This is a genomic window from Streptomyces sp. KPB2 (assembly GCF_003950055.1).
Lineage (GTDB): Bacteria > Actinomycetota > Actinomycetes > Streptomycetales > Streptomycetaceae > Streptomyces > Streptomyces salinarius.
In genome coordinates this window covers 3601757-3714748 of the sequence record NZ_CP034353.1, presented here as the reverse complement: position 1 = coordinate 3714748, position 112992 = coordinate 3601757, and the positions used below count along the sequence as shown (strand labels likewise).

The following is a 112992-nucleotide window of genomic DNA, read 5'->3' as shown; positions in this document are numbered from 1 at the left end:
GGGCGAAGCGGCGTACGGGCAGCACGAAGGGGATGCGGGAGCCCTCCCGGGCGGCGGCCACGGCCAGCCACTGCACCAGGGTCGTCTTGCCCGAGCCGGCGCCGCCGCGCAGCAGGACCCGTTCGTGGTCCTCCAGCGCCCGGTCCGCGAGCAGCACGGTGCGCTGTTCGTCCTCGGCGCCGCCCACGCCGCCGCTGCGCTCCTCCGCCTCCAGGCTCAGATAGGTCTCCTCCAGCGGCCAACGGTCGGGCGCGTTGGGGAAGTCCACGCCGACGATGGTCAGCCAGCCGTACCGCCGGGCCACCCACTGGACGTATTCGGCCTCGAACGCCACGTCCTCCTCGGGCCGTTCGGCCTGTCGTGCCGCCGCCTCGGCGTCGCCCTGGTCGACCAGCTGGGCGATCCGGCTGGCCCGCCCCGGCAACTGCCGCTGGAGATAGGCGGAGCGCCGCACCAGGTGGTGCAGGACGTGCAGGCACACCGACACCAGCAGCGCGTCGTGGAACCAGGCGGCGTCCGGCGACAGTTCCCGGTCCGCGCCCTGCACGGCGCCCCGCAGCCGCCGCGCGTAGTCCTGCGGCCCCAGCCGTACGGCGTCGGCGTCGGTGACGTCGACCTCGGCGATCGCGAGCAGCGTGCGGGCCAGGACGTCGACGACCGGGGCGAGTTCGGCGGTGGGCGCGGCATGCCGCTCGGCGGCGAGGTGGACCAGGTCGGCGGCGGTGCGGTGGACGTCGTCGGGGGTGGCCGTGGCCTTCGCGCCCCGCCAGCTGACGAAGCCGGGGACCGGTTCGGAGAACACCGGCGGCCGGACGGGGTCGCGGAAGAGCCGGTGGACGAGGGGGGCGGCGAGACGGGAGGGCGTGCGGACGGCGGGATCCATGGATACGGCTTACCCCCGGTGTCGTGAGGACTGGTCGGTTGCGGAGATCTGGACCCGCACTCCGTCCGGCACCTGCCGGGCCACGGACGGGTCGGTGTCGGCCAGCACGGTGACGGTGCGCAGGCCCGGGAAGGCGGAGAGCCAGGCCAGCCCTTCCACCGGATGCGCGGCGTCCAGCGTCAGCCGGGCGAGGCGCTCGGCCACGATCAGGGCGGTCAGGTCCTCGACGCGGTACGCGCCGCGGACGTGGATGTGCTCCCAGCCGCCGAGCGCGCGCAGCGCGCGCAGGTCCTCCACCGAGGACACGTCGACGGACCACTGCCGGGGCAGGTGGGCGAGGATCTCGCGGGCGTACCGGTCACGGTCGAACAGGTGCCAGGCGGCGGCGAGGGACTGCTGTACGCCGGAGCCGGGATGACCGCGGAAACGGCGCAGGAACTGCAGCGCCGCCTCGCTGCCCACACTGACCGCCGTGTACACCACGCGGGCTGCCGTGCGGTGATCCACCTCCTCGGGGCCCGGCAGCAGGCCCAGCACGAGATCGCCCCCGGCGCGCGCCACCTCACGTGCCGCGTCGAAGGACACCGGCGGCACGTGCGCCACCAGCCCGTCCTCCACCCGTTTGCGCACCTGAGGGGCGACTTCCGCCGCGTACCGCAGCCCGGCCGCCGCCAGCAGTGCGCGGCGGGGGTCGCCCGGTTCCGTCAGCCTGCGCATCAGGTACTCCGCCTCCTTCGGGCGGGCGTGCGCGAGGGCCAGCAGGATGACGTCCTCCCAGTCGTCCCTGCCCGCGTGGTCGACCAGCAGGTCGAAGTCCATCTCCTCGACGGCCAGCCGGGCGCCGAGGTAGTCCTGGAAGGTGCGGTGCAGGAAGTCCACCCGGCCCTCGGCAGGTTCGCGCAGCAGCCCGGAACGCAGCAGCAGGGCGTGGTAGGTCTCCTCTTCGCTGTCGGCCGCCAGACTGAGCGCGGGCAGCGCACGGCCGACGATCCGCAGGGCCTCGGTCCGGTCCATCTCCTGGCGGCCGTTGCGGATCAGCCACCACGCCAGCTTCTGCAGCAGCTGCACCTGGACCGCGTAGGGCAGCCGCGTTCCGTCGGGGCCGTGCAGTTCCCGCTCCCGGTCCCGGCGCTCCAGGAGCATGGTCAGGGCGGCCTCGTACAGGGACCTGCGGTCCTGGGGCAGGAAGCCGCGCCGGTCGCGGTGCAGGGCGCACAGCATGCCGCACATGAGCGGGTTGGTGGCCAGGCGGTTCAGCTCGGACGTGGTCCGCACGGCCTCCAGCAGCGACTCGCCGACCTCCTCCGGTGCCCCGGCCGCCCGGTGCCACCGTCGTACGAAGGTGGTGACGCCGTCCCGGGACATCCGTGCGAGCACGCGCTCGTCGAAGCCCTCGGCGGCCAGCCACTCCTCCGGTACGGCCGACGGCCGCGAGGTGACCAGCCACAGGTTTCCCGGGAAGGCCCGCACCAGCTCGCGCAGCCAGCGCCGGGCGGCGGCCCGGCGGTCCCCGGCGATCTCGTCGATGCCGTCGACCAGCAGCACCCCGCGCCGGGCCCGCAGCACGCGCTCCACCCACCCCGGCGGCTGCTCCCCGGCGACGGGACAGCCGACCGCGCGCAGGAAGTCGCCGGGGAAGGGCAGCTCCGCCCCCGGCCGCACGATCCGGCGCATCGGCAGCACGAACGGGACCCGCCCGATGAGGTGGGACAGCCCGTGGTCGTAGACCCGGCTCGCGGCCGTGACCGCGAGCCACTGCACGAGGGTCGTCTTGCCGGACCCGGCGACGCCGCGCAGGAACACCTGGTCGTGCCCGGCGAGCACCTGCTCGGCGGCCACCGCCCCGTACTCCGGTCCTCGGCGCCCGTCCCGCCCCGCCCGGGGCCGGGTCGCCTCCAGGCTCAGATAGGCCGTGTCCAGCGGCCACTCCCGGGTCCCGGCGTCCAGCCCGTAGATGGTGAGGCTGCCGTAGCGGGCGGCGATGTGGTCCGCGTAACGCTCCTCGAACCCGGCGTCCTCGGCCGACTGGGACGGCAGCCGCTCCAGCAGCACGTCGACGGCCCGGACCAGCCGGGCCAGCTGCTGCGTCTGGTCGGTCTGCCGGCGGGCGACGTAGGTGGAGCGCTGGGTGAGGAAGTTCAGGATGTGCAGCGAGGCGGTGCGCAGCAGCCGCTCGTACAGCAGCGTGCCGCCCTCGCTCAGCCCGTACGGGGCCAGCGGCACGCCCGCGCTCAGCTCGCGCGCGAAGCGCTCGGGGCCGAGCCCGACGGCCTCGTAGTCCTCGACGGTGATCTCGCCGAGCCGGGCGAGGGTGCGGGCCAGGGCGTCCTTGACGGCCGCGGCCTCGGCGGCGTCCACGGGCTCCTCGCCGGGTCCGGCCGCGCTCAGCGCCCTGCGGACCAGCTCACCGGCGATCTTCTCGACGTCCTTGGGCGTGACGGTCCGCTTCTCGCCCCGGAAGGACACCAGCGCCGATATCCGCACCGGCCGGTCCACGAGCCCCGCTCCCGGCCCGTCCCGCACGAAGAGCCGACGGACGAGCGGCGTGACCGCGCTGGAGGCGACACGGGCCCCGAGTGCTGTGACGTCGACCATGCTCCGAGCCTAGGTGAACGCCCTTGTACGGGGGGCGGGTTAACCGGGACGGGAGTAGCCCCGGTCACATTCACCGCCCCTTCGATCATGGCCGCCGGTGATGTGCCGCACAGGCCGATTGCCCTGTACTACGGGGAATAGTGGCAGCCGCAAGAACTACGAAAACGGACATACCGGAGCGGAGGGAGGGGGGTTTTCCGGGCGTCTGACCTGGTTTTGTCCAGAATGACGGCTCTGGCATGGGTCAGGAAGTTTCGGACCGAAGTACTAAATACGGTCGTAGGTCACACCTTTGTGCGGTTCGGGGTCCCCGGGTTACCAAGGTTGAGCCCGCCCGGTGAGCGCCTTGTGCGTCCCGCCGGTGGGCATTCCTCTGCACCCGTCCCCATGAGGTTCGAATGTTCCCGCGTGTCACGTCCCGTTCTTCCCGTACGACCATCCGCACCCGCGCCGCGGTGATGGCCGCCGGCCTCGGAGCCTCGGTCGCACTGGGAGCCGGGGTCGCGGCCGCCACCGGCACCACGGCGGCCACCAGCACCAACGCCGCCGCGAGCGCCGTAGAGGCCCAGGCAGCGGCGCAGGCCAAGGCGGCGAAGGCCGAGAAGGCCGCCGCGAGCGCCAAGAAGACCACGACCGCCAAGAAGACGGCCACCAAGAAGAAGGCCGCCTCCTGGGTCGACCCGGTCAAGAAGTACACGCTGAGCGCCAGCTTCGCCCAGAACGGCGGCATGTGGGCGCACAAGCACAGCGGCCAGGACTTCGCCGTGCCGATCGGCACCAACGTGGTCGCCACCCACGGCGGCACCGTCGTCAAGGCCGGCGGCAACGGCGCCGGTGACGGCCCCGCCTACGGCAACGCCATCGTCATCAAGCACGGCAACGGCACGTACTCCCAGTACGCGCACCTGTCCAAGATCAACGTGAAGATCGGCCAGGTCGTGAAGACCGGCCAGTCGATCGCCAAGTCCGGCAACACCGGCAACTCCAGCGGTCCGCACCTGCACTTCGAGATCCGCACGACGCCGAACTACGGCTCGGCCGTCGACCCGGTCGCCTTCCTGAAGGCCAAGGGCGTGACCGTCTAAGAGCGGGACTGGGTCCCCTCGGCTCCCCGGTGGGCCTGGGTGATCAGATCGGTGGCGACCTCGAGAACGGCAGCACGCTGTTCCTCGGGGTCGCCTTCGAGGTCCCGGAGCACGAACATCCCGGCGTGCAGCGTGAACAGCGCGCTGATGCAGCGGACCTGGTCGACCAGGTCCGCCTCGGGATCCATGAGGATGTCGCGCAGACCGAACATCCTGGTCTTGAACAGCTCGCCGATGCGCAGGTCCCGCACCGTCGCCTGGTTCTCCTGCATGAAGCGGAACAGCGGCGCCGCGCCGGCCAGTGCCTCGCTGTAGCCGCGGACGATCTCCTGCTTCGTCTCCAGGGTGTGCGGCTGCTCCCGCCCCCACTCGATCAGGTCCTCCAAGGGCCGTGAGAGATCCTCGAAGATGCTGACGAGGATCTCTTCCTTGGTCTTGAAGTGGTAGTAGAGCGCGGCCTTGGTCACGTCCAGACGCTCGGCGATCTCGCGCAGGGAGGTCTTCTCGTACCCCTGCTCCGCGAAGAGCTCGAGCGCCACGTCCTGGATGCGCTGGCGGGTGTCCCCGCGGCGTCGCTGCTGCTTGGTGCCGTTCATTGTGCCGCCCATCCTCCTACGCACCTCCTGCCCCGCGCACTTTCCGAAAAACTTACTTGACGCCCGGCTAGTTACGCGCCTACCTTTCCCAGTGTAGACAACTTGCCGGGCGGCAAGTAAGTGCGAGTGGTGCAGCGGTAGCTGGGGGAGTAGGAGAGATGGCGGACAAGACGGAGGCGGCGACCGGCGACGCCGGTGCCGTGAAACAGCCGAGGAGCGTGCGGGTCGTCCTGCTCGCCCTCATGATCGCGATGATGCTCGCGATGCTCGACAACATGATCATCGGCACCGCGATGCCGACGATCGTGGGCGAACTGGGCGGACTGGAACACCTCTCCTGGGTCGTCACCGCCTACACCCTCGCCACCGCGGCCTCCACCCCGCTGTGGGGCAAGCTCGGCGACATGTACGGGCGCAAGGGCTCGTTCATGACGTCGATCGTGATCTTCCTGGCCGGCTCGGCGCTCAGCGGCATGGCCCAGGACATGGGCCAGCTCATCGGCTTCCGCGCGATCCAGGGGCTGGGCGCCGGTGGTCTGATGGTCGGCGTCATGGCGATCATCGGTGACCTCATACCGCCCCGGGAGCGCGGCAAGTACCAGGGCATGATCGCCGGTGTCATGGCGCTCTCGATGATCGGCGGACCGCTGGTCGGCGGCACCATCACCGACAACTGGGGCTGGCGCTGGTCCTTCTACATCAACATCCCGCTCGGCGTGATCGCGCTGATCGCGATCAGTGCCGTGCTGCACCTGCCGAAGAAGCGCAGCGAGGCCCGGATCGACTACCTGGGCGCGGCGCTGCTGACCGTCGGCATCACCGCCATCGTGCTCGTCACCACCTGGGGCGGCACCGAGTACGCCTGGACCTCCGCGCGGATCATGGAGCTGATCGGCATCGGCGTCGCCGCGCTGATCGGGTTCGTGTTCTGGCAGACCAGGGCCGCGGAGCCCATCCTGCCGCTGCACATCTTCCGCAGCCGCAACTTCACGCTGATGTCGGTCATCGGCTTCATCGTCGGCTTCGTGATGTTCGGCGCCACCCTCTTCCTGCCGCTGTACCAGCAGTCGGTGCAGGGCGCGTCCGCCACCAACTCGGGTCTGCTGCTCCTGCCCATGCTGGGCGCGATGCTGGTCACGTCGATGGTCGCGGGCCGGGTCACCACCAGCACCGGCCGCTACAAGATCTTCCCGGTCGCGGGCGGCGCGCTGATGACGGTCGGCCTGTTCCTGCTGTCGACCATGGACACCGACACCACCCGCTTCACCTCCGGCCTGTACATGGCCGTCGTCGGTCTCGGCATGGGCTGCCTGATGCAGATCACCATGCTGGTGGCGCAGAACAGCGTGGAGATGAAGGACATGGGCGTCGCGTCCTCCTCCACCACCCTCTTCCGTACCCTCGGCTCCTCCTTCGGCGTCGCGATCATGGGCGCGCTGTTCAACAACCGGGTCCAGGACGTCATGGCCGAGCGCGCGCCGGCGGGCGGCTCCCAGGCGACGGAGCAGTCGGCGACCCTGACCGCGGAGGCGCTGAAGGCCCTGCCGGCGGCGATCCGCGACGCCTACCAGCACGCGGTGTCCGCGGGCACCCACGGTGCGTTCCTGCTCGGCGCGGTGGTGGCGGTCCTCGCCCTGGTCGCGGCGGTGTTCGTGAAGGAGGTCCCGCTGAAGGGCGCCGGACCGAAGCCGGCCGAGGCCCCGGCCGACGGCGACGACGACCCGGCCTCGGCGAAGACACCGGTGACCGAGGCCGTCTGACCTCGGCGGCGGCCCGCCGTCTCCCCCTCACCAGGCCTCCGGGCGGCTTCGGCCACCCGGGGGCCTTCCTCGTACGGCATAGGCTGAACCGCGAGGCTCCGGGGGGAGCGAGGGAGGGCGCAGGGCATGAGCAGGGACGAGAACGGCAGGACCGGATCCCGGCGGCGCTCGGCGCTGACCGGCGCCGCCGCAACCGCGGTCCTCCCGGTCGGCGCGGTCGTCCTGGCGGGCGTCGAGGCCGCGTTGCCGTGGTGGGCGATCGCCGGACCGGCCGCGCTGACCGCCGGGCTCGCCGGCTGGGCCGGAGTGAGAATCAGCCGGCGCCGCGCCGTACGCCGTGAAGCCCTGGAGCCGGGGGAGCAGGTCCTCGGCACCTACACCGTCCGGCCCCCGTACCGCGAACACACGCCGCCCGCGGCGCACGAGGGCCCGCAGTACCAACTGGTGGTGACCAGCCGCGGCCTCCAACTGTGGGAGCGCTCCGCACTGCTGTGGCGCCACCCGTGGCCGGAGCTGCGCGTCCTCGTCGACGGCCCGCGCCTGCGCGTCCACCACGAGGGCCGCGAGGCCGGTCACATGCTCCTGGAACCGCCGGGCGCGGCCCAGGAGGTACGCCGCGTCGCCACCCGGCACGCGGCCGGCTGAGGGGGCCGGTCACGGACGCGACGCCGACACGTCCCCCTTGCCGACGCACTCGAACCACACCGTCTTGCCCCGCCCGTCCGGGTACGGCGTGACACCCCACCGGTCGGTCACCGCCGCGACGATCAGGAGCCCGCGCCCGCCCTCGCCCAGCGCGTCGGCGGTCCCGGGCACGGGCGGTTCCGGGCAGCCGTCGGCGACCTCCACCCGTACGCCGCCCGGCCGGAGCAGGAAGCACACGCGCCCCCGACGGCCGGGCACGTGCCGTACGACGTTGGCGACCAGCTCCGTGAGCGCCAGCTCGGCGGCGTCGGCCACGTCCGGCAGCCCGGAGCGCACGAGGTACAGCCGCAGCACACGGCGCAGATGGCGGGCCGAGTGCGCGCCCATGGCGAACTCGGCGTGGTACCGGCTCTCAACGTCCGCCGCCCGCGGACCGGTTGCGTGATTCACACCACAAGGCTGCGACGCGGTGCGTACGCTCGACTACGCACAGGAACGAACGTCGCGAGGCGTTGCCGCCCGCAGTCCCCGGAGTCCCGGAGTGAGGTGCCGCAGTGGCCAACATCCAGTCCCTCGACCCGACCGCGTCCCCGCTCGACTACTACGGCTGGGAGCTGCGCCGCCAGCGCGAGGCCCACGGCCTCAAGCAGGGCCAGCTCGGCGACATCATCTTCTGCACCGGCTCGCTGATCGGCCAGATCGAGACCACGAAGAAGGTCCCGACGCGGGACTTCTCCGAGCGGGTGGACGCCGCGCTGGGCACGGACGGTCTGTTCTCGCGGCTGATCGGCCTGGTGCTGCGCAGCCAACTCCCCACGTGGTTCCAGCCGTACGCGGAGATGGAGGCGAAGGCGGCGTACATCTCGACGTACCAGGCGCAGTTGGTCTACGGGCTGTTGCAGACGGAGGAGTACGCGCGGGCGGTGCTGGCCACGGGCAGGCCCGGGCAACTGGAGAGCTTGCTGGCTGCTCGCATGGAACGCCAGCGCATCCTCGACTGGGAGAAGCCGCCCCTGGCCTTGGTGATCCTGGACGAGGCCGTACTTCACCGGCCGGTTGGCGGCGTGGACGTGATGAGGCGGCAACTGGGGCACCTGTTGAAGTTCGCCGGCCACCGCTGGCTGCGTCTCCAGGTGCTGCCCCTGTCCAGCGGCGAACACCCGGGCCTCGCCGGGGCGTTCAACATCCTGCGCTTCGATGACCACCCGGATGTCTTCTACACAGAGGACATGATGTCCGGCCACATGACGGCCAATCCGGAGACCATCAAAGAGGCCAATCTCAATTACGCTCACTTGCAAGCGGCCGCCCTCTCCGTGAAGGACTCGGCGGCGCTCGTCGCCCGCGTGATGGAGGAACGCTATGAAGACCGGACCGAGCGAGACCCAGTGGCGTAAGTCCAGCTACAGCGGTCCCAACGGAGGCGACTGCGTGGAGTGCACCGTCAGTGGCGGCGCCGCTTGGCGCACGTCCTCGTACAGCGGAAACACCGGCGGTGATTGCGTAGAGGTCGCCGACAACTGCCCCGCCGGTGCCGTCCCCGTGCGGGACAGCAAGAACCCGTCCGGCCCCGTCGTCACCGTGGGCGCCGGCGCCTGGCAGGCCTTCGTCGACGGCCTGCGGTAGCCGCACCGCCTAGACCAGCCGCTCCGCCAGCAGCAGGGCGCCGACGAGGATCATCGCCGCGCCCGAGACGCGGGACACCGCCGTGGCGACGGCCGGGCGGGCGCCCAGGATGCGGCGGGCCGTGGTGCCGACGCCCGTGTAGACCACGGCGCAGTTGGCCGTGTGCACCAGGCCGAGGGCGACGATCTGCGCGGCGAAGGGCCAGTCGGCGTCCCGCGCGGCGAACTGCGGCAGGAGGGCGAGGAACAGCAGCAGCGCCTTGGGGTTGAGGCCGCTGATGCCCGCCCCTCTGGCCGCCCGCCCCATCCACGAGCCGGTGCCCTCGTCACCGTCCCCGGCCCGGGGCGCGGCGGGGTGGGCCAGGGTCGTGACGCCGAGCCAGACCAGGTACGCCGCACCGGCGGCCGTCAGCAGGGTCAGCACCGTCGGTGAACCGGCGACCGCGGTCGCGAGGCCTGCGGCGACCACGGCGGTCAGCACGACGTACCCGCCCAGCAGCCCGCCGATCGCGGGCAGCACCGTCCGGTGGCGCAGCCCCGCCGTGATCGCGTAGGCCCAGTCCGCTCCCGGGACGAGCACCAGCAGGAAGGACACCGACCAGAACGCCCCGACGCCGGCCATCTCCACCGTCTCCACCTCACCCTTCTTCCGGCTCTCGTAGGCAGATTAGGGAAGAATGCCCGGAAGGTGGTTCCAAGATTTCCCCGTCAGGCTCCCGGCCGTGGAAAGATTTCACCTATGGACGACGTGGACCGGAAGATCCTTGCCGAGCTACAAAAGGACGGCCGGCTGACGCTGACCGAGCTCGCCGAGCGGGTCCGGCTCAGCGTCTCCCCCTGCCACCGGCGCCTGCGTGCCCTGGAACGCTCCGGGGCGATCACCGGCTACCACGCGACCCTGAACGCGCCCGCGCTCGGGCTGGGCTTCGAGGCGCTGGTCTTCGTCACCATGCGCTACGAGGACCGCCAGACCGTCGCCGCCTTCGAGGAGGCCGTCGCCGAGATCCCCCACGTCGTGCAGGCCCAGCGGCTCTTCGGCGACCCCGACTACCTCCTGCGCGTCGTCACCCGCGACCTTGAGGCCTACCGGCGCCTCTACGACGACCGCCTGGCCTCCCTCCCCGGCGTCCAGCGCCTCAGCTCCACCCTCGTCATGGCCAACCTGGTCGAGGCCCGCCCCCTGCCCCTGTGACGTCCGGCGTCCGGAGTCCGGCCGATGTCAGTGCCGGGTGCCACCATCGGCGTATGGACAAGCTGCGTCAGTTGCGGCTGGCGAAGGACGCCATGGACCGTGACTGGGCCGACCCGGCGCTCGATCTGGACGCGGTGGCCGCGCACGCGGGGTACTCCCGCTATCACTTCCTGCGCGCCTTCAAGGAGACGTACGGCGAGACACCCGGCCAGTACCTCACCCGCCGCCGCATCGAGCGCGCCGAGGACATGCTGCGCACCGCCAACCTGACCGTCACCGAGATCTGCCACCTGGTCGGCTTCAGCAGCCTGGGCACCTTCTCCACCCGGTTCAAGGCCCGCACCGGTCTGACCCCGAGCGAGTACCGGGCCAAGCACGTGGGCCGGGGCACCGCCCTCGTCCCGGGGTGTTACGTCATGCACTGGGCGGGCGGGGTGCGCCGCAATTCCGGAGAAGCGGAGTGACGCCGCCGCTGCCTACCGTGACAGAGCAAGCGGAAACCGTCGCGGAACCGCGGAAACACAGGAGCACGCCATGATCAAGGGTCTCGCCATCTCGACCGTCTGGGTCCTCGACCAGGACCGGGCCAAGGAGTTCTACACCCAGAAGCTGGGCCTGGAGGTCCGCACCGACATGACCATGGGCGAGGGAGGCATGCGCTGGCTCACCGTCGGCTCCCCGAACCAGCCCGACGTCGAGCTGACGCTGATGCTCCCGAACGGCCCCGCGATGGACCCCGAGTCCGCGGAAATGATCAAGAAGCTGGTGGCCAAGGGCGCCCTCGGCGCCGGTGTCCTGACCACCGACGACATCCACGGCGACTACAAGAAGCTCAAGGACCGCGGCGTCGAGTTCCTCCAGGAGCCCCAGGAACGCCCGTACGGCACGGAGGCCCTCTTCCGCGACGACTCCGGCAACTGGTTCTCCTTCACGCAGCCCCGCGAGGGCGGCCTCGACATGGACCAGGACTTCGCCTGCTGACACCGGCGTCCCCGACGGCACGCGCCGGACCGAAAACCCCTCGCCTCAATGCCCCCGTGCCGGGATCATGGGCGACCGGTTTCCATGGAGGAGGACGGCGTGCAGCCAGAAGGACTCCGCCGCGCGGTCGAGGCGGCCCGGGCCGTCGTCTCGGAGCTGGGCCTGCGGGCCGACGACGTCGACGTCGTCCACGACTCGGACCGGGTGGTCCTGCGCCTGCTCCCCGCCGACGTCCTGGCCCGGGTCGCGCCCGGAGGGCAGTCCGCCGAGTCCGCGTTCGAGGTCGAGGTCGCCCGCCGGCTCACCGACGTCGGCGCTCCGGTGGCCGTGCTCGACCCCCGGTCCGACCCCCGGGTCCGTGCGCGGGACGGCTTCGCCGTCTCGCTCTGGACCTACTACGAACCGCTGGGAGTGGAGATCGCACCGGCCGACTACGCGCACGCGCTCCAGCTCCACCATGCCGCACTGCGCCGGATCGACCTGGACGCACCGCACTTCACCGACCGGGTGGCCGTGGCGCTGGCAGGGGTGGACGACCGGGAGCGGTCACCCGAACTGTCCTACGCGGACCGGGAATTCCTCCACGACACGCTCCGCGGTCTGAGCGCCGGGATCAGTGCCGACGGGGCGCGCGACCAGTTGCTGCACGGTGAGCCGCACCCGGGGAACCTCCTGAACACGCACAGGGGCCCGCTCTTCGTGGACCTCGCCACGTGCTGCCGCGGGCCGGTCGAGTTCGACCTCGCCCACGGGCCCGAGGAAGCGGCGGAGCACTACGCGGGTGCCGATCCGGAGCTGGTCCACCGGTGCCGCGCGCTGAACTGGGCGCTGTTCTCCGCCTGGCGCTGGCGCCGGGACGACCAGATGCCCGACCGGGAGCACTGGAGGGTGGAGGGGCTCCACCGTGTCCGGGCCGCACTCGGGCGGACCTGAGCGCCGAGCCGGGGACGGTCACCGATTCCGGGACGACTCCCGGGAGGTCTCCCCGGACGACGACGCCCCGGACGACGTCGCCCCGCCGCCCGTCCGCTCCGGCAGCATCGGGTAGCTCCCCGTGTTGGTCGGTGCGTGTTCCGGGAGCCACAGGACGGCGACCGCGCCCTCGGCCGGTACGTGGGCGGGGGCACCGGCCGGGCGGACGTTGCGGAAGGTGAGGCGGGCGCCCAGGACCCGGGCCTGACCGGCCGCGATGGTCAGGCCGAGGCCGTGTCCGCGGCCCGCCCGGTCCGTGCTGCCGGTGCGGAACCGGCTCGGGCCCTCGGCCAGCAGGTCCTCGGGGAAGCCCGGCCCGTGGTCGCGGACCCGGATCACCCGGCCCTCGACGCTGACCTCGACCGGCGCGCGGCCGTGCCGGGCGGCGTTGGCGAGCAGGTTGAACAGCACGCGCTCCAGACGGCGCGGGTCGGTCGTGACCTCCGACTCGTGGATCACCCGCACCTCGACGGACGGGTCCTTGGCGGCGACCCGGCGGGAGACGAAGTGGCCGAGCATGATGTCCTGCAACTCGGCCCGCTCCGAGGCGCCGTCGAGCCGGGCCACCTCCAGGACGTCCTCGACGAGCGTGCGCATCGCCTTCGCCCGGTCGAGGACCAACTCGGTCGGCCGGCCCGGCGGCAGCAGCTCGGCGGCCGTGAGCAGACCGGTCACCGGGGTGCGCAGCTCGTGCGCGATGTCCGCGGTGACCCGGCGCTCGGCCTCGATCCGCTGCTGCAACGCGTCCGCCATCGCGTCCACGGCACGCGCGACGTCGTCCGTCTCGTCCCGTACGACACCGCCGATGGCGTCCCGCACCCGGACGTCGGCCTCGCCGCCCGCGACCCGGTTCGCCGCGGCCGCGGCCTTGCGCAGCCGGCGCGAGAGCTGACCGCCGATGAGCACACCGAGCGCGCTGCCGCCCAGCACGACCGCGATCGAGCCGATGACCAGGGCCTGGTCCAGGTCGCCGAGGATGTCCGCGCTGCGGTCGGTGAAACCCGAGTGCAGCGACATCACGTGCCCGTCCTTGAGCGGGACGGCCGCCCAGATGTCCGTCACGCCGTTCGCCTGCTCGGAGACGTACGTGGCCCGCCGCCCCGCCTCGACCTTGCGGCGCAGCTCCGGCGGCAGGTCGGGGTCGTCGATCTGGGCGTTGGGGAAGTTCTGCCGGCCGGACAGCTCGTAGTTGCGCTGGGCGATCAGGACTCGGTCGTCGGCGAGGTCGCGGGCGTTGTCGAGCATCGACACCCGGGCCGCGTTGTGCACGACCAGGCTGAGCACGATCGCCACCAGCGCGCCGACCAGCGCGATGGCCGCGCTCAGCTTCCAGCGCAGCCCGGTGCGGATGCCGCGGGCACGGAGCCCCCCGGCAAGGAGCCCGCGGGCACCGGAACCCCGCGGACGCAGGTCGCCTTCGTCGGCGCCGCCCGAGCTGAGCACGTGCGTACGGCCGCCCGGCCGTACGGACGGCGCCGTGCGCTCGCCCGGTCCCGCCTGCCCGCCCGGCGCGGCGCGGTCGTACGGCTGCTGCCCCGGTGGCGCGTCGGCCCGGTGTCGTCGGAAGAACCCCCGCATGTCCCTGTATCCCCGCTCAGGCCTTCAACTTGTAGCCGAAGCCGCGGACCGTCTCGATCCGGTCCTGGCCGATCTTGGTGCGCAGTCGCTGCACATGGACGTCGACGACCCGGGTGTCCCCGCCCCAGCCGTAGTCCCACACGCGTTCCAGCAGCTTGTCGCGCGAGAGCACGGTGCCCGGCGCCGAGGAGAACTCCAGCAGCAGCCGCATCTCGGTCGGGGTCAGCGCCACCGGCCGCCCGGCCCGGCGCACCTCCATGCCGTCGGTGTCCACTTCGAGGTCGCCGAAGGTGAGCACGCCCCCCGTCCCGGCGGCGCCGCCCGGCTCCGTCCGGCCGTCGCCCCCGGCGTGCCCGAAGCGGCGCAGCACCGCCCGGATCCGGGCGACCAGGACGGCCCCGTCGAACGGCTTGGTCACGTAGTCGTCGGCGCCGGCCTCCAGGCCGAGCACCACATCGATGGAGTCCGCCCGCGCCGACAGCATGATCACCGGCACCGTGGACTCGTCCCGGATGCGGCGGCACAGGCTGACGCCGTCGAGGCCGGGGAGCATGACGTCGAGGAGGGCGATGTCGGGACGGTCGGCCCGGAAGGACTCCAGGCCCGAGAGTCCGTCGGGCATCGCGGTGACCGCGAAGCCGTCCCGCTCCAGGGCGAGCTGGGTGGCCTCGCGGATGACGTCGTCGTCCTCGACGAACAGGACGTGGGTCTGGTCTGCCATCCCGGTGCTCTCAGTCCTCAGGGTGTGGTCGGGTCGAACGGGCCGCCGGCTCCCTCGACGGCCTTCACTCGCTCATCGGTGCGAGCGGTCCGATCGGTTCGCGTCGGCCGGCGTGAACCGGCGGGTCAGCCGTCCGGCTCGGGAGCCGGGGTGGGCGCGTTCCCCGCGGAGTTGCTGTAGTCGTTGTGGGTGCGGTACTCCTCGGCGAACCGGCCCGACGCCCAGCGGTACGTGATCACGTTCTCGCCGGACGGACTCGACACCGGGTCCCCCTTGTCGTACACCTGCTTGGTCACCACCAGGTCGCCGCGGTCTATCTCCGCGTAGACCGGGGGCGCCTCCGCCTTGAACACGTTCTGGTATCCGCCGTCCTCCTCGCGGTACACGTAACTGCCCACACCCACCGCGTCACCGCACGTCAGCACGTTGACGACGACGTCCTCCGCCGAGCCGCCGGTCAGCTTGCCGTACGACACGTCGACGGGGTACTCGTCGGCGACGCACGGCTTCAGCTCGCGCTTGACCTCCGCGGAGACCTTGGGATCGGCCTTGACGAGCCGCACCGCGTCCACGCGCTCGGGGGCCTTCGACGGCGACGCCTTCGCCGCGGGCTCGGGGGACGAGGAGGCGGCGCCGCCCACCGCGTCCGCGTGGGCCGGCCCCTCGTCCCGGGCGCCGGTGCCGCCGGTCCCGCAGCCGGACAGGGAAACGCCGAGGGCGACGAACACGGCCACCGCCGTACTCGCCGCCTGCGTGGTTCTCCGGGCTTCCCCGGGTGTCCGACCGTCGGTCAGGCCGCGCAACGCTCCCGCTCCTCACGCTCCAGCGCCCGTGCGTCCAGATCGCGGGCGACCAGCTCCTCGCGGAGCCGGGCGAGCGCCCGGTGCAGCGTGCTCTTGACCGTCCCCGCCGACATGCCGAGGGCGGCGGCGGTCTCCTCCGTTGACATCTGCTCCCAGTGTCGCAGCACCACGACGCTGCGCTGCTTGGGGGCGAGCACCTTCAGGACGTCCATCAGCAGGGCGCGGTCCGCGTGCTGCTCGGTGGCGTCGTCCATGGGGGACTCGGGGAGCTGCTCGGTCGGCACCTCCTCCAGCTTCCGCGCCCGCCACCACTCGGTCCGGGTGTTGATCATCACCCGGCGCAGGTAGGCGTCCGCGAGCCGCTTGTCCTCGATGGTCTCCCAGCGCCCGTACGTCCGCGCCAGCGCGGTCTGCAGCAGGTCCTGGGCGTCCACGGGGTCGGGGACCAGGCGCCGGGCACTGCGCAGCAGCGCGTCCTGCCGGGTGCGGACGTACTCCTCGAACTCGAGCACCTCGCCCATGTCAACCGCCTTCCGATCCCCGTATCCCGGCGGTGGTCATCCGCCGGCCCACTGCCTGTGGTCCTTGGTCGTTGCCGTGCCCCTCCGGGCACGCAAACGAAGGTAGGGAAGCGTTGTCACGGCGCTGTGCGTAGCAGCCTGCGGCAAACCCTCGGCTGTCCGTCGGTTGTGTAACGGAAGTAGGAACCGGTTAAATCGGCAGCCCACTTGATGGCGACATGGGGTGATTTGCCCGACGGGGGGACCGTCACAGACCCGACGGGGGAGCCGTCACAGAAGGGTGTGCCGCCGCTGTGCGTCAGCTCAGCGGCAGCCGGTACAGCCCGTCCGCCAGCGGCTCCACCAGACCGTCGGCCACGAGGCCGTCCAGGGCGCGGGCACGCTGGACCGGTTCCTGCCACACCTGGTCGAGGGCGGCCTGCGGCACCGGCGCGGTCGCCTCCCGCAGCACCGCGAGCAGCCGCCCGCGCACCTGCCGGTCGGTGCCCGCGTACGTCTGGCCGCGCCGCGGCGGCCCGTCGTGCGCGGGTTTGCCGGCCAGCCGCCAGGCGCACCGGGCCGCGATCGGGCAGCGGTGGCACGACTCGTTCTTCGCCGTGCAGACCAGGGCGCCCAGCTCCATCGACGCGGCGGCCCAGCGGGCGGCGCTCGCCTCCTCGTCGGGCAGCAGCGCCCGGGCCAGCTTCCGCTCGGCGGCGGTGGTGGCGTTCGGCGGGTACTGCACGCCGGTGACCGCGCGGGCGAAGACCCGGCGGACGTTGGTGTCCAGTACGGCGTGGCGCTGGCCGTAGGCGAAGGAGGCGACCGCGGCGGCCGTGTACTCGCCGATGCCGGGCAGCGCCAGCAGCTGGGCGTGGTCGGCGGGTACGTCGCCGCCGTGCCGTTCCGTTATGGCCGCGGCGGCGCCGTGCAGGCGCAGGGCGCGGCGCGGGTAGCCGAGGCGGCCCCAGGCGCGGACGGCCTCGCCGGGTGCCTCGGCGGCGAGGTCGGCGGGGCGCGGCCAGCGGGCCAGCCACTGCTCGTACACGGGCAGGACGCGGCTGACCGGCGTCTGCTGGAGCATGAACTCGCTGACCATCACGCCCCAGGCACCGGCCTCGGGACGCCGCCACGGCAGATCGCGGGCGTGCTCGTCGAACCAGTCGATGACGGGGGCGTGCAGCGGCACACCGGACGCGGCGGGGTCGGATGGTCCGCCTGGCGAGGGCTTCGTGGGCGCAGTCATGACCCTCCGATCCTGCCACGGGAGGGCCGCCGCACGGGAACACCGCCACCCGGTGGCGGCCGGCGGGCCGGTCTGCCGGAATGATGATCCGTAAAAGTTGCGAGCCCGAACGGCGGGTGGGACAAGGGAACGCGCCGATCTCTCGTACAGTTTGCGCCGTGGGATCTCTGCGCAATCCGGTCGGGCCGCTTCCCTCCTCCATCTACTGGCGACGGAGGGCCGTACTGCTGTCTCTTTTCGCCCTGTTGGCGCTATTGATCACCTGGATCGTGGTCTCCGGCGGCGGGGACGGCGGCAACGGCCGCAAGGACGGGGCCGACGGCAAGAACCCGGCGTCTTCGATCACTCCGGGTCCTTCGAGCTCCGGCCCGGCGATCAGCCAAGCCCCCGGCGGACGCGACGAGTCGGGGGGCGGCGACTCCAACGGCTCGGGCTCCGGGACGAGTTCCGGAAGCGGCGGGGGGGCGGACACCGGGTCCGGATCCGGATCCGGCGGTGAGTCCGGCGGCGATGACGGGTCGGGCGGTTCGGGAAGCGCCTCGGGCGGCGGCGCGGTGACGGGCGTCGGCGCTGGTGACGCGCTGCCGGCCGGGTCGGCGCTGCCCAACTGCACGCCGGGCGCGGTGAAGTTGAGCCTGCGCAGCGTCCGCAACAGCTACTCGCCCGGTCAGACCCCGGCCTTCGAACTGACCGCGCGGAACACCTCCGGCACCGACTGCAAGGTCGACCTCGGCCCGGAGCACGCGGTGTTCACGATCACCCCGGCCAGCGGTGACGACGCCTACTGGTCCTCGGACGACTGCGTCGAGGGCGAGGGCAGCCTGCGGTACCGGGTGGCCGCCGGCAGCGGAATCACCTACACCGTGAAGTGGGACCGCAAGCCGAGCGCCGCCGAGTGCGGTACGCCGCCCGCGGGTTCGGCCAAGGCGGGCACCTACCTGGTGGAGGCCAAGGCGGCAGGGTTCGAGAAGGTGCGCACCTCGTTCGTCCTCAAGAGCGACTGATCACGGACGGGCCCGAGGGCTCAGACGTAGCGCTCCAGGATCGACGACTCCGCCAGCCGCGACAGCCCCTCGCGCACGCTGCGCGCCCGCGCCTCACCGACGCCGTCCACGGTCTGCAGGTCGTCGACACTGGCGGCGAGCAGCTTCTGCAGACCGCCGAAGTGCTCCACCAGCCGGTCGATGATCGCGCCGGGCAGCCGCGGCACCTTGGCCAGCAGCCGGAAGCCGCGCGGCGACACCGCCGAGTCCAGCGTCTCGGGCGACCCGGTGTAGCCCAGGGCCCGGGCCACGGTCGACAGTTCCAGCAGTTCCGCGTGGCTGAGCTTGTCCAGCTCGGCGAGCGCCTCGTCGACCGTACGGGACCGCTTGGCGGTCGGCTCCGGCACGTAGTCCCGCACGACCAGCTCGCGCTCGGGCTCCACCCCGGCGATCAGCTCGTCCAACTGCAGCGCGAGCAGCCGCCCGTCCGTGCCCAGCTCCACCACGTACTCGGCGATCTCGGTGGCGATCCGGCGGACCATCTCCAGCCGCTGCGCGACCGCGGAGACGTCCCGCACCGTCACCAGGTCCTCGATCTCCAGCGCCGACAGCGTGCCCGCGACCTCGTCGAGGCGCAGCTTGTACCGCTCCAGGGTCGCCAGTGCCTGATTGGCCCGCGACAGAATGGCCGCCGAATCCTCCAGCACCCGCCGCTGCCCGTCCACGTACAGCGCGATCAGCCGCATCGACTGCGAGACCGACACGACGGGGAAGCCGACCTGCTTGCTGACCCGGTCGGCGGTCCGGTGCCGCGTACCGGTCTCCTCCGTCGGAATGGTGGGATCCGGAAGGAGCTGCACCCCGGCCCGCAGGATCTTCGACAGGTCGGACGACAGCACGATGCCGCCGTCGAGCTTGCACAGCTCGCGCAGCCGGGTCGCGGTGAACTCGACGTCCAACACGAAACCGCCCGTGCACATCTGCTCGACGGTCTTGTCGGAGCCCAGCACGATCAGACCGCCCGTGTTGCCGCGCAGGACCCGCTCCAGGCCGTCGCGCAGGGACGTGCCGGGCGCCACGGCGCTCAGTGAGGCGCGCATCAGGCCATCGGCACCGGCACTCCCACCGGACTTTCCGGGAGCTGCTGCCCGGTCGTTGGCTGCCACTGCACTCCTCCGGTCGCAGGTTCTTCTGGCGCTCCCGTGTCGCACATTCGGTCGTACGGACGGGCGAGACCAGGGCAAAGTCTACCGGCGGTCCCCCTCCTCCCGTGGGGCCTCTCGGCGACGCGAGCGGGGAAGCACCCGCAGGGCGTCCCCCATGTCCGCGACTTCCAGGACCTTCATGCCGTCAGGGACCTTCCCCGGATCGGCCGGTACCAGGGCGTGCGTGAAGCCCAGCCGGTGCGCCTCGGAGAGCCTGCGCTGCACCCCCGTGACCCGTCTCACCTCTCCGGCGAGCCCGACCTCGCCGATCGCCACGAGGTTCTTGGGCAGCGGAGTGTCACTGGCCGCACTGGCCAGCGCCAGCGCGACGGCGAGGTCGGCGGCAGGCTCGGAGAGCTTCACCCCGCCCACCGTCGCGCTGTAGATGTCCCTCTTCCCCAGCGCGCTGATGCGCCCGCGCTGCTCCAGCACGGCCAGCATCATCGACACCCGCGAGGTCTCGAGCCCCGAGGTCGTGCGCCGGGGCGACGGAATCTGAGAGTCCACGGTCAGCGCCTGCACCTCGGCGACCAGCGGCCGCCGCCCTTCCAGGGTGACGGTCAGACAGGTACCGGGCACCGGCTCGGCCCGCCGGGTGAGGAACAGCCCGCTGGGATCGGCGAGGCCCGTGATCCCTTCGTCGTGCAGCTCGAAACAGCCGACCTCGTCGGTCGTCCCGTACCGGTTCTTGACCCCCCGCACCAGCCTCAGCCGCGCATGCCGGTCGCCCTCGAAATGCAGGACGACGTCCACGAGGTGCTCCAGCAGCCGTGGGCCCGCGATGGCCCCGTCCTTGGTGACGTGGCCCACCAGCAGGGTGGACATGCCGCGCTCCTTGGAGGCGCGGATCAGAGCCCCCGCCACCTCCCGCACCTGCGCCATGCCGCCCGGGGCGCCGTCGATCTCGGGCGAGGCGACGGTCTGCACGGAGTCCAGGATCAGCAGCGACGGCTTGACGGCGTCCAGGTGCCCGAGCACCGCCGCGAGGTCGGTCTCGGCGGCGAGATACAGATGGTCGTCGATGGCGTGGATCCGGTCGGCCCGCAGCCGCACCTGGCTGGCCGACTCCTCACCGGTGACGTACAGCGTCCGGTGCTCGTCGCTCGCGGACTTGGCCGCCACGTCGAGGAGCAGCGTGGACTTGCCGACGCCGGGCTCTCCCGCGACGAGCACCACGGCCCCGGGCACCAGCCCGCCGCCGAGCACCCGGTCCAGCTCGGGCACGCCGGTGGAACGGGCGGTCGCCTGCCGGCCGTCCACCTGGCCGATGGGCAGCGCGGAGGTCGTGACGCGCCCCGGCGTCGTCGTACGCACGGCGGGCGCGCCGTACTCCTCGACCGTGCCCCATGCCTGGCATTCGGGGCAGCGGCCGAGCCACTTGGCCGTCTGCCAGCCGCACTCGGTGCAGCGGTAGGACGGCCGTTCCTTGGCGGACTTCGTACGGGCAGCCATGCACGAACGGTAACCGCCCCCACTGACAACGGCCCCGGCGTGGGTGTGGGTGGGGTGGGCCCACGGGCCCGGGGTTGCCCGGTCGCCCGGCGTGGGTGTGGGGGCGGGTGGGTCACGCGGCCCGGCGTTGCGGGGTGCCGCTGCGCCCACCCGTGCCGCCCCAGCGGCACGACTGCCCGCAGCTGAGGCGGCAACGGCCGGTAGCCGCGTACGGCGAGGAGGGGGCGGGTCGGGGGGTGTCCGCCCGCAGTGGTTGGCGCGTCCGCGCCGGGGAAGATCTGTGGCCGACCGATTTCGCGCCGTTCCGAGGACGGACACCCCCCGGCACGCCCCCGACCCACAGACAACGCACCGCGCTCCGCGCACCCCCACCGAACCCGCACCGGCGCCGCAGGCACCCGCCGCAGGTGCCACGAACGGACGACGGCGACCCCGTCCCGGCCACGGAAGGGCAGGTTCGTGTCCCCTTATGAGGGATCGTTTCACCCGTACGGATTAAAAGTGCCCAACGCGCCAGTTCGCGCCACCCATAGCCCCCTACGGTCACCGAGTGATGAGGAGCAGTACGGAAACCACGACCCGCACGACCGGCGCACACCGGGCGCACCGGGAAGCGCGTGACCGCACCGCGGCGAGGGCGCTGGCACAGCCGCCGGCGCAGCGTCCGCCCGCGCGATACGCCGCGTACGACGCGTATCTGGACGGCCTGTTCACGTACTGCCTGTCCGTCCTCTGCGACCACGACGCCGCGACCACCGCCCTGACCGACGTCCTCGCGCTCGCCGAGCGCCGCGGCCACCGCGGCCCCCCGTCCGCCACCGACCGCAGGGCCTGGCTGTACGCGCTGGCCCGCTGGGCCTGCCTGCGCAAGCTGGCCGAGGCCAAGCAGAAACGTCCGAGCAGCCACGCCGCAGGCCGCCCCACCGCTCCCACCACACCCACGCCCCCGGCCCCCACCGCCGTCACCAACGACGAGGTCACCCAGCGGCACCGCAGCGAACTCGCCCTCCTCGCCTGGCCGGAGGCCGCCGGCACCACCCCCGAGCAGCGCGAGGCCCTCGAACTCGCCGTGCGCCACCACCTGGCCCCCCACGAGGTCGCCGCCGTCCTCGGCATGGACCTCGCCGCCGCCCGCGAACTGCTCGCCTCCGCCGCCTGCGAGGTGGAACGCACCCGCGCCGCCCTCGCCGTGGTCGAGACCGGCACCTGCGCGGGCGTGTCCCGCCTCACCGGCGACAACCGCTACGTCCTCAGCAGCGCCCTGCGCCGCGAGCTGGTCCGGCACGTCGACGACTGCCCACGCTGCCGCCGTACCGCCGAGCGCGCGATCCCCGGCCGCTGGCCCGGCACCAGCGTCACCCCCGCCGAGCTGCCCGTCCTGGAGGCCCCCCGCGCCGCCCTGCGCGGAGCCCCGGCCCACACCACGCGCGCGCGGGGCAGCGCCCCCCGCTTCGACCGGCGCGGCTTCCCGATGGACCCCAAGGACCGCGCGGCCCGCCGCGACCGCCTGCGCGCGCGTGCCGTCACCACCACCGTCGTCGCCACCGTCGTGGCGGCCCCGGTGCTCGCCCTGTGGGCGGCCTACCGGGGCACGCCCGTCGTCGAGGGCGAGGAGGGCCGCTCGGCCAGCGCCAGCGAGGCGCAGGACCCGGACGGCCTGGAGGGCGAGTCGGCGGGCGGCGGCTACGGCGGCTACGAGAACGCGGGCAACGCGAGCACCACCCCCGGCCCCGGCTTCGGCAAGAGCGGCGAGGCCGACGTCTCCGTGGAGGTCGTCGGCGTCTCCGGCGCAGGCGAGAAGGAGACCGGCCGGCTGAAGGTGACGGCCGGCCACGACGGCGACACCACGCTGGTCACTTTGACCGCGACCGGCGACGCCCCGGTGCGCTGGTCCGTGTCCGTCGGCGCCTCCTGGCTCTACCCGAGCCGGTCCTCGGGCACCCTGCGCCCCGGCGAGTCGGTCACGGTCCGGGTGTACGTCGACCACCTGCGCGAGCCGGCCGGCCACTGGAGCGCACGGGTGGCCGTCTCGCCCGCCCACGCGGTCGTCACCATCGAGGGCTACGGCCCCGCGCCCACCCCGTCCCGCCCGGACCCGCGCCCCAGCACCCCCGGCGACACCACGTCCCCGTCCCACCCGGGCCACACCCCGGCCCCGGACCCGTCCCCGTCGCAGCCCACCGATCCGGACCCGACGCCCACCGAGGACCCGCCGCCGACCTCGCCCGACCCGGACCCGACGACCGGCGCCCCGTCCCCGACCGGCGGCCCGGACGGCTCGTCACCCCCGCCGGGCGACGCCGACAGCGGCACCCCGAGCCCGTCCGGCTCGTAACACCGGCACGGTGCCCGCGCCCGGAACGCAACCGGCACTGCAACCGGCCCGCGGGACAGGACCCGGCACCGGCATGGCCCCCGCGCCCGCCCTCAGCGAGCCGGATCCGCCGGATGCGATGCCAGCAACGGCAGCTGCGAGGCCAGCCGCTCCTCGCACAGCTCGACCAGCCGGTCGTACCGGCACTGCAGCCGGCCCGCGCCCGGGACAGGACCCGGCACGGCAACCGGCTTGCGGCCCGCACCGGCACCGCGACCCGCACCGGCACCGCGACCCGCACCCCCCCCGCGCCCGCCCTCAGCGAGCCGGATCCGCCGGATGCGGCGCCAGCAACGGCAGCTGCGAGGCCAGCCGCTCCTCGCACAGCTCGACCAGCCGGTCGTACCCCGCCTTGCCCATCAGCTCGATCAGCTCCGGCCGGTAGGACACGTACACGGGCTCGCCCGCACCGTGCGCCGAGGTCGCCGACGTGCACCACCAGTGCAGGTCGTGCCCGCCCGGACCCCACCCCCGCCGGTCGTACTCACCGATCGACACCTGGAGGACGCGCGTGTCGTCGGGCCGGTCGATCCACTCGTACGTCCGCCGGACCGGCAGCTGCCAGCACACGTCCGGCTTGGTCTCCAGCGGCTCCCGGCCCTCCTTCAGCGCCAGGATGTGCAGCGAGCAGCCCGCGCCCCCGGCGAACCCCGGCCGGTTCTGGAAGATGCAGGAGCCCTGGAAGGGCCGGGTCTGCCGGGAACCCTCGTCGTCCTCGGAGATCCAGCCGTTCCGTGTGCCCTCGGCGTGGTGCTGCCAGATGTCCGGCGTGAGCCTCGCCACATGCTCGGCGACCCGCTGCTCGTCGTCCTCGTCGGAGAAGTGCGCGCCCAGCGAGCAGCACCCGTCGTCCGCGCGGCCCGCCTGGATGCCCTGGCAGCCGCTGCCGAAGATGCAGTTCCAACGAGAGGTCAGCCATGTCAGATCGCACCGGAAGACCTGCTCGTCGTCCGCCGGATCCGGGAACTCCACCCACGCGCGCGCGAAGTCGAGCCCCTTCTCGTCGCCCGAGATGCGCTTCTTGTCCTTCTTGGTCGACTTTTCGTCCTTCGTCTTTTTCGTCTTTGGCACGGCTCCAGGGTAAGTCGCCGGAGCGGAAGGACGGCACCACCGCCGCCCCCGCCCGCAGTAGCGTTCCGTACATGAGACTCGGTGTCCTCGACGTGGGTTCGAACACGGTGCATCTGCTGGTGGTGGACGCGCACCCCGGCGCCCGCCCGCTGCCCGCGCACTCGCACAAGGTGGAACTGCGCCTCGCCCAGCTCCTCGACGAGGGCGGGGCGATCGGCCCCGACGGCGTCGACCGGCTGGTCGCGGTCATCAGGGAGGCGCTCCAGGCCGCCGAGGACAAGGGCGTGGAGGACCTCCTGCCGTTCGCCACCTCGGCCGTGCGCGAGGCGACCAACGCCGACGACGTCCTCGAACGCGTGCGAGACGACACCGGTGTCGAGCTGACCGTCCTCACCGGCGCCGAGGAGGCCCGGCTCACCTTCCTCGCCGCCCGGCGCTGGTTCGGCTGGTCCGCGGGCAGGCTGCTGGTCCTCGACATCGGCGGCGGCTCCCTGGAGATCGCCTACGGCATCGACGAGGAACCCGACGCCGCCGTGTCGCTGCCGCTCGGCGCGGGCCGGCTGACCGCCGCCCGGCTGCCCGACGACCCGCCCCACCCGGACGACGTCAGGGCGCTGCGGCGCCACGTCCGTACGGAGATCGCCCGGACGGTCGGCGAGTTCAGCCGCCTGGGCGCCCCCGACCACGTGGTCGCCACCTCGAAGACCTTCCGGCAGCTGGCCCGGATCGCCGGCGCCGCCCGCTCGGCCGAGGGCCTGTACGTCCAGCGCGAGCTGAAGCGCGCCTCCCTGGAGGCCTGGGTGCCCCGCCTGGCCGCCATGACCAGCGCCGAACGCGCCGAACTGCCCGGCGTCTCCGAGGGCCGCGCGAACCAGCTCCTGGCCGGCGCCCTGGTGGCCGAGGCCGCGATGGACCTGTTCCACGTGGAGAACCTGGAGATCTGCCCGTGGGCCCTCAGGGAGGGCGTGATCCTGCGGCGCCTGGACCACATGGGCCAGGGATAACGCGCCCCCGAAGGGGCGCGGGACCGTATCGATGTGCGGCTCCGCCGCGTGGGCGCGACAAGCCACGGTGCACCCGCACCCGCCCCCTATGGCGATGACCACAACGGTGATTGGGCACCCCGCGGCTGCCGGCCGGCACCCCGTACCCTGACCCCCGTGGCAAACCCCAGGGACGTGATCCGAACCCCGGACGCGAAGGTCGCCCTGTCGACGGCTTCCGTCTACCCGGAGTCGACGGCGACGGCCTTCGAGATCGCCGCGCGCCTCGGTTACGACGGCGTCGAGGTGATGGTCTGGACGGACCCGGTCAGTCAGGACATCGACGCGCTGCGCAGGCTCAGCGACTACCACCGCATGCCGATACTCGCGGTACACGCCCCGTGCCTGCTCATCACCCAGCGCGTCTGGTCCACCGACCCCTGGGTCAAGCTCCAGCGCGCCCGCGCCGCCGCCGAGAAGCTCGGCGCGTCCACCGTGGTGGTGCACCCCCCGTTCCGCTGGCAGCGCCAGTACGCGCGGGACTTCGTCAACGGCATCTGGCGGATGGCGAACGAGACGGACGTCCGCTTCGCCGTCGAGAACATGTACCCCTGGCGCTACCGCGACCGCGAGATGCAGGCGTACGCCCCCGACTGGGACGTGACCAAGGACGACTACCGGCACTTCACGATCGACCTCAGCCACGCCGCGACCTCCCGCACCGACGCCCTCGGCATGATCGACCGCATGAGCGACCGCCTCGGCCACGTCCACCTGGCCGACGGCAAGGGCTCCGCCAAGGACGAGCACCTCGTCCCCGGCCGCGGCAACCAGCCCTGCGCCGAGGTCCTCGCGCACCTCACGCGCACCGGCTTCGACGGCCACGTCGTCATCGAGGTCAACACGAGGCGCGCGATGTCCGGCGCCGAACGCGAGGCCGATCTCGCCGAGGCGCTCGCCTTCACCCGCGAGCACCTGGCGCGGTCGGCGTCCCCGGTGCCGGGTGGCCCGGCGGCGAGGACGGACCACCGGTGAGCGGCGACGCCGACGGAACCGCGCGGCGCCGCGGCCGCCCGCCCCGTACGGAGTCCGGGGACACCCGCGACCGCATCCTCGTCACCGCCCGCGAGGAGTTCTCCGAGCGCGGCTACGAGAAGACCTCCGTGCGCGGCATCGCCAAGGCGGCGGGCGTGGACCCGGCGCTGGTCCACCATTACTTCGGCACCAAGGAGCAGGTCTTCGGGGCGGCCATCGAGGTCGCCTTCGCGCCCGCCATGGACGCCCCCGAAGCGATCGCCGACGGCCCTCTGGACGGGGTCGGCGAGCGTCTGACCCGCTTCATCTTCGGCGTCTGGGAGAACCCGGCCACCCGCACGCCCCTGCTGGCCATCCTGCGCTCCGCTGTGAACAACGAGGCCGCCGCAGCCGTCTTCCGCCGGCTGATCGCCGCCCAGCTGCTGCGCCGGGTCGCCGCCCAGCTGAACGCCCCGGACGCGGAGCTGCGCGTCGAACTGGCGGCGGCACAGCTCATCGGGTGTGCCATGCTCCGCTACGTGATCAAGGTGGAGCCGCTGGCCTCGGCGGACCCGGAGCAGCTCGTCGCCCGCCTGGCACCGGTCGTACAGGGCCACCTCACCGGCCCCTGAGGCCGCCCTCCCGGCGGCGTACGGCGAGACGAACGTCCCGCATTCCGGACACCCCGTCCCGACCCCTGGATGAGCGGCGTACGCTCGACGGCAGTCATAACTCTCCGAAGGAGCGAGCGACGATGCCCGAACTGAGGTCCCGCACTGTCACCCACGGCCGCAACATGGCGGGCGCCCGCGCCCTTATGCGTGCCTCCGGTGTACCCGGCGCGGACATCGGGCGGAAGCCGATCATCGCCGTCGCCAACAGCTTCACGGAGTTCGTGCCGGGCCACACGCACCTGGCGCCGGTCGGCCGGATCGTCAGCGAGGCGGTCGCCGCGGCCGGCGGCATCCCGCGCGAGTTCAACACGATCGCCGTGGACGACGGCATCGCGATGGGCCACGGCGGCATGCTGTACTCCCTCCCCTCCCGCGACCTGATCGCGGACAGCGTGGAGTACATGGTCGAGGCCCACTGCGCCGACGCCCTGATCTGCATCTCCAACTGCGACAAGATCACCCCGGGCATGCTCAACGCGGCGCTCCGCCTGAACATCCCGACGGTCTTCGTCTCCGGCGGCCCGATGGAGTCCGGCCGCGCCACCCTGGTCGACGGCACGGTCCGCACGCTCGACCTGGTCGACGCGATGTCGGAGGCGGTCAACGAGAAGATCTCCGACGCGGACATCCTCCGCATCGAGGAGAATGCCTGTCCGACCTGCGGCTCCTGTTCCGGCATGTTCACCGCCAACTCGATGAACTGCCTGACCGAGGCCATCGGCCTCTCCCTCCCCGGCAACGGCTCGGTGCTGGCCACCCACACCGCCCGCAAGGCGCTGTACGAGAACGCCGCCCGCACGGTCCTGGACCTGACCCGCCGCTACTACGAGCAGGACGACGACTCGGTCCTGCCCCGCAACATCGCCACCCCCGCGGCCTTCGAGAACGCCATGGCGCTGGACATCGCGATGGGCGGCTCCACCAACACGATCCTGCACCTGCTGGCCGCCGCCCAGGAGGCCGAGGTCGCCTACGGCCTCACCGAGATGGACGCCCTCTCGCGCCGCGTCCCGTGCCTGGCCAAGGTCGCGCCGAACGTCGCAAAGGACCGCACGTACTACATGGAGGACGTGCACCGCGCGGGCGGCATCCCCGCCCTCCTCGGCGAACTGCACCGCGGCGGCCTGCTCAACGAGGACGTGCACTCCGTCCACAGCCCGTCCCTGGCCGACTGGCTGAAGACCTGGGACATCCGCGGCGGCTCCCCCTCCCAGGAGGCCGTCGAGCTGTGGCACGCGGCCCCCGGCTGCGTCCGCTCCGCCGAGGCGTTCTCCCAGTCCGAGCGCTGGGACTCCCTCGACGACGACGCCCAGGGCGGCTGCATCCGCTCCGTCGAGCACGCCTACTCCAAGGACGGCGGCCTCGCGGTCCTGCGCGGCAACCTCGCCGTGGACGGCTGCGTCGTCAAGACGGCCGGCGTCGACGAGTCGATCTGGACCTTCGAGGGCCCGGCCGTCGTCTGCGAGTCGCAGGAGGAGGCCGTCCAGAAGATCCTCACCCAGCAGGTCAAGGAGGGCGACGTCGTCGTCATCCGCTACGAGGGCCCCAAGGGCGGCCCCGGCATGCAGGAGATGCTGTACCCGACCTCGTACCTCAAGGGCCGCGGGCTCGGAAAGGCCTGCGCCCTGGTCACCGACGGCCGCTTCTCCGGCGGCACGTCCGGGCTCTCCATCGGCCACGCCTCCCCGGAGGCGGCGGCCGGCGGCACCATCGCCCTGGTCGAGGACGGCGACCGCATCCGCATCGACATCCCGAACCGCTCCATCGAGCTGCTCGTGGACGACGCCGAGCTGACCCGCCGCGAGCAGGCCCTGAACGGCGTGTACGCCCCGAAGAACCGCGACCGCAAGGTCTCCGCGGCCCTGAAGGCGTACGCCGCGATGGCCACCAGCGCCGACAAGGGCGCCGTCCGCGACGTCAGCAAGCTGGGCTGAGTCCCGCCGGGGGACCCGGTACGGCCTACCAGGCCCCCGGGTCCCGCCCCGCCACCCCGAACACCGTGCCGTCCGGCGCCCCGGCGTACACGTGCCCGCCCGCGAGCACCGGCGTCGGCAGGGACGCGGGCACCGTGTCGGACTCGGCGCCGAGCCGGGGCCGGGTCTGCCCGAGGAGCTTGCCCCTGCGGGCGTCGACGCCCAACAGCCGCCCGTCGGGTGCGGTGACGTACACGTGCCGCCCGTCGGAGACCGGCTTCGAGCCCCGGCTCACGCCCGTCTCCAGCCGCCACGCCTGCTTCCCCGCCGCCATGTCGACGGCGACCAGCGAGCCGCCCGCGCCCATGAGGTACACGGTGTTCCCGCGCACACCCGCCGACGCCGACGCCTGTGCGACCGGGATCGGCAGCTTCACCCGGCGGGTCGCCCCGGTGGCCGGGGTGTAGCGGACCACGGCCTCGACGTCGCCGTAGGCCGCCCCCTCGGCGACGAGGAACACCGACCCGTCCGCCGCCCCCACCGGCGTCAGCGCCCCCGCCAGCTCCGCGTCCCAGCGCACGTCCCCGCTCGCCGGGTCCACGGCGGTGACCCGGGTCCGCTTCCCGTCCGCGCTCTGGCTCGTCGTGTACGCCGCCGGATGCCGCTCCCCGGCGAACGCGGTGAAGTACGGCACGGACAGCCCCGGGATCCGGTGCGCCCACCGCGTCCGCCCAGTAGCGCTGTCCACGCCGGTGACCATCCCGTCGGCGCGGGTGAGCAGCAGCATGTCGCCGACGGTGCGCAGTCCGTCGTAGGCCGGCATGTCCTCCTGCCACTTCGGCTTCCCCGTCGCGGGATCGAGCGCCTCCAGCGGGCCGAGCAGGCCGACCTCGGGCTGCACGAGCCCGCCCGACACCACCGGCGGTTCGCTCCGCACGGCCTCCTCGACGGGGTGCCGCCACAGCGTGCTGCCGTCGGCCGGATCGAGGGCGAAGACCAGTCCGGGCCGCGCGCACAGCAAGCGCCGCCCCGCGTACGTGCACTGCGGCATCCCGCCGTCCTTCGCCGCGGGCACCGCTTCCCACGCCCCGAACCCGCCCGACGCGCTCTGCGCGGTGGGGGTGCGCGCGGGCTCGGCGCCGCCGAACGCCTGCACGGCCACGAGGCTCCCCGTCACGGCGATCCCCAACGCCCCGGCGACGAGCGCCGACCGCTTCCCCAGCCGCCGCACGACCCGCCCGGACTTCCCGGACTTCCCGGACGGCTCGGCGGGGGCCTCCGGGGCGGGCCCCTCACCCGCGGGCTCCCGCGCCGCCGGTACGAACACCTGCGTGTCGTAGGCCGCCGCCACCGACCGCAGCTCCCGCATCAACTCGTCCGGCGTCGGCCGGTCCTCGGGCTCCTTGGCGAGACACCGCAGCACCAGCGGCGCCAGCGACTCCGGTACGCCGGTCAGGTCGGGCTCGTCGTGCACGACCTGGTAGGCGACGACGTACGGGCTGTCGGAGTCGAAGGGACCGCGCCCGGCCGCCGCGTGCACCATCAGCGACCCGAGGGTGAACACGTCGGCCGAGGGCCCCACCTCCCGGGGCCGCCGGAACTGCTCGGGCGCCATGTACGGCGGCGTGCCGATCAACTTTCCGGTCTCGGTGCGCAGTTCGCTGTCCTTCGGCCGGGAGATGCCGAAGTCGATGACCTTCGGGCCGTCCTCGGCGAGCAGGACGTTGCTCGGTTTGAGGTCCCGGTGCACGACGCCGACGCGGTGGATGTCGCGCAGCGCCTCGGCGAGCCCGGCCATCAGCCGGCGCAACTGGGGCTCGTCCATCGGCCCGTTCCGCTTCACGTACTCCGAGAGCGTCGGGCCGGGGATGAACAGCGTGGCCATCCAGGGCCGCCCGGCCTCCGGATCGGCGTCCACGACCGGCGCCGTGAAGGCCCCGCTCACCCGCCGGGCCGCGGCCACCTCCTGCCGGAAACGCCCCCTGAACTCGGGATCCCTGGCATACGTCGCGTGCACGACCTTCACCGCGACGTGCATCCCGGAGGCGCTGCGGGCCAGGTGTACGACGCCCATGCCGCCCGAGCCCAGCCGCGACTCCAGGTGGTAGTGACCGGCGTACTCCGGAAGTTCCGCTTCCGCGTCCGCCCCGGCATCCCGCTGCGGCGCCATGGAACCACCCCCGTGCTGTTCGTTCGCGCGAGCGACGCTCGGAGCCTAGTCGATGGGGCGTACGGCACAGAGGCGGCCTGCCGCCCTCCGTGTGCGAGTTGCGAACTGGTGTTTCATGTCTTGTTCCTGGGGTATCAACGGTCCCCCACGAAAGTCGTGGGGTTCAACGGGGGGAGTTCTCGCATGTCGCTCGACCAGGTCCAGAACACCGGCGGCGGGGAAGAGACGGCGGGCGGGGCGGAGGCGGAAGCCGTCGCGGCGACCGCCGCCCTGAGCTCGTACCCGGTCGCGCCGGGCTACCGCCTGAACGTCCGCAGCGGCCCGGGCACCAACTACTCCCTGGTCCGGGTCCTGCCCGTGGGCTCCAGGGTCTCGATCAACTGCCAGCGCCCGGGGGAGTGGGTCTCGGGCCCCTACGGCACCTCGAACATCTGGGACAACATCGGCAGCGGCCAGTACGTCTCCGACGCGTACATCCGCACCGGCAGCGACGGCTACGTGGCTCCTCGCTGCTGAGTGTGCCGCCGATGACCTTGTAACAGCGTTGTCCTGGGGACGTACTAGGAGGTTCCCGGGGGGAACGGCGTGCCGGGCCGAGCGGCTCTTGGTGATCGGAAAGCCGCTCGCGCCGCTGGGTACGGGCGGACCGGCACGCCAACCGACCCTGAGGTAGACAACGATGCGCGTTCGCAAGCTGACCCTCGCCGCCATGGCGCTCGCCGCCGGTCTCTCGCTCACGGCCTGCCAGAACGACGACGGCACGGACGAGACCAGCGCCCCGCCCGCCGCCTCGGCCCCGTCCTCCTCGGACGGCGGCTCCGGATCGACCGGCTCGGACCAGGCGGGCGGCCAGGACTCGGCGGGGAAGAGCCCCAACGGAACCGGCGGAGCCAACGGAACCGGCGGCGGCACCGGCGAGGACGGCACGGCGGCCGCCAAGTGCCGCACCGACGAGCTGGAGATCACGGCGATGGACGCCACCGTCGACGGCGACACCGAGGGCACCGTCGCGGTCGACCTGAAGAACGGCGGCGGCCGGGCCTGCACCCTCGCGGGCTACGCGGGCGTCGACCTGAAGACCAACACGGGGAGCCTGTCCGCTGAGCGCACCGGCGAGCAGGCCCCGCCGATCGTCCTCAAGGACGGCGAGAACGTGACCTTCGGCATCACCTACCCGATCAACAACACCGGCGGCTCCGGCGTCCGCATCACGGGCCTGGTGGTGACCCCGCCGAACGAGACCAAGTCGGTCACCCTCGACTGGCCGGGCGGCGCCTCGCTGCCCGCCTCGGACAGCCCGGGCTCCCCGGTGAAGGTCGGCCCGATGGGCAGCGCCGGCCAGGGCGGCTGACCGCGCCGCACGCCGGAACAGGCGCGCGCCATAATCGACCCGTGAGCGCAGAGAACGGCAAGAACGGCACCCCGGACACCCAGGCCGGCCCCCGCCCCGAACCCCTCCGGTTCTACGGCACGACCTGGGTGCACCACGACAACGGCTACACCGCCCGCCGGGTGGGTCTCGCCGTCGGCTCGCTCGCCGTGGCGGCCGCCGCCTGCTTCGTGCTCCGCGTCGCCTACCAGGGACTCCAGATCGCCGACATCGGCAGCTTCGTCTCGCTGCTGATGATCGTGATGTTCGCGGTCTGCAGCGCCCTGGCCTTCCGCCACACCTGGTCCGGCTTCACCAGCCGCCCCGACCCCGACCGCCAGGCCTCCCTGCGGGGCCTGCTCGCCATCGGCTTCGTCGGCACCCTCCTCGCCTACTTCTTCCGCACCTTCACCGAGGCCCCGGGTGAAAAGCTGCACCGCGCGGAGTACGAGAAGGCCCGCGAGGACTACGAAAAGCGCACCACCCGCCGCACGGGCAACCCGTCGAAGAAGCGCCGCCGCAAGTAACCGGGGGCGCCGCGGCCCTTCCCCACGGGGAGCACGCAGAGCACGGGGACTGCGGGGGGCGCGTCACTCCTCGTAGGGGCAAGCCGTCGAAGAAGCGCCGCCGGATGTGGTCCGGGTGCGTGCGCCCTCCGCGGGGAGCGCGTCACTCGCCGTACGGGCAACCTGCCGAGGTGTCGCCGGAAGCGGCCGCGGGCGCCGTGAGCCCTTGCCCGCGGGGACCGCGAGGTGAGCGTCACCTGCGGCAGCGGCAACCCCCGCCGAAGAAGCGCCGCCGGAACTAACCCCAGCCCGCGAGCCCCTGTCCGCGGCCCCCGGAAACCCCCTGCCCCGCCCGAGCCCGCCCGGTCACCATGGCCGTATGACGACACCGCTGACCCCGGACGACTCGGCCGCTTCCACCACCCCCGCGCAGGCCCACCACGGCGCCCGCGCCCACTCCTTCAACGCCGCCGCGGCCCAGTACGCCGCCAACCGGCCCTCCTACCCGCCCGCCCTCTTCGACGCGCTGGAAGAGCTCACCGGCCGGCCCCTCGACGGTGCCCGCGTCGTGGACGTCGGCGCCGGCACGGGCCTCGCCACCGTCCGCCTGCGCGAGCGGGGCGCCGACGTGATCGCCGTGGAACCCGGCGCCGGCATGGCCGCCGAGTTCCGCCGCACCCTTCCCGGCGTGCCCGTCGTCCGCGGCAACGGCAACGCCCTCCCCCTCGCCGGACACAGCGCCGACCTCCTCACCTACGCCCAGGCCTGGCACTGGACCGACCCCGCCCTGGCCGTCCCGGAGGCGCTGCGCGTGCTGCGTCCGGGCGGCGCGCTGGCGCTGTGGTGGAACACCGACGCCCACGACGTGCCGTGGATCGCGGACGCGGCACGGCGCGTCGACCGGCACTTCGCGCACCTGAACCTCTCCGCCGAGAGGCGCGACTTCGACGCCCGCTTCGCCGACCCCACCGGCACGCTCGACTTCGTCCACCGCGAGGTCCGCTGGAGCCGGCGCGTCCCGCTCGACACCCACCTGGCCAACCTCGGCAGCCACTCGGTCTTCCTGACCGACACCGAGGAACGAGCCGCCGCCTTCTTCGCCGAGGAGCGCAGGCACCTGCTGTCGGTCTTCCCGGACGGAGCCGTCGAGGAGACGTACGACGTCCACCTCCTCCTCGCGACGACCCCGACGGACTGACGCGAAGGCCCGGCACGACGGCCAGGCACGACAGCCAGGCACGACGGCCCGGCACGACGGCTCGACGTGACGGCTTGACGCCACGGGCGCCCGGGAGGAGTATTCATCACATGATGAATTACTCGCCGGAGCACTCCTCCCGGCCCCCCGAAGGGCAGGGCGACGACCCCGCCCCACCCGCCGTACACGCCGAAGACCTCACCGTCGTCCGCGGCACCCGCACCGTCCTGCGCGGCCTCGGCTTCACCGTCCCGCGGGGCAGGATCACCGGCCTCCTCGGCCCCTCCGGCTGCGGCAAGTCGACCCTGATGCGGGCGATCGTCGGCACCCAGGCCAAGGTCGCCGGCACCCTGGACGTCCTCGGCCGCCCCGCCGGCCACCCGGCGCTGCGCACCCGCATCGGCTACGTCACCCAGGCCCCGTCCGTCTTCGACGACCTGACCGTCCGCCAGAACCTGGACTACTTCGCCGAGATCCTCCACCCCGGCCGGGCGGCCTCCGCCCACCGCCGCGAGGACGTCACCCGGGTCATCACCGACGTCGACCTCACCACCCACGCCGACTCCCTGGCCGGCAACCTCTCCGGCGGCCAGCGCAGCCGCGTCTCCCTCGCCGTGGCCCTCCTGGGCGCCCCCGAGCTCCTCGTCCTCGACGAACCGACGGTCGGTCTCGACCCCGTACTCCGCCGCGACCTGTGGGCCCTCTTCCACTCCATCGCCGCCGACCGCGGCGCCACGATCCTCGTCTCCTCCCACGTCATGGACGAGGCCGAGCGCTGCCACCGGCTGCTCCTGATGCGCGAGGGCGAGGTCCTCGCCGACGACACCCCCGACGCCCTGCGCACCCGTACCGGCTCCGAGACGGTCGAGGAAGCCTTCCTCCACCTGGTCGACGAGGCGAAGGAGAAGGCGGAGGCCCGCACCAAGGAGACCGTCCGATGACCACCCCCACGGCTCCCACGGCCCCCGCGCCCACCCGCACCCCGGCCCACACCCGTGCCCTGAGCCTCTCCCGCACCACGGCCACCGCGACCCGCGTCCTGCGCCAGCTGAGCCACGACCCCCGCACCATCGCGCTCCTAATGCTGATCCCCTGCGTGATGTTGCTCCTGCTGCGCTACGTCTTCGACGGCAGCCCGCGCACCTTCGACAACATCGGCGCCTCGCTCCTCGGTATCTTCCCGCTGATCACGATGTTCCTGGTCACGTCCATCGCGACCCTGCGCGAGCGCACCTCCGGCACCCTCGAACGCCTCCTGGCCATGCCGCTCGGCAAAGGCGACCTCATCGCGGGCTACGCCCTCGCCTTCGGCGCCCTCGCCATCGTCCAGTCCGCCCTCGCGACGGGCCTCGCGGTCTGGTTCCTGGGCCTGGACGTCACCGGCAGCCCCTGGCTGCTCCTCCTGGTCGCGCTGCTCGACGCCCTCCTGGGCACCGCGCTCGGCCTCTTCGTCTCGGCCTTCGCGGCCTCCGAGTTCCAGGCGGTGCAGTTCATGCCGGCGGTGATCTTCCCCCAGCTCCTCCTCTGCGGCCTCTTCACCCCGCGCGACAACATGCACCCCGCCCTGGAGGCCGTCTCCGACGTCCTGCCCATGTCCTACGCGGTGGACGGCATGAACGAGGTCCTGCGCCACACCGACATGACCGCCACCTTCGTACGGGACGTCCTGATCGTCGCCGGCTGCGCGCTGCTGGTCCTCGCTCTGGGCGCGGCGACATTGAAACGCCGAACGGCATAACCAACCAGCCCGTCCGGCGTTTGAGGACGAGGCCGTCCAGGCCGAAAGGCGGGGGTCTGGGGACGGCAGCCCCCAGGGACGGGAAAGGGAAGGGGCGGCGGGGGCGAAAACCCCCACCGGCACCCACCACCCCCGTCCCGCGGACTGGACGCACCACTCCACCCACCCCCCTGAATGCGAGGATGACGGCAACGCACGCAAGAACGGACAGCGCACCGAAGGGCACCGAACCCCATGACCCAGAAAGTCGCCGTCCTCGGCACCGGCAAGATCGGCGAAGCCCTCCTCAGCGGCATGATCGGATCCGGCTGGGCCCCCGCCGACCTCCTGGTCACCGCCCGCCGCCGGGAACGCGCCGACGAACTCCGCGCCCGCCACGGAGTCACCCCGGTCACCAACGCCGAGGCCGCCAAGACCGCCGACACCCTGATCCTCACGGTCAAGCCCCAGGACATGGGCACGCTCCTCGAAGAACTCGCCCCGCACGTCCCGGCCGACCGCCTGATCATCAGCGGCGCGGCCGGCATCCCGACCGCCTTCTTCGAGGAACGCCTCGCCCCTGGCACCCCGGTCGTCCGCGTCATGACGAACACCCCGGCCCTCGTCGACGAGGCCATGTCCGTCATCTCCGCCGGCACCCACGCGACCGCCGACCACCTGACGCACACCGAGGAGATCTTCGGCGCCGTGGGCAAGACCCTCCGCGTCCCGGAGTCCCAGCAGGACGCCTGCACCGCCCTCTCCGGCTCGGGACCCGCGTACTTCTTCTACCTGGTCGAGGCCATGACCGACGCCGGCATCCTGCTCGGCCTGCCCCGCGACAAGGCCCACGACCTGATCGTCCAGTCCGCCATCGGCGCCGCGAAGATGCTCCGCGACAGCGGCGAACACCCGGTCAGGCTCCGCGAGAACGTCACGTCCCCCGCCGGCACCACCATCAACGCCATCCGCGAACTGGAGAACCACGGCGTCCGCGCCGCCCTCATCGCCGCCCTGGAAGCCGCCCGCGACCGCAGCCGCGAACTGGCCTCCGGCACCAAGGACTGACGCACCGAGCCGACGACCGGGCCCCCGAAAGGCCCCCAGGAGTGCTCACCGCACCTCGGTGAGCACCTCCTCCGTCATCACCACCCGGGCGAACCCGCCCCCGTGCAACGACACCGCCGACGCCCTCGCCAGCTCGTCCGCGCTCTGCCGCCAGCCGAACGGCCCCTCCAGTCCGAAGGTGTACGTCGCGTCGAACGCGACCACGACCTCGTAGCCGAGGTTCCCGCCCATCCGTGCCGTCGTCTCGACGCACATGTTCGTCTGGATCCCGGCGAGCACGAGTTGCGAGATCCCCGCCCCGCGCAGCCAGGCGCCGAGGTCGGGCGTACCGAGGAACGCCGAGTTCACGCTCTTCGTCACCAGCAGCTCGGCCCCGCCGCCCTTCCCGCGCCGCTGCTCGACGTACTCCTTGAACCCGTTCCCCTCGTACCCCGTCCGCAACGGCGACCCGGGTTTCACCGAGTCGTGCCGTACGAAGACGACCGGCCGTCCGGTCGACTGCCAGACGTCGATGAGCGCGGCGATGTTGTCGTCCGCCTGCGGATGGTTGCGCGTACCCCAGAAACCGGCCTCCTCGAAGCCCTTCTGCACGTCCACGACCACCAGTGCTGCGTTCTCCGCGATGTCCATGCCCCGATCGTGCCGCCCGCAGAGCAGGCGCCCCAGAGGTCCGAAAGCCACCGATCGATGGTTTACTGCCACTCATGGCAGGAGCCGCAGAAGCCGTACGAGCCACACGAACGCCCGCGCCGCCCCACCGCGTCGCCCTCGTGGCCTTCCCCGGCATCCGCTCCTTCGACGTCGCCGTCATCACCGAGGTCTGGGGCACCGACCGCACCGACCGCGGCGCCCCCGCCTTCGACCTGCGCCGCGTCGCCGCCGACGGCACCACCACCGTTCCGATGCGCGGCGGCCTCGCGCTCCACCCCGACCGCACGCTCGACTGGCTGGACACCGCCGACCTCGTCGTCGTCCCCGGCCTCGACGACCACCTCACCCCGGCACCCGCCCCGGTCCTCGCCGCCCTCCGCCGCGCCCACGCCCGCGGCACCACGGTCGCCGCCCTGTGCGGGGGCGCCTTCACCCTCGCCCAGGCCGGCCTGCTCGACGGCCGCCGCGCCATCACCCACTGGCGGCTCCTGGACCTCCTGCGCACCCACCACCCCCGGGTCACCGTCGTCCCGGACGCCCTCTTCGTCGAGGACGACAACCTCTGGACCGCCGCGGGCACCGCAGCCGGCATCGACCTCTGCCTCCACCTGGTCCGCCTGGCCCACGGCGCCGAAGCCGCCGCCACCATCGCCCGCTCGATGGTCACCGCGCCCTTCCGCACCGGCACCCAGGCCCAGTTCATCGAGCACCCCACCCGGCACACGGACCGGGACGCCGACGCTCTCGCCGGCGTCCGCGAACACGCCCTGCGCCACCTCGACGAGCCCCTCACGGTCGCCGACCTGGCCGCCCACGCCGGCATGTCCCCGCGCTCCTTCGCCCGCCACTTCACGGCGGCCACCGGCACCACACCGCTGCGCTGGCTCCTGGACCAGCGCATCGCCGCCGCCCAGAAGCTCCTCGAACGCACCGACCTGCCCATGCCCGAGGTGGCCCGCCGGGCTGGCTTCGGCAGCGAGGTCACGATGCGCCAGCACTTCGCAGCGCGCCTCGCCACCAGCCCCCGCGCCTACCGCGCTGCGTTCACCGGAGGCAGCAGCCCGATCCCCCGGTAGGCCGCGTCCACGGTCGGCCGCGCCATCGCCCGGGCCCGCTCGGCCCCCTCCCGGAGCACGCCCTCCACGTACCCGGGATCGGCACAGAGCGCCCGGTGCCGCTCCCGCACCGGCCGCAACACCTCGACGACCGCCTCCGCGGTGTCCTTCTTCAACGCGCCGTACGAGTCGTACCCACCCGCCAGCTCCGCTGGGTCCCCACCCGTACAGGCGGCGAGGATCTCCAGCAGATTGGCGAGCCCCGCCCGCTCCTCCCGGTCGTAGACGACGTCACGCCCGCTGTCGGTCACGGCCCGCATGACCTTCTTGCGCACCACGTCCGGTTCGTCCAGCAGATAGACGATCCCCGGCCCGGTGTCGTCGCTCTTCCCCATCTTCGACGCGGGCTCCTGCAGGTTCATCACCCGAGCCGCCACCGCCGGACTGGTCGCCCGCGGCACCACGAAGGTGTGCCCGTACCGCTGGTTGAACCGCACCGCGAGATCCCGGGCCAGCTCGACATGCTGCGTCTGGTCGTCCCCGACCGGCACCTCGTCCGTCCCGTACGCCAGGATGTCCGCCGCCATCAGCACGGGATACGTGAGCAGCGACAACCGCACGCTCCCGCCCCACCCCCGTTCCCGCGCGGCCTTCTCCTTGTACTGGATCATCCGCCGCATCTCCCCGTCCGTCGCGACGCACTCCAGTACGTACGACAGCCGGGCGTGCTCGTCCACGTGACTCTGCACGAACACGGTGCACAGCTCGGGATCCAGCCCCGCCGCGAGCAACAGCGACGCCGACTGCCGGCTGAGTCTGCGCACCCGCGCCGGGTCGTGGTCCACGGTCAGCGCGTGCAGGTCGACGACGCAGAACAACGCGTCCGACCGGTGCTGGTCCACCGCGGCCCACTGCCGCATGGCTCCCAGGTAGTTCCCCAGCGTCAGGTGCCCGGTCGGCTTGACCCCACTGAAGACCCGCGTCATCTCTCCACCTCCTGGTCAGGACCGCCGCCACCGGCCGGCCGCCCCTCCTGGGGGGAGATATGAGAACGGCCGCCGAAGCGGCGGCCGTCGAGTGCATACGTGTGCGGCCGCCGTCAGGCGGCCCACCAGAGCTGGCTACACGTACGCGTCGTCACGAGCCCCACCGTACGCCCGTGCAGCCCGCCCCGCCCGGGATTTGACACGGCTGCCCCGCACTCCTAGTGTTCTCCGAGTTGTCCGACGTGAGCGCCGACCTCGGTCGGTCCCCGGACAGCGATTCCGCAAGTACCAACCACTCTTCGACGAACAGTCGCGTTGTCGGCGTCGTCGTCCTGTCGGCGCGTGTATTTACGGAATGAGGAATCCACGTTCGAAAGAACGCGGCCCCCGATTAGCTCGGGAGCCGGGAGTCCGCTAGAGTCTCACCTCGTTGAAACGGCCCAACGGCCGGGACGACAACCCCCTCTGACGGGGAATCAGAGCCCGAAAGGATCTGATAGAGTCGGAACCGTCGGAAAGGGAAACGCGAAAGCGGGAACCTGGAAAGCACCGAGGAAATCGGATCGGAAAGATCTGATAGAGTCGGAAACGCAAGACCGAAGGGAAGCGCCCGGAGGAAAGCCCGAGAGGGTGAGTACAAAGGAAGCGTCCGTTCCTTGAGAACTCAACAGCGTGCCAAAAGTCAACGCCAGATATGTTGATACCCCGTCTCCAGTCATTCGGCTGGGACGAGGTTCCTTTGAAACACACAGCGAGGACGCTGTGAACGTCGGGACTATTCCTCCCGATGTTCCGCTCTCGTGGTGTACGCCGGATAACCGGCAAACATTCACGGAGAGTTTGATCCTGGCTCAGGACGAACGCTGGCGGCGTGCTTAACACATGCAAGTCGAACGATGAACCACCTTCGGGTGGGGATTAGTGGCGAACGGGTGAGTAACACGTGGGCAATCTGCCCTGCACTCTGGGACAAGCCCTGGAAACGGGGTCTAATACCGGATACTGACCTGCCAAGGCATCTTGGCGGGTCGAAAGCTCCGGCGGTGCAGGATGAGCCCGCGGCCTATCAGCTTGTTGGTGAGGTAATGGCTCACCAAGGCGACGACGGGTAGCCGGCCTGAGAGGGCGACCGGCCACACTGGGACTGAGACACGGCCCAGACTCCTACGGGAGGCAGCAGTGGGGAATATTGCACAATGGGCGAAAGCCTGATGCAGCGACGCCGCGTGAGGGATGACGGCCTTCGGGTTGTAAACCTCTTTCAGCAGGGAAGAAGCGAAAGTGACGGTACCTGCAGAAGAAGCGCCGGCTAACTACGTGCCAGCAGCCGCGGTAATACGTAGGGCGCAAGCGTTGTCCGGAATTATTGGGCGTAAAGAGCTCGTAGGCGGCTTGTCGCGTCGGTTGTGAAAGCCCGGGGCTTAACCCCGGGTCTGCAGTCGATACGGGCAGGCTAGAGTTCGGTAGGGGAGATCGGAATTCCTGGTGTAGCGGTGAAATGCGCAGATATCAGGAGGAACACCGGTGGCGAAGGCGGATCTCTGGGCCGATACTGACGCTGAGGAGCGAAAGCGTGGGGAGCGAACAGGATTAGATACCCTGGTAGTCCACGCCGTAAACGGTGGGCACTAGGTGTGGGCAACATTCCACGTTGTCCGTGCCGCAGCTAACGCATTAAGTGCCCCGCCTGGGGAGTACGGCCGCAAGGCTAAAACTCAAAGGAATTGACGGGGGCCCGCACAAGCGGCGGAGCATGTGGCTTAATTCGACGCAACGCGAAGAACCTTACCAAGGCTTGACATACACCGGAAAGCATCAGAGATGGTGCCCCCCTTGTGGTCGGTGTACAGGTGGTGCATGGCTGTCGTCAGCTCGTGTCGTGAGATGTTGGGTTAAGTCCCGCAACGAGCGCAACCCTTGTCCCGTGTTGCCAGCAACTCTTCGGAGGTTGGGGACTCACGGGAGACCGCCGGGGTCAACTCGGAGGAAGGTGGGGACGACGTCAAGTCATCATGCCCCTTATGTCTTGGGCTGCACACGTGCTACAATGGCCGGTACAATGAGCTGCGATACCGCAAGGTGGAGCGAATCTCAAAAAGCCGGTCTCAGTTCGGATTGGGGTCTGCAACTCGACCCCATGAAGTCGGAGTCGCTAGTAATCGCAGATCAGCATTGCTGCGGTGAATACGTTCCCGGGCCTTGTACACACCGCCCGTCACGTCACGAAAGTCGGTAACACCCGAAGCCGGTGGCCCAACCCCTTGTGGGAGGGAGCTGTCGAAGGTGGGACTGGCGATTGGGACGAAGTCGTAACAAGGTAGCCGTACCGGAAGGTGCGGCTGGATCACCTCCTTTCTAAGGAGCACATGGCCGACTGCAAGCAAATGTCTTGCACGGTTGCTCATGGGTGGAACGTTGACTACTCGGCACACTCGATCCTGATCTTCTCGTTAGTACTGCTTCGGCGTGGAACACGAGTGAGGGAAGGCGAGGGTGTCGGGCACGCTGTTGGGTGTCTGAGGGCACGGCCGTGAGGCTGGGTCTTCGGTTGCCGGCCCCAGTGCACTCGGGATTGTAAGTCTCGGGGTGATGGGTGGTTGGTCGTTGTTTGAGAACTGCACAGTGGACGCGAGCATCTGTGGCCAAGTTTTTAAGGGCGCACGGTGGATGCCTTGGCACCAGGAACCGATGAAGGACGTGGGAGGCCACGATAGGCCCCGGGGAGTCGTCAACCAGGCTTTGATCCGGGGGTGTCCGAATGGGGAAACCCGGCAGTCGTCATGGGCTGTCACCCGCTGCTGAACACATAGGCAGTGTGGAGGGAACGCGGGGAAGTGAAACATCTCAGTACCCGCAGGAAGAGAAAACAACCGTGATTCCGGGAGTAGTGGCGAGCGAAACCGGATGAGGCTAAACCGTTCACGTGTGAGACCCGGCAGGGGTTGCGTGTGCGGGGTTGTGGGATCTCACTTCTGTTGTCTGCCGGCAACAGGGCGAGTCAGAAACCGTTGATGTAGGCGAAGGACATGCGAAAGGTCCGGCGTAGAGGGTAAGACCCCCGTAGTCGAAATGTCAGCGGCTTGCTTGTGAGACACCCAAGTAGCACGGGGCCCGAGAAATCCCGTGTGAATCTGGCGGGACCACCCGCTAAGCCTAAATATTCCCTGGTGACCGATAGCGGATAGTACCGTGAGGGAATGGTGAAAAGTACCGCGGGAGCGGAGTGAAATAGTACCTGAAACCGTGTGCCTACAAGCCGTGGGAGCGTCGGATACGTGCTTGCACGTATCTCGTGACTGCGTGCCTTTTGAAGAATGAGCCTGCGAGTTTGCGGTGTGTTGCGAGGTTAACCCGGGTGGGGAAGCCGTAGCGAAAGCGAGTCCGAACAGGGCGATTTTAGTAGCACGCTCAAGACCCGAAGCGGAGTGATCTAGCCATGGGCAGGTTGAAGCGGCTGTAAGAGGTCGTGGAGGACCGAACCCACCAGGGTTGAAAACCTGGGGGATGACCTGTGGTTAGGGGTGAAAGGCCAATCAAACTCCGTGATAGCTGGTTCTCCCCGAAATGCATTTAGGTGCAGCGTCGTGTGTTTCTTGCCGGAGGTAGAGCACTGGATAGGCGATGGGCCCTACCGGGTTACTGACCTTAGCCAAACTCCGAATGCCGGTAAGTGAGAGCGCGGCAGTGAGACTGTGGGGGATAAGCTCCATGGTCGAGAGGGAAACAGCCCAGAGCATCGACTAAGGCCCCTAAGCGTACGCTAAGTGGGAAAGGATGTGGAGTCGCACAGACAACCAGGAGGTTGGCTTAGAAGCAGCCACCCTTGAAAGAGTGCGTAATAGCTCACTGGTCTAGTGATTCCGCGCCGACAATGTAGCGGGGCTCAAGCGTACCGCCGAAGTCGTGTCATTCATACAATAGGGCCAACGCCTGTATGGATGGGTAGGGGAGCGTCGTCTGCCGGGTGAAGCAGCACCGGAAGGTAGTTGTGGACGGTTGACGAGTGAGAATGCAGGCATGAGTAGCGATACAAACGTGAGAAACGTTTGCGCCGATTGACTAAGGGTTCCTGGGTCAAGCTGATCTGCCCAGGGTAAGTCGGGACCTAAGGCGAGGCCGACAGGCGTAGTCGATGGATAACCGGTTGATATTCCGGTACCCGCTGTGAAGCGTCAAACATCGAACCAGGCGATGCTAAGTCCGTGAAACCGCCTGCTGCCGGCTTTGCCGTCAGTGGGAGTGGTGGAGCCGACGAACCAGACCTGTAGTAGGTGAGTGATGGGGTGACGCAGGAAGGTAGTCCATCCCGGGCGGTGGTTGTCCCGGGGTAAGGGTGTAGGCCGGTGTGTAGGTAAATCCGCACACCTTGTGGCTGAGACCTGATGCCGAGCCGATTGTGGTGAAGTGGATGATCCTATGCTGTCGAGAAAAGCCTCTAGCGAGTTTCATGGCGGCCCGTACCCTAAACCGACTCAGGTGGTCAGGTAGAGAATACCGAGGCGTTCGGGTGAACTATGGTTAAGGAACTCGGCAAAATGCCCCCGTAACTTCGGGAGAAGGGGGGCCACACCTGGTGACCGGATTTACTCCGTGAGCTGGGGGTGGCCGCAGAGACCAGCGAGAAGCGACTGTTTACTAAAAACACAGGTCCGTGCGAAGCCGTAAGGCGATGTATACGGACTGACGCCTGCCCGGTGCTGGAACGTTAAGGGGACCGGTTAGCTTGGATTCGTCCAGGCGAAGCTGAGAACTTAAGCGCCAGTAAACGGCGGTGGTAACTATAACCATCCTAAGGTAGCGAAATTCCTTGTCGGGTAAGTTCCGACCTGCACGAATGGCGTAACGACTTCTCGACTGTCTCAACCATAGGCCCGGTGAAATTGCACTACGAGTAAAGATGCTCGTTTCGCGCAGCAGGACGGAAAGACCCCGGGACCTTTACTACAGTTTGATATTGGTGTTCGGTTCGGCTTGTGTAGGATAGCTGGGAGACTGTGAAGCTCGCACGCCAGTGTGGGTGGAGTCGTCGTTGAAATACCAGTCTGGTCGTGCTGGATGTCTAACCTGGGTCCGTGATCCGGATCAGGGACAGTGTCTGATGGGTAGTTTAACTGGGGCGGTTGCCTCCTAAAGAGTAACGGAGGCGCCCAAAGGTTCCCTCAGCCTGGTTGGCAATCAGGTGTTGAGTGTAAGTGCACAAGGGAGCTTGACTGTGAGACCGACGGGTCGAGCAGGGACGAAAGTCGGGACTAGTGATCCGGCGGTGGCTTGTGGAAGCGCCGTCGCTCAACGGATAAAAGGTACCCCGGGGATAACAGGCTGATCTTCCCCAAGAGTCCATATCGACGGGATGGTTTGGCACCTCGATGTCGGCTCGTCGCATCCTGGGGCTGGAGTCGGTCCCAAGGGTTGGGCTGTTCGCCCATTAAAGCGGTACGCGAGCTGGGTTTAGAACGTCGTGAGACAGTTCGGTCCCTATCCGCTGTGCGCGTAGGAGTCTTGAGAAGGGCTGTCCCTAGTACGAGAGGACCGGGACGGACGAACCTCTGGTGTGCCAGTTGTTCTGCCAAGGGCATGGCTGGTTGGCTACGTTCGGGAGGGATAACCGCTGAAAGCATCTAAGCGGGAAGCCTGCTTCGAGATGAGGACTCCCACCCACTTGATGGGGTAAGGCTCCCAGTAGACGACTGGGTTGATAGGCCGGATCTGGAAGCACCGTGAGGTGTGGAGGTGACCGGTACTAATAGGCCGAGGGCTTGTCCTCAGTTGCTCGCGTCCACTGTGTTGGTTCTGAAACCACGAACAACCCCACGTCCACAGCGTGGTGCGGTTGAGAGTTTCATAGTGTTTCGGTGGTCATAGCGTAGGGGAAACGCCCGGTTACATTTCGAACCCGGAAGCTAAGCCTTACAGCGCCGATGGTACTGCAGGGGGGACCCTGTGGGAGAGTAGGACGCCGCCGAACAATTATTGCGAGGAAGCCCCGCACCGGGAACGGTGCGGGGCTTTCTGCGTTTAGGGTCGGGGTATGCGCTACGACCTGGTTATCTTCGACAACGACGGTGTTCTCGTCGACAGCGAGCCGATTTCCAATCGGTTGCTCGCCGGCTATCTCACCGAGCTGGGGCACCCGACGTCGTACGAGGACTCGCTGCGGGACTACATGGGGGGTGCCATGCACCGCGTGCACGACCTCGTGTGGGAGCGGACGGGGCGGCGGCTGCCGGCGGACTTCGACGACGTCTTCCACGGGCGGGTGTTCGCCGCCTTCGAGCGGGAACTGGAGCCCGTTCCGGGGGCCGTCGGTGTGCTGGAGAAGCTTGCCGCGGACGGGGTGGCGTACTGCGTGGCGTCCTCTGGGAGCCATGAGCGGATTCGAGTGGGGCACCGGAAGGCCGGGCTCGACCGGTGGTTCGACGACGGGCGGATCTTCAGTTCCCAGGACGTGGGCCGGGGAAAGCCGGCCCCGGATCTGTTCCTGCACGCGGCCGCGCGGATGGGGGTGGCACCGGAGCGTTGTGCCGTGGTGGAGGACAGCCCCCTCGGCGTCCAGGCCGCGGTCGCCGCCGGGATGGACGTGTACGGGTTCACCGCCATGACATCGGCCGGGAAGCTTGCCGGCGCCACCCGGCTCTTCGGGGACATGGGGGAGTTGGCCGACCTGCTGGTGCGCTGACGAACGTCGGCACGGTCGACGCGACCATCGAAGCTGAGCAGAATTCACCTTTGGCTGGATCTACCCACGGGTAAGCCGTGGCCTTACGCTCGCCGCCATGACTGATGTGCTGCGGCGCGGTAGGGCTTCGCTCGCGTTCGGCTTCTTCGCCCAAGGGGTCGCCTTCGCGCTGCTGGTGACGCGTATCCCGGCCATCCAGGACCGGTACGGCGTCTCCGACGCGCTGCTGCCGGTCTTCCTCGCCGCCGTGCCGGTGCTGGCCGGGGTCGGCAGCGTGGTGAGCGAGCGCCTGGTGCGGCGCGTGCGGCCGAGCCGGCTGCTGCGCTGGTCCCAGCCGGTGGTGCTGCTGGCGCTGCTCGGCGTCGGAGCGGGGGACCGGGTGGCGGTGCTGGCCGTCGCCCTCGCCGTCTTCGGGCTGTCCGTCGGTGCGCTGGACGCGTCGATGAACATGCTCGGGGTGAGCCTGCAACGGGCGTACGGGCGCAGCATCATGCTCGGGTTCCACGCGACGTACAGCCTCGGCGGGATCCTGGGGGCCTCGCTGGCGTGGGCGGGGGCGCACTGGGACCTGGCGCTGTGGGTGTCGTATCTGCCGGTGGTCGTCGTGCTGTTGCCGGCCGCGTTGGCCGGGAGCCGGTGGTACGTCGACGGGGACGGCGGTGGCACGGCTGAGGAGGGGATGGAGAAGGGGTCGGGCGGGGCCGGGGCCGGGGTCGGCTTCAAGGTGCTGTTGCCGCTGTGTCTGGTGATGACGTTCGCGTACATCGGGGACTCGACCGTCTCCAACTGGAGCGCCAAGTATCTGCAGGACGTGCTGGGGAGTTCGGAGCAGCTGGCCACCGTTCCGTACAACGTCTACATGGTGACCACGCTGGTGGGCCGGGCCCTCGGGGACTTCGGCGTGCGGCGGTTCGGGGCCGTGGCGGTGGTGCGGGGCGGGGCCGTGGTCGCGGCGGGCGGGTTCGCCGTGGTGGCGTCGGCGCCGGGGGCCTGGGTGGGGATGCTCGGGTTCACGCTGCTGGGGCTCGGGCTGTGTGTGCTGGTGCCGCAGACGTTCGCCGCGGCGGGGCGGCTGGCGGCGGAGCGGGACGGTCGTCCGGGGGCGTCCGACGCGGCGGTGGCTCGGCTCAACGTGTTCAACTACGTCGGTTTCCTGATCGGTTCGCCGCTGGTGGGTGCGCTCGGGGACGCCTGGAGCTATCGCGGGGCGATGCTCGTGCCCATGGTGTTGGTGCTGGTGACGGTCGTGTACGCCAGGTCGTTCGGGGATCGGCCGGACCGATACGGTGGCGGGCATGAGCGGCCGCGCACAGCTGATGTGGGACGAGGCAGTAACGGGCTATGACTTCGGCCCCGAGCATCCGATGGATCCGGTCCGGCTCGCGCTGACGCGGAGCCTGGTCGGCGCCCTCGGTCTCGACCGGGAGGTGGAGGTCGTCGCGGCGCGGCCGGCCGGGGAGTCGACGCTGCGCCTGGTCCACCGGGAGGACTACATCGACGCGGTGAAGGCGGCGTCGGCGGACCCGGGAGCGGCGGACGTGTCGTACGGGCTCGGGACGGTGGACGACCCGGCCTTCGCGGGGATGCACGAGGTTTCCGCGCTGATCGCCGGGCAGTCGGTGGGGGCGGCGGAGGCGGTGTGGCGCGGGGACGCGCTGCACGCGGTGAACTTCGCGGGCGGGCTGCACCACGCCATGCCGGGCGCGGCGTCCGGGTTCTGCGTGTACAACGACGCGGCGCTGGCGATCGCGCGGCTGCTGGAGCTGGGGGCCGAGCGGGTCGCCTACGTGGACGTCGACGTGCATCACGGTGACGGGGTGCAGGCGGCGTTCTGGGAGGACCCGCGGGTGCTGACGGTGTCGCTGCACGAGCATCCGCGGACGCTGTTCCCGCAGACCGGGTGGCCGGAGGAGACGGGCGCGGACTGTGCGGAGGGGTCGGCGGTGAACGTCGCGCTGCCGGCCGGGACGGGGGACGCGGGGTGGGTGCGGGCGTTCCACGCGGTGGTGCCGGAGGTGCTGGCCGACTTCCGGCCGCAGGTGCTGGTGACGCAGCACGGGGCCGACACGCACTTCGAGGATCCGCTGGCGCATCTCGCGGTGTCGCTGGACGCGCAGCGGGCGGTGCAGGTGGCGTGTCACGACCTCGCGCACGAGTACGCCGGGGGGCGGTGGGTGGCGCTGGGGGGTGGCGGTTACGCCGTGGTGGACGTGGTGCCGCGGTCGTGGGCGCATCTGGTGGGGATCGCGGCGGGGCGGCCGGTGGAGCCGGAGACGGTGATTCCGGAGGGGTGGCGGCAAGAGGTGTACGCGCGGACGCGGCAGCTGGGGCCGATGCGGATGACTGACGGGCGGTGGCCGGTGTCGTGGGCCTCGTGGGAGGCGGGGTACGACCCTGCGGACCGGGTGGATCAGGCGGTGCGGGCGGCTCGGCGGGCGGTGTTTCCGGTGCGGGGGCTTTTGCCGTAGGGGTGGCTTCTGTGCGGGCGGCTTGATGGTTGCCCGCAGTCGGTGCGGTGCGGTGCGGTGCGGTGCGTGCGGTGCGGTACGGGGTGGGGATGCGGGTCCGGCGCAGGCCGGGTGCCGCTGCGCCCACCCGTGCCGCCCCAGCGGCACGACTGCCCGCAGCTGGGGGGCGACTGCCCGCAGTCACGGGGAGGCGTTACGCCGACCGTGCGTAGATTCTTCCGTTTCTTGGGTCGGGCGCTGGGCGAACCGGCAGCATCGGTTGGGTGCTGACCCGTGGAGCTCTTCGGGCTCATCTTCTTGATGTTCGGCTGGCCGGGGTGGTGGCGACCTCTCGGGAGGCGAGTCTGCGGAGTTACCGGTTGTTCGCCGCGCGGGATCCCCGGGTGCTGATCGGGATCGATCCGGAGCGGGAGTGGGGGCAGCGGGAGCTGCTGGGACTGATGGCGGAGAGGTGCGGTGTTTCGGCCGATCCGCGCGACACCGCCGGGCCGGACCTGATCGACCCCGACCGGACCCTCGTGGCCCTGGACGCTTTCGCCGGCCGGCTCGCGGCGGTCGCCGAGCGGCGTGCTCCGGTGCTGCTGGGCACCGGGCACCCGCATCGACTGCTCGGTTTCTACGTCGCCTTGGCCGAGGCGCTGTCGGCGGCGGGATGTGCTGTCCTCACCCCTGCGCAGGGTCGCTCTGTCGACATAACGACCCGGTTCGGTCTACGCACGTACAACCTCGACTACGTCCGCGGAGTCGCGTTGGTGCGGGAGCCCGCCGTCGGGTGCGCCGGTGGTGAGCCCGGCGCGCACACGCACTCGCCGCTGCCGGTTCGTACGGCGCTGGCGGCGGCGGCCGAGGGCGGCGGGCCGCTGCCCGAGTTGGTGATCGGGGATCACGGGTGGGTCTGCGGTGCAGGTCAGCTGGGGTTCGAGGCCATCGGGCCGGCCGATACGGACGATCCCGCGCTCTTCGTGGGGGAGGCCGAGGGGCTGGTGTCCGTCGCCGTTCCGCTTGATGACGCTGTGCGGTCCGAGTACTACCGACCGCTTACCCGCTACGTACTCAATCGGGCGTGTCTGTCACGGTAGGGAAGTGATGGGTGCACCTCTTCCCCACTCGCATCACCCGCCCCTACATTGGGGAGTGAGCACGCAGCGACGAAGAGTCACCGGAAGGGGAAGCCGGTGGCCGTCGAGTGCGGAAGGTTCAGGTGTGTCATGGCTGCAGCTGGCGAAAGGCCTCTGAACGAGGTTCAGTTCCTTACCGTGGCGGAGGTAGCCGCGGTGATGCGCGTGTCCAAGATGACCGTGTACCGGCTGGTGCACAGTGGTCATCTGCCCGCGATCCGGGTCGGACGGTCGTTCCGTGTCCCGGAGCAAGCGGTTCACGAGTACCTCCGCGAGAGTTACGTGGGGGTGGAAACGGCCTGACGGACCTCGATTACGACCTCAGCGCTCGGACCGGTAGGCTGGCCCCTCGTAGGTCGTGTGGGCCCATGGCGCTCACCAACCGAGTGATGAGAAGTGAGCGAGGATAGTCGTGGGCTCTGTTATCAAGAAGCGGCGCAAGCGGATGGCCAAGAAGAAGCACCGCAAGCTGCTGAAGCGCACGCGCGTTCAGCGTCGCAACAAGAAGTAAGCGACGCCGCGCCGTCAGCGTGGTCTGTGGCCCCCCACCGCATCCGGTGGGGGGCCACAGTCGTACGGCGGCCCTTTTTCGTCATCTGCCGTGTCCGTCGGTCATCACCGCGCAACACCTACCGGCTAAGTTGGCCGGAGCAGGCTGGAGGGGCTGGAGCAGGCGGAAGGAAGGCGCTGATCTTGGGCAAGGTCGTGCTCGTGACCGGAGTGGCCCGGCAGCTGGGCGGCCGGTTCGTCCGGCGGATCCAGCGTGATCCCGAGGTGGAGCGGGTCGTCGGGGTGGACGCCGTCGCGCCCGAGCACCATCTGGGCGGCGCGGACTTCGTCCAGGCGGACATCCGGCAGTCGGCCATCGGACGGGTGCTCGCCGAGACGCGGGCGGACACGGTCGTCCACCTGGACGTGACGGGCACGCCGCTGGGCAGCGGCAGCCGCACGTCGGTGAAGGAGACCAACGTCATCGGCACGATGCAGCTGCTCGGCGCCTGCCAGAAGTCGCCGACGGTGCGGCGGCTGGTGGTGAAGTCCAGCACGAACGTCTACGGCTCCGCGCCGCGCGATCCCGCCGTCTGCGTCGAGACCACGGCACCCAAGTCCCTGCCCAGCGGCGGCTTCGCCAAGGACGCGGTCGAGGTCGAGGGGTACGTACGGGGCTTCGCGCGTCGGCGGCCGGACGTGTCGGTGACCGTGCTGCGGTTCGCCAACATCCTCGGCCCGGCCGCGGACACGCCGCTCGCCTCGTACTTCGGACTGCCGGTGCTGCCGACGGTGTTCGGCTACGACCCCCGGCTGCAGTTCGTGCACGAGGACGACGTGGTCGAGGTGCTGCGGGTCTGCTCGCACGAGGCGCGGCGGGGCACGCTGAACAGCGGGACGTTCAACATCGCGGGGGACGGTGTGCTGCTGCTCTCCCAGTGTTCGCGGCGGCTCGGCCGGCCGACGGTGCCGTTGCTGCTGCCGGCGGTCACCTGGGCGGGATCGCTCGTGCGTACGCTGGGGATGACGGACTTCTCCCCCGAGCAGATCCGGCTGCTCACCCACGGTCGGGTGGTGGACACCACGCAGATGCGCGAGACGCTGGGGTTCCGGCCGACGTACTCGACGGCCGGGGCGTTCGCGGACTTCGCGCGCGGCCGGGGTGCCGGGCTGCTGCCGCCCGAGGCCCTCGCGGGGGCCGTCGACCGGATCGCGGAGCTGTCCCTGCGGGGCAGCGGTCACCTTCCGACGCAGAGCGCCAACTGAGGAGCGCAGCAACGATGGCGGACGCCAAGGTCATTCCGTTCGACGACGACCGTTCGCGGGGGAACCGGCGCCGGGCGAAGACGGAGTCGGAGTCGGGGCCGGCGGCTGAGGTGCAGCCGCTGCCCCTGCGCGGAGCAGCCGCGCCCGAGGACGATCGCCGGGACGGCCGGGAGGACGATCCCGTGACGCCGTCCGGACCGCAGGCGCCGGTGGGGTCGTCGGCTGGAGGTGACGGCGACGGGGACGGCGGCCTGGAGCGGCGGGTCGCGGCCGGGCTGTCCTTCCTGCGCCGCCGGCTCACCGGGGACTACGAGGTCGACGACTTCGGCTACGACGCCGAGCTGACCGACCAGGTGCTGATGTCCCTGCTGCGCCCGGTGTACGAGAAGTACTTCCGGGTCGAGGTGAAGGGCGTGGAGAACATCCCCGCCGAGGGCGGTGCGCTGATCGTCGCCAACCACTCCGGGACGCTGCCGCTGGACGGGCTGATGATGCAGGTCGCCGTGCACGACCACCACCCGGCCGACCGGCACCTGCGGCTGCTGGCGGCGGACCTGGTGTTCGTGCTGCCGGTGGTCAACGAACTGGCGCGCAAACTCGGGCACACGCTGGCCTGCTCGGAGGACGCCGAACGGCTGCTCGCCCAGGGCGAGCTGGTCGGGGTGATGCCGGAGGGCTTCAAGGGCATCGGGAAGCCGTTCGGGGAGCGCTACAAGCTCCAGCGGTTCGGGCGGGGCGGCTTCGTGTCCACGGCGCTGCGGCAGGGTGCGCCCATCGTGCCGTGCTCGATCGTCGGGGCGGAGGAGATCTACCCGATGATCGGCAACTCCAAGACCCTGGCACGGCTGCTGGGCTTCCCGTACTTCCCGCTCACGCCGACCTTCCCGTGGCTGGGGCCGCTGGGCGCGGTGCCCCTGCCGACGAAGTGGACGATCCAGTTCGGTGAGCCGATCCCGACGGACGGCTACGCACCCGAGGCGGCCGAGGACCCGGTGCTGATGTTCAACCTGACCGACCAGGTGCGGGAGCAGATCCAGCACACGCTCTACAAGCTGCTGGTGCAGCGCCGGTCGGTGTTCTTCTGACCGGCCGTACGGCGGTGGGGTCGCCCCACCGCCGTACATCCGCCCCGTCGGCTCAGTCCGCGTCCTCCGCCTCGATGCCCAGGCCGGGCAGGAGGCCCGGGAGGAGCGGCGGGAGGGTGACGTCCGGCTTGGGAGCCGGGGTGTCGCCGCCGCCCGCGGGCGGGGAGGAGGTGCCGGTGTCGTCCTCGGGCGGGTCGAACAGGCCGCCGGTGCCGCCGCCGAGCAGACCGTCGTTCTCGTCGCCGGAGTCGGCGGACTCGCTGGGCCGGTCGGAGTGGGAACGCCCGCGCTCGGACGTGCCGTCGTCGCCCGTGCGGGGCGCCGACGAGTGACCGGAACCGGGGGCGTCGGTGGTCGTCGAGCCGGAGCCGCCCGGTCGGCCGCCGTCCCCGCCGTCGTCGCCCTGGGCCGGTGACGACGGCAGCATGGACTCCAGCGGGGCCACGTCGTCGTCTATGGCGTCGAACACCGACGACACCTGCTCACTGACGTCCCCGAGCTGCACGGGCAGCCGGTCGCGCAGTGCTCCCCAGGTCTCCCGGTGGGACTGGGAGAAGGCCGAGAGGGCCTGCATGGGGGCCAGCGAGTCGGGATCGTGGGCGTAGGCCGCGCTGAGCAGGCGGTGGCCCTCGGAGGCGTCGTGCCGCATGCCGGACAGGGCGCGCCGGATCTCGCCGAGGGACTCGTGGTCGAGGGGGCCGCCGCGGTCGCGCTCCATCAGCCGGCGTGCCTCGCTGAGCCGGGTCGAGGCGAGGTCCAGGTAGGCCCGGCCCCGCTCGTCGTTGCCGTCGGCGAGGCCGAGGCGGAAGTCCTCTATGCCGCGCTTGAGGCCGTAGAGCGAGTCGCCGGGCAGGGCGTCGGAACTGGCGGCGGCGACTCCGCCGAAGGCCCCCGCGGCCACGCTCACGCTCAGTCCGCCGGCGGTGAGTCCCTTGGCCAGCCGCGAGCGGGGCCGCAACCTGCTCAGCGGGGCGGCGCGGTGGGTGCCGCGCGCCCGGCGCTGCTCAGGAACCGACGCGTCCGCCGCCCCGCCGCTCGCGGTGCCCTCCTGCAGCATGGCCTCGAAGGCGGCCACGAGCTGGGCCCGCTGGACGACCTTGACCTCGGGATCCAGCTCGGGCCGGGGCAGCGACTCCAGACCGCGGGCGAGGGTCGTCAGACGACCCTGCTCGGTCGGTTCCGCGGTGGCCCCGGCGGGTGCCGGTCCTCCGGACTGCTCGGCCGCCGCCCCGGGATCGGACTGCTCCTCCAGAGCCTGGGCGAAGGCGTTCGCCCGCCGGTGTGCCGATACGTTCGCGATCACTGGCGGCACCTCCTCTCGTCATCACGGTCGACTCCCCAGGGGGTCCTGAGGGTTGCACGCCCTGATCGAAACCATCCGATCGGGTGATCGGAGTCGGCCAGGGAGTGACCACAGGGAGCCTGCATCCCGCACAACGAGCGGCGCGGCACTTGGGTTACGGACGGCGGATGATCGGACCGCGGACTCAACAGACTCTCACCGAAGGTGATTTGGGGGATGCGGGAAGTGAACGCCCTCAGCGGGCGTCGTCCGGGAGCAGCCGGGCGAGGGTGCGCACGGCGCGGTACTGGAGCGTCTTGATCGCGCCCTCGTTCTTGCCCATGACACGGGCGGTCTCGGCGACCGAGAGGCCCTGGAGGAAGCGCAGGGTGACGCACTCCTGCTGCTGCGGGTTGAGCCGTCGTACGGCCTCCAGCAGGGCGGCGTTGGAGAGCGATTCGAGGACGGAGTCCTCGGGGGAGCGCTCGACCTCGTTGGCGTCGAGCATCTCGCCGGTGGTGACCTCGAGGCGGAAGCGGCTGGACTTGAAGTGGTCGGCGACCAGGTTGCGGGCGATGGTCACGAGCCAGGCGCCGAAGTCGCGCCCCTGCCAGGTGAAGGTGCCGATGCGCCTGAGGGCCCGCAGAAAGGTCTCGCTGGTGAGATCCTCGGCGGTGGCCTTGCCGCCCACGCGGTAGTAGATGTAGCGGTACACGGTGTCGCTGTACTGGTCGTAGAGCCGGCCGAAGGCGTCGGCCTCGCCGGCCTGGGCCCGCTCGACCAGCTCCATCATGCGGGCGCTGTCGCTGTCCGCGGCGGGGCGGCGGTGGGTGGTGGCGGCGGCCCCGGACGAGGACGACCGCGCTCGTCTGCCGACGGCGGCGCTTCCTTCGGCCAGCGCGTAGCACGGACCGGCGGGCACGGCGGCCGCGGCGAGGGCGGGGACGGCATACGCGGTGGGGACGAAGCCGCGCAACAGGTCTTGGGCTGATTTGACCGTTGCGCGCAGCGTAGCCAGGCCCGAGGCGTCAACCCCGACGTGTGGGTACACGGGACTCCCAGAGGCAGAGCTTCCATCACGTGCAGTACGGAACCATTCACCCGTCGTAGCGAAGGTGGGGCACCGGAATGCGTCTGAGGAGAATAACGCTTCGTGCAGGCACTGCTACGCCCAGTTGCTCAAATCATCGATTACGTCGCTTCCGTGCCCGATTGACGCCCGATCAGATGTGCCAGATTGATCGCTTGATGACCGGAACGGTTCGAATTCCGGGTGACTACAGAGCGTGTTGTGGCCGATGTGAGTACAGGGGACTGGAGAGCCCCGCAGGGGGGTACGTCATCCCGATTGGGTCAACGGCGGCGGCGGTGCAGCGCGATGGCCGCCGCGGTGCCGCCCGCCACCGCGCCGACGCCCGCGGCCGCGGGGATGCCGACCTTGGCCGCCTTGCGGCCGGTGCGGTAGTCGCGCAGCCGCCACTCCAGCTCGCGGGCGTGCTTGCGCAGCTTGGAGTCCGGGTTGATCGCGTACGGATGTCCGACCAGGGACAGCATCGGGATGTCGTTGTGGGAGTCGCTGTAGGCGGCGCAGCGGGACAGGTCCAGGTTCTCCGCCGCCGCCAGGGCGCGCACCGCCTCGGCCTTGGCGGGGCCGTGCAGGGGTTCGCCGACCAGCTTGCCCGTGTAGACGCCGCCGATCGACTCGGCCACCGTGCCGAGCGCACCGGTCAGGCCCAGGCGGCGGGCGATGACCTGGGCGATCTCCACCGGGGCCGCCGTGACCAGCCAGACCTTCTGCCCGGCGTCCAGGTGGGCCTGGGCGAGGGCGCGGGTGCCGGGCCAGATCCGCTCGGCCATGTACTCGTCGTAGATCTCCTCGCCGATCGACCTCAGTTCGGAGACGCGGTGGCCCTTGACGATGGAGAGCGCCGAGTCGCGGGCGTCCTGCATGTGCTCCGGGTCCTCGAACCCGGCCAGCCGGAACCACGCCTGCTGCCAGGCGAAGCGGGCGAGGTCGCGGGTCTCGAAGAACTTCCGCTTGTACAGGCCCCGGCCGAAGTGGAAGATCGCGGCGCCCTGCATGACGGTGTTGTCGAGGTCGAAGAAGGCGGCTGCTCTCTCGTCGCCGTGCACCGGGAACTCCGGCTCCGCGGCGCCGGAGTCGGTTTCCCGGACGGTCTGTGCGGCCTCGGCGGCCTCCGCGGACTTGCGCGCCGCCTCCGCCGAGGCCTCGCCTGCCAACACGCTCCGCGCCGTGGCGGAACGCCTACGGGGAGTGAGCCATCGAAGAACGGCCATGCCCGTGAGCATAGCCAGTTTGTTCGGGTGCTTCGGAGCCGAGAGGTTTGCGGACGGTGAACCGGGCTGTGAACTCCGGGCGACCCCGGCGGCGAGCGGTCTCCCGCCGCGCGGGCGTCCGCGCGCGCGAGAATGGCCGGCATGAGCCCCCTCTTCCGCCGGAAGCCCGCGCGGCCCGCGCAGCCCGAGCCCTCTGAGTACTCCGAGAACCATCTCGTCACCCTCATCCGCAAACCCGGCTGTCATCTGTGTGATGACGCACAGTCCGTCGTCGAGAAGGTCTGTGCCGAACTCGGTGTCCCCTGGGAGGGGAAGGACATCACCGAGGACCGCCAACTCCACGACCAGTACTGGGAGCAGATTCCGGTCGTGCTGGTCGACGGACGGCAGCACACCTTCTGGCGTGTGAACGAGGAACGGCTGCGCAAGGCACTGACCGATCAGTACAAGTAGTCCGTATGGTCGCTTAGGATCGATGGTGACCAGGTCTCGGGGGCGTTGATCGTGAGGAGCGTGTGCGGCTTTGCCCCCGATGAGTGAGGGACGAGGGTCTGTATGCGCCGGTTCCCGTTCGCTGCACCGGGGGCGCGTGACCCCGGTCACGTTGGCCGGGCAAATCGGACACCATCTTTGTGCACGCGTTCACAAAGACATAGCCTGCATTCGACGGGGCGGTCATGTAGGGACGTATGACCGCCTACAGCCCCGCTCTACCCGCAGGAGCACCGTGGCAACTGGCCGAACACACCGACCGGCGACCCGCAGCCGAGGGATTCCCGAGGCCACCGTCGCCAGGCTTCCGCTGTACCTCCGCGCGCTGACCGCGCTCTCCGAGCGCTCGGTGCCCACGGTCTCCTCCGAGGAGCTGGCCGCCGCCGCGGGGGTCAACTCCGCGAAGCTGCGCAAGGACTTCTCCTACCTCGGCTCCTACGGGACGCGGGGCGTCGGCTACGACGTCGAGTATCTCGTCTACCAGATCTCGCGCGAACTGGGGCTCACCCAGGACTGGCCGGTTGTGATCGTCGGTATCGGTAACCTCGGCGCCGCGCTCGCCAACTACGGCGGGTTCGCCTCCCGTGGTTTCCGGGTCGCCGCCCTCATCGACGCCGATCCGGGAATGGCCGGAAAGCCCGTGGCGGGCATCCCGGTGCAGCACACCGACGAGCTGGAGAAGATCATCCAGGACGACGGTGTCTCCATCGGTGTGATCGCCACCCCCGCCGGCGCCGCCCAGCAGGTCTGCGACCGTCTCGTGGCCGCCGGTGTCACCTCCATCCTCAACTTCGCGCCGACCGTGCTGAACGTCCCCGAGGGCGTCGACGTGCGCAAGGTCGACCTCTCCATCGAGCTGCAGATCCTCGCCTTCCACGAGCAGCGCAAAGCGGGTGAGGAGGCCGCGGGCGACGCCGGCGTCGCACCGCCCGTCGCCGCCCGCAAGCAGCAGCACACCACCGGCTCCGCCGAGCAGGGACCCGACGGGGACGTACCCGCCGTGATGCCGGCATGAGCCTCCTCGTCGTCGGGCTGAGCCACCGCAGCGCGCCGGTCAGCGTGCTGGAGCGGGCCTCCCTGAACGCGGACGCGCAGCTCAAGCTGCTCCAGGACACGGTCGCCGCCGAACCGGCCGCCGAGGCCGCGGTCCTGGCCACCTGCAACCGCATCGAGCTCTACGCCGACGTGGACAAGTTCCACGCCGGTGTCGCCGAGCTGTCCACGCTGCTCGCCCAGCACAGCGGGGTCGGCCTGGAGGAGCTCACTCCCCATCTCTACGTGCACTACGAGGACCGGGCCGTCCATCACCTGTTCTCGGTGGCCTGCGGGCTCGACTCGATGGTGGTCGGCGAGGGCCAGATCCTCGGCCAGATAAAGGACTCCCTGGCCCGCGCCCAGGACCTGCACACCGCCGGACGGCTCCTGAACGACCTGTTCCAGCAGGCGCTCAGGGTCGGCAAGCGCGCCCACTCCGAGACCGGCATCGACCGGGCCGGACAGTCCCTGGTCACCTTCGGCCTGGAGCAGCTGTCCGCCGGGGCCGACGTCCAGCGGTGGGCGCGGGGCAAGAAGGCCCTGGTGATCGGCGCCGGTTCGATGTCCTCGCTGGCCGCCGCCACGCTGGCGCGGTCCGGGGTCGCCGAGATCGTGGTCGCCAACCGCACCTTCGAGCGGGCCGAGCGGCTCGCCCAGATCCTGTCCGAGGGCGACGACACGGACGTGCTGGCCCGCGCGGTACCGATGGACTCGGTGCCGGTCGAGCTGACACGTGCCGACGTGGCCGTCTCCTGCACGGGTGCGACCGGGCTGGTCCTCACGGCCGACGCCGTGGCGGCGGCGGTGGAGGGGCGCACCGGCGCGCCGGCCGTCGAACCAGGCGTCGAACCGGCCGCGGCCGGGCAGTCCGCCGGGGGCAGCACCGTACGGGCGGCTGCCGAAACGCCACTGCCGGGTGCCGGGACGGCTGCCGGCGGCGACGAGAACTGCCCGCTGGACCTGTCCTCCGTCCCGTCCGGTTTCTCCGTCATGGGCGAGGCCGCCGTGGCCGGCATGGACGCGGCGACGCTGGAGCAGCACGGAGCCTGGGCCGCGGGCGGTACGGTCGTGGACCGGCCGCGCGAGACGGGCCGGCCGGGACCGGAGGCGGACGCCGAGCTGATCGGCGCGCTCGCCGCGACGGCGACCCGCGTCGGCCGCGTCCCCGAGCGCCGCCGCCCGGAGCCGGTCGCCGAGGTGCCGCGCCCCGAGCCGGTGCTCTTCCTGCTCGACCTGGCGATGCCGCGCGACGTCGACGCCGCCGTGCACCGGCTGGCCGGGGCGCGCCTGGTGGACATCGAGTCGCTCGCCGACGCCTCCGCCGACGCACCGATGGCCGCCGACGTCGACATGGTCCGCCGGATCGTTGCCGACGAGGTCGCCGCCTTCGGCGCCGCCCAGCGCGCCGCGCGCATCACGCCCACCGTGGTCGCGCTGCGCAGCATGGCCGCCGAGGTCGTGGCCGGCGAGATCGCCCGCCTGGAGGGGCGGCTGCCGGGGCTCGACGACAAGCACCGCGCCGAGATCACCCAGACCGTCAAGCGTGTGGTCGACAAGCTGCTGCACGCGCCGACGGTACGGGTCAAGCAGCTTGCCGCCGAACCCGGCGGCGCCGGGTACGCGGACGCGCTGCGCACCCTGTTCGACCTCGACCAGGAGACGGTGGCCTCCGTCTCCCGGGCCGGGAACAGCACCACCACTGAGAAGAACCGAGGGCCGGCATGACTGAGAAGGCACTGAGGCTGGGGACCAGGCGCAGCAAGCTCGCCATGGCCCAGTCCGGGCAGGTGGCGGACGCCGTGAGCCAGGTGACCGGTCGGCCCGTTGAGCTGGTCGAGATCACCACGTACGGCGACACGTCGCGCGAGCACCTGGCGCAGATCGGCGGCACGGGCGTGTTCGTCGCCGCGCTGCGCGACGCACTGCTGCGGGGAGAGGTGGACTTCGCGGTTCACTCGCTCAAGGACCTCCCCACCACGCCCCACGACGACCTGGTCGTGGCCGCGATCCCGGAGCGCGAGGACCCGCGGGACGTGGTCGTCGCCCGGGACGCGCGCAAGCTGACCGACCTCCCGCGCGGGGCGCGCATCGGCACGGGCGCGCCGCGCCGCATGGCGCAGCTGAACGCGTACGCCCGCACCCACGGCATGGAGATCGAGACGGTCCCGATCCGGGGCAACGTCGACACCCGCATCGGATACGTCCGCAGCGGGGAACTGGACGCCGTCGTACTGGCCGCCGCCGGGCTCAACCGGGTCGGCCGCATCGACGAGGTGACCGACTTCCTGTCGGTCGACACGGTTCTGCCGGCCCCCGGCCAGGGGGCACTGGCGATCGAGTGCGCGGCGGACGACGCCTCGCTGATCGCCGCGCTCGCCGAGCTCGACGACCCGTTCACGCGGGCCGCCGTAACGGCCGAGCGGTCACTGCTCGCCGCCCTGGAGGCCGGCTGCAGCGCACCCGTCGGGGCGCTGGCCGACCTTCTGGCCGACGGGCAGACTGTCAAGGAAATGCGCCTGCGCGGCGTCGTCGGCACGACCGACGGCTCGACGCTGGTGCAGCTGTCCACCACCGGTCCCGTGCCCGAGACGCACGAGGCGGCAATGGCACTCGGTCGCGACATGGCCACCGAGATGCTCGCCCAGGGCGCGGCCGGTCTGATGGGGGAGCGAGCACATTGAGCCCCACCACCTTTCCCGCCGGTCCGGAACACGGGCACGTCACCTTCCTCGGTGCCGGACCCGGAGATCCGGGACTGCTGACTCTGCGCGCCGTGGAGGCGCTGGCCCACGCGGACGTCCTCGTCGCCGAGCACGAGGTGCTCGACGTCGTGCGGACGCACGCGAGGCAGGGCGTGTCGGAGGTGCACACGGATGCCGATCCGTCGGATCCGGGCACAGGCGCGCCCCAGCTGACGGTAGTTGACGGTGCGTCAACGACCCTCGGCGCCCCCGCTGTGCGGGATGCCGCACATCTTGTCATGGAGGCCGCGCGGGGCGGCAGGCGGGTCGTGCGTGCGGTGACCGGGGACCCCGGGCTCGACGCGTACGCCGCCGAGGAGATGCTGGCGTGCGCCGCGGCCGGGGTGCCCTTCGAGGTCGTCCCGGGCATCGCGAACGCCGTCGGCGTGCCCGCGTACGCCGGTGTGCCGCTGCGGGACGCGGAGGGCGCGGACGTGCGGTTCGTGGACGCCCGTACGGCGTCGGACCGCTGCTGGACCGAGGTGGGCGCCTCCGACGGCACGGTGGTGGTGTCGACGACGCTGGACTCGGTGGCCGCGGCGGCCGGAGAGCTGGTCTCGGCGGGCCGCAAGCCGGACACCCCGCTGACGGTGACGATCGCCGGTACGACGACGCGGCAGCGCACCTGGTCCGCCACGCTCGGCACGGTCGCCCAGACCCTGAAGCAGGCGAAGGTGCTGCCGTCCCCGGACGGCGGCCGCCCGGTGATAGCCGTGGTCGGCGAGCGCAGCGCGACCGCTCGGCGCGACCAGCTGTCGTGGTTCGAGTCCAAGCCGCTGTTCGGCTGGAAGGTCCTCGTCCCGCGTACGAAGGAGCAGGCGGCGTCGCTCTCCGACCAGTTGAGGTCCTACGGCGCCGTGCCGCACGAGGTCCCGACCATCGCGGTGGAGCCGCCCCGCACCCCGCAGCAGATGGAGCGCGCGGTCAAGGGCCTGGTCACGGGCCGCTACGAGTGGATCGCGTTCACGTCGGTCAACGCGGTGAAGGCGGTCCGCGAGAAGTTCGAGGAGTACGGCCTGGACGCCCGCGCCTTCGCGGGCATCAAGGTCGCCGCGGTCGGCGAGCAGACGGCCAACGCGCTGATCGCCTTCGGCGTGAAGCCGGACCTGGTCCCGAGCGGTGAGCAGTCGGCCGCCGGTCTCCTCGAGGACTGGCCGCCGTACGACCCGGTCTTCGACCCGATCGACCGCGTCTTCCTCCCCCGCGCCGACATCGCCACCGAGACGCTCGTCGCCGGTCTGATCGAGCTGGGCTGGGAGGTCGACGACGTCACCGCGTACCGCACGGTGCGCGCCTCGCCGCCCCCGGCCACGACCCGGGAGGCCATCAAGGGCGGCGGCTTCGACGCGGTGCTCTTCACGTCGTCGTCCACGGTCCGCAACCTGGTCGGCATCGCGGGCAAGCCGCACAACGTCACGGTGATCGCCTGCATCGGCCCGGCCACGGCCAAGACGGCCGAGGAGCACGGGCTGCGCGTCGACGTCATGGCCCCCGAACCGTCCGTCCACAAGCTGGCGGAGGCCCTGGCCGACTTCGGCCTGCGCCGCCGCGCGGCGGCCCTGGAGGCGGGGGACCCGGTGACCCGGCCGAGCGAACGGCGGCCTGGGTCGCGGAGACGGCGGTCCTCTACCTGAGTCCTGAGGTGAGACGGGGCGTCCCTGGTTCCAGGGGCGCCCCCTCGTCGTTTCCGGGAACGCCGTCCGGGAACGCCGTCCGGGAACGCCGTCCGGGCGGCGGGGGTGAGGGACAGGCGGGGACCGGTGGGATTCCTGGAGCCCCGGACGAGGGTCGGCGAAGTCGGGCGCGCGGCCTGAAACCGCTGGTGGCACGGCCGCCGCCGGGACGCCGCTCACCGGCAGAGCGCCCAGAGGTCCTCTGCGAAGGTCGGGAAGGCGGCGCGGGCCTCCTTGACGATGTCCGCGGCCGGGCGGCGCGGGGTGGTTGCGTGGCGTTCGGCGAGTGCGGTGAGTTCCGGGTCGGGGCGCTCCGCGCGCTCGTCGTCCGCCTCCGCGGGGCCCATTCCGTGGGCGAGCAACCACAGGAAGTCGGACAGGTTCCCGGCGACCACGTCGCACTCGCCCTCCGACCCCACGTACACCACGGGCTGCTCGGTGAGAGGGCGGCCGGGGCGTCCGTGCCACAGGGCCGCGAGGCCGCCGGCGCCGTCCTGGCCGAACACGCGGTAGGCGGAGCCGTCGGCTTCGGGGTTCCCCGTCCACTGGCGCAGCCAGTGCGTGGTCTCCTCGGCGGAGTCGAAGGCCGCGTAGGGCTCGAAGTCGATGCCGTCGCCGTCGGCGTAGTCGAACTCGATACGGGCCACGTCGGCCAGGGCAGGGGGAAGGCGGCGGTCGTCACCGGGTGTCTCGCTCATGGGCGCACAGTAGACGGCTGCGCCGACACCGGCCGGTGCAGCCCGCTCAGGTCCAGTGCCGGGGCGGGCGGCAGGGGGGCCGGACGGGGCGGCGGGTCGGCCTGGAAGGACTGGAAGAGGTAGGTCAGGAGGCGGTGGGCGGCGGGGACGGCGGTTTCGGGGGGCTGGGAGGCCAGGCCGCTCACGGCCAGCAGGAGCAGCGGGATGTCGGCCGGGGAGAAGTCCTCGCGGAGCCGGCCCGCGTCGCGGGCGCGCCGGACCAGGTGGGTCAGGCGCTCCTCGGCGCAGGCGCGCTCCCGGTCGTAGTCCAGGGACGCCGGGAAACCGGCCATGAACACCGTCTCGAAGCCGCGGTCGGTGACCAGCGTGGTGCACACATTGCGCAGGAGCGTGTACAGGCCGTGTCCCGGGTCGGGGTCGGCAAGGGCCTCCTCGAACGCGGTCGCGCACACGGCCAGCTGGTCCTCGAAGGCGGCGGTGACGAGGGCGGAGCGGGTGGGGAAGCGGCGGTAGAGGGTGGCCACGCCGACGCCGGCCCGGCGGGCGACCGTGCTCATCGGGGCGTCCACACCCTGGGCGGCGAAGACCTCGCGCGCGGCCTCCAGGACGCGTTCGCGGTTGCGGCGGGCGTCGGCGCGCAGAGCGTCCGGCGGCGCTCCGGGGGTGTGCTCCGGGGGGTTGTGAGAGGGCTGGGCAGGCATGTTTCTCACTTCCGAAGTAAGTGGAGGGGGTCGTCCACTTGTGGGTCTAGCGTGAGATTAGCAGCGGCGGCGGGCCTCGTCTCCGAGCTTTCCGAACGCGAAGTGGATGGTGGGTCATGGGTGAGATGAAGGCGGTCCTCTTCGACCGTTTCGGGCCTCCGGAGGTGCTCTACGTCGGGCGGCGGCCGGTGCCGGCCATCGGGCCCGACGAGGTGCTGGTGCGGGTGCGTGCCGCCGCGGTCAACGGGGGCGACCTGCACGACCGGACGGGCAAGGTGCGCCTGGTGACCGGACGGACCTTTCCCAAAGGGTGCGGCCTCGACTTCGCGGGAGAGGTGGCCCGGGTCGGGTCCTCGGTGCGCGGGGTGCGGGAGGGGGAGCGGGTGTGGGGGCTGCTGGGGCGCCGTACCGGCAGCATGGCCGAGTACGTCGCCGTCAGCCCCGGGCGGATCGCGCCCGCGCCCGGGAACCTCACCCCGGAGGAGGCCGTCTCGCTGCTCGCGGGTGCCACCACGGCGGTGACCGCGTTGCGCGACAAGGCCGCCCTGCAGCCCGGTGAGCGGCTGCTCGTGCGGGGCGGGAGCGGGGGCGTGGGCAGCGTCGCCGTGCAGGTCGGCAGGTTGCTCGGGGCGCGTGTCGTCGCGCTTGCGGGTGCGAAGAACCTGGACTTCGTGCGAGGGCTCGGAGCCGAGGAGGCGCTGGACCACCGGACGACCCCGCTGTCCGCCGCCCTCGGCCGCTTCGACGTCGTCCTCGACACCGTCGGCACCGAGCCGGCCCGGGTGCGGCGGCTGCTGGCACCGGGCGGGCGGATGGTCGCCGTCACCCTCGACCTCGAACGGCCACTGGCGTGGATGGGCACCGTGCTCGGCTCCGTCGTGCACGGCAGGGGGCGGATCCGCTTCTTCAGCGGGAATCCGGACAGCGCGCTGCTCGCCGAGGTCGCCCGGCTCGCCGAGCACGGTGACCTCGTTCCCGTCGTCGACACCGTCCACCCGCTCGACCGGGTCGGCGACGCCCAACGGGCTCTGGAGGCCGGGGGTGTTCGGGGCAAGCACGTCGTTCGGGTCGCGTAGGCGGGCAGGGATGCGGGCCGGTCCGGGGGCGCGTTGACAGTCCGGTGGGCCGGTGCGTGTAATGAGGGTGGTGCCGCGTGGCGTCGGTCAAAGAGCAGTGGGCCGGCCGGCGATCGGGTGAGCGCCCTTCATGCAAGGGGTACGTGATGCGTTCATACTCCGCGCCCTGATTCCGAGTTGCCCGACGCGTCGTTCTCGCGCGTCGGTCTCGTGCTCGCCCCTCATTCTTCGCACGCCGCGGCACGTTGCCGTTGCCGTTGCCGTGGCCTGCCGTCCTGGAGACTCAGAACCGTATGCCCACGTCGTTCCATCAGAACGTTATTGACGAATTCCGCGCCAACGAAGGGAAGGTCGGCGGCCCCTTCGAAGGCGGGGATCTGCTTCTGCTGACCACCGCCGGCGCCCGGTCGGGGGCCTCGCGGACCACGCCGCTCGGTTACGTCCGCCACGGGGACTCCCTGCTCGTGGTCGGGTCCAACCTCGGCGGCCCGCGGCATCCCGGCTGGTACCACAACCTGCTCGCCCATCCGCTGGTCCGGGTGGAGGTGGGCACGGCGAGCTTCGAGGCGCTCGCGGTGCCCGCCGAGGGGGAGCGGCGCGAGGAGCTGTTCGCGCACGTCGTACGGGAGGCGCCCGGGTACGGCGACTACCAGGCCGGCACCAGCAGGCCGCTGCCGGTCGTGGTGCTGGAGCGGGCCGAGCCCGAGGGGTGGGAGGGGCCCAGAGAGGTTCGCACCCTCGCCGACAAGCTGCTGGAGGTGCACACCTGGCTGCGGGGGCAGTTGAGGCAGGTGCGGGCCGAGGTGGAGGCCCACTTCGCGGCCCCGGGGGCGGCGGCCGGTGCGCCTCCGGGGCTCGGGTTGCAGATCCGGCAGCGGTGTCTGGCGTTCTGCCAGGTGCTGGAGTTCCATCACGACAGCGAGGACGGGCACCTGTTTCCTGGCACCGCCCGGCACCACCCCGAGCTGGTGGACGTCTTCGACCGGCTCGCCGAGGAGCACCGTACGGTCGCCCGTGTCCAGGGAGAACTGGCGGCACTGCTGGCGGGCGTCGCCGTCGCCGAGCCGGGGCGCTTCCGGCGCGAACTCTCGGCGATGTCCGCGGAGCTGAACGCCCACCTCGACTACGAGGAGGAGATGCTGCTCCCGCTGCTGGCCGACGTGCCCTGGCCGCCGGTCGCGCCGCCGGCCGGGCCTCCGGCCGCACGTTAGGCGGACTCCAGCAGCTCCTTGAGCCGGGCCAGGTCGGCGGCCACCATGCCCGCGTCGCGCTCGAAGTCGGCGTCGGTCGTCCCCGGCTGCCGGCGCAGGGTGAACACCACCTCGCTCGCCCTGCCGTCGGCGATGACGCGGACCGGGTTGTAGACGGTCTCCCCGGAGGGGAGCGTGACGTGGTGGTCGAGTACGCCGAGGTCGTTGCGGGGGGCGAAGGCGACCCGGACCCGGCCGAGGGGTGAGGAGTCCGCGATCCATCCGTCCGCGGCCTTCTCGATCGATCCGCCGAGGCCGTGGGCCCACGCGGGCAGGTTGGCCGGGTCCGAGGCGTAGGCGTAGACCTCGTCGACGGGGCGGTCGACGCGGATGCTCAGGTGGCGGGACTCGCTGCCGGTGCCGTTCATGGGGCCGACGGTAGCGGGTCGACGGTGCCGGTCTCTTGAAGGAATCGGACACGACTCCGTCGGACAGGACCTAGTGGTGCCAGGCCCGGCCGCCCGTGTTGCGGATGAAGCGCTGGAGCACCTGCATCGTGGTCAGGTACTCCTCGTCGGAGATTCCGGCGTGCCGTTCCTTCCACAGGTCGTCCTGGACGGCGGCGGCCCTCTCGAAGAACGTTCTGCCCTCCGGGGTGAGGGCGAGCCGGTCGTCGGGGGCGGTCTGGACGATCCAGCCCGCCGTGATCGTCGCGTCGATCTCCGACTCCATCGCCTCCGGGCCCGTGTCGAGGTAGTCCCGCAGGAGGCCGGAGACCTCGGCGCGGGTCTTCGGGGTGGCGGCCCGGGCGACCTGGGCGAGTACCCACCACTGGGGCTGGGTGGTGCCGAGTTCGGCGAGGGCCGCCCGGGTACGGGAGACGACGGCCCGGTACGTCGCCCAGCTCCAGTAGCCGACGGGCTGGCGGATCAGTTCGGCGTCGGTTTGCGAGTAGTCCATGGCGCCGACCGTAGAAGCTGAAGTTTGGTTGAGGTCAAGCGCCGCACGGACCGGCGCGGGCCGACTCACCGTCGGCAAAGGCACGGGTGGGGCGGGCGTAGCGTAGGTGGTATGACGACGTACGGATCCTTTCCCGGCGCCCGGCCCCGGCGGCTGCGGACCACCCCCGTGATGCGTCGGATGGTCGCCGAGACCCGGCTGCACCCCGCCGACTTCATCCTTCCCGCCTTCGTCCGCGAGGGCGTGAGCGAGCCGGTGCCGATCGCGGCGATGCCCGGTGTCGTGCAGCACACCCGGGACACGCTGAAGAAGGCGGCCGCGGAGGCGGTCGAGGCCGGGGTCTCCGGAATCATGCTCTTCGGGGTGCCGGAGGACGGGAAGAAGGACGCCGCGGGGACCGCCGGGACCGATCCCGACGGGATTCTGCAGGTCGCGCTGCGTGACGTGCGGGCCGAGGTCGGGGACGAACTGCTCGTCATGTCCGACCTCTGCCTCGACGAGTTCACCGATCACGGGCACTGCGGGGTGCTGGACGACCAGGGGCGGGTGGACAACGACGCCACGCTGGAGCGGTACGCCGAGATGGCGCAGGTCCAGGCCGACGCGGGCGCCCACGTCGTCGGGCCCAGCGGGATGATGGACGGGCAGATCGGCGTCATCCGGGACGCGCTCGACCAGATCGGGCGGGAGGACGTCGCGATCCTCGCGTACACCGCCAAGTACGCCTCCGCCTTCTACGGGCCCTTCCGCGAGGCCGTCGGGTCGTCGCTCAAGGGCGACCGGAAGACCTACCAGCAGGACGCCGCCAACGCGCGCGACGCGATGCGGGAGCTGGCGCTGGACCTGGAGGAGGGCGCCGACATGGTGATGGTCAAGCCGGCCGGGCCCTACCTCGACATCCTCGCCAAGGTCGCCGAGGCCTCCGACGTGCCCGTCGCCGCCTACCAGATCTCCGGCGAGTACTCGATGATCGAGGCCGCCGCCGAGAAGGGCTGGATCGACCGCGACCGGGCCATCCTGGAGTCCCTCACCGGGATCAAGCGGGCGGGCGCGCGCAACATCCTGACGTACTGGGCGACCGAGGTCGCCCGCACGCTGCGCTGAGCGACCGGTGCCGGCCCTTCCGGCAGGGGGTGCCGGTGCGCTCACCCCTTCAGTATTCGAGGGCGTTCGACGCGCTGGTCTGCCAGTAGGTGACCGTCAGCGCGGTGTCGACGTACACGCCGCCCGACGGCAGCTTGACCCGGGCGATGGAGCCGTCCTCGAAGGGAATGGTGAGGGCGGTCGTCTCGTAGCCGTTCTCGCCGCTGCCGTCGCCCGAGGACAGGCGCACCCCGGCGTAGCCGGACTCGCCGGGGGCCAGCGTCGTCAGCGACTGCGGCTTGCTGGACTCGGCGACGGGCGGCACCGCCTGGGCCTCGCCGAACCGCGCCGCCGGGTACGGCGGCAGGGCGCACGTCTTCGAGCCGGTGTTGGTGGCGGTCAGCAGCAGGTGGTTGATCGGGCGGGGGGCGTTCGCGGCGGTGATGCGGACGTCGGCCGCCGAGCACGCGCCGGGGACCTCCGAGTCGGAGCCGTCGGTGCCGCCGGAGCCGGCGGAGGCGCTACCACCGGAGGACTTGTCGGCTCCGGTGCCGGAGCCCGGTGCCTTGCCGTTCCCGGCGGAACCGGCCGAGCCCGTGGAGCCCGTCGAGCCGGTCGCCCCCGTGTCACCGGTGTCACCCGCGTCGCCCTTCGCGCCGCCCGCCGGCCGGGCGCTGTTGCCGTCCGCCGACGCGGAGGTGGAGGACTCGGGAGCCGGGGAGCCCGTGAGCTCGTCGCCCTCGCAGGCCGTCAGGGAGAGCGCTGCCAGCGCGACCGTGGTGGCGGCGAACAGACGGGTACGGGTGATGCGGCGTGCGGACATGGAAGTTCTCCTTCACACGTGGGAGTTGGGGCGAGCCGCTCGACCGTTCGGCGGGAGCGGCTGCTTTGATGACCACAGCTTGCGGTCGTGCTCGTCCCGGCCGCCAGCGACGGGGGAAGAAGCGGGACGGTGGGACGCCGGGAACGCCCTGACCTGCGGGAATGGGGTCCCTCTGGGATGCGGTACGGGGATGCGAGGAGAGGGAGGAACGGTGGCGGGGGACGACTTCGCGGGACTGCTTCGGGAGCTGAAGGAGCGGTCCGGACTCAGCTACGGGGCACTCGGCAAGCGGCTGCACATGAGCGGCTCGACCCTGCACCGGTACGTCAGCGGGGAGGTGGTGCCGGTCGAGTTCGCGCCCGTCGAACGCCTCGCCCGGGTGTGCCGGGCGACGCCCGAGGAACTGCTCGAACTCCACCGCCGCTGGATCCGCGCGGACGCGCTGCGCGGCGTGAAGAAGGAGGAGACCGAGAGGCCCGAGGAGCCGGAGGGCCCCGTGGAGTCAGAGGGCCCCAAGGACTCCGAGGGCGCCGGGAGTCAGGAGCCCGAGGAGCCCGCGGTCGCGGACAGCGCCCCGGCCGTCCTCACCCCACCCGCCTCACCCACCCCACCCACCCCACCCGTCCCGCCCCGCCGTCGCGTCCCGCGTGCCGCGCTCTACGCCGCGACCGGCGTCGTCGCCGTCAGTGCCGCGGTCGCGCTCGTGGCCAACCTCGTGTCGTCCCCGGACGACACCGAAGGGAGCCGCCGCCCCGCCGGGGCCGTCGCGCACTCCTCCGCGTCCCAGTCGGGCACCGCGCCGGCGTCCCCGAGTACGAGCCCTTCCCCGTCGTCCTCCCCGTCCGTTTCCCTCACCCCGTCCGGGTCGCCCTCCGCGTCGCCGACGCGGACGGGCGGCGCCACGCCGAGTCGGCAGGCACCGCCCACCGGGACCCCCTTCACCGTGGCGACCAACCCCTACTACTGGTACCTGCCCTGCGACCACGCCTTCCTGGTCGACCGCAGCCCGGAGAACGTGCCGAAGCCGCCGCCGCAGCAGGGCGCCGTCGGCTGGGCGGCTCCCCTCAAGGCGGTCTCCGCGAACCGGCAGGAGGTCGTCCTCACCGTGCAGGGCACCGGTCCGGAGACGGTGATCCTCGAGGACCTGCACGTCCGGGTGGTGAGCAGCGGGCCGGCGCTGGACTGGAACCAGTACGTGATGGGCAACGGCTGCGGTGGCCAGGTGGACACCAAGTCCTTCGACGTCTCGCTCGACCTGGGCACCCCGACCGCGACGCCCATCGGGGGCCAGCGGGACTTCCCGTACAGCGTCACCGAGTCCGACGCGGAGGTCTTCCACGTCACCGCGCACACCAGCGGACAGGACGTGCGCTGGTACCTGGAGCTGGAGTGGTCCAGCGGCGGGCGGCACGAGGTCACGCGCGTCGACGACCACGGCCGGCCGTTCCGCACCAGTGCCTCCCGGGACGCCTCCTACTACGCGTACCCGCTCGGCGGCGACGGCGGCTGGGAGCTGGTCGAGGGCGACTGAGGCGAGCGAGCCGGGCGCGGCAAGTGCGTGCGGGGGATAGGTTGTTGACCATCGAACGGTTCGCTTCGTCAGGCGACATGCGAAAGGTGGGACGCCCCGTGCCCGGTGACGCCCTCAGCCAGGACCCCGCGGAGCTGCGGAGGAGGATCGACAGCAGCAAGGCGCATCCGGCACGCGTCTACGACGTCTTCCTCGGCGGCAAGGACCACTACCCCGCCGACCTCGACGCGGCGGCCGCCGGCCTCGCCGCCAACCCGCGCGGCTATCTCGACGTACGGCACAACCGCGACTTCCTGCGGCGCGCGGTGACCGGGCTCGCCCGCGAGGACGGCATCCGGCAGTTCCTCGACATCGGCACCGGGCTGCCGACCGCCGAGAACGTGCACCAGATCGCCCAGCGCATCGCCCCCGAGTCGCGGGTCGTCTACGTCGACAACGACCCGGTCGTCCTCGCCCACGCCCGCGCCCTGCTCACCAGCGGTCCCGAAGGGCGTACGGACTACGTCGACGCCGACCTGAAGAGCCCGGCGCGGATCCTCGAACAGGCCGCCGAGACCCTCGACTTCGACCGGCCCGTGGCGCTCTGCCTCGTCGCCGTCCTGCACTTCGTGGAGGACGCCGAGGCCTACCCGATCGTCCGCGAACTGGTCGACGCGCTGCCCGCCGGAAGCAGGCTCGTGCTCAGCCACCTCACCGAGGACCTCAACCCGGAGAACATCCGCGCGGTCCAGCGGACGTACACGGAGCGGGGGTTCACCTTCGTGCTGCGCTCCCGCGGCGACGTCGAGCGCTTCTTCACCGAGTCCGGTCTCGAGCTCGCCGAGCCCGGGGTCGTGCCGGTGCACCACTGGCGGCCGGACCACGCGGCGCCGGTGCCCGAGCAGCCGGAGGAGTCGTACCTCGCCGGGCTCGACGACATCGAGAAGGTCCGGTACAGGGACATCAACGACGTCACGGACGCGGACATCAACGTGTACGGCGGGCTGGGCGCCAAGGCCTGACGCCCCGGCACCCGTGCGCCGTCGTGTCGCACGGGTGTCCGGATCGCGGAAAGGCGCCTGTAGACGGCACGTACTTCTTTACGCTGCGCGCATGACCGTGACTGAGAACGCGCCCACCGCCACCGCCCCCGTGACCGCTCCGCCGCCGCAGCCGGCCGCGCGGGTCCGGTCGATCGGCGGTTCGCCCGTACGGGACATCCTCGCCGTCACCGCCCGCCCCGAGGTGATCAACTTCGCGGGCGGGCTGCCGGCCCCCGAACTCTTCGACGCCGACGGCATCGCCGCCGCGTACCGGGACGTTCTCGCGGAGCAGCCCGCCCGCGCCCTCCAGTACTCCACCACCGAGGGCGAGCCGAGCCTGCGGGCCGCGCTCGCCGCCCGCACCTCGGCGCGCGGACTGGCCACGGACGCCGACGACGTCCTCGTCACCACCGGTTCCCAGCAGGCCCTGTCGCTCCTCGCCACCGCCCTGCTCGAACCCGGCGACACCGTCCTCGTCGAGCGCCCCTGCTACCTCGCCGCGCTCCAGGCCTTCGGTTTCGCGGGCGCCCGGGTGGTGGCCGTCCCCGGGGACGAGGACGGCATCGACCCCCAGGCGCTGGAGGAGCTGGTGGTGCGCGAGCGTCCCAAGCTGCTCTACACGGTCCCCACCTTCTCCAACCCCACCGGCCGCACCCTGCCCGCCGCCCGCCGCGCCGCCGTCGCCGAGGTCGCCGGACGGTGCGGCCTGTGGATCGTCGAGGACGACCCGTACGGCGAACTGCGCTTCGAGGGCGAGCGGGTGCCGTGGATCGCCTCCTACGAGGGTGCCCGGGACCGGACCGTGCTGCTGGGCTCCTTCTCCAAGGTCATGGCGCCCGGCCTGCGCCTGGGCTGGCTGCGGGCCCCCGCCGCACTGCGCCGGGCCTGCGCGGTCGCCAAGCAGGCCGCCGACCTGCACACACCCACCGTCAACCAGCTCGCCGCCGCCCGCTACCTCGCCGACCGGGACCTGGACGCCCACGTCGCCCGCGTCGCCGCCGCCTACGGCGCACGCCGGGACGCCATGCTCGCGGGCCTCCCGGACGCGCTCCCGGCGGGTGCGACGTGGACCCGCCCCGAGGGCGGCATGTTCCTGTGGGTCCGGCTGCCGGACGCGTACGACACCACCGCCCTGCTCCCCGAGGTCGTCCGGCACGACGTGGCGTACGTCCCCGGCGCCCCCTTCTACGCCGACGAACCCGACCGCGCCACGCTGCGGCTCTGCTTCGTCACCCAGACCCCGGACGAGATCGCGGAGGGGCTGCGGCGGCTGGGGGAGGGGCTGACGCCGCTGCGGTGAGGGCGGGACCCTGGCCCCGCCCTCACCCGCGGCTCAGAGGCGCTCGGGCGTCCGGATGCCCAGCAGGGCCATGCCCCGGTGCAGGGTGCGGGCCGTGAGGTCGCACAGGAACAGGCGGTTCTCGACCTGCGCCGGCGTCTCGGCCTTCAGGACCGGGCACTTGTCGTAGAACGTCGTGTACAGCGACGCCAGCTGGTACAGGTACGCGGCGAGCTTGTGCGGGGCGTACTCCGCGGCCGCCTCGAAGACCGTGTCCCCGAACGCGTCCAGGTGCAGGCCCAGCGCGCGCTCCGCCTCGTGCAGCGCCAGCTCCGGGTGGGCGGCGGGGCGGACCTCGCCGGCCTTGCGGAGGATGGACTGGATCCGGGCGTAGGCGTACTGGAGGTACACGCTGGTGTCGCCGTTGAGCGAGACCATCTGGTCCAGGTCGAACTTGTAGTCGCGATTGGGCGAGGTCGACAGGTCCGCGTACTTCACGGCGCCGATGCCGACCTGCGCGGCCCGCTCCTGGATCTCCTCCTCGGTGAGGTCCCGCGCCTTCTCCCGCACGACCTCCGCCGCCCGCTGCACGGCCTCGTCCAGCAGGTCCTCCAGGCGCACGGTCTCACCCGCACGCGTCTTGAAGGGCTTGCCGTCGGCGCCGAGCACCGTGCCGTACGCCATGTTGTGCGCGGTGACGTCGTCGCTCAGCCAGCCGGCCCGGCGGGCCGTCTCGAAGACCATCTTGAAGTGCAGCGACTGGCGCACGTCCACGACGTACAGCAGCGCGGTGGCGTGCAGGTCGGTGACCCGGTTGCGGATCGCCGTCAGGTCGGAGGCCGCGTAGCCGAAGCCGCCGTCCGCCTTCTGCACGATCAGCGGCACCGGCTGGTCGTCCTTGCCGCGGATCTCGTCGAAGAACACCACGAGCGCGCCCTCGGAGCGCACCGCGACGCCCATCTCCTCCAGGAGCCGGGCGGTCTCGGGCATGCCGTCGTTGTACGCGGACTCGCCGACGATCTCCTCGTCGCGGATCTCCATGTCGAGCTTCTCGAAGACGGAGTAGAAGTAGACCTTCGACTCGTCCACGAACTGCTGCCACAGCTCCAGCGTCTCCTTGTCGCCGGACTGCAGGGCGACGACCCGCTTGCGGGCCCGCTCCTTGAACTCCTCGTCCGCGTCGAAGACCGCGCGCGACGCCTTGTACACCCGGTTCAGGTTCGACATGGCCTGCTCGCCGTCGACGTCCTCGGCCGGGGCCAGCTCGCCGGGGTGCTCGAACAGGTACTGGATGAGCATGCCGAACTGGGTGCCCCAGTCGCCGATGTGGTGCCGGCCGATCGTCTTCTCGCCGGTGAAGTCGAGCATGGCGCGCAGGGCGTCGCCGATGACCGCCGAGCGCAGGTGGCCGACGTGCATCTCCTTCGCCACGTTCGGCTGGGCGTAGTCGACGACCGTGATGCCCGCGTCCGCCTTCGGGGGCACGCCGAGGCGCTCGCCGTCCGCGAGGCGCGCGGCGAGGTTCTCGGTGATCGCCCGGTCGGCGACGGTGATGTTGAGGAAGCCGGGGCCCGAGACCTCGACGTCCTTGATCAGCTCGTCGCCGGTGGTGATGTGGGCGACGACCTCGGTCGCCAGCTCCCGCGGGTTGGCCTTCGCCTTCTTGGCCAGCGCGAGGATGCCGTTGGCCTGGTAGTCCGCCCGGTCGCTACGTCGCAGCAGCGGGTCGGCGCCGACGGCCTCCGGCCGGGTGGCCGTGAGGGCGGACGCGAGCTGCTGCTGGACGGAGTCGGTGAGGGACGTGACCGAGGCCATGGAGTGGCTGCCGTTCTGCTCGGGTTCGTGGAAGTAGTACAGAAACCGAGTATCCCATGCGGTGAAAAGCGGTTTTCGCGGATGCGGGCCGGGCTGGGAGAATGGAGCGGTCAGCCGTGCGACCGTACCGGCTGTCCCCGGAGCGGTTCCGGGGAAGCTTCAGGAAAGAGGACGTGCCGATCGTGGCTCAGAGCACAGAGACCACCGACTGGGTCTCCCGTTTCGCGGACGAGGTCATCGCCGAGTCGGAGCGTCGTGCCCCGGGCAAACCGGTCGTCGTCGCGTCGGGCCTGTCCCCCTCCGGCCCCATCCACCTGGGCAACCTCCGCGAGGTCATGACCCCCCACCTGGTCGCCGACGAGGTCCGCCGTCGCGGCCACCAGGTCCGGCACCTGATCTCCTGGGACGACTACGACCGCTACCGCAAGGTGCCGGCCGGCGTCCCCGGCGTGGACGAGACCTGGGCCGAGCACATCGGCAAGCCCCTGACGTCGGTCCCGGCCCCGAAGGGCTCCCCGCACGCGAACTGGGCGGAGCACTTCAAGGCCGCGATGGTCGCCTCGCTCGCCGAGATGGGCGTCGAGTTCGACGGGATCAGCCAGACCGCGCAGTACACCTCCGGTGTCTACCGCGAGCAGATCCTGCACGCCATGAAGCACCGGCGGGACATCGACGCCATCCTCGACCAGTACCGGACCAAGAAGGCCCCGGCGAAGAAGCCGCAGAAGTCGCAGAAGCCCGTCGACGAGGCCGAGCTGGAGGCCGCCGAGGGCTCCGGCGCCGCCGCCGAGGACGACGGCAGCTCCGGCTCCGCCGGGTACTTCCCGTACAAGCCGTACTGCGGCAACTGCGAGAAGGACCTGACCACGGTCACCGCCTACGACGACGACTCGACCGAGCTGACCTACGCCTGCACCGCCTGCGGCTTCTCGGAGACCGTGCGGCTGAGCGAGTTCAACCGCGGCAAGCTGGTCTGGAAGGTCGACTGGCCGATGCGCTGGGCCTACGAGGGCGTGATCTTCGAGCCCAGCGGCGTGGACCACTCCTCGCCCGGGTCGTCGTTCCAGGTCGGCGGGCAGATCGTCGGGATCTTCGGCGGCGAGCAGCCGATCGGCCCGATGTACGCCTTCGTCGGCATCAGCGGCATGGCCAAGATGTCGTCCTCCAAGGGCGGCGTGCCCACCCCGGCCGACGCGCTCCAGATCATGGAGCCGCAGCTGCTGCGCTGGCTGTACGCCCGCCGCCGGCCCAACCAGTCCTTCAAGATCGCCTTCGACCAGGAGATCCAGCGGCTCTACGACGAGTGGGACCGCCTCGACGCCAAGGTCGCCGACGGCTCGGCCCTGCCCGCCGACGCCGCCGCGCACTCCCGCGCGGTGCGCACGGCCGCGGGTGAGCTGCCGCGCACGCCCAGGCCGCTGCCGTACCGCACGCTCGCCTCCGTGGCCGACATCACCGCCGGCCACGAGGACCAGGCGCTGCGCATCCTCGGCGAGCTGGACCCGGCCAACCCGATCGAGGCGCTGGACGAGGCCCGGCCGCGCTACGACAAGGCCGAGGCGTGGATCAACACCCACGTCCCCGCCGACCAGCGCACCATCGTCCGCCAGGAGCCGGACGCCGAGCTGCTGAAGTCCCTCGACGAGCCGAGCCGGCAGTCGCTGCGGCTGCTGCTCGACGGGCTGGCCGACCACTGGTCCCTGGACGGGCTCACCCACCACGTCTACGGCGTCCCCAAGGTCCAGGCGGGCTTCCCGGCCGACGCCACGCCGAAGGAGCTGCCGCCGGAGATCAAGACCGCCCAGCGGACGTTCTTCGCGCTGCTCTACCACCTGCTCGTCGGCCGCGACACCGGCCCGCGCCTGCCCACGCTGCTGCTCGCGGTGGGGCAGGACCGGGTGCGGACCCTGCTCGGGGAGTAGAGGAACAAGCGGTACGCGAAGGGGGCGCCCGGTGTTCGCCGGGCGCCCCCTTCGTCGCTCGTCGCCCTAGGCGATGTGCTCTTCCTGGAGCTCCCGCATGTGGCGCTCGCTGAACGCCTTCACCATGCGATCGGCCTCACGCGCGGCCAGCGGCACCCCGAAGGTCGCCTCCACGTCGCCCCGGAACTGGGCGACCGTGGGGTAGCTGCCGTCGATCGACTTCCGGAAGACCGTGTAGTAGTCCTCCTCCGTCGGGGCCGGCTCGGCCGTGCCACCGCCCTCCCCCAGCTCGCGGGTGCGGCCCGGGGCGACCGGGATCGGGAAGCTGCCCGTCTCCTCCGGCGAGGGCTCCTGGAGCGGCGGCTCCTCCTCGTACTGGTCCCGGTACTGGTCGGCCTGCCGCTGCTCCTCGTACCACTGGGCGTACTGCTCGGCCGGGTCGTACGTGGGGTCGTAACCGCCCTGGTAGGCGACCTGGCGGGTGTTGAACCAGGGGCTCTGCTCGGGGTCGTCCGGGGCGGGCTGCTCCTCGGCGGGCCGCTGCTCGGCCCGCTGCTGCCGGGCCTCCAGCTCCGGGCGCTGCTCGGCGTGCGGTGCCCCGGCGCCCACCTGTGCCGCCTCGGCGGCTCGACCCTCCGCGACCGCCTCCGCCTCGGGAGCCGGCGGGAGCAGGGCCGGTTCGATGCCCGCCGCCGCCAGGCCCGACGGGGCCGTCTGCGCCAGCGGGACGCCGTAGCGGGCCAGCCGCAGCGGCATCAGGGACTCCACGGGGGCCTTGCGCCGCCAGGCGCGGCCGAAGCGGGACCGCAGCCGGGCCTGGTAGACCAGCCGCTCCTGCTCCAGCTTGATCACCTGCTCGTAGGAGCGCAGCTCCCACAGCTTCATGCGGCGCCACAGCAGGAACGTCGGCACCGGCGACAGCAGCCAGCGGGTGAGCCGGACGCCCTCCATGTGCTTGTCGGCGGTGATGTCGGCGATCCGGCCGATCGCGTGCCGGGCGGCCTCCACCGACACCACGAACAGGATCGGGATCACGCCGTGCATGCCCACGCCCAGCGGGTCCGGCCAGGCCGCCGCGCCGTTGAACGCGATCGTCGCCGCCGTCAGCAGCCACGCCGTCTGCCGCAGCAGCGGGAAGGGGATGCGGATCCAGGTCAGCAGCAGGTCCAGGGCCAGCAGCACGCAGATGCCCGCGTCGATGCCGATCGGGAAGACGTAGCTGAAGTTCCCGAAGCCCTTCTGCAGGGCCAGCTCCCGCACCGCCGCGTAGGAACCCGCGAAGCCGATCCCGGCGATGATGACGGCGCCGAAGACGACCATGCCGATGAGAACGCGATGCGCCCGTGTCAGCTGAAGTGGCGCGGCCACCCGTACTCCCCTCCCAGTGCCTGTTGTTGCGCGCAACAGAGTGGCACATGTGTACGGGGAACGGGTGGCCGGTGGGCCTAAGAGACCGTCAGCCCGACTTCTGGGGCGACGCCGAGGCCGACTGGGAGGCCGCGTCGGAGGGGGACTTCGAAGCCGAGGGCGAGCCGCTGGACTTGCCGCCCGACGTGCCGCCGTCGGCGCCGCCGTTGGCCTTCGTCACCGCGGCCACCGCCTCCTTGGCCGCCTTCTGCGCGTCCTTCGCCAGGTCGTCCGCGTCCGGGGTCTTGTCGCCCGCCAGGCCCGCGCCGTTGTAGTCGAGCGTGATGACGACGTTCTCGACGCGTGCCACGACCGTCTGCTGCTTGAAGGTGCCTTCCTTCTTCTTCAGGTCGTAGCGCACCATCGACGCCTCGTCGCCCGTGCCGCTCACCGGCGCCGTCTTGACGCTCTTCGCGCCCTCGACGCCCTGCGCGTCCTTGAGCTGCTTCTGGTAGTAGTCGTGCGCCAGCTTGTCGCCCTCGCCGCGCGTCACGTCCGACTCGAAACGCAGCATCGACACGCTCAGCCAGCGGAACTGAGAGCCCTTCACGCCGTTGTCGTCGAGGCTGTCCCAGGAGCAACTGGCCCGGACCGCCGTGTCGTTGGACGAGCCCTCCTTGCCGGAGTCAGCCTTCGGCGCCAGGTCGTCCAGCGTCTTCTTCGTCACCACCGAGCACGGCTCCGGAAGCTTCCGGAACGCCGCCGCCTGCACCGTGGGGGACGGACTCGCGGACTTGGACGCCGCGGACTCCTCCGCGGCCTTGTCCTTGCCGTCGCCGGAGCCGGAGTCCGAGGAGCAGCCGGCCGCCACCAGCATCACGGGTACGGCGGCCGCGCCGACAAGGACGCGGGTGAGTCGCTTCGCTCGCTTCGCTTGCTGGTCTCGCTGGTCACGCTGGGCTCGTAGCTGCATGGTTCCTTCACTCATGGCACTCGGTGGTTCCTGCGTTCGGAACGGGTCCGAGGGGCCACGGTACGCGGTGGGGAAATCGCGCGGTCCCGGTTCCGGCCCACCTCGCGCGGGCGCGGGGAGGACCGCGGCGGGCTCAGCCGCCCAGCGAATCCGCCAGCTGGGACGCCAGTTTCCGCGCCTTGTCCTGCATTTCCTCGCTGTCCGGCACGACGCCGAGCGTCGCCGACTGCTCCGCGTACTCGATGGTCACCATGACGTTCGACGTGCGGAACGCCACAGTCACGGTGCGCCGCTTCGCCGTCGAACCGGAGCTGCTGAGCGCGTCGTCGACGAACGCCTCGTCGCCCAGGTCGTCCAGGAGCCGGGGCTGGACCTCGGCGGGCGTCGCGTCGGGGGACGCGCTCGACGACGAGGAGGGGGAGGAGGACGAGGAAGAGGAGGCCGAGGCGGTGCCGCCGGAGGCCGGTTCGCCGGAGGACGGGGTGCCCGACGGGGAGTCCGACGGGGATCCGGACTCCCCGGGCTCTTCGGAGTCCTCGGACGCCGAGACCACCGGTTCCGGCAGGTCGGCCGCCTCCACCTGCTGCGCGAACAGCTGCTCGGCCTCGCTGTCGTCGCTCACGGCACCGTCGTACGACACCACCCGCTCGAAGTCGACGAAGAGGTGGTTGGTGGCCTGTGCCGACTCCACCTTCCAGCGGCAGCCCACCTTGCGGTCGGTGTCGTAGGCGAGCGTCGGCTCACCCGCGTACGCCTTCTCCCGCTGCTCCTCGTCGGTGATCTCCTCGATGCCGGGCAGGAGGGAGTCGAGCGCCTTGTCGCCGACCGCGCCGCACGGCTCCGGAAGGGTGCGGTACTTGCCCGGTTCGGCCGCCTCGGTCGCGACACCGGGCTGCCCCGGGTTCGAGTCGTCCGCCGTGGCACCGCCCTCCGAGCCGCCGGTGCAGCCGGCCAGCAACGCCGCAAGGAGGGCGGCGACGCCGGGTACGTAGGCCTTCCGCTGCACGGTGCGGCTCCTCTCGCCGGGATGGCTGTGGTTCGGGAGATACGGGACTCCAGTGTCCCCGCCGGTTATTCGTTTGCCGCACGGGGGCGCTCCCTGCAGACAATGTGTATCGCACGCGCTGCCGTGAACGCCGGTCGATCGTCCCTTTGGCCGACCTTGGCGCCGGTTCTGCGCTTTAAGACTTCTGTATGTTTTCCGGGGGAATGAGGGCGATATGTCGTACGTGGAGATACCGGGCGCGAAGGTGCCGATCCGGATGTGGACCGACCCGGCGACGGTCGAGGAGGGCGCGCTCCAGCAGCTGCGCAACGTCGCGACCCTGCCGTGGATCAAGGGCCTCGCGGTCATGCCGGACGTCCACTACGGCAAGGGCGCCACGGTCGGCTCGGTGATCGCGATGCGGGGCGCCGTGTGCCCGGCGGCGGTCGGCGTCGACATCGGCTGCGGCATGTCGGCGGTGAAGACGTCCCTGACGGCGAACGACCTCCCGGGCGACCTGTCCCGGCTGCGCTCGAAGATCGAGCAGGCGATCCCGGTGGGGCGGGGGATGCATGACAGTCCCCTCGACCCGGGGCGGTTCCACGGGCTGCCCACGGCGGGGTGGGACGACTTCTGGGGGCGGTTCGACGGAGTCGCCGAGGCGGTCAAATTCCGTCACGAGCGCGCCGGAAAGCAGATGGGAACGCTCGGCAGCGGGAACCACTTCGTGGAGCTGTGCACCGATACGACCGGTTCTGTCTGGCTGATGCTGCACTCCGGTTCCCGCAACATCGGCAAGGAACTGGCCGAGCACCACATCGGCGTCGCCCAGAAGCTCCCGCACAACCAGGGCCTGATCGACCGCGACCTCGCGGTGTTCGTCGCGGACACCCCGCAGATGGCGGCGTACCGCAACGACCTGTTCTGGGCGCAGGAGTACGCGAAGTACAACCGCACGCTGATGATGGCGCTCTTCAAGGACGTGGTCCGCAAGGAGTTCAAGAAGGCCAAGCCGGTCTTCGAGCCGGAGATCAGCGCCCACCACAACTACGTCGCCGAGGAGCGGTACGACGGGATGGACCTGCTGGTGACCCGCAAGGGCGCGATCCGCGCGGGTTCCGGTGACTACGGGATCATCCCCGGCTCCATGGGCACGGGTTCGTACATCGTGAAGGGCCTGGGCAACGCCAAGTCCTTCAACTCCGCGTCCCACGGAGCGGGCCGGCGCATGAGCCGGAGCGCCGCCAAGCGCCGCTTCTCCACCAAGGACCTGGAGGAGCAGACGCGGGGCGTGGAGTGCCGCAAGGACTCCGGCGTCGTGGACGAGATCCCGGGCGCGTACAAGCCGATCGAGCAGGTCATCGACCAGCAGCGCGACCTCGTGGAGGTCGTGGCGAAGCTGAAGCAGGTGGTGTGTGTGAAGGGCTGACCGGCGAGGTCGGACCCCGGGCCGGGGACCCCGGGCTAGGGCTTGCGCCCGACGGCCCCGTAGGAGTCGACGTGCTGGGCCGGGGCGCCGGGTTCCGGCCGCCACTGGGTGCACGGGGCGACGCCGGGGGCGACGAGGTCGAGGCCGTCGAAGAAGGACGCGATCGCCTCGGGGGTGCGCAGGCGGTACTGGACCGGGGTGCGATCGTTGTGCTCCTGCTGGGCGGAGCGCAGCTCCTCGTTGGTGTCGGTGCCGTCGCAGACCAGTAGGTGGCTGCCGGACGGGAGCGGGGCGAGCAGGCGGCGGACCAGGTCGCGGGCCTCGCCGTCGTCCGTCACGTGGCCGAGGATGCCGCTGAGGATGACCGCGACCGGCTGCTCGAAGTCGAGGGTCCGGCGGGCGGCCTCCATGACGGCCTCGGGTTCGCGCAGGTCCGCGTGGAGGTAGTCGGTGGCGCCCTCGGGGGCGCCGACCAGGAGGGCCCGGGCGTGGGCCAGGACCAGCGGATCGTTGTCGACGTAGACGATGCGGCACTCCGGTGCCACCCGCTGGGCGAGCTCGTGGGTGTTGTTCTCGGTGGGCAGGCCGGTGCCCACGTCCACGAACTGCCGTATCCCCGCCTCCGCCGCGAGGTAGGTGACACCACGGCCGAGGAACGCCCGGAAGGCGCGGGCGTTCTCGGCGATCTGGGGGAAGGCCGCCTGGAACTGTTCGGCGGCCTCCTGATCGGCCAGGTAGTTGTCCTTGCCGCCCAGCCAGTAGTTCCACATCCGCGCCGAGTGCGGTACCGAGGTGTCGATCTCCGGCGTGGGCGGGACCGGTCCCGAGGGGTGCATCACCATGTCGCTTGACTCCTGTACCACGCGAAGGCCGATGGAACCCGCATGATACGCACGGGAGTTGACCCTCGTACGGTTTCACTCCCGGGCGTCACCCGCCTCCGTCAGCCCTCCCGGTGCACCTTCGTGTTCGACGCCTGGGCGCGGGGGCGGACGACCAGGAGGTCGATGTTGACGTGGGCGGGGCGGGTGACCGCCCAGGTGATGGTGTCGGCGACGTCGTCGGCGGTCAGCGGGTCGGCGACGCCCCGGTAGACCTTGTCGGCCTTGTCCCGGTCGCCGCCGAAGCGGGTCAGGGCGAACTCGTCGGTCTTGACCATGCCGGGCGCGATCTCGACGACGCGGACCGGGCGGCCGACGATCTCCAGGCGCAGGGTCTCGGCGAGGACGTGCTCGCCGTGCTTGGCGGCGACGTAGCCCGCGCCGCCCTCGTAGGTGGACAGGCCGGCGGTCGAGGAGACGACCACGACCGTGCCGTCGCCGCTCGCCTCCAGCTTGGGGAGCAGGGCCTGGGTGAGGTTGAGGGTGCCGATGACGTTCGTCTCGTACATGCGGCGCCAGTCGTCCGGGTCGCCGGTGGCCACCGGGTCGGCGCCGAGCGCGCCGCCCGCGTTGTTGACCAGGACGCCGACCGTCTTGAACGCGGTCGCGAACTCGTCGACCGCGTCGCGGTCCGTGACGTCCAGGGGGTACGCGGTCGCCTGGTGGCCGGCCGCCCGGATCTCCTCCGCCAGCGCCTCGATGCGGTCCTTGCGGCGCGCGGTGAGGACCACCCGGTAACCGGCGGCGGCGAGCTGCCGGGCCGTGGCGGCGCCGATGCCGCTGCTCGCGCCGGTGACGACGGCGATGCGGGAGGCGGCGGACGGGGCGGCTGCGGTGGCCATGGGCTGCTCCTGGGTTCGTACGGCGGTGCCGGTCGTCGACCAGGGTAGTCAGCGTGCCGGCCGGCCCCCGGGGTCAGCCGCCGTTGCGCGGGGCCCACATGATCAGGGCCATCCCGGCGAGGCAGACCAGCGCCCCGGCGATGTCCCAGCGGTCCGGGCGGTAGCCGTCGGCGACCACGCCCCACAGGATCGAGCCGGCCACGAAGATCCCGCCGTACGCGGCGAGGATGCGGCCGAAGTGGGCGTCGGGCTGGAAGGTGGCGACGAAGCCGTAGGCGCCGAGGGCGAGGACCCCGCCCGCCGCCCACAGCCAGCCGCGCTGCTCGCGCACCCCCTGCCACACCAGCCAGGCGCCGCCGATCTCGAACAGGGCGGCGACGACGAAGAGGGCGGCGGAGCGGAGGACGAGCATGCGGGCAGCCTCCCACGCCCCGCCTCCGTGCCGGGCGGCGGACCTGCGGAATAACGGCCGGGGGCGCTCCGTTCCACGGGTATAGTTGAAGCGTCAACAACCTGGAGGTTGAGCGATCATGCAGTTCGGCATCTTCACCGTCGGCGACGTCACGCCCGACCCGACCACGGGCCGTACGCCGACCGAGCGTGAGCGCATCAAGGCCATGGTCGCCATCGCGCTCAAGGCCGAGGAGGTCGGGCTCGACGTCTTCGCGACCGGTGAGCACCACAACCCGCCCTTCGTGCCCTCGTCGCCGACGACCATGCTCGGCTACGTCGCGGCCCGCACCGAGCGGCTGATCCTGTCCACCTCCACCACCCTGATCACCACGAACGACCCGGTGAAGATCGCCGAGGACTTCGCGATGCTCCAGCACCTGGCCGACGGCCGGGTGGACCTGATGATGGGGCGCGGCAACACCGGCCCGGTCTACCCCTGGTTCGGCAAGGACATCCGCGAGGGCATCAACCTCGCCGTCGAGAACTACAACCTGCTGCACCGCCTGTGGCGCGAGGACGTGGTGAACTGGGAGGGCAAGTTCCGCACTCCCCTCCAGGGCTTCACCTCCACCCCGCGCCCGCTGGACGGCGTCGCGCCCTTCGTCTGGCACGGCTCCATCCGCTCGCCGGAGATCGCCGAGCAGGCCGCCTACTACGGCGACGGCTTCTTCCACAACAACATCTTCTGGCCCGCCGACCACACCAAGCGGATGATCGAGCTGTACCGGGCCCGCTACGCCCACTACGGGCACGGCACGCCCGAGCAGGCGATCGTCGGCCTCGGCGGCCAGGTGTTCATGCGGAAGAACAGCCAGGACGCGGTCCGCGAGTTCCGGCCGTACTTCAATGAGGCCCCGGTCTACGGGCACGGGCCCTCGCTGGAGGACTTCACCGCGCAGACGCCGCTCACCGTCGGCTCGCCGCAGCAGGTGATCGAGAAGACGCTCGCCTTCCGCGACTACGCCGGCGACTACCAGCGCCAGCTGTTCCTGATGGACCACGCCGGGCTGCCCCTGAAGACCGTCCTGGAGCAGCTCGACCTGCTCGGCGAGGAGGTCGTCCCGGTGCTGCGCGAGGAGTTCGCCAAGGACCGCCCGGCGAACGTGCCGGACGCGCCGACCCACGCGTCCCTGCTGGCCGCCCGGAAGGACGCCCCGTCCCAGGGGGCCGAGGAAGAGGAAGGAGTACGCGCATGAAGCTCGTCGTCGTCTCCGCGGGGCTGAGCGTCCCGTCGTCCACCCGGCTGCTCGCCGACCGCCTCGCCGCGGCCGCCGCCCCGGCCGCCACCGCGCCCGAGCCCGCCCCGGCCGACGTCCGGGTGATCGAGCTGCGCGACCTCGCCGTGGAGATCGCGCACACCTTCACCAACGGCTTCCCGGCACCGGCGCTCGCGGACGCGTTCGCCGAGGTCGCGGCGGCCGACGGGCTGATCGTCGTCACGCCGGTGTTCTCGGCGTCGTACAGCGGGCTGTTCAAGTCGTTCTTCGACGCGCTCGGCGTCACCGACGAGGGAGCCCTCACCGGGAAGCCGGTGCTGATCGGCGCGACCGGCGGCACCGCCCGGCACTCCCTGGTGCTGGACCACGCGCTGCGGCCGCTCTTCTCCTACCTGAAGGCGGTCGTCGTCCCCACCGGCGTGTACGCCGCCTCCGAGGACTGGGGCGCGGAGGGGCTCGACGCCCGCATCGGGCGGGCCGCGACCGAGCTGGCCGCGCTGATGGCGGGGCCGGCCGGGCGCTCGACGGGCCGCCCGCTGCCGAAGCGGGACTCCTTCGAGGAGGTCACGCCCTTCGAGCAGCGGCTCGCCGCGCTGAGCGTTCCGGGCCCGAGCCCGGCGCCCTGAGCGCGGTACCGCCGACCTTGCCGTACCGCGGCACCGCCGCACCGCACCGTGAGCCGTCGACCGGGTTCCACCGAGCCCGTCGGCGGCTCACCGGCATTCAAGCCCCGGTGAACGCTTCCGGAAACCGGCAATGCGCACAGGTGGCACGCTCACGCATCATGAGCGCACGGGGAGCACTGCGGAAAGGGGGCGGACGATGACGACAAGGGTGACGAAACACAGTCGCTGCGTCCGTTCGCCCCATCCGCTCCACCGGCTCCGACCCGACGAACCCGGCCACGCCGCTCGCGTCGCCGATGCCGCGGCACAGGACCGCCGCGCCGTCTGACAGCCGCTTTTCGCGCCCCTGCCGGGGCCCCGGCACGGGCACGGCGAAGGCCTGCCCTCCCGGAACCACGCCTGTCCTCACGGGCGTCACCACACCAACAGTCGCGGCGGCCGGCCGCGCTCGACCGGCCGCCCGACAGCCGTCACTTGCCGTAAGGACGTGTCCCATGGAAGTCATCGGTGTCCTCGCCGTCGTCTGCGTGCTCCTGATCGTCATCGTGCTGTTCGGCGTCTCGCGGCTCTTCCGCAAGGTGGAGCAGGGCAAGGCGCTGATCGTCTCCAAGATGCGCAAGGTGGACGTGACCTTCACGGGTCAGGTGGTGCTGCCGGTGCTGCACAAGGCCGAGGTGATGGACATCTCGGTGAAGACCATCGAGATCACGCGGGCCGGCAAGGAAGGGCTGATCTGCCGGGACAACATCCGCGCGGACATCCGCATCTCGTTCTTCGTCAAGGTCAACAAGACCGTCGAGGACGTCGTGAAGGTCGCCCAGGCGGTCGGCACGGCCCGCGCCAGCGACCGGGACACGCTGCAGGAGCTGTTCCACGCGAAGTTCTCCGAGGCGCTGAAGACCGTCGGCAAGCAGATGGACTTCACCGACCTCTACACCAAGCGCGAGGAGCTGCGGTACCGCATCATCGAGGTCATCGGCGTCGACCTCAGCGGGTACCACCTGGAGGACGCGGCGATCGACTACCTGGAGCAGACGCCGCTGACCCAGCTCGACCCGGCGAACGTCCTCGACGCCCAGGGCATCCGGAAGATCACCGAGCTGACGGCCGTGGAGCACGTGCGCACCAACGAGGCACGGCGCACGGAGGAGAAGGAGATCACCCGGCAGAACGTCGACGCCCGCGAGGCCGTACTGGAGCTGGAGCGCCGGCAGGCGGACGCCGAGATCAAGCAGAAGCGCGAGATCGACACCACCCGGGCCCGCGAGGAGGCCGAGACGGCACGCGTGGTGGAGGAGGAGCGGCTGCGGGCGCAGACGGCCTTCCTGCGCACCGAGGAGCAGCTCGGCGTGCAGCGCGAGAACCAGGCCCGTGAGGTCGCGGTGGCGGCGAAGAACCGCGAGCGGGTCATCGCCGTCGAGAACGAGCGCATCGAGAAGGACCGCATGCTGGAGGCGATCGGCCGCGAGCGGGAGACCGAGCTGACCCGGATCGCCGCCGAGAAGGAGGTCGAGGCGGAGAAGCGGGACATCGCCGAGGTCATCCGGGAGCGCGTCGCCGTGGACCGTACGGTCGCCGAGCAGGAGGAGTCCATCAAGAAGCTGCGCGCCGTCGAGGAGGCGGAGCGCAACCGGCAGGCCGTCGTCATCGCCGCCGAGGCCGAGGCGCAGGAGCGGCTGGTCAAGGACATCAAGGCGGCCGAGGCCGCGGAGGCCGCGGCCACCCACCGGGCCGCCGAGGAACTCACCATGGCCGAGGCCCGGTTGAAGAGCGCCGACCTGGAGGCGCAGGCCAAGCTGCGGATGGCCGAGGGAATCCAGGCCGAGGCGGCCGCGGCGGGCCTCGCGGCGGTCCAGGTCCGCGACAAGGAGGCCGACGTCATCGAGAAGGCCGGCCGCGCCGAGGCGGAGGCCACCGAGGCCCGGATGCGCGCCGAGGCCGAGGGCGCGCGGGCCAAGGCGCTCGCCGAGGCCGAGGCGATCGGCGGCAAGCTGAAGGCGGAGGCCGCCGGACTCACCGAGAAGGCCGCGGCGATGGCGGCCCTGGACGACGCCTCGCGCGGTCACGAGGAGTACCGGCTGCGCCTGGAGGCGGAGAAGGACATCCGGCTGGCCGGGCTCGACGTGCAGCGGCAGGTCGCCGAGGCGCAGGCCACGGTCCTCGCCACCGGTCTGGAGAACGCGGACATCGACATCGTGGGCGGCGACTCGGTCTTCTTCGACCGGCTGGTGTCCTCGGTCGCGCTCGGCAAGGGCGTCGACGGGTTCGTCAAGCACTCCGAGACGGCGCAGGCCCTCGCCGGGCCCTGGCTGGACGGCTCGTCGAGCTTCACCGACGACCTGACCCGGGTACTGGGCTCCTTCTCCACGTCCGACGTGCAGAACCTGACGGTGTCCGCGCTGCTGATGAAGCTGATGAAGTCGGGCGGCACGGACGCCGGACAGGTGCAGCGCCTCCTGGACCGCGCCGGTGAACTGGGCCTCGCCGACACGCCGCTCACCGCGCTGAACGGCAAGGCCAGGGTCTGACCGGTCACCACGACCGGCCACCACAGACCGGGTGCCGAGGCCGCCGCACGGGGGTCGGCGGCTTCGGCACCCCTCGCATCCTGGAAGGGACCAACCGCTCATGGGCACCGCTGTGGAGACGGGCACGACGACGCCCGTCACGGGTACGGGCGGGTACGACACCGCCGACGCCGGCGCGTACGAGGTGCTGCGCGACCGCCTCGCCGCGCAGACCGCGGACCTCGCCCACCGGGCCGAACTCCTCAACGCCCGCCGCGTCGAGGAGTTCGGGTCGGCCCGGCTGGAACTCGCCTCCACCGAGCGGCTGCGCACCGAGCACCCCGTCGTGCCCTGCGACGTCGCCGCCGTCGGCGACACCCTGCTGCTGGGCTCCACCGGCCGCCCGGGGAGCCGCGAACGGGTCGCCGTGGCCGACGTCTTCACCCTGTACGACCGCGACCTGAACCACCTGCCCGAGTCGGCCGTGCCCGGCCTGCTCGACGACCCGTCCTTCGTGCGGGAGTTCACCGACCTGCACCGGTACTACCGGCAGGCCCGGCTGCTGCGGCTGCGCCCCGTCGACGGCCGGCTGCTCGCCGTCTTCCGCACCGGCGAGAAGGCCGACGACATCCGCGTCCTGCGCTGGGAGCTGACCGAGGACGGGCGGGCCGTCTTCCTGGACGCGCGGGGCGAACGCGACGACGTGTTCCCCCCGGCCCACGACTTCGAGTGGACCGCGGCCACCCGCGAGGACCACGTGCTGGGCCGCCACCCGCACGTTTCCGTGCGCGGAGAGTTCTACGTCAGCGCGGTGGGCGGCGCCCTCACCGTCAAGCTGGAGGACGACACCGAGACGGCCGACGGCATCCACTCCGAGCCCGTCGACGAACCCCTCCAGTCCCTGGCCGACGCGGACATCGCGCATGCCCGGGTCGGTGCCCTGATCCTGCTGCGCGTCCGCCCCTACAAGGAGGACGCCGACCGCCACCTGGTCTTCAACACCCTCACCAAGTCGGTGCTCCGCCTGGACGGCATCGGCGCGGCCTGCCGCCGGCTGCCCGACGACCAGGGCATCGTCTTCCCCGGCGGCTACTGCCTCGCCACCGGCGCCCACAAGACGTACGAACTCGACGCGACGGGCCTGGAGTTCGAGCGGGAGATTCGCTCGCCCAACGGCGAGGACGTGCTGTACGCCTTCCACGCGCGCGGCGAGAGCCGGCGCCTGCTGCTGTCGTACAACACCATCCGCAAGGAGGTCGCCAACCCGCTGCCCTGCCGGGGCTGGGCCCTCACCGGTGACGGCACCTTCACCGTGCTGCGCGCGGACGGCGACGAACCGGCCCAGGTGCACCCGGTGCAGCTGTGGCACTCGCCGTACGTCTCCGACACCTACGCCGCGGCCACGCCCACCGGGAGCGGTCCGCTGGCCCGGGTCGGCAACGCCGACCTCGTGCGCGGCATCTCCGCCTGCCTGTCCGTCGCCGCGGCCGTCGGCGAGGGGATCGGCACGGCCGAGGGCTACCGGGCGCTCGCCGCGTCCTGCGTGCGCGCCGCCGACGCCCACCACTGGCTGGACGAGGCGGAACTGGGCGACCTGGCCGGCGCGCTGGCCGCCGTACGGGAGACCGCCGAGCAGGTGCTGGCGGAGTTCGAGACCGTACGGGACCTGACCCGGCGGGCGGCCGAGGCCCGCGACGAGGCCGCCGAGCGGATCGCGGCGGTGGTGCGGCGGCTGCGCGGCGAGGCGCCGAAGGAGGCCGCCGCCTGGGTGCGGGGCCTGACCGAACTGCGACACGCCCACGGGCACCTGCTGAACGTCAAGGAGATGCGCTACGCCGACGCCCCCGGCATCGACGCCCTCGCCGAGGAGGCCGAGGCGTCCCTCGCCGAGCTGGGGCGGCGGGCCGTCGCCTTCCTCGCCCGCGAGGACGCCTTCGACGCCCAGCGCGCGGACGTCGAAGCCCTCGTCGCCGACGCGGAGGCCATCGCGACCGTCGCCGAGGCGGGCCCCGTCGCCGCCCGGCTCGACGAACTCGCCGACGGACTGCGCACGGTCACCGACGTCGTCGCCGAACTCGACATGGGCGACGCCACCGTCCGCACCGCCCTGCTGGAGCGCGTCGCCGGCGTCCTGGGCGGCGTCAACCGCGCCCGCGCCACCCTCGACGCCCGCCGCCGCAGCCTCCTCGACCACGAGGGCCGCGCCGAGTTCACCGCCGAGACGGCCCTGCTCGGCCAGGCGGTCACCGCCGCGCTGGCCGCCGCCGACACCCCCGAGCACTGCGACGACCAGCTGGCGCGGCTGCTGGCCCGGCTGGAGGACCTGGAGTCCCGCTTCGCGGAGTTCGACGGCTTCCTCGCCGAACTCGCCGACAAGCGCACCGAGATCTACGACGCGCTCGCCGCCCGCAAGCAGGCCCTCTCCGACACCCGCGCCCGCCGCGCCGAACAGCTCGCCGCGTCCGCCGCCCGGATCCTGGAGACGATCAACCGGCGGTGCGCCACGCTCGCCGACGCCGACGCGGTCAGCACGTACTTCGCCTCCGACCCCATGCCGGCCAAGGTCCGCCGCACCGCCGACGAACTGCGCGCCCTCGGCGACACCGTCCGCGCCGAGGAACTGGACGGGCGCCTCAAGTCCGCCCGCCAGGAGGCCGCCCGCGCCCTGCGCGACCGCACCGACCTGTACGCCGACGACGGCCGCGCCCTGCGCCTGGGCGCCCACCGCTTCGCCGTCAACACCCAGCCCCTCGACCTCACCCTGGTCCCCGACGGCGACGGACTCGCCTTCGCCCTCACCGGCACCGACTACCGCTCGCCGGTCACCGACCCGGACTTCGCGGCCACCCGCGCCCTCTGGGACCGCACCCTCCCCTCGGAGTCCCCGGACGTCTACCGCGCCGAGCACCTCGCCGCCCGCCTGCTCAGCCGGTACGGCGCGAGCACCCTCGCCCAGGCCGACGACCTGCCCGCCCTCGTCCGCGAGGCCGCGCAGGAGGCGTACGACGAGGGCTACGAGCGGGGCGTGCACGACCACGACGCGACGGTCGTCCTGACCGCGCTGCTGCCCCTGTACGAGAGCGCCGGGACCCTGGTCCACGAGCCGGCCGCCCGCGCCGCCGGCCAGCTGTTCTGGTCCCACGGCACCACGCCGGAGGCGCGCGGGGCGTGGACCCGACGCGCCCGCTCCCTGGCCCGGGCCCGGGACACCTTCGGCCTGTCCGGGGCGATCGCGGACCTGGAGGAGGAGCTGGCGGGAGCCATCGGGGCGTGGAGCGGCACGGGGCCGGCCGACGGGCTCGCCGGTTGGGCGCCGAGCGCGGCCGACGGGCTCGCCGGTGCGCCGGTCGGGGCTTCCGGTTCAGTGGCTGGGACGGCGCGTTCGGTGGCCGGGGCGACCGGTCCGACGGTCGGTCGCGCGGGCGTCGGAGGCGGTCGTGCGCGAGCGGCGGGCGGTGTCTCGGCGGGAGGCGGTCGTGCGGACGGGCCGCAGGACGGGGCGGACGCGGGGCGTTTGCCGGTGGGGGCGGCCGGTTCCGGGGCCGGGGGGCCCGTCGGCGGGGTGGCGGGCGCCGCCCGGGGCGCCGGGGGAGCGGCCCGCCCGGCCGAAGGCTCTGCCGGGACGGCCGGGGCCGCGGGCCACCCGGGCGGCATGCCCTATCGCCCCGCCGGTCCGCCGGGCTCCGGTGCCGAACTCGCCCGCGCCGCCGCCGCGTACCTCTTCCACGAGCTGACCTGCGCCCCCGAGGGCTTCGTCCTCGGCGCGGGCACGCGCACGCTGCTGGAGAAGTTCCGCCGTACGGTGGGCGGTCCGGCCTTCGACGAGGACCTGGCCGCGCTCGACGACCCGGCCGCCCGCGCCCAGCTCGCCGAGGCGTGGATCTCGTCCTACGCCGCCGCCTCCGGCACCGAACTCGCCCCGGGCGACCTGGCCGAGGCGGTCGCCGCCGAGCTCTGCCCGGACCTGCCCCGCTACGACGGCGACACCGCTCCGGCGGCCACCGCGGAGGGGCTGCTCGGCACCCACCCGCGCGTCACGGACGGCCGGCTGCCGCTGCGCCTGGACGAGTTCCTCGCCCGCACCGCGCGCTTCGCGGCCGAGGACGTCCCGGCGTTCCGCGCCTATCAGCGGCGCCGCACCGCCCTGGTGGACGCCGAACGCGCGCGGTTGCGGCTGGACGACCACCGGCCGCGCGTCATGTCCGCCTTCGTCCGCAACCGGCTCGTGGACGAGGTCTACCTCCCGCTCGTCGGGGACAGCCTGGCCAAGCAGCTCGGCACCACCGGCGACGGCAGGCGCACCGACACCGGAGGCCTCCTGCTGCTCCTGTCCCCGCCCGGCTACGGCAAGACCACCCTGGTCGAGTACGTCGCCGAGCGCCTCGGCCTGATGCTGGTGAAGGTGAGCGGCCCCGCGCTCGGCCACGCCGTCACCTCGCTCGACCCGGCCGACGCGCCCAACGCCACCGCACGCCAGGAGATCGAGAAGATCAACTTCGCGCTGGCGTCCGCGAACAACACCCTGCTCTACCTGGACGACATCCAGCACACGTCCCCCGAGCTGCTCCAGAAGTTCATCCCGCTGTGCGACGCCACCCGCCGCGTGGACGGCGTGTGGGGCGGCCGCCCCCGCACCTACGACCTGCGCGGCAAGCGCTTCGCCGTCTGCATGGCCGGCAACCCCTACACCGAGTCCGGCGCCCGCTTCCAGGTCCCCGACATGCTCGCCAACCGGGCCGACGTGTGGAACCTGGGCGACGTCCTGACCGGCAAGGAGGAGGCCTTCGCGCTGAGCTTCCTGGAGAACGCGCTCACCGCGAACCCGGTCCTGGCCCCGCTGGCCGGCCGCGACCGGGCCGACCTGGAGCTGCTCGTCCGGCTCGCCACCGGCGACCCCACGGCCCGCGCCGACCGCCTCGCCCACGCCTACCCGCCCGCCGAGCTGGAGCGCGTCCTGTCCGTCCTGCGCCACCTCGTCGCCGCCCGCGAGACGGTGCTGGCCGTCAACGCCGCCTACATCGCCTCCGCGGCCCAGTCGGACGACACCCGTACCGAGCCCGCCTTCCGGCTCCAGGGCTCCTACCGCAACATGAACAAGATCGCCCAGCGCATCCGCCCCGTCATGAACGACGCCGAACGCGACGCCGTCCTCGACGACCACTACACCGCCGAGGCGCAGACCCTCACCCAGGGGGCGGAGGCCAACCTCCTCAAGCTCGCCGAGCTGCGCGGCACGCTCACACCGCGGGAGGCCGCCCGCTGGGCCGAGGTGTGCGCCGCCCACGTCCGCGCCCGCACCCTCGGCGGCCCCGACGACGACCCCCTCGTCCGTGCCGTCGCGGCCCTGGGCCTCCTCGCGGACCGCGTCGCCGCCGTGGAGTCCGCCATCACCCGCGCCGCCGACCCCCGCCACCTGCTGGCCAACCCGCACGCGCGGCACGCGGCCGGCGGAACGGAGCGGTGAGGGCGTCGGGCGCCGCTCAGCGCTCCGCGCCGCTCACCGTTCCGCGGCCTCCGACACGTCGAACACGTTCATCAGGTCCGCCGCGTCCGCCGACGGGCCTTTGTCGAGCCGCTGCTCGGACCAGATGGTCTTGTCGTGGCGGCTGTGCCGCACGCCCCAATGGGTGCTGAGCCGCATCACGATGAACAGCCCGCGGCCGCCCTCGTCGCTCTCCCGCGCCCGGCGCAGGTGGGGGCTGGCGCTGCTGGCGTCCGTCACCTCGGTCAGTAGCCGCCCCTGGTCGCGGATGAGCCGCAGCCGCACCGGGCCCCTGCCGTAGCGGATGGCGTTGGTGACGAGTTCGCTGACGACGAGTTCGGTGGTGTAGGACGCGTCCTCCAGCTCCCAGGCGGCGAGCTGCCGGTCGACGAGCCGGCGTGCCGTGCCCACCACGGAGGCGTCGGCGGGCAGCGTCCAGTCCGCGACGTGCTCCGGCGGCAGGGCACGGGTGCGCGCGAGCAGCAGGACGGCGTCGTCGTGGCGGGAGGGCGCCATGTGGTAGACGGCGGTGTCGCACAGCTCCTGCAGCGGCCGTGTCGTGGAGGCGAGGATGTGCTCCAGACGGCGCCGGGCGGCGTCCCCGCGCTCACCGTTTCCCCTGGTGAGACCGTTGGTGTGGAGGGCCAGCAGGGTGCCCGGCGCCAGTTCGAGCACGGCCGGGGTGAAGACGTGCCCGCCGCCCGTCCCGAGCGGTGGCCCCTGCGGCACCTCCACGGTGCGGGGCGCGCCGTCGGGGTCGATGACGACGGGGGCGGGGTGTCCCGCGCGGACCATGGTGCAGTGCCGGGAGACCGGGTTGTAGACGGTGACCGCGCAGGTCGCCACCGGCTCGTTCGTGCCCGGCCCGGAGGCGTCCGCCAGCTGGGCGGCGACCTCGTCCAGGTGGGTCAGCAGCTCGTCCGTCTCCAGGTCCTGCATCGCGAGGGTGCGCACCGCCAGCCGGAGCTGGCCCATCGTGGCCGCCGCCTCGATGCCGTGCCCGGACACGTCCCCGACGACGAGGGCGACGCGCGTGCCGGAGAGGGGGACGACGTCGAACCAGTCGCCGCCCGCGCTCTCGGGCATGTACACGTGGGCGGTCTCCACCGCCGAGAGCCGGGGGATCGCGCCGGGCTGCAACCGGCGCTGGAGGGCAGCGGCCACGGTGTGCTCGCGCCGGTAGCTGTGCGCGTTGTCCATGTGCACGGACGCGGCGAACGCCGCCTGCCGGGCCACGTTCAGATCGGCCTCCTCGAAGGGGTCGGTCCGGTGCCGGTACAGGGTCAGCAGCCCGAGCACGGTGTCCCGCGCCGTCAACGGGACGACGAGCATGGAGTGCACGCCCGCCCTGGTCAGCGGCGCGAAGCCGTCCGGGTCGGCGGCGAGCCACGGGTCGTCGGCCGAGACCCGGACCAGTCGGGCCCGCAGGTCGTTGAGGACCTGCGTGTACGGCGTGGGGAAGGGCAGCGGACGGCTGTCGCCCTCCTGCCTGCTCACCTCGGCGGTCGGCGGGGCGAAGGCCACCCGGCGCAGCGGAACCTCCGTCGGCGGGGGACCGGCCGGGCGTTCGGCCGCGGAGACCCCGTCGTCCAGCAGGTCGACGGTGGCCGCGTCGGCGAAGGCGGGCACCAGGGCCCCCACCAGCTCGTGGGCGGTGGTCCGCGCGTCCAGCGTGGTGCCGACGGCCGCGTGCACCCCGCTGAGCACGGCGAGCCGGTCCGCCGCGGCCTGCCGCTCGGTGACGTCCTCGACCACGCCCACCAGGCCGGGTCTGCCGTCGCCGAGGTCGCGCAGCGGGAAGAGGGACACCTCGACGGCGAGGGTGCGCCGCGGCTCGGACGGCGACCTGCCCCGGACCAGCCGGCCCCGCAACTGCTCGCCGGTCGCCAGGACCTCGTCGATCAGGCCCTGGAACTCGGCCGCCTCGAACCCGGGGGCGAAGTCCTCGATGCCCTGCCCGACGACGTCCTCGGCGGACAGCCCCCGCACGCCCCGGCCGGCCGGGTTGTAGCGGGCGATCCGCTGCTCGGAGTCGAAGACGAACAGCCCCTGGGGCGAGTTGGCGAACAGCGCGTTGAGCACCGCGGTGTCGCTGATGGGGTCGCCGCTCACCACACGCTCCCTTCGATGCCCTGCCCCCTCACCTTCCTCACCTTCTCGCATCGGCACCGCCCGGCAACTCGGCCGGCGGGTGTGCTTGAGTCGAGGCGGCCGCGAGGCCACTGGGAAGAAAGGGGAGGAGGCTGTCGTGCACGTGCTGATCCTCGGCGGGACCACGGAGGCCCGCCGCCTGGCCGAACTGCTGGCGGCCGGGCACCCGGCCGGGCTTCGGGTGACGAACTCCCTGGCGGGACGGGTCTCCGCGCCCAGAACCCCGCCGGGCGAGACCCGCGTCGGCGGCTTCGGCGGCGCCGAGGGACTCGCCGTCTGGCTCCGCGAGCACGCGGTGGACCTTCTCGTCGACGCCACGCACCCCTTCGCCGACACCATCACCCGCAACGCGGCCCACGCCGCCGCCGCGGCCCGCGTCCCCCTCCTCGCCCTGCGCCGCCCCGTCTGGCGGCAGGTCGAGGGGGACGTCTGGCACGACGCGGGTTCGCTCGCGGAAGCCGCCGCGCTGCTGCCCGCCCTCGCCGCCCGCCGGGTCCTCCTGACCACCGGCCGCATGGGCTTGGCCGCCTTCGCCCCGCTGACCGACCCGTGGTTCCTCGTCCGGTCCGTCGACGCGCCCGACGGGCCCTGCCCGCCCCGCATGGAGGTACTGCGGGCCCGCGGCCCCTTCACTCTCGACGGCGAGCGCGAGCTGCTGGGCCGGCACCGCATCGACGTCCTGGTCACCAAGGACAGCGGGGGAGCGGCCACCGCCCCGAAACTGACGGCCGCCCGCGAGGCGGGGCTGCCGGTGATCGTGGTGCGCAGACCCCCGGTGCCGGAGGGAGTGCCGGTCGTGGCCGACCCGGAAGAAGCGGCCCGGTGGGTGGGCGAGGCCCACGCGAGGCACCCGGGGGACCGCTAGCGCTCGTACGGGCCCGCGGTCCCGCCGCTCACTCCTCCTCGCCGGCGATCGCGTTGATCGCGGCGGCGGCCATCGCACTGCCCCCGCGACGCCCCCGTACGACGAGGTGCTCCACGCCCGAGGGGTGGGCGGCCAGCGCGTCCTTGGACTCGGCGGCGCCGACGAAGCCGACGGGGACACCGATGACGGCGGCCGGGCGGGGCGCCCCCGCGTCGATCATCTCCAGGAGCCGGAAGAGCGCGGTGGGCGCGTTGCCGACGGCGACGACGGCCCCCTCCAGCCGGTCGCGCCACAGTTCGAGGGCGGCGGCGCTGCGCGTGGTGCCGAGCCTCGCCGCCAGCTCCGGGACGGCCGGGTCGGACAGGGTGCACAGCACGTCGTTGTCCGCGGGCAGCCGCTTGCGGGTCACGCCGCTGGCCACCATCCGCACGTCGCACAGGACGGGCGCACCGGCACGCAGTGCCTCGCGGGCCCGGGAGACGACGCCGGGCGTCCAGGACAGGTCGCGGACCAGGTCGACCATCCCGCAGGCGTGGATCATCCGGACCGCGACCCGGCCGACGTCCCCGGGCAGCCCGGAGAGGTCGGCCTCCGCGCGGATGGTCGCGAAGGACTGGCGGTAGATGGCCGCGCCGTCCTTCTCGTACGCGTACTCGTGCTCGCGGTCGTACGGGGTCACAGTGCTCTTCTCGCTGCTCTCGGTCGGTTGGCGGCCACGGCCGGAGCATACCGACAGGCTCCCGGAGCAGGTCCGTGAGTCGCGGAGCGGTCGCGCCCGGGCGTCCACCGCGCGTGCCGAACCGCTCGCCGGCCCGGGCCGAGACCGGCGCGCGGCGTGCCGCGGGAGGGGCGGGGTCAGTGGTGGGCGTGGACGACGGCGTGGCCCTTGCCGCGGCCGATCATCCACTTGTTGACCGGCGTGGTGATCACGAACGCGACGGCGAAGCCGCCGAGCAGGGCGTACCAGAACAGCCCGTCCGACAGGTGCGCCTCCAGCGCGCCCGGTACGAGAGCGATGATCCCGTTGTCGACGAGCTCCATCACGGCGATGGACACGGTGTCGGCGGCCAGGGTCACCTTGATCGCGGCCCGCATGGACACCCCGGCCCGTACTACCGCGAAGAGCGTGAAGGAGTAGCCGAAGACGAAGGCCAGGGCGATGGCCAGCACCATGGTCGGCGCATTGCCCCACATCAGCGCGGTGCCGACGACCATGCCGAGGATCTCGCCGATGGCGCACCCGGTGAGGCAGTGCAGCGTCGCCCGTATCGCGGTCGCCCAAGTGGCGCCGTCGTGTCCGTGGCCCTCACCCGCGGGGGCGGAGTGGCGGTGCCCGGTGTCCGAGTGGTGCGTGCTGTGGTCCATGACCCGCACCATATACCCCCTGGGGGTATCTTTACCAGGCCTCCGAGTCCCTTGCCTCCTCCCCCTCGGCGGCCCCGGGGGCGCTGGGGCCTCTGACCCGCAGCCGGGTGGCGAGCAGCGGGAACACGAGCACGGAGACCATCGCGGCGCCGACCAGGGACGCCGCCTGCTCCGTGTCGACGAGCCGCTGGTCGACGCCGATGGTCGTGATGGCGACGACGAGGGGCAGACAGGTCGAGGTGAACAGCGCGGCGCGAGGAGATACACCGGAACGCCGTGCACCAGCAGGAAGAGCGCCGGCCACGGGGCACGCGCCGGGCCGGGGGCCGTCGAGCGGCCGGCCCGCGAGCGCCGTGACGTGTGCGCGGGCGGCGGGGCTGTGGCCGACGAAGCGCTGTGATGCCCCGCTCGCGCGGATGCCGGGCGGGAACGGGGGCAGGCGAAGGAGGATGCCTCCGCCCGCTGCCACCCGGTGATGCCATGACCTCGTCCACCCGTTCCTGCGCCCGTCCCCCGTCGGTGCCGACGACGACCGATGAGCTGATGAAGGAACTGGAGCGAGTCCGGGCGGAGAACAGACACCTCGAGCGGGCGCTCGCCTCCCACGCCACCGTCGACCGGGCCATCGGCGTCCTGACCGTCCTGGGCCGGATCAGCCCCGACGACGGGTTCACGGTCCTGCGGGAGATCTCCCAGCACACCAACATCAGGCTCTCCGCCGTGGCCGAACACCTCCTCGCGCACGCGCGGGGCGCGGAACTGCCCGACGTCCTGCTCGGAGAACTGCACGCGGCCCTGGCCCGCCACGCCGGCGCCGACGGGGGCTCGGCCCGGTGCGGGGTGGACGCCGCGGCGCCCGCCCCGCACCGGTGTGATGCGGTCAGCCCTTGCCGAGCAGACCGTTCATCTGCTCGATCTCCGCGCTCTGCGAGCTGATGATCTCTCCGGCCATCCTGGTCGCCGGTCCGTAGGCGCCGTCGGCCTGTTCGGTCTTCGCCATCTCGACCGCGCCCTCGTGATGCTTGATCATCATCTCCATGAAGGCGGTGTCGAACGCCTTGCCCGAGGCGTTCTCGAGCTCGGTCATCTCCTCGGCCGTCATCATGCCGCCCATGTCGTGCATGGAGTGGTCCATGGCGCCCTCGGCGGGCACTTCCTCGCCCCAGGAGGTCAGCCAGCCGGAGAGCGTCTTGATCTCCGGGTCCTGGGCCTTCTCGATGTCGGCGGCGAGCTTCTTCACCTCGGCCGACTGAGCACGGTCGGGCGCGAGGCCGGCCATCTCGACGGCCTGGCGGTGGTGGGGGATCATCCCCTTCGCGAAGGCGACGTCGGCAGCGTTGTGCTGTCCCTGCGACGCCGAGGCGGAGGGCGCGGCGGTGGCGTCGTGGCCGTTGTGTCCGGCCGGGCCGTCGCCGTCGCCGCTGCCGCCGCAGGCGGCCAGGACGAGGGCCGCCGCACCCGCGGCGGCGACGGCGGCGGTACGGCGGACGAGCGAACGCTTGCGGTTCATGTGGTGCAACTCCTTGGAGCGCGCCGTTTCAACGGCACGCGGTGGGAAGGGAGGTCAGGGCGTGCGAAGGCACGGCACCCGTCACCGGGAGACACCGGGTGAAGGGGTACCGGGCGGGCCGCTCTATATCCGCAGGAGTTGCAGCTCGGACAGGTCGGGCGGGGCCCGGCCGTCGTGCGGCGCCCCGGGCGTCGCCGCGGCGGGGGCGAGGGCGGGCGGCGCGTCCAGCAGGGCGCCGGTCAGCGCGGGCGGCGCGTACGCCGACCCGATTCCGGCGGCCGCACATGTCCCGTCGGCGTGATCCGGATGGCCCGATCCGCCATCCGGGTGCGCGCATCCCCCGCCCGCGTGCGGAACACCCTCCGCCGCGACCGCCGCCATCGCGTGGCCCGCGCCCTTCTGCACCGCCGACGTCGCCCCGGGGGCGAGGCCGTGCATGCCCAGCACACCGGCCAGTACCGCCATCACCAGCAGCGGGAACAGCCGCCCGGCGGGGCGGCTGCTCGATCGGTTGCTCCTGGTCACGCCCCCATCGTACGGGCGCCTCGCGGGAGCGCCCGGGCACACCGAGCGGGGCACCGATGGCCGCGGCCGCCTCGCGGGGCGGACGGGCGTCGGGCACCGTGGCCGTAGCGCTCGACGCCGGGTGACCGGGCGTGCCGACCGCCGTCTCCGGGCCCACGCCGCGTTGCGACTCGCGCCCTTCGGGACTGCCTATGCCTCCCCGGGGTACCCCCACGCTTCCGGCACGGACGGGAACGGAGCGGCAGATGTGTACGACGCGGAGTGGGACGGGCCTCCCGGGTGGTGGCTTCCGGTGAGCGGCTTCACCGCCGCGCTGTCCCTGCTGGGCCTGGCCCTGCTGGCGGTGGCCGGAGCCTACGGAGCCGCCCGGGCGTTTCGGATCCCCGCCGGTCCGCTGCCCGCGCAGCCGTTCGGGTCGGGCCTGGAGCCGGCGGAACACGCGGTGAGTCGTTTCCACGTGCGCTGGTACACGGTGACGATGCTCTTCCTCGCCTTCGACATGGAGATGGTCTTCATGTACCCGTGGACGCTCGTGATCTCCGTCATGGGGCCCAGCGCGGTGATCGAGATGTTCGTCTTCCTCGCCGTCCTGCTCGCCGGCGTCGTCTACGCGTGGCGGGAAGGAGCGCTGCGGTGGGCCTGAGCGCCGTCCTCACTCGCGCGGCGGCCCGCCGGCCCCGCGTCCTGCTGGTGACCACGCCGGGCGGCACGGCGGCGCGGCTGGTTGCCGAGAGGGAGCTGCGGTCGCGGGACTGGCCCTCGGCGTCGACCCCGGCCGGGGCCGACCTGATGCTGGTGGCGGGCCCCGACTGCGCGCGGTGGGACCCGGCGCTGGAGCGGTTGTGGCGGGACATGCCCCGACCGTGTGTGCGCGTGCGGGCCGTGACGGCGGACGACGTGGCGTCGGTTCTCGACGCCGGCCGGACCCGGCTCGGCGTACCGGGCGGGCCGGACGGAGAAGGCGTACGGGCCCGCCGGGAGGAGGACACGGACGACGTCGAAGGCGGTGAACACGCCCGGCACCGCGAGGCCGGTCCGCAGGACGACGCCCACGAGGGCGAGCACGACGAGAGTGGCGTCTCGGATCACGAGGACAGCGACGCCGACCACGCCGGTGACCACGGCGGTCACGGCCACACCGGTGACCACGGCGATCACGGTCACGACGGTCACGGTCACGGCGGCATGGAGATGCCGGGCGGACTGCCCATGGCCGGGCCGGGGGAGGACCGCGACGGTCTGACGCTGGACCGTCTGCACGTGCCGTTGGGACCGTTCCTGTCCGACTGGCCCGCCGGTCTGACCCTCCGTGTGGTGCTGCAGGGCGACGTCGTCCAGCGGGCCGACCTCGACGAGCCGGCGGCCGGCGGGCCGGGCGACCCCTTCTGGAGCCGGCCGTGGATCCGGGCCGCCGCGGGCGAGCCGGTGGGCGTGGGGGAGGCCGCCCGGCGGCGGGCGGCGGCGCACCTGGACAGCCTCGGCCGGCTGCTGTCGGTGGCGGGATGGCCCGCCGAGGCGGTGACGGCCCGGCGACTGCGCGACGATCTGCTGGACGGGGCGCCCTCCTCCTCGGTCCTGCCCCGGGTGGAGCGCTTCGCCCGGCGGGTCGGGCGGTCGCGGACCCTGTACTGGCTGACGCGCGGCCTCGGCCTGCTGAGCGCGGCCGACGCCCGAGCCGCCGGCGTCACCGGTCCCGCCGTACGGGCGGCGGGCGGGGACGTACCGGCCCGCTACCGCCAATGGCTCACCGAGGTCGTGGACGCGGTACGGCAGTTGGAGGCGACCGGCCTCCTCGATCCGGACGCGCGGGAGAGTCCGCGCGGCCGGTGGGACGCCGAACGCCCGCCGTCGGCCGCCCTGGCGCTGCTGCTTCCCCGGCTGCTGGTGGGGGCCGAGTTGGGCGCGGCCCGCCTCGTCGTCGCCAGTCTCGACCCGGACCCGGACGAACTCGCCGCGGGCCGGCCGGCGGTGGCCCGTGGCTGAGGCGGGGACGTGGTGGGCGCTGCCGGCCGCCCCGGCGCTGCTGCTGGGTTTCGCGGTGGCGGCCGTGGCGGCCGACGCGGCACTCGACGCCCGGAGCGCGGGGCGTCCGGTCACCGTCGGCACCGTCGTCCGGCCGCTTCTCGCCGTGCCGCGGGCGCTGCTGGCGCAGCCCCGGCGGTTGCCCGCGTCGGACCGCTTGCTGTGGCGGGCGGGCGTGATCACCGTGCCGGTGGCCGCGGTGCTGTCCACGCTGGTCATCCCGTTCGGCGACCACGTCGTCGCCGATCTGTCGGTCGGAGTGGTGTGGTTCAACGCCATGGAGGTGCTCACCTGGGCCGGGCTGTGGCTGGCCGGCTGGGGCCCGAACGCCGCGTTCTCCCTGGTCGGCGGCTACCGCTTCCTCGCCCAGGGCCTGGCCTACGAGCTGCCGCTGATGTTCGCGCTGATCTCGACGGCCACCGGTGCCCGGTCCCTGCGGGTGACCGACATCGCCGGCGCCCAGCACGGGCTGTGGTACGCGGTGTGGATGCCGTTCGCCTTCGTCGTCTATCTGGCGGGCGTGCTCGCCTTCGGCTTCCTCGGCCCGTTCGCGTATCCGGCCGGACGCGACGTCGCCGGGGGCGTGCTGGGGGAGACGAGCGGGGTGGACCGGCTGCTGCTGGAGGCCGGACGGTGGCTGTGGCTGGCGGCGGGGGCGGCGATGGCGGTGCCGCTGTTCCTGGGCGGTGGCACCGGGCCGGGGCTGCCGCCGTGGGCGTGGTCGCTGGTCAAGACGCTGCTCGTACTGGCGGCGCTGGTGTGGCTGCTGCGGCGGCTGCCCGTGGTCCGCGCCGACCGGTACGTCGAACTGGCCTGGGTGGTGCTCCTCCCCCTGTCCGTCCTCCAGACCCTGGCCCCGGCCCTGGTCGGTCTCGGCCGTTAGGAAAGGAACGCGCCATGGGCACGACGAGCACGGTGCTCCTGTGGGTACTGGGCGTGCTCGCCCTCCTCGGCGGTGTCCTGGTGTTCACCCTGAACTCCATGGCCCGGGTCACCTTCGCCCTCCTCGCCTCCCTGGTGTGCGTCGGCGGCGTGGTGACCGTGCTGGGGCTTCCGTATCTCGGCGTGGTGATCGTGCTGATGATGGTCATGGAGATGGTGATCATGGCCGTGTTCATGATCGCGTACATGATGAACCCGGCCGGTCTGATGCCGATGTCGATGCTGCACAACAAACGCGGCTCACTGGTCGTCAGCGGTCTCGTGTTCGCCGCCCTGGTCGGGGGGATCTTCCTGGTTCCGTGGCCGGAGCGCACGGGAGCGCGGCCGGGGGACACCACGGTCCAGGTCGGCATGTCGTTGATGGGCGACCAGATGCTGACCATGGTCACCCTCGGATTCGTCCTCCTGGCCACCATGGTGGGCGCCACCGTCCTCGCCACCCGCCGCGGACGGTACGACCGTTTCGGGGACGACCTCGACCAGCGGCCCGCGCAGGACCCGGCCGGCGGGGGAGTGGGCCGATGACGTTCGAACTCCTGCTGGTCCTCGCCGCCGGCCTCTTCTCGACGGGCCTCTTCGGCGCCCTCTCCCAGCAGTCCATCGTGATGATCATGATGGGGATCGAGCTGATGATCGGCGGGGTGATCGTCGCCGCCGCCGACTTCTGGCACTTCCTCGCCCCCGCCGCCGGCAGCGGCCAGGTGGTGATCGTGGCGGCCGTGGTGGCGATGGCGGTGGAGATGGCCATGGGCTTCGCCGTCACCACCGCGATCTACCGGGCCCGCCGGGTCGACATGACCGACATGGCCGAGGACCTGAAGGGATGAGCGCGGTGCTCTGGCTGCTGATCGCTCTCCCCCTCGGCGCGGGGGCGGTGCTCGCCCTGACGGGACCTCGCCGCAACCGGCTGGTCCCCGCCCTGGGTGCGGCGGTCGCCGCGGTCGTGCTCGGCGCCGCGATCGCCGCCGCGGTGACCCGCCCGGCCGCGAGCGCGCCCCTGTTCGCCGGGATGGAGGCGGGACTGGCGGTGGACGGCCTGTCGGCGGTGATGGTGGTGACCGTCGCCGCGGTCACCCTCGCCGTCCTGGTCTTCGCGGCGGGAGAGTTCGCCGCCGACGAGAACCGGGGGCGGTTCTTCGGGCTGATGCTGCTCTTCGCCGGTGCCATGCTCGTGACCGTCACCGCGACGACCCTGCCGCTGCTGCTGATGGCCTGGGAGGTGATGGGCGCCGCCAGCTGGGCCCTGATCGGCTACCGGTGGCGGCGACCCGAACGTGCGGAGGCCGCCGACGTCGCGTTCCTCACCACCCGCGCCGCCGACCTCGGCCTGTACCTGGCGGCCGGCGCCGCCGTGGCCGGCGGCGTCGGCTCGCTGCGCCTGGACGCCCTGCCGAACGCCGCGTCGCCGTGGCTGCACGTCGCGACCGCCGGCATCGTCGTCGCCGCCCTGGGCAAGTCCGCCCAACTGCCCTTCTCCTTCTGGCTTTCGCGCGCCATGCAGGGCCCGAGCCCGGTGTCCGCGCTGCTCCACTCGGCGACGATGGTCGCCGCCGGCGCCTACCTGCTGCTGCGGCTGGTCCCGCTGCTGGACGCCACGCGCTGGGCCGGTCCCGCGGTCGCCTGGGCCGGCGCGGTCACCGCCCTGGCCCTGGGGCTGGTCGGGGTCGCCCAGACCGACCTCAAGCAGCTCCTCGCGGCCTCCACCTCCGCCCAGATCGGCTTCATGGTGCTGGCCGCGGGCAGCGGCGGCGTCGCCGGGGGCACCACGCAACTCGTCGCACACGCCGCCACCAAGTCGGGTCTGTTCCTCGCCGCCGGGGCGTGGCTGACCGCGCTGGGCACCAGGCAACTCCCGGCGCTGCGCGGTGCGGCCTGCCGGTACCGGCCGGTCGGCGCGGCCTTCACCGTCGGCGCGCTCACGCTGGCCGGGCTGCCGCCGCTGTCCCTGTGGGCGGCCAAGGACGAGGTCCTCGCCGCCGCCCGTACCGGGGGAACCGCGCTGTACGCGGTGGGCCTCGCGGCAGCCGCCGTCGCCGCCGTCTACAGCGTCAAGGCCGTCCGGTACGTCACCCGTCCCCTCCCCGAGACCCCGCAGGCCGGCTACGACACCGAGCAGCGCGGCACCCGCCGCGTCGCCCGTACGGCATCGGCCCCCCTCTTCGCCCTCACCCTCGCCGCGGCGGTGCTGGGCGTACTGGCCCTGCCGGGACCGGCGTCCTGGCTGAAGCGGCTGGTCGGCGCCCGGGGCGAGCCGTTCCCCGCGCCGTGGGAGCTCGGGCTGTCCGCCGGCGTGGCGTTCGCCGCCGCCGGCCTGGCCTGGCGGTGCGCGTCCGGCCCGGTACCCGTACCGCGCGCCGCCGCACGCGCGGCCCACGGGTGGCTGTACCTGGAGCAGGCCGCGCGGACCGTCGTGGCGCGCCCGGTGCTGGGCCTGGCCCGGACGCTGGCCGCCTTCGACGACCGCGTCGTCGACGGAGCCGTACGGCGGACCGCTCGCGGCGGCCTCGCGACGGCCCGGCTCGCGCGCCGCCTGGACGACGGCGGCATCGACGGCGCCGTCCGCGCGGTCGCCGCCAGTCTGCGCCGCCTGGGCCGTTGGGCGCGCCACCCCCAGACCGGGCTGCTGCACCAGTACTACGCCCAGGCCGCCGTCGGCTTCCTCGTGCTCGTCCTGATCGTCCTGTTGGTGAGGTAGCCCCTGTGCTGAGCGTCGTCACGTTCCTGCCGCTGCTGGCATGCGCGGTGCTCCCGTTCCTGCCGCGCACGGTGCCCGACCGGGCCTGCGTCTGGCTGTGGATCGCCACGGCCACCGCCGACCTCGCCCTGGTCACCGTGGTGTGGGCCGGCTACGAACCACACGGCGGCATGCAGTACGAGCAGCGGGCGAGCTGGATCCCGAGCGCCGGCGTCGGCTACCACGTGGGCGTCGACGGCCTGTCCCTCCCCCTGGTCGCCCTGACCTGCCTGCTCTTCCTGGCCGTGGCCGTCCACTCCCTGCGCGAGAGGCGGCGGGTGCGCCCCTACGTCTGCCTCTTCCTGTTCCTGCAGTCCGTCAGCGTCGGCCTGTTCGTCGCCCTCGACCTCATCCTCTTCTTCGTCTTCTTCGACCTCTCGATCGTCGGCATGTTCTTCGTCATCGCGGGCTGGGGACACGGCGAACGCGCCCGCGCCGCCGCGCTGAGGTTCTTCCTCTACACCTTCACCGGCTCCCTGGCCCTCCTGCTCGGCTTCATCGGGCTCTACCTGGCCGCCGACCCGCACACCTTCGACATCGTCGACCTCACCCGCGCCAACCCCCTGGCCGGGCGCGGCCCGTACGCCGGTCTGGTGCTGCTGGCCGTCGGCGTCGGACTCGCGGTCAAGACCCCGACCGTGCCGTTCCACACCTGGCTGCCGCCCGCCCACACCGACGCGCCCGCCACCGGCTCGGCGATCCTCGCCGGAGTCCTGTTGAAGATGGGCACCTACGGGTTCGTGCGCATCGCCATGCCGTTGCTGCCCGGCAGCTGGCGCCACTACGCCCTCGTCGTCGTGGTCGTCGGCGCCGTGTCCGTCGTCTACGGGGCCCTGGTGGCGTTGGCGCAGACGGACTTCAAACGCATGATCGCCTACACGTCGGTCAACCACATGGGCTACATCGTCCTCGCCGTCGGCGCGGCCGGGACGCTCGCCGGCACCGACGCCCGGGCCCGCTCCCTGGCGGTGACCGGGGCGGTCACCCAGATGGTCAGTCACGGCCTGATCACCGGAGCCCTGTTCCTGCTCAGCGGCGTCCTCCACGACCGGGGCCGGACATACGAGATGGACGCCTACTCCGGGCTGGCCGCCCACACCCCGCGGTTCGCGGCGGTCACCGCCGTCGCCGCGTTCGCCAGTCTCGGCATTCCCGGCTTCTCCGGGTTCATCGCCGAATTCCAGATCTTCGCCGGCAGCCTGGCCTCCCAGGCCGTCGCCACCGCCCTCTCCGTGACCGGCATCCTGATCACCACGGCCCTGTTCCTGATCGCGCTGCGGCGCATGTTCCTCGGCACCGCGCGCCTGCCCGAGACCATCCCCACCGGCGGCATCCGGGACCTGAGAACCACCGAGGCGCTGTCCACGGTGCCGCTGCTGGCGGTCGCCCTGGTGATCGGCGTCGCGCCGCGCGGGCTGCTGGACGTCATCGAGCCGGCCGGGCGCACCCTGACCGGCCTGGTGGCACGGTGAACGAGAACCTCGCCGCACTCGTCACCGAACTCGCCCTCCTCGGTGCCGCCGTCGTCGGCCTGCTCGCCGGCTCCTGGCTGCCCCGGCGCCGTCAGTGGCTCGTCGCGGCCCTCGCGGCCGCCGCCTGCGCGACCGGGCTGGCGGCCACCGCCGTCACCATGGCCACGGACCGGGAACAGACCGTGTTCTCCGCCGCGTTCGCCGTCGACACCGCCACCGACGTCGGCCGGCTGGTCGTCCTCGCCGCCCTGCTGCTGATCATCGGCATGTCCGTGGAGACCGTGCGGGACCACCCACGCGAGACCGAGTACTGGGTACTGCTCCTGATGACCGGCGCGGGCACCCTCGCCCTCGTCGGCGCGAACGACCTGCTGATGCTGTTCGCCGCCTACCTGCTGACCGGCGTCCCGGCCTACACACTCGCCGGGTTCGCGAAGGACGCCCCCGGCACCGAGGCGGCCCTGAAGTACTACCTGATGGGCGCCCTGCTGGGCATCACCATGCTCGCCGGCACCGCGCTCCTCTACGCCGCCGGTCACACCACCCACTACGGCACGCTCGCCGCGGCCCTGCCCTCCGCCCCCTACGGACTCGTCGCCGTCGGGCTCGTCGGTGTCCTGGCCGGCCTGCTCTTCAAGATCGGCGGGGTGCCGGCCCACTTCTGGGTGCCCGACGTCACCGACGGGGCCCCGGCCCCCGTCGCCGCGTACGTCACCACGCTGCCCAAGATCGGCGGTCTGATCGCCGGTTACCGACTGCTGCACCAGACGCTCGCCGACAGCGACGTCAACACCTCGCTGCTGATGGCGATCCTGGCCGCGGTCACCATGTCGCTGGGCAACCTCGCGGCGTTCTTCCAGACCTCGGTCAAACGCCTGCTCGCCTACTCCACGATCAGCCAGGTCGGTTACCTCCTCATGGCGTTGGCGGTCACCACCCGCAGCGACGCCGCCCAGCGGAGCCTGCTGGTCTACCTGGCCGCCTACGCCGTCACCAACCTCGGCGCCTTCGCCGTCGTCACGGCACTGCCGCGGGCCCGCACCCTCGACGACTACCGGGGCCTCGCCCGGCACCGCCCGGACCTCACCGCCGTACTCGTCGTCTGTCTGCTGGGTCTGGTCGGCACGCCGCCCACCGGTGTCTTCCTCGGCAAGCTGGAGATCTTCAGCGCGACCATCGACGGCGGCTACACCTGGCTCGCCGCCCTGGCCGTCGCCAACACCGTCGCCTCGCTCTTCTACTACCTGCGCTGGATCGGCCCGCTGTTCCTCCCCACCGGCACGTCACCCGCCGGCACACCCACCCTGTCGGCCCGCTGGCCCACCGCCACCGCCTACGGCGCGGCCGTGCTCTCCCTCACCCTCGGCATCGCCGGACAGGTCGTCCTCACCGTCGCCGAGGGACCACTGCTGCGATGAGGGGCGCTCGGGTACGGCGGCTCCGCCCGAAGCCGCCGGGCGACGTCACGCGGGTGCGCCGAGCGGCGGGTGCTCCAGCACACGGGGCCGGTACTCGACCAACTGGATGCCCTTGTCGAAAGTACGGTGCCCGGTCATCGTGAGGGCGACGTCCGGATAGCCGTCGTAGATGCGTTCCTCGCCCGTGGCCCCGGTGATCACCGGGAACATCACGACCCGGAAGCGGTCGACGAGTCCGGCCCGCAGCAGGGACCGGCACAGGCTGAGGCTGCCGATCGTGCTGAGGAGCCCCGAGCCGCCCGACTTCATCGCCCGCACCGCCTCGACGGCGTCGTCGCGGACGAGCGTGGAGTTGGCCCACGTCAGCGGCGCCTCGAGCGAGGAGGAGAACACCACCTTGGACGCCCGCGTGAGCTCGTCGACGGAAGCCTCCTCCTCGGGCCTGAACTCGTCCTGGCCGCTCGGGACGCCGCCCGCGGCGAAGCCCGACATCAGGCGGTAGGTGTTCGCCCCCATCAGATAGGTGACCTCGGGCTGCTCACCGAGCCACGCGAGGTACTCCGGGCTCTCCATCCCCCAGAAACCGGGCCATCCCTGACCCGACGCACAGCCGTCGAGTGACGTGATGAAGTCGACGAGAAGCTCCGACATGGCGGCGTCCTTTCCTCGGGTGTGTCACGAGCTTGGACCGCCCGGAGGCCACAAACTCATCGGCCGCGCTGCGGAGCAACGCGAAAACCCGGCCACTCCGGCCGATCGGCCCCTTCCCGGCGCGGCGTCACGCCTCCCGCTTCTCGTCGATCTCGGCGACGAGGGACTCGACGCGGGCCCTGATCGCGTCGCGGATGGGGCGGACGGCCTCGATGCCCTGGCCGGCCGGGTCCGCCAACTCCCAGTCCAGGTAGCGCTTGCCGGGGAAGACCGGGCAGGTGTCGCCGCAGCCCATGGTGATGCAGACGTCCGACTCCTTCACCGCGTCGACGGTGAGGATCTTCGGTGTCTCCTCGGAGATGTCGATGCCGACCTCGGCCATGGCCGCGACGGCGGCCGGGTTGACCCGGTCGCCGGGAGCGGAGCCGGCGGAGCGGACCTCGACGCGGTCGCCGGCCAGGTGGGTCAGCCACGCGGCGGCCATCTGGGAGCGGCCGGCGTTGTGGACGCACACGAACAGGACGGACGGCTTGTCGGCCATGGTGGTGGTTCTCTCTCGTCGCACGGCGGAACCCGGCCGCCGATGACTTCAGCCCTCACTGATATCAGTGAGAGGTGATGTGAAAGTATCAGTGCATGCTGACTTCAGTCGACCCTGACCTGATCCGGGTGCTGGGCGATCCGCTCCGCCTTCGGATCGTGACCCTCCTGGCGCGCGAGACGCTCTGCACGACGCACCTGGTCGAGGAGACCGGAGCCAAGCAGACCAACCTCTCCAACCACATGAAGGTGCTGCGTGAGGCCGGGCTCGTGGAGACCGAGCCCTGCGGCCGCTACACGTACTACAAGCTCAAGCCCGAGGTCCTGGCCGGCCTGTCCGAGCAGTTCGCCGAACTCGCCGCCTCCGCCCGCACCGCCGCCGAGAACAAGAGGGCCTGCCCGTGACCTCCACCGAGCCCGCCACCTCCGCGCGGACCGGGGGCGGCGACGACTCGATCGTTCGGAAGCTCTCCACCCTCGACCGCTACCTGGCGGTGTGGATCCTCCTCGCCATGGCCGTCGGCCTCGGGCTCGGACGTGCCGTTCCCGGGCTGAACGACGTGCTGGCGAAGGTGGAGGTCGGCGGTGTCTCCCTGCCGATCGCGCTCGGCCTGCTGATCATGATGTACCCGGTCCTCGCCAAGGTCCGCTACGACCGGCTGGACGCCGTCACCGGCGACCGGAAGCTGATGATCTCCTCCCTGGCCGTCAACTGGATCCTCGGACCCGCGGTGATGTTCGCCCTGGCGTGGATCTTCCTGCCGGACCTGCCCGAGTACCGCACCGGCCTGATCATCGTCGGCCTGGCCCGCTGCATCGCCATGGTGATCATCTGGAACGACCTCGCCTGCGGCGACCGGGAGGCCGCGGCCGTGCTCGTCGCGCTGAACTCGGTCTTCCAGGTCCTGGCGTTCGGCCTGCTGGGCTGGTTCTACCTCGACCTGCTGCCCGGCTGGCTCGGCCTCGGCGACGGAGAGCACCTGGACGTCTCGATGTGGAAGATCGCCCTGAACGTGGTCGTCTTCCTTGGCGTCCCGCTGCTGGCCGGCTTCCTGACCCGCCGGATCGGCGAGCGGAAGATGGGCCGCGAGGGCTACGAACAGCGCTTCCTGCCGAGGATCGGGCCGTGGGCGCTGTACGGACTGCTGTTCACGATCGTCATCCTCTTCGCCCTGCAGGGCGGGACCATCACCTCCCAGCCCCTGGACGTCGCCCGCATCGCGCTGCCGCTGCTGGTGTACTTCGCGGTCATGTTCTTCGGCACCTTCCTCCTCGGCAAGGGCCTTGGGCTCGCCTACGACCGCACCACCACGCTGGCGTTCACCGCGGCGGGCAACAACTTCGAGCTGGCCATCGCGGTCGCCATCGCCACCTTCGGCGTCGCCTCCGGTCAGGCCCTGTCCGGTGTGGTCGGCCCGCTCATCGAAGTCCCGGTGCTGATCGGCCTGGTCCACGTCGCACTGGCCTGGCGAAGGAAGTTCGCCGCCGGCGCGGTGACGACGGCGCCGTGACGTAGCGCGCGGAAGTGGTGGTGGCCTCCGGCGGCCCGGCTCGGGCGGCCCGGCTCGGGCGGCCGTCAGCCGCGCAGGTCGAGCATCGCGGCCATGGCCGCCACCACGGACGGCGCGACCTGGTAGTAGACCCAGGTGCCGCGCCGCTCGGAGGTCAGCAGACCGGCCTCGCGCAGCTTCTTCAGGTGGTGGGAGACGGTCGGCTGGGACACGCCGACGTCCGCGATGTCGCACACGCACGCCTCCCCGCCCGGGTGTGAGGCGATCTTGGAGAACAGGCGCAGGCGCACCGGGTCCGACAGCGCCTTGAACATGGCCGCCATCTTCTCCGCGTCCGCCCGGGACAGCTCTCCGGCGGTGATCGGCGGGCAGCACGGCGCGACGCCGCCGTCCGGCAGAACGGGAAGCTCCACGGTCTCTGATTTCGACATGTGTCTATGTTGACACTCGTCGATGCGAGTGCCAAGCTCCGAGACGTACAAGGCATCGACAGACATCGAATCAAGGGGTCGTCGTGGCCACCGTCCCGCACCGCGCTCACCGCCGCCGGAGCCCGTCGCCCGCTGACCCCTTCGCCTTTTGAGGAGACCGAGCATCATGAGCACCCAGCAGCTCCCCGCCGTAGTCATCGGGGCGGGCCCCGTCGGGCTCGCCGCCGCCGTGCATCTCGTCGAGCGCGGCATCGAGCCCCTCGTTCTGGAAGCGGGCGGCCGGGCCGGCGCGGCCGTGCGTGCGTGGAGCCACGTGCGCCTGTTCTCCACCTGGGGCGAGGTCGTCGACCCGGCCGCCGAGAAGCTCCTCGCCCCCAGCGGCTGGACGCGCCCCGACCCGGCGGCGTATCCCTCCGGCGGAGAGTGGGCCGAGCGGTACCTGCGGCCGCTCGCGGACGCCCTCGGCGACAAGGTCCGCACCGGGGCCGCGGTCACCGGTGTCTCTCGCGCCGGCCGCGACCGGATCGTGGACGCCGACCGGGAGCGGCAGCCGTTCGTCGTGCACGTCGAGTACGCCGACGGCCGTGAGGAGCGCATCCTCGCCCGCGCCGTGATCGACGCCTCCGGCACCTGGGCCACGCCCTCTCCGGCCGGTGGCAGCGGCCTGCCCGCGCTCGGCGAGAAGGCGGCGGCCGACCGGATCACCTACCGCGTACCGGACCTGAAGGACCCCACCGTCCGCGCCCGTTACGCGGGCAGGCGTACGGCCGTCATCGGCGCGGGCGCCTCCGCCTTCACCGCACTCGCCTACCTCGCCGAGCTGGCGGAGTCCGCCGACGGCGCGGGGACGAAGGGTGTGTGGATCCTGCGCCGGGGCATCTCCGGGTCCACCTTCGGCGGCGGCACCGCCGACCAGCTGCCCGCCCGCGGCGCCCTCGGCCTCGCCGCGAAGGCCGCCGTCGACAAGGGGCACGCCGACGCGGTCACCGGCTTCCGCGCCGAAGCGTTCGAGCGCGACGCCGACGGCCGCCTCGTCCTGGTGGGTGAGGACGGCCGCCGTCTCGACCCGGTGGACGAGGTGATCGTGCTGACCGGCTTCCGCCCCGACCTGTCCTTCCTGGACGAGCTGCGCCTGGGCCTGGACGAACGCCTCCAGGCCCCGGTCGCCCTGGCCCCGCTGATCGATCCCAACCAGCACTCCTGCGGCACCGTGTACCCCCACGGCCACCGCGAGCTGTCCCACCCCGAGCAGGGCGTCTACCTGGTCGGCATGAAGTCCTACGGCCGCGCCCCCACCTTCCTGGCCATGACCGGCTACGAGCAGGTCCGCTCCGTCGCCGCCGCCATCGCCGGCGACCTCGACTCCGCGGACCGCGTCGAACTCACCCTCCCGGAGACCGGAGTGTGCGGTGGCGCGGGCCTCTTCGGCACCCCGGACACCGGGCAGACCGAGGGCGGCGGATGCTGCGGCGCCCCGGAACCGCAGCTCCTGAAGCTCGTCGCACCGACGGCGGCAGGCACGGCGGCCGAGGAAGTGCCGGGGGGCGGCTGCTGCGGCTCGTGACCGGCCGCTGCCCGGCGCGGTCGTGAGCCGGGGCATCAGCCAGGACTTCCCCGGCCTCGATCCCCGCGATACACGATGCCCTGAATTCAGGATCTCCTGTACTCTCACTTTGTGCTGACTGTTGCCCCGGACATCGAGGTGCTGGTCCGTTTCGGCCGCGCGCTCGCCGACCCGCTCCGCTGCCGCATCCTGCTCGCCCTGCGCGAGTCCCCCGCCTATCCGGCCGACCTCGCCGAAGCGCTCGGCGTCTCGCGG

General features: G+C 72.0%; 102 protein-coding genes, 3 rRNA genes and 2 pseudogenes (2 of these 107 only partly in view). 65 read left to right on the top strand and 42 right to left on the bottom strand.

The genetic code is table 11. From position 1 onward, the window contains the following. Nucleotides 1-883 carry the start of an NACHT domain-containing protein gene (locus D1J63_RS16385; protein ID WP_125629532.1) on the bottom strand. It extends 1709 nt beyond the left edge of the window, so the window shows 883 of its 2592 coding nt (coding positions 1-883); its start codon is at nucleotides 881-883; the stop codon falls past the left edge of the window. Nucleotides 884-892: 9 nt separating this feature from the next. Further along, entirely contained in the window at nucleotides 893-3478 is a 2586-nt protein-coding gene (locus tag D1J63_RS16380; protein WP_125629530.1) for an NACHT domain-containing protein, read from the bottom strand. A 398-nt stretch (nucleotides 3479-3876) separates the two neighbouring features. On the opposite strand from D1J63_RS16380, the gene D1J63_RS16375 reads away from it, so the two are divergent. Further along, nucleotides 3877-4563, top strand: coding sequence for a M23 family metallopeptidase (locus D1J63_RS16375; RefSeq protein WP_125629528.1), 687 nt, complete (start codon nucleotides 3877-3879; stop codon nucleotides 4561-4563). Here D1J63_RS16375 and D1J63_RS16370 read toward each other — a convergent pair. After that, entirely contained in the window at nucleotides 4560-5171 is a 612-nt protein-coding gene (locus tag D1J63_RS16370) for a TetR/AcrR family transcriptional regulator (protein ID WP_176154392.1), read from the bottom strand. The genes D1J63_RS16375 and D1J63_RS16370 overlap by 4 nt on opposite strands. Before the next feature lie 146 nt (nucleotides 5172-5317). Here D1J63_RS16370 and D1J63_RS16365 point away from each other — a divergent pair, with 146 nt between their 5' ends. Both D1J63_RS16365 and D1J63_RS16360 read left to right on the top strand, forming a co-directional pair. Beyond that, nucleotides 5318-6919, top strand: coding sequence for an MDR family MFS transporter (locus D1J63_RS16365; RefSeq protein ID WP_125629526.1), 1602 nt, complete (start codon nucleotides 5318-5320; stop codon nucleotides 6917-6919). 126 nt (nucleotides 6920-7045) lie between these two features. Beyond that, nucleotides 7046-7564, top strand: coding sequence for a hypothetical protein (locus D1J63_RS16360; protein ID WP_206436773.1), 519 nt, complete (start codon nucleotides 7046-7048; stop codon nucleotides 7562-7564). 9 nt (nucleotides 7565-7573) lie between these two features. Here the strand turns inward: D1J63_RS16360 and D1J63_RS16355 are convergent, their stop codons facing one another. Next, nucleotides 7574-7951: an ATP-binding protein gene (locus tag D1J63_RS16355; protein ID WP_125635506.1), complete on the bottom strand. Its 378-nt coding sequence runs from the start codon at nucleotides 7949-7951 to the stop codon at nucleotides 7574-7576. 167 nt (nucleotides 7952-8118) lie between these two features. On the opposite strand from D1J63_RS16355, the gene D1J63_RS16350 reads away from it, so the two are divergent. Next, nucleotides 8119-8961 carry a helix-turn-helix transcriptional regulator gene (locus tag D1J63_RS16350; RefSeq protein ID WP_125629524.1) on the top strand — a complete coding sequence of 281 codons (843 nt, stop codon included), beginning with the start codon at nucleotides 8119-8121 and terminating at the stop codon, nucleotides 8959-8961. Then, nucleotides 8927-9190, top strand: a complete 264-nt coding sequence (locus tag D1J63_RS16345) for a DUF397 domain-containing protein (protein WP_125629521.1) — start codon at nucleotides 8927-8929, stop codon at nucleotides 9188-9190. The genes D1J63_RS16350 and D1J63_RS16345 overlap by 35 nt, the downstream gene beginning before the upstream one ends. A 9-nt stretch (nucleotides 9191-9199) precedes the next feature. On the opposite strand, the gene D1J63_RS16340 is transcribed toward D1J63_RS16345, so the two are convergent. Next, entirely contained in the window at nucleotides 9200-9811 is a 612-nt protein-coding gene (locus D1J63_RS16340; RefSeq protein ID WP_125635504.1) for a LysE family translocator, read from the bottom strand. A 117-nt stretch (nucleotides 9812-9928) separates the two neighbouring features. Between D1J63_RS16340 and D1J63_RS16335 the strand changes: the two genes are divergently transcribed. The 4 genes from D1J63_RS16335 (at nucleotide 9929) to D1J63_RS16320 (ending at nucleotide 12295) form a co-directional block, all read left to right on the top strand. Continuing rightward, nucleotides 9929-10381 (top strand): Lrp/AsnC family transcriptional regulator, encoded by a 453-nt coding sequence (locus D1J63_RS16335; RefSeq protein ID WP_102930767.1) that lies wholly within the window; start codon nucleotides 9929-9931, stop codon nucleotides 10379-10381. Between the two features lie 53 nt (nucleotides 10382-10434). After that, complete coding sequence (locus tag D1J63_RS16330) at nucleotides 10435-10845, top strand: helix-turn-helix transcriptional regulator (RefSeq protein ID WP_125629519.1); 411 nt, start codon at nucleotides 10435-10437, stop codon at nucleotides 10843-10845. A gap of 70 nt (nucleotides 10846-10915) precedes the next feature. Then, on the top strand, nucleotides 10916-11362 hold the full coding sequence (locus D1J63_RS16325; protein ID WP_125629517.1) for a VOC family protein: 447 nt from the start codon (nucleotides 10916-10918) through the stop codon (nucleotides 11360-11362). 99 nt (nucleotides 11363-11461) lie between these two features. Further along, a complete protein-coding gene (locus D1J63_RS16320) occupies nucleotides 11462-12295 on the top strand; it encodes an aminoglycoside phosphotransferase family protein (RefSeq protein WP_125629515.1) in 834 nt (277 codons plus the stop codon). Between the two features lie 18 nt (nucleotides 12296-12313). Here the strand turns inward: D1J63_RS16320 and cseC are convergent, their stop codons facing one another. From cseC to D1J63_RS16295, 5 genes are all read right to left on the bottom strand, one after another. After that, nucleotides 12314-13912 carry a two-component system sensor histidine kinase CseC gene (gene cseC, locus D1J63_RS16315; protein WP_125629513.1) on the bottom strand — a complete coding sequence of 533 codons (1599 nt, stop codon included), beginning with the start codon at nucleotides 13910-13912 and terminating at the stop codon, nucleotides 12314-12316. A gap of 16 nt (nucleotides 13913-13928) precedes the next feature. Continuing rightward, the gene (cseB, locus tag D1J63_RS16310; RefSeq protein WP_102930763.1) at nucleotides 13929-14633 is read right to left on the bottom strand and encodes a two-component system response regulator CseB; all 705 of its coding nucleotides are present in this window, start codon (nucleotides 14631-14633) and stop codon (nucleotides 13929-13931) included. A gap of 125 nt (nucleotides 14634-14758) precedes the next feature. Continuing rightward, nucleotides 14759-15436: a hypothetical protein gene (locus D1J63_RS16305; RefSeq protein WP_176154385.1), complete on the bottom strand. Its 678-nt coding sequence runs from the start codon at nucleotides 15434-15436 to the stop codon at nucleotides 14759-14761. Next, nucleotides 15424-15957, bottom strand: a complete 534-nt coding sequence (locus D1J63_RS16300; protein ID WP_003975479.1) for a SigE family RNA polymerase sigma factor — start codon at nucleotides 15955-15957, stop codon at nucleotides 15424-15426. The genes D1J63_RS16305 and D1J63_RS16300 overlap by 13 nt, the downstream gene beginning before the upstream one ends. A gap of 298 nt (nucleotides 15958-16255) precedes the next feature. Continuing rightward, nucleotides 16256-17182, bottom strand: coding sequence for an A/G-specific adenine glycosylase (locus tag D1J63_RS16295; protein WP_125629511.1), 927 nt, complete (start codon nucleotides 17180-17182; stop codon nucleotides 16256-16258). Between the two features lie 158 nt (nucleotides 17183-17340). On the opposite strand from D1J63_RS16295, the gene D1J63_RS36730 reads away from it, so the two are divergent. Further along, nucleotides 17341-18186 (top strand): hypothetical protein, encoded by an 846-nt coding sequence (locus D1J63_RS36730; RefSeq protein WP_206436772.1) that lies wholly within the window; start codon nucleotides 17341-17343, stop codon nucleotides 18184-18186. Between the two features lie 20 nt (nucleotides 18187-18206). On the opposite strand, the gene disA is transcribed toward D1J63_RS36730, so the two are convergent. Continuing rightward, nucleotides 18207-19331, bottom strand: a complete 1125-nt coding sequence (gene disA / locus D1J63_RS16280) for a DNA integrity scanning diadenylate cyclase DisA (protein WP_030404779.1) — start codon at nucleotides 19329-19331, stop codon at nucleotides 18207-18209. A gap of 81 nt (nucleotides 19332-19412) precedes the next feature. Beyond that, complete coding sequence (gene radA, locus D1J63_RS16275; RefSeq protein ID WP_102932190.1) at nucleotides 19413-20822, bottom strand: DNA repair protein RadA; 1410 nt, start codon at nucleotides 20820-20822, stop codon at nucleotides 19413-19415. Between the two features lie 553 nt (nucleotides 20823-21375). On the opposite strand from radA, the gene D1J63_RS36905 reads away from it, so the two are divergent. Further along, nucleotides 21376-23157 (top strand): hypothetical protein, encoded by a 1782-nt coding sequence (locus tag D1J63_RS36905; protein WP_206436771.1) that lies wholly within the window; start codon nucleotides 21376-21378, stop codon nucleotides 23155-23157. 92 nt (nucleotides 23158-23249) lie between these two features. Here D1J63_RS36905 and D1J63_RS37560 read toward each other — a convergent pair whose 3' ends face one another. Together D1J63_RS37560 and D1J63_RS16255 are read right to left on the bottom strand one after the other, a co-directional pair. Continuing rightward, complete coding sequence (locus D1J63_RS37560; protein ID WP_276323134.1) at nucleotides 23250-23378, bottom strand: hypothetical protein; 129 nt, start codon at nucleotides 23376-23378, stop codon at nucleotides 23250-23252. Nucleotides 23379-23454: 76 nt separating this feature from the next. Further along, the gene (locus D1J63_RS16255) at nucleotides 23455-24267 is read right to left on the bottom strand and encodes a hypothetical protein (protein WP_125629503.1); all 813 of its coding nucleotides are present in this window, start codon (nucleotides 24265-24267) and stop codon (nucleotides 23455-23457) included. 71 nt (nucleotides 24268-24338) lie between these two features. Here D1J63_RS16255 and D1J63_RS16250 point away from each other — a divergent pair, with 71 nt between their 5' ends. From D1J63_RS16250 to ilvD, 4 genes are all read left to right on the top strand, one after another. Continuing rightward, a complete protein-coding gene (locus D1J63_RS16250) occupies nucleotides 24339-25271 on the top strand; it encodes a Ppx/GppA phosphatase family protein (RefSeq protein ID WP_125629500.1) in 933 nt (310 codons plus the stop codon). 156 nt (nucleotides 25272-25427) lie between these two features. Next, the gene (locus D1J63_RS16245; RefSeq protein WP_197925631.1) at nucleotides 25428-26285 is read left to right on the top strand and encodes a sugar phosphate isomerase/epimerase; all 858 of its coding nucleotides are present in this window, start codon (nucleotides 25428-25430) and stop codon (nucleotides 26283-26285) included. Then, the gene (locus D1J63_RS16240) at nucleotides 26282-26896 is read left to right on the top strand and encodes a TetR family transcriptional regulator (RefSeq protein ID WP_125629498.1); all 615 of its coding nucleotides are present in this window, start codon (nucleotides 26282-26284) and stop codon (nucleotides 26894-26896) included. The genes D1J63_RS16245 and D1J63_RS16240 overlap by 4 nt, the downstream gene beginning before the upstream one ends. 122 nt (nucleotides 26897-27018) lie before the next feature. Continuing rightward, a complete protein-coding gene (gene ilvD, locus D1J63_RS16235) occupies nucleotides 27019-28872 on the top strand; it encodes a dihydroxy-acid dehydratase (protein WP_125629497.1) in 1854 nt (617 codons plus the stop codon). Between the two features lie 25 nt (nucleotides 28873-28897). On the opposite strand, the gene D1J63_RS16230 is transcribed toward ilvD, so the two are convergent. Beyond that, nucleotides 28898-31021 carry a serine/threonine-protein kinase gene (locus tag D1J63_RS16230; RefSeq protein WP_125629495.1) on the bottom strand — a complete coding sequence of 708 codons (2124 nt, stop codon included), beginning with the start codon at nucleotides 31019-31021 and terminating at the stop codon, nucleotides 28898-28900. A gap of 183 nt (nucleotides 31022-31204) precedes the next feature. On the opposite strand from D1J63_RS16230, the gene D1J63_RS16225 reads away from it, so the two are divergent. The 7 genes from D1J63_RS16225 (at nucleotide 31205) to proC (ending at nucleotide 36879) form a co-directional block, all read left to right on the top strand. Next, nucleotides 31205-31537 (top strand): SH3 domain-containing protein, encoded by a 333-nt coding sequence (locus tag D1J63_RS16225; protein ID WP_125629493.1) that lies wholly within the window; start codon nucleotides 31205-31207, stop codon nucleotides 31535-31537. A gap of 163 nt (nucleotides 31538-31700) precedes the next feature. After that, nucleotides 31701-32372, top strand: a complete 672-nt coding sequence (locus D1J63_RS16220; protein ID WP_125629491.1) for a DUF4232 domain-containing protein — start codon at nucleotides 31701-31703, stop codon at nucleotides 32370-32372. Between the two features lie 41 nt (nucleotides 32373-32413). After that, on the top strand, nucleotides 32414-32917 hold the full coding sequence (locus D1J63_RS16215) for an EamA/RhaT family transporter (protein ID WP_125629488.1): 504 nt from the start codon (nucleotides 32414-32416) through the stop codon (nucleotides 32915-32917). 358 nt (nucleotides 32918-33275) lie between these two features. Continuing rightward, nucleotides 33276-34094 carry a class I SAM-dependent methyltransferase gene (locus tag D1J63_RS16210; RefSeq protein ID WP_125629486.1) on the top strand — a complete coding sequence of 273 codons (819 nt, stop codon included), beginning with the start codon at nucleotides 33276-33278 and terminating at the stop codon, nucleotides 34092-34094. A gap of 110 nt (nucleotides 34095-34204) precedes the next feature. Continuing rightward, nucleotides 34205-35035 (top strand): ABC transporter ATP-binding protein, encoded by an 831-nt coding sequence (locus D1J63_RS16205; protein WP_125629483.1) that lies wholly within the window; start codon nucleotides 34205-34207, stop codon nucleotides 35033-35035. Further along, the gene (locus D1J63_RS16200; protein WP_125629481.1) at nucleotides 35032-35832 is read left to right on the top strand and encodes an ABC transporter permease; all 801 of its coding nucleotides are present in this window, start codon (nucleotides 35032-35034) and stop codon (nucleotides 35830-35832) included. Before D1J63_RS16205 ends, D1J63_RS16200 begins: the two co-directional genes overlap by 4 nt. 234 nt (nucleotides 35833-36066) lie before the next feature. Then, nucleotides 36067-36879 (top strand): pyrroline-5-carboxylate reductase, encoded by an 813-nt coding sequence (proC, locus tag D1J63_RS16195; RefSeq protein WP_102927363.1) that lies wholly within the window; start codon nucleotides 36067-36069, stop codon nucleotides 36877-36879. 45 nt (nucleotides 36880-36924) lie between these two features. Here proC and D1J63_RS16190 read toward each other — a convergent pair whose 3' ends face one another. Continuing rightward, entirely contained in the window at nucleotides 36925-37509 is a 585-nt protein-coding gene (locus D1J63_RS16190) for a cysteine hydrolase family protein (protein ID WP_125629479.1), read from the bottom strand. Nucleotides 37510-37583: 74 nt separating this feature from the next. Between D1J63_RS16190 and D1J63_RS16185 the strand changes: the two genes are divergently transcribed. After that, the gene (locus tag D1J63_RS16185) at nucleotides 37584-38606 is read left to right on the top strand and encodes a helix-turn-helix domain-containing protein (protein WP_125629477.1); all 1023 of its coding nucleotides are present in this window, start codon (nucleotides 37584-37586) and stop codon (nucleotides 38604-38606) included. On the opposite strand, the gene trpS is transcribed toward D1J63_RS16185, so the two are convergent. Continuing rightward, nucleotides 38561-39571 carry a tryptophan--tRNA ligase gene (trpS, locus tag D1J63_RS16180; protein WP_125629475.1) on the bottom strand — a complete coding sequence of 337 codons (1011 nt, stop codon included), beginning with the start codon at nucleotides 39569-39571 and terminating at the stop codon, nucleotides 38561-38563. The genes D1J63_RS16185 and trpS overlap by 46 nt on opposite strands. 828 nt (nucleotides 39572-40399) lie before the next feature. On the opposite strand from trpS, the gene D1J63_RS16170 reads away from it, so the two are divergent. From D1J63_RS16170 to D1J63_RS16120, 11 genes are all read left to right on the top strand, one after another. After that, nucleotides 40400-41926 (top strand): 16S ribosomal RNA (locus tag D1J63_RS16170). A 285-nt stretch (nucleotides 41927-42211) separates the two neighbouring features. Continuing rightward, a 23S ribosomal RNA gene (locus tag D1J63_RS16165) occupies nucleotides 42212-45335 on the top strand. 84 nt (nucleotides 45336-45419) lie between these two features. Beyond that, nucleotides 45420-45536, top strand: a 5S ribosomal RNA gene (rrf, locus tag D1J63_RS16160). Together the 16S, 23S and 5S rRNA genes form the textbook arrangement of a ribosomal RNA operon. 63 nt (nucleotides 45537-45599) lie before the next feature. Continuing rightward, nucleotides 45600-46247, top strand: a complete 648-nt coding sequence (locus tag D1J63_RS16155) for an HAD family hydrolase (RefSeq protein ID WP_125629473.1) — start codon at nucleotides 45600-45602, stop codon at nucleotides 46245-46247. A 97-nt stretch (nucleotides 46248-46344) separates the two neighbouring features. Continuing rightward, nucleotides 46345-47592 (top strand): MFS transporter, encoded by a 1248-nt coding sequence (locus tag D1J63_RS16150; protein ID WP_125629471.1) that lies wholly within the window; start codon nucleotides 46345-46347, stop codon nucleotides 47590-47592. Next, nucleotides 47543-48715, top strand: coding sequence for an acetoin utilization protein AcuC (locus D1J63_RS16145; protein WP_125629469.1), 1173 nt, complete (start codon nucleotides 47543-47545; stop codon nucleotides 48713-48715). The genes D1J63_RS16150 and D1J63_RS16145 overlap by 50 nt, the downstream gene beginning before the upstream one ends. Before the next feature lie 263 nt (nucleotides 48716-48978). After that, nucleotides 48979-49794, top strand: a complete 816-nt coding sequence (locus D1J63_RS16140; protein WP_125629467.1) for a phosphatase — start codon at nucleotides 48979-48981, stop codon at nucleotides 49792-49794. Between the two features lie 129 nt (nucleotides 49795-49923). After that, the gene (locus tag D1J63_RS16135) at nucleotides 49924-50136 is read left to right on the top strand and encodes a helix-turn-helix domain-containing protein (RefSeq protein ID WP_007443703.1); all 213 of its coding nucleotides are present in this window, start codon (nucleotides 49924-49926) and stop codon (nucleotides 50134-50136) included. Nucleotides 50137-50245: 109 nt separating this feature from the next. Beyond that, nucleotides 50246-50344 carry an AURKAIP1/COX24 domain-containing protein gene (locus tag D1J63_RS16130; RefSeq protein ID WP_003948845.1) on the top strand — a complete coding sequence of 33 codons (99 nt, stop codon included), beginning with the start codon at nucleotides 50246-50248 and terminating at the stop codon, nucleotides 50342-50344. Nucleotides 50345-50526: 182 nt separating this feature from the next. Beyond that, on the top strand, nucleotides 50527-51588 hold the full coding sequence (locus D1J63_RS16125; protein ID WP_102927133.1) for an NAD-dependent epimerase/dehydratase family protein: 1062 nt from the start codon (nucleotides 50527-50529) through the stop codon (nucleotides 51586-51588). A gap of 14 nt (nucleotides 51589-51602) precedes the next feature. Beyond that, the gene (locus tag D1J63_RS16120; protein ID WP_125629464.1) at nucleotides 51603-52673 is read left to right on the top strand and encodes a lysophospholipid acyltransferase family protein; all 1071 of its coding nucleotides are present in this window, start codon (nucleotides 51603-51605) and stop codon (nucleotides 52671-52673) included. Nucleotides 52674-52725: 52 nt separating this feature from the next. On the opposite strand, the gene D1J63_RS16115 is transcribed toward D1J63_RS16120, so the two are convergent. The 3 genes from D1J63_RS16115 to D1J63_RS16105 form a co-directional block, all read right to left on the bottom strand. Continuing rightward, complete coding sequence (locus tag D1J63_RS16115; protein WP_164712854.1) at nucleotides 52726-53976, bottom strand: DUF5667 domain-containing protein; 1251 nt, start codon at nucleotides 53974-53976, stop codon at nucleotides 52726-52728. Nucleotides 53977-54211: 235 nt separating this feature from the next. Next, complete coding sequence (locus D1J63_RS16110; RefSeq protein ID WP_007443701.1) at nucleotides 54212-55006, bottom strand: ECF subfamily RNA polymerase sigma factor, BldN family; 795 nt, start codon at nucleotides 55004-55006, stop codon at nucleotides 54212-54214. 302 nt (nucleotides 55007-55308) lie between these two features. Then, nucleotides 55309-56253, bottom strand: a complete 945-nt coding sequence (locus D1J63_RS16105) for an HAD-IB family hydrolase (protein WP_164712853.1) — start codon at nucleotides 56251-56253, stop codon at nucleotides 55309-55311. A gap of 132 nt (nucleotides 56254-56385) precedes the next feature. Here D1J63_RS16105 and D1J63_RS16100 point away from each other — a divergent pair, with 132 nt between their 5' ends. The 5 genes from D1J63_RS16100 to D1J63_RS16080 all read left to right on the top strand — a co-directional run bounded on the left by D1J63_RS16100 (nucleotide 56386) and on the right by D1J63_RS16080 (nucleotide 62155). Further along, nucleotides 56386-56706 (top strand): glutaredoxin family protein, encoded by a 321-nt coding sequence (locus D1J63_RS16100; RefSeq protein WP_125629460.1) that lies wholly within the window; start codon nucleotides 56386-56388, stop codon nucleotides 56704-56706. A gap of 274 nt (nucleotides 56707-56980) precedes the next feature. Then, complete coding sequence (locus D1J63_RS16095; protein WP_125629458.1) at nucleotides 56981-57760, top strand: redox-sensing transcriptional repressor Rex; 780 nt, start codon at nucleotides 56981-56983, stop codon at nucleotides 57758-57760. Further along, nucleotides 57757-59505, top strand: coding sequence for a glutamyl-tRNA reductase (locus D1J63_RS16090; RefSeq protein ID WP_125629456.1), 1749 nt, complete (start codon nucleotides 57757-57759; stop codon nucleotides 59503-59505). Before D1J63_RS16095 ends, D1J63_RS16090 begins: the two co-directional genes overlap by 4 nt. Next, nucleotides 59502-60461 carry a hydroxymethylbilane synthase gene (gene hemC, locus D1J63_RS16085; protein ID WP_125629454.1) on the top strand — a complete coding sequence of 320 codons (960 nt, stop codon included), beginning with the start codon at nucleotides 59502-59504 and terminating at the stop codon, nucleotides 60459-60461. The genes D1J63_RS16090 and hemC overlap by 4 nt, the downstream gene beginning before the upstream one ends. Continuing rightward, nucleotides 60458-62155, top strand: coding sequence for a bifunctional uroporphyrinogen-III C-methyltransferase/uroporphyrinogen-III synthase (locus D1J63_RS16080; protein ID WP_102928971.1), 1698 nt, complete (start codon nucleotides 60458-60460; stop codon nucleotides 62153-62155). Before hemC ends, D1J63_RS16080 begins: the two co-directional genes overlap by 4 nt. Nucleotides 62156-62370: 215 nt before the next feature. Here the strand turns inward: D1J63_RS16080 and D1J63_RS16075 are convergent, their stop codons facing one another. Together D1J63_RS16075 and D1J63_RS37555 are read right to left on the bottom strand one after the other, a co-directional pair. Further along, nucleotides 62371-62892, bottom strand: a complete 522-nt coding sequence (locus tag D1J63_RS16075) for an SMI1/KNR4 family protein (protein WP_125629452.1) — start codon at nucleotides 62890-62892, stop codon at nucleotides 62371-62373. Beyond that, on the bottom strand, nucleotides 62889-63593 hold the full coding sequence (locus tag D1J63_RS37555) for a TetR/AcrR family transcriptional regulator (RefSeq protein ID WP_125629450.1): 705 nt from the start codon (nucleotides 63591-63593) through the stop codon (nucleotides 62889-62891). Before D1J63_RS37555 ends, D1J63_RS16075 begins: the two co-directional genes overlap by 4 nt. Before the next feature lie 116 nt (nucleotides 63594-63709). Here D1J63_RS37555 and D1J63_RS16065 point away from each other — a divergent pair, with 116 nt between their 5' ends. Together D1J63_RS16065 and D1J63_RS16060 are read left to right on the top strand one after the other, a co-directional pair. Beyond that, entirely contained in the window at nucleotides 63710-64669 is a 960-nt protein-coding gene (locus tag D1J63_RS16065) for an NAD(P)-dependent alcohol dehydrogenase (RefSeq protein ID WP_125629448.1), read from the top strand. Between the two features lie 293 nt (nucleotides 64670-64962). Continuing rightward, nucleotides 64963-65880, top strand: a complete 918-nt coding sequence (locus D1J63_RS16060; RefSeq protein WP_125629446.1) for a nitroreductase/quinone reductase family protein — start codon at nucleotides 64963-64965, stop codon at nucleotides 65878-65880. On the opposite strand, the gene D1J63_RS16055 is transcribed toward D1J63_RS16060, so the two are convergent. Both D1J63_RS16055 and D1J63_RS16050 read right to left on the bottom strand, forming a co-directional pair. Further along, entirely contained in the window at nucleotides 65877-66287 is a 411-nt protein-coding gene (locus tag D1J63_RS16055) for an SRPBCC family protein (RefSeq protein WP_125629444.1), read from the bottom strand. The genes D1J63_RS16060 and D1J63_RS16055 overlap by 4 nt on opposite strands. Nucleotides 66288-66357: 70 nt before the next feature. Beyond that, nucleotides 66358-66819, bottom strand: a complete 462-nt coding sequence (locus D1J63_RS16050) for a MarR family winged helix-turn-helix transcriptional regulator (protein ID WP_125629442.1) — start codon at nucleotides 66817-66819, stop codon at nucleotides 66358-66360. 111 nt (nucleotides 66820-66930) lie between these two features. Between D1J63_RS16050 and hemB the strand changes: the two genes are divergently transcribed. Beyond that, the gene (gene hemB, locus D1J63_RS16045; protein ID WP_125629440.1) at nucleotides 66931-67923 is read left to right on the top strand and encodes a porphobilinogen synthase; all 993 of its coding nucleotides are present in this window, start codon (nucleotides 66931-66933) and stop codon (nucleotides 67921-67923) included. A 49-nt stretch (nucleotides 67924-67972) separates the two neighbouring features. Here hemB and D1J63_RS16040 read toward each other — a convergent pair whose 3' ends face one another. Then, complete coding sequence (locus D1J63_RS16040) at nucleotides 67973-68725, bottom strand: DUF4232 domain-containing protein (protein WP_125629438.1); 753 nt, start codon at nucleotides 68723-68725, stop codon at nucleotides 67973-67975. Between the two features lie 211 nt (nucleotides 68726-68936). Between D1J63_RS16040 and D1J63_RS16035 the strand changes: the two genes are divergently transcribed. The 3 genes from D1J63_RS16035 to D1J63_RS16025 all read left to right on the top strand — a co-directional run bounded on the left by D1J63_RS16035 (nucleotide 68937) and on the right by D1J63_RS16025 (nucleotide 72578). Next, nucleotides 68937-70256: a helix-turn-helix transcriptional regulator gene (locus D1J63_RS16035; protein ID WP_125629436.1), complete on the top strand. Its 1320-nt coding sequence runs from the start codon at nucleotides 68937-68939 to the stop codon at nucleotides 70254-70256. Nucleotides 70257-70354: 98 nt separating this feature from the next. Then, nucleotides 70355-71257 (top strand): SAM-dependent methyltransferase, encoded by a 903-nt coding sequence (locus tag D1J63_RS16030; RefSeq protein ID WP_125629434.1) that lies wholly within the window; start codon nucleotides 70355-70357, stop codon nucleotides 71255-71257. A 91-nt stretch (nucleotides 71258-71348) separates the two neighbouring features. Then, nucleotides 71349-72578: a PLP-dependent aminotransferase family protein gene (locus D1J63_RS16025; protein ID WP_125629432.1), complete on the top strand. Its 1230-nt coding sequence runs from the start codon at nucleotides 71349-71351 to the stop codon at nucleotides 72576-72578. A 33-nt stretch (nucleotides 72579-72611) separates the two neighbouring features. Here the strand turns inward: D1J63_RS16025 and argS are convergent, their stop codons facing one another. After that, a complete protein-coding gene (gene argS / locus D1J63_RS16020; RefSeq protein WP_125629430.1) occupies nucleotides 72612-74372 on the bottom strand; it encodes an arginine--tRNA ligase in 1761 nt (586 codons plus the stop codon). Nucleotides 74373-74545: 173 nt separating this feature from the next. Here argS and lysS point away from each other — a divergent pair, with 173 nt between their 5' ends. After that, nucleotides 74546-76294, top strand: coding sequence for a lysine--tRNA ligase (gene lysS / locus D1J63_RS16015; RefSeq protein WP_125629427.1), 1749 nt, complete (start codon nucleotides 74546-74548; stop codon nucleotides 76292-76294). A gap of 66 nt (nucleotides 76295-76360) precedes the next feature. Here lysS and D1J63_RS16010 read toward each other — a convergent pair whose 3' ends face one another. The 3 genes from D1J63_RS16010 to D1J63_RS16000 all read right to left on the bottom strand — a co-directional run bounded on the left by D1J63_RS16010 (nucleotide 76361) and on the right by D1J63_RS16000 (nucleotide 79620). Then, nucleotides 76361-77662, bottom strand: coding sequence for a DUF2637 domain-containing protein (locus tag D1J63_RS16010; RefSeq protein ID WP_125629425.1), 1302 nt, complete (start codon nucleotides 77660-77662; stop codon nucleotides 76361-76363). 88 nt (nucleotides 77663-77750) lie between these two features. Next, a complete protein-coding gene (locus tag D1J63_RS16005) occupies nucleotides 77751-78629 on the bottom strand; it encodes a DUF3558 family protein (RefSeq protein WP_164712851.1) in 879 nt (292 codons plus the stop codon). Nucleotides 78630-78747: 118 nt separating this feature from the next. Further along, nucleotides 78748-79620, bottom strand: a complete 873-nt coding sequence (locus tag D1J63_RS16000; RefSeq protein WP_125629422.1) for a DUF3558 domain-containing protein — start codon at nucleotides 79618-79620, stop codon at nucleotides 78748-78750. A gap of 214 nt (nucleotides 79621-79834) precedes the next feature. On the opposite strand from D1J63_RS16000, the gene D1J63_RS15995 reads away from it, so the two are divergent. Further along, nucleotides 79835-81028, top strand: coding sequence for an RtcB family protein (locus D1J63_RS15995; RefSeq protein WP_125629420.1), 1194 nt, complete (start codon nucleotides 79835-79837; stop codon nucleotides 81026-81028). 35 nt (nucleotides 81029-81063) lie between these two features. On the opposite strand, the gene D1J63_RS15990 is transcribed toward D1J63_RS15995, so the two are convergent. From D1J63_RS15990 to D1J63_RS15980, 3 genes are all read right to left on the bottom strand, one after another. Next, nucleotides 81064-81870, bottom strand: coding sequence for an SAM-dependent methyltransferase (locus tag D1J63_RS15990; RefSeq protein ID WP_125629418.1), 807 nt, complete (start codon nucleotides 81868-81870; stop codon nucleotides 81064-81066). A 101-nt stretch (nucleotides 81871-81971) separates the two neighbouring features. Further along, nucleotides 81972-82751 (bottom strand): SDR family NAD(P)-dependent oxidoreductase, encoded by a 780-nt coding sequence (locus tag D1J63_RS15985; protein WP_125629416.1) that lies wholly within the window; start codon nucleotides 82749-82751, stop codon nucleotides 81972-81974. Nucleotides 82752-82824: 73 nt separating this feature from the next. After that, on the bottom strand, nucleotides 82825-83163 hold the full coding sequence (locus D1J63_RS15980; RefSeq protein ID WP_030145264.1) for a YnfA family protein: 339 nt from the start codon (nucleotides 83161-83163) through the stop codon (nucleotides 82825-82827). 118 nt (nucleotides 83164-83281) lie between these two features. Here D1J63_RS15980 and D1J63_RS15975 point away from each other — a divergent pair, with 118 nt between their 5' ends. The 4 genes from D1J63_RS15975 (at nucleotide 83282) to D1J63_RS15955 (ending at nucleotide 93018) form a co-directional block, all read left to right on the top strand. Next, nucleotides 83282-84400 carry an LLM class flavin-dependent oxidoreductase gene (locus D1J63_RS15975; protein WP_125629414.1) on the top strand — a complete coding sequence of 373 codons (1119 nt, stop codon included), beginning with the start codon at nucleotides 83282-83284 and terminating at the stop codon, nucleotides 84398-84400. Continuing rightward, on the top strand, nucleotides 84397-85047 hold the full coding sequence (locus D1J63_RS15970; RefSeq protein ID WP_125629412.1) for an FMN reductase: 651 nt from the start codon (nucleotides 84397-84399) through the stop codon (nucleotides 85045-85047). Before D1J63_RS15975 ends, D1J63_RS15970 begins: the two co-directional genes overlap by 4 nt. A gap of 494 nt (nucleotides 85048-85541) precedes the next feature. Continuing rightward, nucleotides 85542-87575 carry a flotillin family protein gene (locus D1J63_RS15960; RefSeq protein WP_125629410.1) on the top strand — a complete coding sequence of 678 codons (2034 nt, stop codon included), beginning with the start codon at nucleotides 85542-85544 and terminating at the stop codon, nucleotides 87573-87575. 100 nt (nucleotides 87576-87675) lie between these two features. Further along, entirely contained in the window at nucleotides 87676-93018 is a 5343-nt protein-coding gene (locus D1J63_RS15955) for a DNA repair ATPase (protein ID WP_125629408.1), read from the top strand. A gap of 33 nt (nucleotides 93019-93051) precedes the next feature. On the opposite strand, the gene D1J63_RS15950 is transcribed toward D1J63_RS15955, so the two are convergent. Beyond that, nucleotides 93052-95148, bottom strand: coding sequence for a SpoIIE family protein phosphatase (locus tag D1J63_RS15950; protein WP_125629406.1), 2097 nt, complete (start codon nucleotides 95146-95148; stop codon nucleotides 93052-93054). Nucleotides 95149-95284: 136 nt separating this feature from the next. Here D1J63_RS15950 and D1J63_RS15945 point away from each other — a divergent pair, with 136 nt between their 5' ends. Next, the gene (locus D1J63_RS15945; RefSeq protein ID WP_125629404.1) at nucleotides 95285-96052 is read left to right on the top strand and encodes a cobalt-precorrin-6A reductase; all 768 of its coding nucleotides are present in this window, start codon (nucleotides 95285-95287) and stop codon (nucleotides 96050-96052) included. Nucleotides 96053-96080: 28 nt separating this feature from the next. Here D1J63_RS15945 and D1J63_RS15940 read toward each other — a convergent pair whose 3' ends face one another. The 4 genes and pseudogenes from D1J63_RS15940 to D1J63_RS37180 form a co-directional block, all read right to left on the bottom strand. Beyond that, nucleotides 96081-96731 (bottom strand): precorrin-8X methylmutase, encoded by a 651-nt coding sequence (locus D1J63_RS15940; RefSeq protein ID WP_125629402.1) that lies wholly within the window; start codon nucleotides 96729-96731, stop codon nucleotides 96081-96083. A gap of 176 nt (nucleotides 96732-96907) precedes the next feature. After that, nucleotides 96908-97417 carry a DUF4396 domain-containing protein gene (locus tag D1J63_RS15935; RefSeq protein ID WP_164712850.1) on the bottom strand — a complete coding sequence of 170 codons (510 nt, stop codon included), beginning with the start codon at nucleotides 97415-97417 and terminating at the stop codon, nucleotides 96908-96910. A gap of 31 nt (nucleotides 97418-97448) precedes the next feature. Further along, nucleotides 97449-97711: pseudogene (locus D1J63_RS37185) on the bottom strand (cation:proton antiporter); the annotation flags it as partial. Then, nucleotides 97710-97817, bottom strand: a pseudogene (locus D1J63_RS37180) (restriction endonuclease); the annotation flags it as partial. The pseudogenes D1J63_RS37180 and D1J63_RS37185, both read right to left, overlap by 2 nt. 80 nt (nucleotides 97818-97897) lie before the next feature. Here D1J63_RS37180 and D1J63_RS15920 point away from each other — a divergent pair. Next, nucleotides 97898-98353, top strand: a complete 456-nt coding sequence (locus D1J63_RS15920; protein ID WP_241235570.1) for an ANTAR domain-containing protein — start codon at nucleotides 97898-97900, stop codon at nucleotides 98351-98353. On the opposite strand, the gene D1J63_RS15915 is transcribed toward D1J63_RS15920, so the two are convergent. Both D1J63_RS15915 and D1J63_RS15910 read right to left on the bottom strand, forming a co-directional pair. Then, nucleotides 98298-98927, bottom strand: a complete 630-nt coding sequence (locus D1J63_RS15915; protein WP_125629396.1) for a DUF305 domain-containing protein — start codon at nucleotides 98925-98927, stop codon at nucleotides 98298-98300. The genes D1J63_RS15920 and D1J63_RS15915 overlap by 56 nt on opposite strands. Before the next feature lie 123 nt (nucleotides 98928-99050). Continuing rightward, complete coding sequence (locus tag D1J63_RS15910) at nucleotides 99051-99452, bottom strand: DUF6153 family protein (RefSeq protein WP_125629394.1); 402 nt, start codon at nucleotides 99450-99452, stop codon at nucleotides 99051-99053. Nucleotides 99453-99744: 292 nt separating this feature from the next. Between D1J63_RS15910 and D1J63_RS15905 the strand changes: the two genes are divergently transcribed. Genes D1J63_RS15905 through D1J63_RS15870 form a run of 8 tightly spaced genes read left to right on the top strand, consistent with a single transcriptional unit; the run spans nucleotide 99745 to nucleotide 108040 of the window. Continuing rightward, nucleotides 99745-100095, top strand: a complete 351-nt coding sequence (locus tag D1J63_RS15905; protein WP_125629392.1) for an NADH-quinone oxidoreductase subunit A — start codon at nucleotides 99745-99747, stop codon at nucleotides 100093-100095. Further along, on the top strand, nucleotides 100086-101435 hold the full coding sequence (locus D1J63_RS15900) for a hypothetical protein (protein WP_125629390.1): 1350 nt from the start codon (nucleotides 100086-100088) through the stop codon (nucleotides 101433-101435). The genes D1J63_RS15905 and D1J63_RS15900 overlap by 10 nt, the downstream gene beginning before the upstream one ends. Continuing rightward, nucleotides 101428-102357: an NADH-quinone oxidoreductase subunit H gene (locus tag D1J63_RS15895; RefSeq protein WP_125629388.1), complete on the top strand. Its 930-nt coding sequence runs from the start codon at nucleotides 101428-101430 to the stop codon at nucleotides 102355-102357. The genes D1J63_RS15900 and D1J63_RS15895 overlap by 8 nt, the downstream gene beginning before the upstream one ends. A gap of 14 nt (nucleotides 102358-102371) precedes the next feature. Further along, complete coding sequence (locus D1J63_RS15890) at nucleotides 102372-102941, top strand: NADH-quinone oxidoreductase subunit J (RefSeq protein ID WP_125629386.1); 570 nt, start codon at nucleotides 102372-102374, stop codon at nucleotides 102939-102941. Further along, nucleotides 102938-103243, top strand: a complete 306-nt coding sequence (locus tag D1J63_RS15885) for an NADH-quinone oxidoreductase subunit K (RefSeq protein WP_102930225.1) — start codon at nucleotides 102938-102940, stop codon at nucleotides 103241-103243. The genes D1J63_RS15890 and D1J63_RS15885 overlap by 4 nt, the downstream gene beginning before the upstream one ends. Next, nucleotides 103240-105111 carry a proton-conducting transporter membrane subunit gene (locus D1J63_RS15880; RefSeq protein ID WP_125629384.1) on the top strand — a complete coding sequence of 624 codons (1872 nt, stop codon included), beginning with the start codon at nucleotides 103240-103242 and terminating at the stop codon, nucleotides 105109-105111. The genes D1J63_RS15885 and D1J63_RS15880 overlap by 4 nt, the downstream gene beginning before the upstream one ends. A gap of 5 nt (nucleotides 105112-105116) precedes the next feature. After that, nucleotides 105117-106622 (top strand): NADH-quinone oxidoreductase subunit M, encoded by a 1506-nt coding sequence (locus D1J63_RS15875; RefSeq protein ID WP_125629382.1) that lies wholly within the window; start codon nucleotides 105117-105119, stop codon nucleotides 106620-106622. Continuing rightward, nucleotides 106619-108040, top strand: a complete 1422-nt coding sequence (locus D1J63_RS15870; RefSeq protein WP_125629380.1) for an NADH-quinone oxidoreductase subunit N — start codon at nucleotides 106619-106621, stop codon at nucleotides 108038-108040. Before D1J63_RS15875 ends, D1J63_RS15870 begins: the two co-directional genes overlap by 4 nt. Nucleotides 108041-108085: 45 nt before the next feature. Here the strand turns inward: D1J63_RS15870 and D1J63_RS15865 are convergent, their stop codons facing one another. Further along, the gene (locus D1J63_RS15865) at nucleotides 108086-108691 is read right to left on the bottom strand and encodes a dihydrofolate reductase family protein (RefSeq protein ID WP_125629378.1); all 606 of its coding nucleotides are present in this window, start codon (nucleotides 108689-108691) and stop codon (nucleotides 108086-108088) included. 127 nt (nucleotides 108692-108818) lie between these two features. Further along, complete coding sequence (locus tag D1J63_RS15860; protein WP_125635497.1) at nucleotides 108819-109232, bottom strand: arsenate reductase ArsC; 414 nt, start codon at nucleotides 109230-109232, stop codon at nucleotides 108819-108821. A 95-nt stretch (nucleotides 109233-109327) separates the two neighbouring features. Here D1J63_RS15860 and D1J63_RS15855 point away from each other — a divergent pair, with 95 nt between their 5' ends. Beyond that, nucleotides 109328-109636, top strand: coding sequence for a metalloregulator ArsR/SmtB family transcription factor (locus D1J63_RS15855; RefSeq protein WP_125629376.1), 309 nt, complete (start codon nucleotides 109328-109330; stop codon nucleotides 109634-109636). Further along, nucleotides 109633-110742: an ACR3 family arsenite efflux transporter gene (gene arsB, locus D1J63_RS15850; protein WP_125629374.1), complete on the top strand. Its 1110-nt coding sequence runs from the start codon at nucleotides 109633-109635 to the stop codon at nucleotides 110740-110742. The genes D1J63_RS15855 and arsB overlap by 4 nt, the downstream gene beginning before the upstream one ends. A 65-nt stretch (nucleotides 110743-110807) precedes the next feature. On the opposite strand, the gene D1J63_RS15845 is transcribed toward arsB, so the two are convergent. Further along, entirely contained in the window at nucleotides 110808-111173 is a 366-nt protein-coding gene (locus tag D1J63_RS15845; protein WP_125629372.1) for a metalloregulator ArsR/SmtB family transcription factor, read from the bottom strand. A 166-nt stretch (nucleotides 111174-111339) separates the two neighbouring features. Between D1J63_RS15845 and D1J63_RS15840 the strand changes: the two genes are divergently transcribed. Both D1J63_RS15840 and D1J63_RS15835 read left to right on the top strand, forming a co-directional pair. After that, entirely contained in the window at nucleotides 111340-112737 is a 1398-nt protein-coding gene (locus D1J63_RS15840; protein ID WP_125629370.1) for an NAD(P)-binding domain-containing protein, read from the top strand. Between the two features lie 111 nt (nucleotides 112738-112848). Beyond that, nucleotides 112849-112992, top strand: the 5' portion of a protein-coding gene (locus tag D1J63_RS15835; protein WP_125629368.1) for a metalloregulator ArsR/SmtB family transcription factor. Its footprint extends 192 nt past the window's final position; the window shows 144 of its 336 coding nt (coding positions 1-144); its start codon is at nucleotides 112849-112851; its stop codon lies off the right edge, out of view.

Excerpts from the sequence above, each read along its gene's own strand:
- D1J63_RS16025 (WP_125629432.1), top strand. The coding sequence starts at position 71,349 with ATGACCGTGACTGAGAACGCGCCCACCGCCACCGCCCCCGTGACCGCT.
- D1J63_RS16330 (WP_125629519.1), top strand. The coding sequence starts at position 10,435 with ATGGACAAGCTGCGTCAGTTGCGGCTGGCGAAGGACGCCATGGACCGT.
- ilvD (WP_125629497.1), top strand. The coding sequence starts at position 27,019 with ATGCCCGAACTGAGGTCCCGCACTGTCACCCACGGCCGCAACATGGCG.
- hemB (WP_125629440.1), top strand. The coding sequence starts at position 66,931 with ATGACGACGTACGGATCCTTTCCCGGCGCCCGGCCCCGGCGGCTGCGG.
- D1J63_RS16225 (WP_125629493.1), top strand. The coding sequence starts at position 31,205 with ATGTCGCTCGACCAGGTCCAGAACACCGGCGGCGGGGAAGAGACGGCG.
- D1J63_RS15995 (WP_125629420.1), top strand. The coding sequence starts at position 79,835 with ATGTCGTACGTGGAGATACCGGGCGCGAAGGTGCCGATCCGGATGTGG.
- D1J63_RS16295 (WP_125629511.1), bottom strand. The coding sequence starts at position 17,182 with ATGACTGCGCCCACGAAGCCCTCGCCAGGCGGACCATCCGACCCCGCC.
- D1J63_RS15865 (WP_125629378.1), bottom strand. The coding sequence starts at position 108,691 with ATGTCGGAGCTTCTCGTCGACTTCATCACGTCACTCGACGGCTGTGCG.
- D1J63_RS16090 (WP_125629456.1), top strand. The coding sequence starts at position 57,757 with ATGAGCCTCCTCGTCGTCGGGCTGAGCCACCGCAGCGCGCCGGTCAGC.
- D1J63_RS16065 (WP_125629448.1), top strand. The coding sequence starts at position 63,710 with ATGGGTGAGATGAAGGCGGTCCTCTTCGACCGTTTCGGGCCTCCGGAG.
- trpS (WP_125629475.1), bottom strand. The coding sequence starts at position 39,571 with ATGACGCGGGTCTTCAGTGGGGTCAAGCCGACCGGGCACCTGACGCTG.
- D1J63_RS16360 (WP_206436773.1), top strand. The coding sequence starts at position 7,046 with ATGAGCAGGGACGAGAACGGCAGGACCGGATCCCGGCGGCGCTCGGCG.
- D1J63_RS16135 (WP_007443703.1), top strand. The coding sequence starts at position 49,924 with ATGGCTGCAGCTGGCGAAAGGCCTCTGAACGAGGTTCAGTTCCTTACC.
- D1J63_RS16365 (WP_125629526.1), top strand. The coding sequence starts at position 5,318 with ATGGCGGACAAGACGGAGGCGGCGACCGGCGACGCCGGTGCCGTGAAA.
- radA (WP_102932190.1), bottom strand. The coding sequence starts at position 20,822 with ATGGCTGCCCGTACGAAGTCCGCCAAGGAACGGCCGTCCTACCGCTGC.
- D1J63_RS16145 (WP_125629469.1), top strand. The coding sequence starts at position 47,543 with ATGAGCGGCCGCGCACAGCTGATGTGGGACGAGGCAGTAACGGGCTAT.
- cseB (WP_102930763.1), bottom strand. The coding sequence starts at position 14,633 with ATGGCAGACCAGACCCACGTCCTGTTCGTCGAGGACGACGACGTCATC.
- D1J63_RS16055 (WP_125629444.1), bottom strand. The coding sequence starts at position 66,287 with ATGAACGGCACCGGCAGCGAGTCCCGCCACCTGAGCATCCGCGTCGAC.
- D1J63_RS16105 (WP_164712853.1), bottom strand. The coding sequence starts at position 56,253 with ATGGCCGTTCTTCGATGGCTCACTCCCCGTAGGCGTTCCGCCACGGCG.
- D1J63_RS15915 (WP_125629396.1), bottom strand. The coding sequence starts at position 98,927 with ATGAACCGCAAGCGTTCGCTCGTCCGCCGTACCGCCGCCGTCGCCGCC.
- D1J63_RS15880 (WP_125629384.1), top strand. The coding sequence starts at position 103,240 with ATGAGCGCGGTGCTCTGGCTGCTGATCGCTCTCCCCCTCGGCGCGGGG.
- D1J63_RS16335 (WP_102930767.1), top strand. The coding sequence starts at position 9,929 with ATGGACGACGTGGACCGGAAGATCCTTGCCGAGCTACAAAAGGACGGC.
- D1J63_RS16150 (WP_125629471.1), top strand. The coding sequence starts at position 46,345 with ATGACTGATGTGCTGCGGCGCGGTAGGGCTTCGCTCGCGTTCGGCTTC.
- D1J63_RS15890 (WP_125629386.1), top strand. The coding sequence starts at position 102,372 with ATGGGCACGACGAGCACGGTGCTCCTGTGGGTACTGGGCGTGCTCGCC.
- D1J63_RS16340 (WP_125635504.1), bottom strand. The coding sequence starts at position 9,811 with ATGGCCGGCGTCGGGGCGTTCTGGTCGGTGTCCTTCCTGCTGGTGCTC.
- D1J63_RS15960 (WP_125629410.1), top strand. The coding sequence starts at position 85,542 with ATGGAAGTCATCGGTGTCCTCGCCGTCGTCTGCGTGCTCCTGATCGTC.
- D1J63_RS16220 (WP_125629491.1), top strand. The coding sequence starts at position 31,701 with ATGCGCGTTCGCAAGCTGACCCTCGCCGCCATGGCGCTCGCCGCCGGT.
- D1J63_RS16190 (WP_125629479.1), bottom strand. The coding sequence starts at position 37,509 with ATGGACATCGCGGAGAACGCAGCACTGGTGGTCGTGGACGTGCAGAAG.
- D1J63_RS15970 (WP_125629412.1), top strand. The coding sequence starts at position 84,397 with ATGAAGCTCGTCGTCGTCTCCGCGGGGCTGAGCGTCCCGTCGTCCACC.
- D1J63_RS16155 (WP_125629473.1), top strand. The coding sequence starts at position 45,600 with ATGCGCTACGACCTGGTTATCTTCGACAACGACGGTGTTCTCGTCGAC.
- D1J63_RS15920 (WP_241235570.1), top strand. The coding sequence starts at position 97,898 with ATGACCTCGTCCACCCGTTCCTGCGCCCGTCCCCCGTCGGTGCCGACG.
- D1J63_RS16325 (WP_125629517.1), top strand. The coding sequence starts at position 10,916 with ATGATCAAGGGTCTCGCCATCTCGACCGTCTGGGTCCTCGACCAGGAC.
- D1J63_RS15990 (WP_125629418.1), bottom strand. The coding sequence starts at position 81,870 with ATGGTGATGCACCCCTCGGGACCGGTCCCGCCCACGCCGGAGATCGAC.
- D1J63_RS16355 (WP_125635506.1), bottom strand. The coding sequence starts at position 7,951 with ATGGGCGCGCACTCGGCCCGCCATCTGCGCCGTGTGCTGCGGCTGTAC.
- D1J63_RS15975 (WP_125629414.1), top strand. The coding sequence starts at position 83,282 with ATGCAGTTCGGCATCTTCACCGTCGGCGACGTCACGCCCGACCCGACC.
- D1J63_RS15985 (WP_125629416.1), bottom strand. The coding sequence starts at position 82,751 with ATGGCCACCGCAGCCGCCCCGTCCGCCGCCTCCCGCATCGCCGTCGTC.
- D1J63_RS16210 (WP_125629486.1), top strand. The coding sequence starts at position 33,276 with ATGACGACACCGCTGACCCCGGACGACTCGGCCGCTTCCACCACCCCC.
- D1J63_RS16185 (WP_125629477.1), top strand. The coding sequence starts at position 37,584 with ATGGCAGGAGCCGCAGAAGCCGTACGAGCCACACGAACGCCCGCGCCG.
- D1J63_RS16300 (WP_003975479.1), bottom strand. The coding sequence starts at position 15,957 with ATGGGCGAGGTGCTCGAGTTCGAGGAGTACGTCCGCACCCGGCAGGAC.
- D1J63_RS15840 (WP_125629370.1), top strand. The coding sequence starts at position 111,340 with ATGAGCACCCAGCAGCTCCCCGCCGTAGTCATCGGGGCGGGCCCCGTC.
- D1J63_RS16120 (WP_125629464.1), top strand. The coding sequence starts at position 51,603 with ATGGCGGACGCCAAGGTCATTCCGTTCGACGACGACCGTTCGCGGGGG.
- D1J63_RS16250 (WP_125629500.1), top strand. The coding sequence starts at position 24,339 with ATGAGACTCGGTGTCCTCGACGTGGGTTCGAACACGGTGCATCTGCTG.
- D1J63_RS15935 (WP_164712850.1), bottom strand. The coding sequence starts at position 97,417 with ATGGACCACAGCACGCACCACTCGGACACCGGGCACCGCCACTCCGCC.
- D1J63_RS16345 (WP_125629521.1), top strand. The coding sequence starts at position 8,927 with ATGAAGACCGGACCGAGCGAGACCCAGTGGCGTAAGTCCAGCTACAGC.
- D1J63_RS16205 (WP_125629483.1), top strand. The coding sequence starts at position 34,205 with ATGATGAATTACTCGCCGGAGCACTCCTCCCGGCCCCCCGAAGGGCAG.
- D1J63_RS16005 (WP_164712851.1), bottom strand. The coding sequence starts at position 78,629 with ATGAGTGAAGGAACCATGCAGCTACGAGCCCAGCGTGACCAGCGAGAC.
- D1J63_RS37555 (WP_125629450.1), bottom strand. The coding sequence starts at position 63,593 with ATGCCTGCCCAGCCCTCTCACAACCCCCCGGAGCACACCCCCGGAGCG.
- proC (WP_102927363.1), top strand. The coding sequence starts at position 36,067 with ATGACCCAGAAAGTCGCCGTCCTCGGCACCGGCAAGATCGGCGAAGCC.
- D1J63_RS16230 (WP_125629495.1), bottom strand. The coding sequence starts at position 31,021 with ATGGCGCCGCAGCGGGATGCCGGGGCGGACGCGGAAGCGGAACTTCCG.
- D1J63_RS15955 (WP_125629408.1), top strand. The coding sequence starts at position 87,676 with ATGGGCACCGCTGTGGAGACGGGCACGACGACGCCCGTCACGGGTACG.
- D1J63_RS16060 (WP_125629446.1), top strand. The coding sequence starts at position 64,963 with ATGCCCACGTCGTTCCATCAGAACGTTATTGACGAATTCCGCGCCAAC.
- D1J63_RS16200 (WP_125629481.1), top strand. The coding sequence starts at position 35,032 with ATGACCACCCCCACGGCTCCCACGGCCCCCGCGCCCACCCGCACCCCG.
- D1J63_RS16050 (WP_125629442.1), bottom strand. The coding sequence starts at position 66,819 with ATGGACTACTCGCAAACCGACGCCGAACTGATCCGCCAGCCCGTCGGC.
- hemC (WP_125629454.1), top strand. The coding sequence starts at position 59,502 with ATGACTGAGAAGGCACTGAGGCTGGGGACCAGGCGCAGCAAGCTCGCC.
- D1J63_RS15885 (WP_102930225.1), top strand. The coding sequence starts at position 102,938 with ATGACGTTCGAACTCCTGCTGGTCCTCGCCGCCGGCCTCTTCTCGACG.
- D1J63_RS16380 (WP_125629530.1), bottom strand. The coding sequence starts at position 3,478 with ATGGTCGACGTCACAGCACTCGGGGCCCGTGTCGCCTCCAGCGCGGTC.
- D1J63_RS16075 (WP_125629452.1), bottom strand. The coding sequence starts at position 62,892 with ATGAGCGAGACACCCGGTGACGACCGCCGCCTTCCCCCTGCCCTGGCC.
- argS (WP_125629430.1), bottom strand. The coding sequence starts at position 74,372 with ATGGCCTCGGTCACGTCCCTCACCGACTCCGTCCAGCAGCAGCTCGCG.
- D1J63_RS16100 (WP_125629460.1), top strand. The coding sequence starts at position 56,386 with ATGGCCGGCATGAGCCCCCTCTTCCGCCGGAAGCCCGCGCGGCCCGCG.
- D1J63_RS16370 (WP_176154392.1), bottom strand. The coding sequence starts at position 5,171 with ATGGGCGGCACAATGAACGGCACCAAGCAGCAGCGACGCCGCGGGGAC.
- D1J63_RS16040 (WP_125629438.1), bottom strand. The coding sequence starts at position 68,725 with ATGTCCGCACGCCGCATCACCCGTACCCGTCTGTTCGCCGCCACCACG.
- D1J63_RS15845 (WP_125629372.1), bottom strand. The coding sequence starts at position 111,173 with ATGTCGAAATCAGAGACCGTGGAGCTTCCCGTTCTGCCGGACGGCGGC.
- D1J63_RS15860 (WP_125635497.1), bottom strand. The coding sequence starts at position 109,232 with ATGGCCGACAAGCCGTCCGTCCTGTTCGTGTGCGTCCACAACGCCGGC.
- cseC (WP_125629513.1), bottom strand. The coding sequence starts at position 13,912 with ATGCGGGGGTTCTTCCGACGACACCGGGCCGACGCGCCACCGGGGCAG.
- D1J63_RS15980 (WP_030145264.1), bottom strand. The coding sequence starts at position 83,163 with ATGCTCGTCCTCCGCTCCGCCGCCCTCTTCGTCGTCGCCGCCCTGTTC.
- D1J63_RS36905 (WP_206436771.1), top strand. The coding sequence starts at position 21,376 with ATGAGGAGCAGTACGGAAACCACGACCCGCACGACCGGCGCACACCGG.
- D1J63_RS16375 (WP_125629528.1), top strand. The coding sequence starts at position 3,877 with ATGTTCCCGCGTGTCACGTCCCGTTCTTCCCGTACGACCATCCGCACC.
- D1J63_RS15855 (WP_125629376.1), top strand. The coding sequence starts at position 109,328 with ATGCTGACTTCAGTCGACCCTGACCTGATCCGGGTGCTGGGCGATCCG.